104 protein-coding genes and 1 pseudogene (1 of these 105 running past the window's edge) are annotated in these 114,032 nt (G+C 57.9%); 57 read left to right on the top strand and 48 right to left on the bottom strand.

Annotation, left to right across the window (positions count from 1 at the left end):
* On the top strand, positions 1-462 hold the 3' portion of the coding sequence (locus tag ACTJK5_RS17610; RefSeq protein ID WP_113179040.1) for an ROK family protein. It extends 234 nt beyond the left edge of the window; only the last 462 of its 696 coding nucleotides appear in the window; its start codon lies beyond the left edge, outside the window; it ends in the stop codon at positions 460-462.
* An 18-nt stretch (positions 463-480) separates the two neighbouring features.
* Here the strand turns inward: ACTJK5_RS17610 and ACTJK5_RS17605 are convergent, their stop codons facing one another.
* The 8 genes from ACTJK5_RS17605 to ACTJK5_RS17570 form a co-directional block, all read right to left on the bottom strand.
* Positions 481-1,605, bottom strand: a complete 1,125-nt coding sequence (locus tag ACTJK5_RS17605) for an ABC transporter ATP-binding protein (RefSeq protein WP_113179041.1) — start codon at positions 1,603-1,605, stop codon at positions 481-483.
* Positions 1,605-3,554 carry a glycoside hydrolase family 127 protein gene (locus ACTJK5_RS17600; RefSeq protein WP_113179042.1) on the bottom strand — a complete coding sequence of 650 codons (1,950 nt, stop codon included), beginning with the start codon at positions 3,552-3,554 and terminating at the stop codon, positions 1,605-1,607. Before ACTJK5_RS17600 ends, ACTJK5_RS17605 begins: the two co-directional genes overlap by 1 nt.
* Positions 3,555-3,585: 31 nt before the next feature.
* Entirely contained in the window at positions 3,586-4,446 is an 861-nt protein-coding gene (locus ACTJK5_RS17595) for a carbohydrate ABC transporter permease (RefSeq protein ID WP_162740941.1), read from the bottom strand.
* 14 nt (positions 4,447-4,460) lie between these two features.
* Positions 4,461-5,393, bottom strand: coding sequence for a carbohydrate ABC transporter permease (locus ACTJK5_RS17590; protein ID WP_113179044.1), 933 nt, complete (start codon positions 5,391-5,393; stop codon positions 4,461-4,463).
* A gap of 65 nt (positions 5,394-5,458) precedes the next feature.
* Positions 5,459-6,709, bottom strand: coding sequence for an ABC transporter substrate-binding protein (locus tag ACTJK5_RS17585; protein WP_113179045.1), 1,251 nt, complete (start codon positions 6,707-6,709; stop codon positions 5,459-5,461).
* 45 nt (positions 6,710-6,754) lie between these two features.
* Complete coding sequence (locus ACTJK5_RS17580; RefSeq protein ID WP_111846418.1) at positions 6,755-7,834, bottom strand: LacI family DNA-binding transcriptional regulator; 1,080 nt, start codon at positions 7,832-7,834, stop codon at positions 6,755-6,757.
* A gap of 565 nt (positions 7,835-8,399) precedes the next feature.
* Positions 8,400-9,692: an L-rhamnose catabolism isomerase gene (rhaI, locus tag ACTJK5_RS17575; protein WP_113179124.1), complete on the bottom strand. Its 1,293-nt coding sequence runs from the start codon at positions 9,690-9,692 to the stop codon at positions 8,400-8,402.
* Between the two features lie 156 nt (positions 9,693-9,848).
* Positions 9,849-11,942 carry a bifunctional rhamnulose-1-phosphate aldolase/short-chain dehydrogenase gene (locus ACTJK5_RS17570; protein ID WP_313592282.1) on the bottom strand — a complete coding sequence of 698 codons (2,094 nt, stop codon included), beginning with the start codon at positions 11,940-11,942 and terminating at the stop codon, positions 9,849-9,851.
* Positions 11,943-12,141: 199 nt separating this feature from the next.
* On the opposite strand from ACTJK5_RS17570, the gene ACTJK5_RS17565 reads away from it, so the two are divergent.
* From ACTJK5_RS17565 to ACTJK5_RS17535, 7 genes are all read left to right on the top strand, one after another.
* A complete protein-coding gene (locus tag ACTJK5_RS17565; RefSeq protein ID WP_062426724.1) occupies positions 12,142-12,972 on the top strand; it encodes a DeoR/GlpR family DNA-binding transcription regulator in 831 nt (276 codons plus the stop codon).
* Between the two features lie 39 nt (positions 12,973-13,011).
* On the top strand, positions 13,012-14,022 hold the full coding sequence (gene rhaS, locus ACTJK5_RS17560) for a rhamnose ABC transporter substrate-binding protein (protein WP_062426723.1): 1,011 nt from the start codon (positions 13,012-13,014) through the stop codon (positions 14,020-14,022).
* Between the two features lie 210 nt (positions 14,023-14,232).
* Positions 14,233-15,762, top strand: a complete 1,530-nt coding sequence (locus tag ACTJK5_RS17555) for a sugar ABC transporter ATP-binding protein (RefSeq protein ID WP_062426722.1) — start codon at positions 14,233-14,235, stop codon at positions 15,760-15,762.
* A 12-nt stretch (positions 15,763-15,774) separates the two neighbouring features.
* On the top strand, positions 15,775-16,776 hold the full coding sequence (locus ACTJK5_RS17550) for an ABC transporter permease (protein WP_062426963.1): 1,002 nt from the start codon (positions 15,775-15,777) through the stop codon (positions 16,774-16,776).
* A 2-nt stretch (positions 16,777-16,778) separates the two neighbouring features.
* Positions 16,779-17,783: an ABC transporter permease gene (locus ACTJK5_RS17545; RefSeq protein WP_440612992.1), complete on the top strand. Its 1,005-nt coding sequence runs from the start codon at positions 16,779-16,781 to the stop codon at positions 17,781-17,783.
* 3 nt (positions 17,784-17,786) lie between these two features.
* Positions 17,787-18,110 (top strand): L-rhamnose mutarotase, encoded by a 324-nt coding sequence (gene rhaM, locus ACTJK5_RS17540; protein WP_062426720.1) that lies wholly within the window; start codon positions 17,787-17,789, stop codon positions 18,108-18,110.
* On the top strand, positions 18,107-19,474 hold the full coding sequence (locus ACTJK5_RS17535) for an FGGY-family carbohydrate kinase (RefSeq protein ID WP_062426719.1): 1,368 nt from the start codon (positions 18,107-18,109) through the stop codon (positions 19,472-19,474). Before rhaM ends, ACTJK5_RS17535 begins: the two co-directional genes overlap by 4 nt.
* A gap of 30 nt (positions 19,475-19,504) precedes the next feature.
* Here ACTJK5_RS17535 and ACTJK5_RS17530 read toward each other — a convergent pair whose 3' ends face one another.
* Genes ACTJK5_RS17530 through ACTJK5_RS17520 form a run of 3 tightly spaced genes read right to left on the bottom strand, consistent with a single transcriptional unit; the run spans position 19,505 to position 22,678 of the window.
* Positions 19,505-20,731: a metal-dependent hydrolase family protein gene (locus ACTJK5_RS17530; protein ID WP_062426718.1), complete on the bottom strand. Its 1,227-nt coding sequence runs from the start codon at positions 20,729-20,731 to the stop codon at positions 19,505-19,507.
* Between the two features lie 45 nt (positions 20,732-20,776).
* On the bottom strand, positions 20,777-21,253 hold the full coding sequence (locus ACTJK5_RS17525; protein ID WP_113179047.1) for a GAF domain-containing protein: 477 nt from the start codon (positions 21,251-21,253) through the stop codon (positions 20,777-20,779).
* A gap of 60 nt (positions 21,254-21,313) precedes the next feature.
* Positions 21,314-22,678: an MFS transporter gene (locus ACTJK5_RS17520; protein WP_112520389.1), complete on the bottom strand. Its 1,365-nt coding sequence runs from the start codon at positions 22,676-22,678 to the stop codon at positions 21,314-21,316.
* 99 nt (positions 22,679-22,777) lie between these two features.
* Here ACTJK5_RS17520 and ACTJK5_RS17515 point away from each other — a divergent pair, with 99 nt between their 5' ends.
* Positions 22,778-23,701, top strand: coding sequence for a MurR/RpiR family transcriptional regulator (locus ACTJK5_RS17515; protein ID WP_062597977.1), 924 nt, complete (start codon positions 22,778-22,780; stop codon positions 23,699-23,701).
* Positions 23,702-23,784: 83 nt separating this feature from the next.
* Here the strand turns inward: ACTJK5_RS17515 and ACTJK5_RS17510 are convergent, their stop codons facing one another.
* The 4 genes from ACTJK5_RS17510 to ACTJK5_RS17495 form a co-directional block, all read right to left on the bottom strand.
* The gene (locus ACTJK5_RS17510) at positions 23,785-24,273 is read right to left on the bottom strand and encodes an ureidoglycolate lyase (RefSeq protein ID WP_113179049.1); all 489 of its coding nucleotides are present in this window, start codon (positions 24,271-24,273) and stop codon (positions 23,785-23,787) included.
* Complete coding sequence (locus ACTJK5_RS17505) at positions 24,270-25,316, bottom strand: L-idonate 5-dehydrogenase (protein ID WP_113179050.1); 1,047 nt, start codon at positions 25,314-25,316, stop codon at positions 24,270-24,272. The genes ACTJK5_RS17510 and ACTJK5_RS17505 overlap by 4 nt, the downstream gene beginning before the upstream one ends.
* A gap of 135 nt (positions 25,317-25,451) precedes the next feature.
* On the bottom strand, positions 25,452-26,222 hold the full coding sequence (locus ACTJK5_RS17500) for an SDR family oxidoreductase (RefSeq protein WP_113179051.1): 771 nt from the start codon (positions 26,220-26,222) through the stop codon (positions 25,452-25,454).
* A 10-nt stretch (positions 26,223-26,232) separates the two neighbouring features.
* Positions 26,233-27,435, bottom strand: a complete 1,203-nt coding sequence (locus ACTJK5_RS17495) for a mandelate racemase/muconate lactonizing enzyme family protein (RefSeq protein WP_440612915.1) — start codon at positions 27,433-27,435, stop codon at positions 26,233-26,235.
* A gap of 167 nt (positions 27,436-27,602) precedes the next feature.
* Here ACTJK5_RS17495 and ACTJK5_RS17490 point away from each other — a divergent pair, with 167 nt between their 5' ends.
* From ACTJK5_RS17490 to ACTJK5_RS17445, 10 genes are all read left to right on the top strand, one after another.
* Positions 27,603-28,358, top strand: coding sequence for a GntR family transcriptional regulator (locus ACTJK5_RS17490; protein ID WP_113179053.1), 756 nt, complete (start codon positions 27,603-27,605; stop codon positions 28,356-28,358).
* Positions 28,359-28,497: 139 nt separating this feature from the next.
* Positions 28,498-29,715, top strand: a complete 1,218-nt coding sequence (locus tag ACTJK5_RS17485; RefSeq protein WP_113179054.1) for an ABC transporter substrate-binding protein — start codon at positions 28,498-28,500, stop codon at positions 29,713-29,715.
* Between the two features lie 65 nt (positions 29,716-29,780).
* The gene (locus ACTJK5_RS17480; protein WP_113179125.1) at positions 29,781-30,698 is read left to right on the top strand and encodes a carbohydrate ABC transporter permease; all 918 of its coding nucleotides are present in this window, start codon (positions 29,781-29,783) and stop codon (positions 30,696-30,698) included.
* Entirely contained in the window at positions 30,698-31,528 is an 831-nt protein-coding gene (locus tag ACTJK5_RS17475; protein ID WP_113179055.1) for a carbohydrate ABC transporter permease, read from the top strand. Before ACTJK5_RS17480 ends, ACTJK5_RS17475 begins: the two co-directional genes overlap by 1 nt.
* Before the next feature lie 12 nt (positions 31,529-31,540).
* The gene (locus ACTJK5_RS17470; RefSeq protein ID WP_113179056.1) at positions 31,541-32,692 is read left to right on the top strand and encodes an ABC transporter ATP-binding protein; all 1,152 of its coding nucleotides are present in this window, start codon (positions 31,541-31,543) and stop codon (positions 32,690-32,692) included.
* A gap of 64 nt (positions 32,693-32,756) precedes the next feature.
* A complete protein-coding gene (locus tag ACTJK5_RS17465) occupies positions 32,757-33,743 on the top strand; it encodes a 2-hydroxyacid dehydrogenase (RefSeq protein ID WP_440612914.1) in 987 nt (328 codons plus the stop codon).
* A gap of 67 nt (positions 33,744-33,810) precedes the next feature.
* Positions 33,811-34,614, top strand: a complete 804-nt coding sequence (locus ACTJK5_RS17460; protein ID WP_440612913.1) for a transporter substrate-binding domain-containing protein — start codon at positions 33,811-33,813, stop codon at positions 34,612-34,614.
* 179 nt (positions 34,615-34,793) lie between these two features.
* The gene (locus ACTJK5_RS17455; protein WP_113179059.1) at positions 34,794-35,498 is read left to right on the top strand and encodes an amino acid ABC transporter permease; all 705 of its coding nucleotides are present in this window, start codon (positions 34,794-34,796) and stop codon (positions 35,496-35,498) included.
* The gene (locus ACTJK5_RS17450) at positions 35,498-36,151 is read left to right on the top strand and encodes an amino acid ABC transporter permease (RefSeq protein ID WP_113179060.1); all 654 of its coding nucleotides are present in this window, start codon (positions 35,498-35,500) and stop codon (positions 36,149-36,151) included. Before ACTJK5_RS17455 ends, ACTJK5_RS17450 begins: the two co-directional genes overlap by 1 nt.
* Positions 36,132-36,863: an amino acid ABC transporter ATP-binding protein gene (locus tag ACTJK5_RS17445; RefSeq protein ID WP_113179061.1), complete on the top strand. Its 732-nt coding sequence runs from the start codon at positions 36,132-36,134 to the stop codon at positions 36,861-36,863. The genes ACTJK5_RS17450 and ACTJK5_RS17445 overlap by 20 nt, the downstream gene beginning before the upstream one ends.
* 333 nt (positions 36,864-37,196) lie before the next feature.
* Here the strand turns inward: ACTJK5_RS17445 and ACTJK5_RS17440 are convergent, their stop codons facing one another.
* The 5 genes from ACTJK5_RS17440 to ACTJK5_RS17420 all read right to left on the bottom strand — a co-directional run bounded on the left by ACTJK5_RS17440 (position 37,197) and on the right by ACTJK5_RS17420 (position 42,170).
* Positions 37,197-38,279, bottom strand: a complete 1,083-nt coding sequence (locus tag ACTJK5_RS17440; protein WP_113179062.1) for a sn-glycerol-3-phosphate ABC transporter ATP-binding protein UgpC — start codon at positions 38,277-38,279, stop codon at positions 37,197-37,199.
* Between the two features lie 12 nt (positions 38,280-38,291).
* On the bottom strand, positions 38,292-39,137 hold the full coding sequence (locus ACTJK5_RS17435) for a carbohydrate ABC transporter permease (RefSeq protein WP_113179063.1): 846 nt from the start codon (positions 39,135-39,137) through the stop codon (positions 38,292-38,294).
* A gap of 3 nt (positions 39,138-39,140) precedes the next feature.
* Complete coding sequence (locus ACTJK5_RS17430; RefSeq protein ID WP_113179126.1) at positions 39,141-40,058, bottom strand: carbohydrate ABC transporter permease; 918 nt, start codon at positions 40,056-40,058, stop codon at positions 39,141-39,143.
* Positions 40,059-40,127: 69 nt separating this feature from the next.
* Complete coding sequence (locus ACTJK5_RS17425) at positions 40,128-41,366, bottom strand: ABC transporter substrate-binding protein (RefSeq protein ID WP_440612912.1); 1,239 nt, start codon at positions 41,364-41,366, stop codon at positions 40,128-40,130.
* A 114-nt stretch (positions 41,367-41,480) separates the two neighbouring features.
* Complete coding sequence (locus ACTJK5_RS17420) at positions 41,481-42,170, bottom strand: GntR family transcriptional regulator (RefSeq protein ID WP_113179127.1); 690 nt, start codon at positions 42,168-42,170, stop codon at positions 41,481-41,483.
* Between the two features lie 71 nt (positions 42,171-42,241).
* Here ACTJK5_RS17420 and ACTJK5_RS17415 point away from each other — a divergent pair, with 71 nt between their 5' ends.
* Together ACTJK5_RS17415 and ACTJK5_RS17410 are read left to right on the top strand one after the other, a co-directional pair.
* Complete coding sequence (locus tag ACTJK5_RS17415; protein WP_113179065.1) at positions 42,242-43,393, top strand: mandelate racemase/muconate lactonizing enzyme family protein; 1,152 nt, start codon at positions 42,242-42,244, stop codon at positions 43,391-43,393.
* Between the two features lie 192 nt (positions 43,394-43,585).
* On the top strand, positions 43,586-43,780 hold the full coding sequence (locus tag ACTJK5_RS17410) for a hypothetical protein (protein WP_062597984.1): 195 nt from the start codon (positions 43,586-43,588) through the stop codon (positions 43,778-43,780).
* Between the two features lie 12 nt (positions 43,781-43,792).
* Here ACTJK5_RS17410 and ACTJK5_RS17405 read toward each other — a convergent pair whose 3' ends face one another.
* From ACTJK5_RS17405 to ACTJK5_RS17395, 3 genes are read right to left on the bottom strand one after another with little or no spacing between them, the layout of a single operon-like run.
* Positions 43,793-44,320 carry a flavin reductase family protein gene (locus ACTJK5_RS17405; RefSeq protein ID WP_112956847.1) on the bottom strand — a complete coding sequence of 176 codons (528 nt, stop codon included), beginning with the start codon at positions 44,318-44,320 and terminating at the stop codon, positions 43,793-43,795.
* Complete coding sequence (locus ACTJK5_RS17400; protein ID WP_113179066.1) at positions 44,320-45,210, bottom strand: aldo/keto reductase; 891 nt, start codon at positions 45,208-45,210, stop codon at positions 44,320-44,322. The genes ACTJK5_RS17405 and ACTJK5_RS17400 overlap by 1 nt, the downstream gene beginning before the upstream one ends.
* Entirely contained in the window at positions 45,210-46,367 is a 1,158-nt protein-coding gene (locus ACTJK5_RS17395; protein WP_113179067.1) for an LLM class flavin-dependent oxidoreductase, read from the bottom strand. The genes ACTJK5_RS17400 and ACTJK5_RS17395 overlap by 1 nt, the downstream gene beginning before the upstream one ends.
* Before the next feature lie 103 nt (positions 46,368-46,470).
* On the opposite strand from ACTJK5_RS17395, the gene ACTJK5_RS17390 reads away from it, so the two are divergent.
* The 7 genes from ACTJK5_RS17390 (at position 46,471) to ACTJK5_RS17360 (ending at position 54,151) form a co-directional block, all read left to right on the top strand.
* Positions 46,471-47,175, top strand: coding sequence for a GntR family transcriptional regulator (locus ACTJK5_RS17390; RefSeq protein ID WP_113179068.1), 705 nt, complete (start codon positions 46,471-46,473; stop codon positions 47,173-47,175).
* 186 nt (positions 47,176-47,361) lie between these two features.
* Positions 47,362-48,438 carry an ABC transporter ATP-binding protein gene (locus tag ACTJK5_RS17385; RefSeq protein ID WP_440612911.1) on the top strand — a complete coding sequence of 359 codons (1,077 nt, stop codon included), beginning with the start codon at positions 47,362-47,364 and terminating at the stop codon, positions 48,436-48,438.
* A 51-nt stretch (positions 48,439-48,489) separates the two neighbouring features.
* Entirely contained in the window at positions 48,490-49,716 is a 1,227-nt protein-coding gene (locus ACTJK5_RS17380) for an ABC transporter substrate-binding protein (protein WP_113179070.1), read from the top strand.
* A 76-nt stretch (positions 49,717-49,792) separates the two neighbouring features.
* On the top strand, positions 49,793-50,722 hold the full coding sequence (locus tag ACTJK5_RS17375; RefSeq protein ID WP_113179071.1) for a carbohydrate ABC transporter permease: 930 nt from the start codon (positions 49,793-49,795) through the stop codon (positions 50,720-50,722).
* Between the two features lie 3 nt (positions 50,723-50,725).
* Positions 50,726-51,580 (top strand): carbohydrate ABC transporter permease, encoded by an 855-nt coding sequence (locus tag ACTJK5_RS17370; RefSeq protein ID WP_113179072.1) that lies wholly within the window; start codon positions 50,726-50,728, stop codon positions 51,578-51,580.
* A gap of 80 nt (positions 51,581-51,660) precedes the next feature.
* Positions 51,661-53,652 (top strand): alpha-glucosidase, encoded by a 1,992-nt coding sequence (locus tag ACTJK5_RS17365; protein ID WP_113179073.1) that lies wholly within the window; start codon positions 51,661-51,663, stop codon positions 53,650-53,652.
* 211 nt (positions 53,653-53,863) lie between these two features.
* Entirely contained in the window at positions 53,864-54,151 is a 288-nt protein-coding gene (locus ACTJK5_RS17360) for a DUF2218 domain-containing protein (protein ID WP_062426696.1), read from the top strand.
* A 63-nt stretch (positions 54,152-54,214) separates the two neighbouring features.
* On the opposite strand, the gene ACTJK5_RS17355 is transcribed toward ACTJK5_RS17360, so the two are convergent.
* The 4 genes from ACTJK5_RS17355 to ACTJK5_RS17340 all read right to left on the bottom strand — a co-directional run bounded on the left by ACTJK5_RS17355 (position 54,215) and on the right by ACTJK5_RS17340 (position 58,917).
* Positions 54,215-55,345, bottom strand: coding sequence for an NAD(P)/FAD-dependent oxidoreductase (locus ACTJK5_RS17355; protein WP_113179128.1), 1,131 nt, complete (start codon positions 55,343-55,345; stop codon positions 54,215-54,217).
* A gap of 45 nt (positions 55,346-55,390) precedes the next feature.
* Complete coding sequence (locus tag ACTJK5_RS17350) at positions 55,391-56,398, bottom strand: Gfo/Idh/MocA family protein (RefSeq protein ID WP_113179074.1); 1,008 nt, start codon at positions 56,396-56,398, stop codon at positions 55,391-55,393.
* A 19-nt stretch (positions 56,399-56,417) separates the two neighbouring features.
* A complete protein-coding gene (locus ACTJK5_RS17345) occupies positions 56,418-57,926 on the bottom strand; it encodes an amino acid ABC transporter permease/ATP-binding protein (RefSeq protein ID WP_113179075.1) in 1,509 nt (502 codons plus the stop codon).
* Positions 57,927-58,089: 163 nt separating this feature from the next.
* The gene (locus ACTJK5_RS17340) at positions 58,090-58,917 is read right to left on the bottom strand and encodes an ABC transporter substrate-binding protein (protein ID WP_062442189.1); all 828 of its coding nucleotides are present in this window, start codon (positions 58,915-58,917) and stop codon (positions 58,090-58,092) included.
* A 229-nt stretch (positions 58,918-59,146) separates the two neighbouring features.
* Here ACTJK5_RS17340 and ACTJK5_RS17335 point away from each other — a divergent pair, with 229 nt between their 5' ends.
* Positions 59,147-60,214 (top strand): LacI family DNA-binding transcriptional regulator, encoded by a 1,068-nt coding sequence (locus ACTJK5_RS17335; RefSeq protein ID WP_111846395.1) that lies wholly within the window; start codon positions 59,147-59,149, stop codon positions 60,212-60,214.
* A 95-nt stretch (positions 60,215-60,309) separates the two neighbouring features.
* Here the strand turns inward: ACTJK5_RS17335 and ACTJK5_RS17330 are convergent, their stop codons facing one another.
* Complete coding sequence (locus tag ACTJK5_RS17330; RefSeq protein ID WP_440612910.1) at positions 60,310-62,463, bottom strand: catalase; 2,154 nt, start codon at positions 62,461-62,463, stop codon at positions 60,310-60,312.
* A 793-nt stretch (positions 62,464-63,256) separates the two neighbouring features.
* Between ACTJK5_RS17330 and ACTJK5_RS17325 the strand changes: the two genes are divergently transcribed.
* The 9 genes from ACTJK5_RS17325 (at position 63,257) to ACTJK5_RS17285 (ending at position 72,796) form a co-directional block, all read left to right on the top strand.
* Complete coding sequence (locus ACTJK5_RS17325; protein WP_113179077.1) at positions 63,257-63,703, top strand: DUF805 domain-containing protein; 447 nt, start codon at positions 63,257-63,259, stop codon at positions 63,701-63,703.
* 68 nt (positions 63,704-63,771) lie between these two features.
* Positions 63,772-64,413, top strand: coding sequence for a hypothetical protein (locus ACTJK5_RS17320; protein ID WP_440612909.1), 642 nt, complete (start codon positions 63,772-63,774; stop codon positions 64,411-64,413).
* 25 nt (positions 64,414-64,438) lie between these two features.
* Positions 64,439-65,626 (top strand): hypothetical protein, encoded by a 1,188-nt coding sequence (locus ACTJK5_RS17315; protein ID WP_440612991.1) that lies wholly within the window; start codon positions 64,439-64,441, stop codon positions 65,624-65,626.
* The gene (locus ACTJK5_RS17310; RefSeq protein ID WP_153312365.1) at positions 65,613-66,569 is read left to right on the top strand and encodes an AAA family ATPase; all 957 of its coding nucleotides are present in this window, start codon (positions 65,613-65,615) and stop codon (positions 66,567-66,569) included. The genes ACTJK5_RS17315 and ACTJK5_RS17310 overlap by 14 nt, the downstream gene beginning before the upstream one ends.
* Entirely contained in the window at positions 66,570-67,886 is a 1,317-nt protein-coding gene (locus ACTJK5_RS17305; RefSeq protein ID WP_153312364.1) for a DUF58 domain-containing protein, read from the top strand.
* A gap of 29 nt (positions 67,887-67,915) precedes the next feature.
* Entirely contained in the window at positions 67,916-68,962 is a 1,047-nt protein-coding gene (locus tag ACTJK5_RS17300) for a stage II sporulation protein M (protein WP_153312469.1), read from the top strand.
* On the top strand, positions 68,959-69,846 hold the full coding sequence (locus ACTJK5_RS17295; RefSeq protein ID WP_153312363.1) for an RDD family protein: 888 nt from the start codon (positions 68,959-68,961) through the stop codon (positions 69,844-69,846). The genes ACTJK5_RS17300 and ACTJK5_RS17295 overlap by 4 nt, the downstream gene beginning before the upstream one ends.
* A 160-nt stretch (positions 69,847-70,006) precedes the next feature.
* On the top strand, positions 70,007-71,161 hold the full coding sequence (locus ACTJK5_RS17290) for an HlyD family secretion protein (RefSeq protein ID WP_440612908.1): 1,155 nt from the start codon (positions 70,007-70,009) through the stop codon (positions 71,159-71,161).
* 27 nt (positions 71,162-71,188) lie between these two features.
* Positions 71,189-72,796: a DHA2 family efflux MFS transporter permease subunit gene (locus ACTJK5_RS17285; protein ID WP_153312362.1), complete on the top strand. Its 1,608-nt coding sequence runs from the start codon at positions 71,189-71,191 to the stop codon at positions 72,794-72,796.
* A 30-nt stretch (positions 72,797-72,826) separates the two neighbouring features.
* Here ACTJK5_RS17285 and ACTJK5_RS17280 read toward each other — a convergent pair whose 3' ends face one another.
* Positions 72,827-73,723 carry a choline sulfate utilization transcriptional regulator gene (locus ACTJK5_RS17280; protein WP_153312361.1) on the bottom strand — a complete coding sequence of 299 codons (897 nt, stop codon included), beginning with the start codon at positions 73,721-73,723 and terminating at the stop codon, positions 72,827-72,829.
* 93 nt (positions 73,724-73,816) lie between these two features.
* Between ACTJK5_RS17280 and ACTJK5_RS17275 the strand changes: the two genes are divergently transcribed.
* Both ACTJK5_RS17275 and betC read left to right on the top strand, forming a co-directional pair.
* On the top strand, positions 73,817-74,770 hold the full coding sequence (locus tag ACTJK5_RS17275) for a choline ABC transporter substrate-binding protein (RefSeq protein WP_153312360.1): 954 nt from the start codon (positions 73,817-73,819) through the stop codon (positions 74,768-74,770).
* Between the two features lie 16 nt (positions 74,771-74,786).
* Complete coding sequence (gene betC / locus ACTJK5_RS17270) at positions 74,787-76,301, top strand: choline-sulfatase (protein WP_153312359.1); 1,515 nt, start codon at positions 74,787-74,789, stop codon at positions 76,299-76,301.
* 52 nt (positions 76,302-76,353) lie between these two features.
* On the opposite strand, the gene mmsB is transcribed toward betC, so the two are convergent.
* From mmsB to ACTJK5_RS17235, 7 genes are read right to left on the bottom strand one after another with little or no spacing between them, the layout of a single operon-like run.
* Positions 76,354-77,256, bottom strand: a complete 903-nt coding sequence (gene mmsB, locus ACTJK5_RS17265) for a 3-hydroxyisobutyrate dehydrogenase (RefSeq protein WP_112956870.1) — start codon at positions 77,254-77,256, stop codon at positions 76,354-76,356.
* Between the two features lie 16 nt (positions 77,257-77,272).
* Positions 77,273-78,349 carry an enoyl-CoA hydratase/isomerase family protein gene (locus ACTJK5_RS17260; RefSeq protein WP_440612907.1) on the bottom strand — a complete coding sequence of 359 codons (1,077 nt, stop codon included), beginning with the start codon at positions 78,347-78,349 and terminating at the stop codon, positions 77,273-77,275.
* Between the two features lies 1 nt (position 78,350).
* Complete coding sequence (locus ACTJK5_RS17255) at positions 78,351-79,124, bottom strand: enoyl-CoA hydratase-related protein (protein ID WP_112956871.1); 774 nt, start codon at positions 79,122-79,124, stop codon at positions 78,351-78,353.
* A gap of 43 nt (positions 79,125-79,167) precedes the next feature.
* A complete protein-coding gene (locus ACTJK5_RS17250; RefSeq protein ID WP_440612906.1) occupies positions 79,168-80,295 on the bottom strand; it encodes an acyl-CoA dehydrogenase family protein in 1,128 nt (375 codons plus the stop codon).
* Positions 80,295-81,485, bottom strand: coding sequence for an acetyl-CoA C-acyltransferase (locus ACTJK5_RS17245; protein ID WP_440612905.1), 1,191 nt, complete (start codon positions 81,483-81,485; stop codon positions 80,295-80,297). The genes ACTJK5_RS17250 and ACTJK5_RS17245 overlap by 1 nt, the downstream gene beginning before the upstream one ends.
* Before the next feature lie 24 nt (positions 81,486-81,509).
* Complete coding sequence (locus ACTJK5_RS17240) at positions 81,510-82,277, bottom strand: SDR family NAD(P)-dependent oxidoreductase (RefSeq protein WP_153312356.1); 768 nt, start codon at positions 82,275-82,277, stop codon at positions 81,510-81,512.
* Positions 82,274-83,962 carry an acyl-CoA synthetase gene (locus ACTJK5_RS17235; protein WP_440612904.1) on the bottom strand — a complete coding sequence of 563 codons (1,689 nt, stop codon included), beginning with the start codon at positions 83,960-83,962 and terminating at the stop codon, positions 82,274-82,276. Before ACTJK5_RS17235 ends, ACTJK5_RS17240 begins: the two co-directional genes overlap by 4 nt.
* Before the next feature lie 93 nt (positions 83,963-84,055).
* Between ACTJK5_RS17235 and ACTJK5_RS17230 the strand changes: the two genes are divergently transcribed.
* Positions 84,056-85,138: an AraC family transcriptional regulator gene (locus ACTJK5_RS17230; protein ID WP_236769744.1), complete on the top strand. Its 1,083-nt coding sequence runs from the start codon at positions 84,056-84,058 to the stop codon at positions 85,136-85,138.
* Here the strand turns inward: ACTJK5_RS17230 and ACTJK5_RS17225 are convergent.
* Complete coding sequence (locus ACTJK5_RS17225) at positions 85,135-85,596, bottom strand: Lrp/AsnC family transcriptional regulator (RefSeq protein ID WP_062426673.1); 462 nt, start codon at positions 85,594-85,596, stop codon at positions 85,135-85,137. The genes ACTJK5_RS17230 and ACTJK5_RS17225 overlap by 4 nt on opposite strands.
* Before the next feature lie 128 nt (positions 85,597-85,724).
* Between ACTJK5_RS17225 and ACTJK5_RS17220 the strand changes: the two genes are divergently transcribed.
* The 4 genes from ACTJK5_RS17220 to lpdA are packed head-to-tail and all read left to right on the top strand — an operon-like array spanning position 85,725 to position 90,749.
* On the top strand, positions 85,725-87,017 hold the full coding sequence (locus ACTJK5_RS17220; protein WP_153312355.1) for a thiamine pyrophosphate-dependent dehydrogenase E1 component subunit alpha: 1,293 nt from the start codon (positions 85,725-85,727) through the stop codon (positions 87,015-87,017).
* Between the two features lies 1 nt (position 87,018).
* Positions 87,019-88,032 carry an alpha-ketoacid dehydrogenase subunit beta gene (locus ACTJK5_RS17215; protein WP_153312354.1) on the top strand — a complete coding sequence of 338 codons (1,014 nt, stop codon included), beginning with the start codon at positions 87,019-87,021 and terminating at the stop codon, positions 88,030-88,032.
* Complete coding sequence (locus tag ACTJK5_RS17210) at positions 88,033-89,337, top strand: dihydrolipoamide acetyltransferase family protein (protein ID WP_153312353.1); 1,305 nt, start codon at positions 88,033-88,035, stop codon at positions 89,335-89,337.
* The gene (lpdA, locus tag ACTJK5_RS17205; protein ID WP_153312352.1) at positions 89,334-90,749 is read left to right on the top strand and encodes a dihydrolipoyl dehydrogenase; all 1,416 of its coding nucleotides are present in this window, start codon (positions 89,334-89,336) and stop codon (positions 90,747-90,749) included. The genes ACTJK5_RS17210 and lpdA overlap by 4 nt, the downstream gene beginning before the upstream one ends.
* A gap of 73 nt (positions 90,750-90,822) precedes the next feature.
* Here the strand turns inward: lpdA and ACTJK5_RS17200 are convergent, their stop codons facing one another.
* The gene (locus ACTJK5_RS17200) at positions 90,823-91,659 is read right to left on the bottom strand and encodes an alpha/beta fold hydrolase (protein WP_194286768.1); all 837 of its coding nucleotides are present in this window, start codon (positions 91,657-91,659) and stop codon (positions 90,823-90,825) included.
* Positions 91,660-91,726: 67 nt separating this feature from the next.
* Positions 91,727-92,482, bottom strand: coding sequence for a 3-oxoacyl-ACP reductase family protein (locus ACTJK5_RS17195; RefSeq protein ID WP_153312350.1), 756 nt, complete (start codon positions 92,480-92,482; stop codon positions 91,727-91,729).
* Positions 92,483-92,600: 118 nt separating this feature from the next.
* On the opposite strand from ACTJK5_RS17195, the gene ACTJK5_RS17190 reads away from it, so the two are divergent.
* From ACTJK5_RS17190 to ACTJK5_RS17170, 5 genes are all read left to right on the top strand, one after another.
* The gene (locus tag ACTJK5_RS17190; protein WP_062442130.1) at positions 92,601-93,509 is read left to right on the top strand and encodes a LysR family transcriptional regulator; all 909 of its coding nucleotides are present in this window, start codon (positions 92,601-92,603) and stop codon (positions 93,507-93,509) included.
* 554 nt (positions 93,510-94,063) lie between these two features.
* On the top strand, positions 94,064-95,854 hold the full coding sequence (locus ACTJK5_RS17185; RefSeq protein ID WP_113267336.1) for an ABC transporter ATP-binding protein: 1,791 nt from the start codon (positions 94,064-94,066) through the stop codon (positions 95,852-95,854).
* Positions 95,855-96,202: 348 nt separating this feature from the next.
* A complete protein-coding gene (locus tag ACTJK5_RS17180; RefSeq protein ID WP_274102928.1) occupies positions 96,203-96,991 on the top strand; it encodes an alpha/beta fold hydrolase in 789 nt (262 codons plus the stop codon).
* Positions 96,991-98,208, top strand: coding sequence for a PAS domain-containing sensor histidine kinase (locus ACTJK5_RS17175; protein ID WP_440612990.1), 1,218 nt, complete (start codon positions 96,991-96,993; stop codon positions 98,206-98,208). The genes ACTJK5_RS17180 and ACTJK5_RS17175 overlap by 1 nt, the downstream gene beginning before the upstream one ends.
* Positions 98,209-98,422: 214 nt before the next feature.
* Positions 98,423-98,839 (top strand): DUF4174 domain-containing protein, encoded by a 417-nt coding sequence (locus ACTJK5_RS17170; protein WP_153312348.1) that lies wholly within the window; start codon positions 98,423-98,425, stop codon positions 98,837-98,839.
* A 329-nt stretch (positions 98,840-99,168) separates the two neighbouring features.
* Here the strand turns inward: ACTJK5_RS17170 and ACTJK5_RS17165 are convergent, their stop codons facing one another.
* Positions 99,169-99,537: a hypothetical protein gene (locus ACTJK5_RS17165; protein WP_153312347.1), complete on the bottom strand. Its 369-nt coding sequence runs from the start codon at positions 99,535-99,537 to the stop codon at positions 99,169-99,171.
* Between the two features lie 276 nt (positions 99,538-99,813).
* On the opposite strand from ACTJK5_RS17165, the gene ACTJK5_RS17160 reads away from it, so the two are divergent.
* Complete coding sequence (locus ACTJK5_RS17160) at positions 99,814-101,019, top strand: MFS transporter (RefSeq protein WP_440612903.1); 1,206 nt, start codon at positions 99,814-99,816, stop codon at positions 101,017-101,019.
* Between the two features lie 149 nt (positions 101,020-101,168).
* Here the strand turns inward: ACTJK5_RS17160 and ACTJK5_RS17155 are convergent, their stop codons facing one another.
* Positions 101,169-101,723, bottom strand: coding sequence for an NUDIX hydrolase (locus tag ACTJK5_RS17155; RefSeq protein WP_236769719.1), 555 nt, complete (start codon positions 101,721-101,723; stop codon positions 101,169-101,171).
* A gap of 155 nt (positions 101,724-101,878) precedes the next feature.
* A complete protein-coding gene (locus tag ACTJK5_RS17150) occupies positions 101,879-102,781 on the bottom strand; it encodes a LysR family transcriptional regulator (RefSeq protein WP_153312345.1) in 903 nt (300 codons plus the stop codon).
* Between the two features lie 107 nt (positions 102,782-102,888).
* Between ACTJK5_RS17150 and ACTJK5_RS17145 the strand changes: the two genes are divergently transcribed.
* The 4 genes from ACTJK5_RS17145 to ACTJK5_RS17130 all read left to right on the top strand — a co-directional run bounded on the left by ACTJK5_RS17145 (position 102,889) and on the right by ACTJK5_RS17130 (position 105,209).
* Entirely contained in the window at positions 102,889-103,611 is a 723-nt protein-coding gene (locus ACTJK5_RS17145; RefSeq protein ID WP_153312344.1) for an SDR family oxidoreductase, read from the top strand.
* A 116-nt stretch (positions 103,612-103,727) separates the two neighbouring features.
* On the top strand, positions 103,728-104,006 hold the full coding sequence (locus tag ACTJK5_RS17140; RefSeq protein ID WP_236769741.1) for an Atu4866 domain-containing protein: 279 nt from the start codon (positions 103,728-103,730) through the stop codon (positions 104,004-104,006).
* Positions 104,007-104,249: 243 nt separating this feature from the next.
* Complete coding sequence (locus ACTJK5_RS17135) at positions 104,250-104,681, top strand: DUF4112 domain-containing protein (protein WP_112956886.1); 432 nt, start codon at positions 104,250-104,252, stop codon at positions 104,679-104,681.
* 105 nt (positions 104,682-104,786) lie between these two features.
* Positions 104,787-105,209, top strand: coding sequence for a DUF1810 domain-containing protein (locus tag ACTJK5_RS17130; protein ID WP_112956887.1), 423 nt, complete (start codon positions 104,787-104,789; stop codon positions 105,207-105,209).
* A 13-nt stretch (positions 105,210-105,222) separates the two neighbouring features.
* Here the strand turns inward: ACTJK5_RS17130 and ACTJK5_RS17125 are convergent, their stop codons facing one another.
* The 4 genes from ACTJK5_RS17125 to ACTJK5_RS17110 form a co-directional block, all read right to left on the bottom strand.
* Complete coding sequence (locus ACTJK5_RS17125; RefSeq protein ID WP_112956888.1) at positions 105,223-107,172, bottom strand: ABC transporter ATP-binding protein/permease; 1,950 nt, start codon at positions 107,170-107,172, stop codon at positions 105,223-105,225.
* Between the two features lie 365 nt (positions 107,173-107,537).
* Positions 107,538-108,917, bottom strand: a complete 1,380-nt coding sequence (locus tag ACTJK5_RS17120) for an enoyl ACP reductase FabMG family protein (protein WP_112956889.1) — start codon at positions 108,915-108,917, stop codon at positions 107,538-107,540.
* Positions 108,918-109,235: 318 nt separating this feature from the next.
* On the bottom strand, positions 109,236-109,526 hold the full coding sequence (locus ACTJK5_RS17115; protein WP_153312343.1) for a hypothetical protein: 291 nt from the start codon (positions 109,524-109,526) through the stop codon (positions 109,236-109,238).
* A 262-nt stretch (positions 109,527-109,788) separates the two neighbouring features.
* Positions 109,789-110,769, bottom strand: coding sequence for a 3'-5' exonuclease (locus tag ACTJK5_RS17110; protein ID WP_113175646.1), 981 nt, complete (start codon positions 110,767-110,769; stop codon positions 109,789-109,791).
* Between the two features lie 215 nt (positions 110,770-110,984).
* Here ACTJK5_RS17110 and ACTJK5_RS17105 point away from each other — a divergent pair, with 215 nt between their 5' ends.
* Positions 110,985-111,590, top strand: coding sequence for a DnaJ domain-containing protein (locus tag ACTJK5_RS17105; RefSeq protein ID WP_112956903.1), 606 nt, complete (start codon positions 110,985-110,987; stop codon positions 111,588-111,590).
* Positions 111,591-112,440: 850 nt separating this feature from the next.
* Here ACTJK5_RS17105 and ACTJK5_RS17100 read toward each other — a convergent pair.
* Complete coding sequence (locus tag ACTJK5_RS17100) at positions 112,441-113,268, bottom strand: AraC family transcriptional regulator (protein WP_440612989.1); 828 nt, start codon at positions 113,266-113,268, stop codon at positions 112,441-112,443.
* Here ACTJK5_RS17100 and ACTJK5_RS17095 point away from each other — a divergent pair.
* A complete protein-coding gene (locus ACTJK5_RS17095) occupies positions 113,155-113,544 on the top strand; it encodes a hypothetical protein (RefSeq protein WP_440612998.1) in 390 nt (129 codons plus the stop codon). The two genes, ACTJK5_RS17100 and ACTJK5_RS17095, sit on opposite strands and share 114 nt — an antisense overlap.
* Here the strand turns inward: ACTJK5_RS17095 and ACTJK5_RS17090 are convergent.
* Positions 113,516-113,872, bottom strand: a pseudogene (locus ACTJK5_RS17090) (IS66 family transposase); the annotation flags it as partial. The gene ACTJK5_RS17095 and the pseudogene ACTJK5_RS17090 overlap by 29 nt on opposite strands.
* Between the last annotated feature and the right edge of the window lie 160 nt (positions 113,873-114,032).

Genomic DNA, 114,032 nt, shown 5'->3' with positions numbered 1-114,032 from the left:
GACCCTGCAAACCTTGGCGATGGCTGGGTTGGGTTCGACTACGAGGCAGCCTTCGGTCATCCCGTTCGCATCGTCAACGACGCCATGATGCAGGCGATCGGCTCCTATAAAGGTGGCCGCATGCTGTTTCTTGGCCTCGGCACCGGGCTTGGGGCGGCGATGATCGTGGAAAACGTCGCGCAGCCGATGGAGATCGCCCACCTACCCTATCGCAAGCGCAAGAGCTACGAGCATTACGTCAGCGAAGCCTACCGCGAGAAGAAGGGCCACAAGAAGTGGCAGAAGCGGGTCTTCGACGTGGTCGAAGCTCTGACTGACGCCCTTGAGCCGGACTATGTGGTCATCGGTGGCGGCAATGTGGAGAAACTCGATTCACTGCCGCCCAAGTGTCGTAAAGGCGACAATACCCTTGCCTTCGAAGGCGGTTTTCGCCTTTGGAGGGACAAGAAGCTCATCGCCTGACTCAACGGCGGTTTCAGATCAAATGTGGCCGCTGCTCGCGCGAATGCGAAGCCCCTCCTTATCAAAGAATCTAGCGTCATCAGAATTGAATGATACGGAGATCGTTTGACCGATATTTGCCACTGGACCGGTTCCGCCTTGGACGACAAGCGGGAGGCCAGGGCCAAGATGCCCATAGAGGTAAGTGGCGCCCCCGAGAAACTCGGTAAAGTCAACCGTCATTTCGAGCGCGGGCTCGCCATTTCGAGCAAACCATATATGTTCAGGTCGAATTCCGAGCTGCAACTCGCCTTGAGCTGGCAAGGCTTGAGGAACCGAAGTTGGCATTCGCTGCTCACCAATGACCAGCGCCCCCTCCTCGAACTTGGCACTGATGATATTCATCTTCGGGCTACCGATGAAGCCAGCAACGAAGAGATTATCCGGATCGTGATAGAGATCGAAGGGAGATCCCACCTGTTCGATACGACCAGATCTCAGGACGACGATCTTGTCCGCAAGTGTCATGGCTTCGGTCTGATCATGCGTGACGTAGATCATCGTGTTGCCGAGCTGCTCGTGGAGCTTGGCAATCTCAATGCGCATGCCGACGCGGAGCTCCGCGTCCAAGTTTGACAAGGGCTCGTCGAACAGAAAGACTTCAGGATTACGGACGATGGCGCGGCCGATAGCCACGCGCTGGCGCTGGCCACCGGATAGCTGACCCGGTCGCCGATCGAGCAGAGGCGTAAGATGCAGAACCTCAGCCGCGCCCTGAACCAATCGTTGAACTTCGTCTCTCGGGCGATGCGCCATTTTAAGGCCGAACCCCATGTTCTGCGCCACGGTCATGTGCGGATAAAGCGCATAGGACTGAAACACCATGGCGATGCCGCGGTCGGAGGGATCGGCCTCCGTCACATCCCGCCCGCCAATGAGAATCTCTCCCTGGCTGGTATCCTCGAGGCCTGCGATCAGCCGCAGAAGTGTCGACTTTCCACAACCGGATGGGCCGACAAAAACCACGAATTCGCCTGCAGCAATCTTCAGGTCGATATCATGAATGACATCCACCGCGCCGAAGCTCTTGGAGACCCCCTTCAGTTCGACCCCGCTTGTGCGGACTGAAGCCTCGGCGGCCGGTTGCGTATCGTTCACATTCATCACAAGCCCTCCTTGCGGATCCAGACCAGCATTTCGCCGGGCGCACGGTTGTCCCAAAGATGATAGGGCACTGCGCGGATATCCACCTCCTGTCGCCGCGGCGCAGCGATGGAATAAAGCTGATCGTCGCCGATACTTTCTCGAACACCGGTGGTCACCAAGGCCGGAACGCCACCAAGCTCTTCCACCGCCTCGCAGCGGAACGCGCTTTCTGGACGCAGCAACACGGAATTCAAATCGTCGCCATTGTCGACACCTTCCAGGCAGTAAACGAGTGGCCCGCGCTGGAGCGCCACCCGTCCCTGGTCGTTGCCGATCTTTGGATTGGCGTGTACTTCCTGTACCGGCATTTCCAAATCCAGTTCAACGACGTCGCCAGCCTGCCAAAGGCGATTGAGCCTTGAATAACCTTTATCCTCGGTGGTGGCGATCTCAACTTGCTGACCGTTGACACGGATCGTGGCTTTCGGCGACCAGGCAGGAATACGCAACGCCAGAGTGAACTCGACGGGCGCTTCCGGTTCTACTGTCAGCCGAATCTTGCCGTCGAGGGGGTAAATCGTTGTCTGGCGAAGCTTGATCGATTGCCCTGCCACTTTCAGATCGGCCGCGCTATCGCAGTAAAGATGGACCGCGATTTCGTTATCTGCCTCTCCGTACATGTAGGTACCAACCGACGAGACGAGCCTTGCAATGTTCGGAGGGCAGCACGGGCAACGGTGCCAGTTCCAGCGGTGGTGCTTGCCGCGGCTTTCCAACGGATTGTCATAGAAAAACTGGGTGCCGTCGAGTGACAAGCCGACCAGCGCGCCATTGTAGAGAGCCCGCTCCATGACATCGGCATAGGCGCGGTCGGGGCCAAGACCAAGCATGCGGCTTGCCCAGAAGACCAATGCGACGGCAGCACAGGTTTCAGCGTAGGCTGTCTCATTGGGTAGATCGTAGTCGAATGTCAGTCCTTCATTGTACGCCGAAGGTCCGAACCCGCCAGTAACATACATGTTCTTACGCGTGAGATGCCCCCAGATGGCCTCGAGTGCCGGTTTCAGGCTGTCGTCGCCATACTCCGTCGAAACGTCGGCCATGCCGGAATAGAGGTAGGCAGCACGAACCGCGTGGCCGACGACGTGGCGCTGGTCTCGCACCGGCTCATGACTTTGGGAGTATTCATAGGTCCCAAAATGATAATCCGAGGGGTCCTTGCCGCGCTCGCGCGCTTCGCGGTCGTAATAATGCTCTCCGCCCGGCCGTTGCCCTCGCTCGTCCACAAAGAAGCGTGCCAAATCGATATAGCGTTGCTCGCCCGTGGCACGTCCGAGCTTGATCAGTGCCAGTTCGATTTCCGGGTGACCGCAGTAACCGGACATCTGCGTTTCTCTTGGACCAAAAACCTCGGAGATATGATCGGCATAGCGGGCCATGATGTCGAGGAATCTTCGCTTACCCGTCGCGTAGTAATAGGCGACCGCCCCTTCCATCAGGTGGCCGGCATTATAGAGTTCATGGCAATCACGCAGGTTGGTCCAGCGCTTGCCCGGCTCGATACGCTGATACCACGAATTAAGATAGCCATTGCTGTCCTGCAGCCTGCCATAGGCCTCCACAATCTCATCAATGCGGGCTTCGAGTGCGGCATCTGGTTTGTACAACAGCGTATAGGCGGCAGCCTCGATACTCTTGCCGAAGTCTGAATCCCAGAACATTTGCGTGCTAACTGTGTCATTCCCCTGTTGGTACGGGATGCGCAGACCGGGATTAGGTCGGTCTGGGTCCACCTGATCCAGCATGCCCGCCTCTATGCATCGATCGAGCAATGTATGAGCCGTCTTGTCAGCAATCGTCTGGATGCGCGGGCCGAAGAACCCTCCGACGCGAACCCGGTCCACTGCCGGTGGGCGGAAGAGCGAATTGGCGGATGTATTGTCGGCGCGTGAAACTGAAGTGTTCATGTCGTTTTCCTTTGAGGAATTGGTGGAAAGCCTACTTCACCGCGCCGGCCGTCAGGCCGCGGATGTAGAAGCGCTGCAAGGTGATAAAGAGTATGAGGCAGGGGATCATCATCACGGTGACGCCGGCTTGCACGGCGCCCCAGTCCACCGATCCATAATGGCCGGAGCGGACAGCGGTGACGAGGACGGGCAGCGTGTAGCGATCCTGATCCGTCAGGAAGACGAGTGCCGCGAGAAACTCGTTCCAGGCGTTGAGGAAAGCGAAGATACCCACTGAAACGATGCCAGGCAGCACGAGTGGGCCTGAGACATAGATTAGAGACCGAAAACCCTTGATGCCATCGACCCGCGCGGCCTCCTCGATCTCCTTTGGCACTGCATCGAAGGCGTTGCGCATCATGAAGACTGAGAAAGGCAGTTGGAGCGTGACATAGATCAGAACGAGACCGCTTAGCGTGTTCTGCAAGCCGAGCTTGGCCAGTATCAGGAAGAGCGGCGTCAAAATCGACTGAAACGGCACCATGATAGTCGATAGGATCATCAGGAAGGCAAGTGACTTCAACGGAAAGCGGAACCTGGAAAAGCCGTAACCGGCAAAGACCGAAATCAAAATCGTGAGGATTGCCGTTCCCGCCGCCACGAACAGGCTGTTGCCCGCATAGTGCAGTATCCCCGAACCGAAATCTTCCAGCCTTTGATAACTGCACAAGCAAAGCCCGCTTAAGGAAAGCAAGCCGCTTCCTGCAGATGGTTGGGCGTGGAAAGACGCAATCAGAACAAGCACAATGGGCGCGAGAAAAAGCAGCGCGATCAGAATGCAGGTTACGTGAAACAGAATTTTATAGAGCTTCGTCTGGCCCGCCCTGCGCCGATAGGCGGGCTTCGTTGTCATTGCGTCCAGCACCGTCATTTCGGTTCCTCCTCACGCAAGAGCCTGAGCTGGATGGCACTCAATACGAGCAGGATGGCCAGCAGCACCATGGAGAGGGCTGCACCGTAACCGAGACGGAAAGAGACAAACGACTGGCTGAAAATCCAGTAGACGGCGGTCACCGTGCTGTTCTGTGGTCCTCCTGCCAGGATAATGTAGAACTGATCGAAAGCCAGCATCGAGCCCGAAACGCACAGGATGAGCGCCAGTGAGAAAGGCCGACGCAGGAGCGGCATGATAATGAAGCGAAACCTTTGAAAGGCATTGGCACCATCAATTCGAGCTGCTTCGATAAAATCTGTGGGAATGGCCTGCAGGCCGCTCATCAAGATGACCATGTAGAAGCCGGCCATTTTCCAAAGCACCATCGCAGTGACGGACCAGAAGGCTGGTGTGAATGTTGCAAGCAGGTTGACGCGACCTTGAGTCAATCCCAGCTCTTCGGCCAGAGGCGAAAAAAGGCCGGTATCGACATTGGAAAGCCAGCTCCATAATAGACTTGCCGAGGCAAAACCGATCACCACCGGCATGAAGAAGGCTGTGCGGTAGACGCCTGAGAAGGGCCGGTCCTTTTCTACCAGGAGCGCCAGCGATAAACCGAGAGCCAGAAGTCCGATCGTCGCAGCGATGGTGTAGCGGATGGTGAAGGCAAGCGCGTTCCAGAAGTTTCTATCGCTCCAGAGAGCCTTGTAGTTTCCAAATCCAATCCAACGCGGCAACCCCAGGAGCGGCCAGTTGTGAAGCGACATCCACGCCGTCATGCAAAGCGGCAATAGGAAGAACACCAGCACAAGTGCCAGCGCAGGCGCAACGTAAAGTAGACCCTTCCAGTCGCGGCGGCGCTTGCGCCGTGGGCGCAGATGAGCGTTCGGCACACCTCTAGCGGGCGCCGCTATTTGGTCCGACATGAATGTTTCCTCCAATGGCATCAACGAGGCGGAGGAAACCTCCGCAACTTGATCGTCCGCTGCGATTACGGGGCGGTGTCGACGATCGACTGCATGGTGCTTTGGGCCGTCTGGATGGCCGGTTCGATGGACTCCGGCGTTCCGAATAATGCCGTGTTCAACATGGTGATCCATGGCCCGTTGGCAGAGTTGAACAGATCGTTGAAGACGGTCGTGTAAGGCGTCTTGCCTTTCGCCATCGCTTCGGCGGCAATGAGGTAGCGGGAATCCAGACCCTCAAGGGCGTCCTTGGCGATGTCACTGCGGATTGGCAGCGAACCATTCCGCGCGAGAAGTTTCTGACCTTCCAGCGAATAAGAGAATTGCAGGAACGCCTTCACCGCTTCCATTTTCTTTGTGCCTTTCGAAACGACGAAATTGTCGCCTCCCGCAAAGGAAGAGGAACCGCCATCCTTACCGGGAAGCGGGGTCACGCCATATTCAAGGTCGGGACTTTGTGTCGCAAGAGCCCCGATCGCGAAGGAGCCCGAAGGCGTGATGCCAATCTTGCCCGTGGCGAAGGCGGCGAAGAAGTTCGAGCCGGTATCGGTCTGCGCACCGGCAGGGACGAGCTTGTCACGGACCATGCTCTGATAGAATGCAATAGCGTCGCGCATTTGCGGCGTATCGAGCGTGACCTGACGGCCATCTGCCGAAAAAATATCTGCGCCAGACGCCCAGATCAGAGGCGTGAAGGTGAAGATGTTGCAGCCGCCGCAGTTTCCGGAGAAGTAAAATCCTTTGATGTCGCCTCCCAGCGCATTGACCTTCTCAGCTGCGGAGCGAATTTCCGCCCATGTTTTCGGTCCCTTTTCGGGATCCAAACCCGCCTGTTTGAACAACTTCTTGTTCCAGATGAGAACGGAGCCATCAGCCGAGAACGGCAGACCATAGATATGATCCTGATAGGTTCCGACCGAGATGTGCGCCTTCGACAACGCGTTGAAATAGGGGAGCGATTTTGCGAAATCAGTGAGGTCCTCCAATTGTCCTGCCGCAGCGAAAGCCGGGGTGTAGATCAGGTCGAGGGAGAGGGCATCCGGCGCGGTGCCGCCCGCGGTCGCAACGGCGTATTTCTGGACAAGTTCGTTTACGGGAACGATCTGCAAGTCCGCGTGGTGTTCTTTCTGACTGGCGTTAAACGCATCGACGAGCTTCGGCATGAAGGTCGAGCTGTCGGAGCGGGTCCACAGCGAAAAATTCTCAGCGTTGGCTGTTGCGGGCAAGGCAAGTCCGGCAGCCACAAGACCGCTCAACCCAAATATCCAATGTCTCATGTCCATTCTCCTCCCGAAATGCGCCGATCCGGCGCTGTTGAATTCTCAATCAGAACTGCTGATAGACGCTCCGCATGACTCCCGGACCATCAGGCGGCAGGCGAGCCGACGTTGACCGGCCTCCACCGGCTTCCCGTCGATCAAATCAAGCAAAGTTATTCCTGCCTGACGGCCAAGCTCCTTGAGAGCCATATCGACCGTCGTTAGCGGAGGCCGCGTCGCTGCGGCAAAGATCTCCCAATTATCGAAGCCGACGACAGCGATGTCTTGCGGAACGCGAATGCCGGACAGGGTTAGTGCATCGATAAGACCTCGCGCGATCTGGTCATTGCCGCAGAAGACGGCATCTGGTCGATCGGCGCTCGCCATGGTTACGAAGCGCTGCCCGGCTTCATATCCGAATCTTTCGGACCATTCGCCGGACAGCGCTTCCTCGAAGCAGGGGAGCGCTGCCTCGGATAATGCTCGTTCCCAGCCTTGCTCTCTCAGGCCGACGGCACTGAAGCTCCTGGGGCCGGTGATATGTGCGATACGCCTGCGACCCAGCTCGACAAGATGAGAGACAGCTGCGTAAGCACCACCCTCATCGTCCGGAACAAAGCCGATCGCACCGTCGGGACACGCAGCGTTCACATACACAACCGGCATATGCACAGTGGGAAGATCCACTGGTAGAACTCGGTCAACGCGCTTGCCGGATACCACCAAACCATCGACACGCTTGTCTTCCATCGCTTCAATATTGGAACGAACACGTTCCGGATCGTCATCAATGGCGCAAAGGAAAACCGACACTCCGCGATCCGCCATCGCGACGGAAAGGCCTGCGGCAATCGGCAAGGTGAAGCGGCCATATGTATCGTTGGTCAGAAGGCCGAGGGTGAAAGATCGCTGCCCGACAAGCGCGCGTGCCATGGCGTTTGGACGAAATCCCATCTTTTGAGCGACGGCCTGAATGCGTTCGCGGGTTTCTCCAGACATTCGGCCGCGCTCATTCAATGCCTTGGATGCCGTAGAAATCGACACGCCAGCTGCCGCAGCAACATCCTTGATGGTGACGCGCAAAGAGGCATCCTGTCCGTCCGCCAATACGTCAGCTACTGCGCCTATTCCACTCTCGATCATCGAAGAGAACCTAATGAGAAAACGTTTTCTCAAAATAGGGAAAACGTTTTCTCTGTCAAGCGAGATTATTTATGATGCGTCATGCTTTGGCAGGCGTCAGAATAACGGTGAGGTGGGGATCTGCTTGCGCGAGCTGACGGCAATTATCGATATAGAGCCGAAATGCTGCAGAGTAAGCCACTGCGTAATGCGGCAATACCGCAACGCCGTGCGGGTTTTGCGGGCGGTGCGATGGCAGTGGCTTGTCGTCGATAAGTGGCGTCGTTGCTGTTACAAGCTCAGATAACTTGCTCGCAATCGGCGCTTCATGAAGAAGCGTATCTAGCTCCGAAGCTTAGAACCCCAGTATCGCCGACAGCACCATCTGCTTGATAAGAACGCCAGCAATGTTATTGGGATCTCCTGCGGTTATCTGCAGATCGCTCTTGCAATCTCGCTCGTAAGCGGCACGACGTGCCGCTGACACATCGGCCAGCAACCGTTGTCTAACCGGCTGAACCACGTTTTGTTCACGGGTTGTCCGGCTTGCCTTATCCGAACAAACGACACAGGTTTCTGCTGCTTCTTAGACGATCCCGCCCGAGCCGCCACGCTGTGAAGGGCGCTCACCTGCCACCTGCTTGCGATAGCCGCTGGCTCGGTAAGTTGCGATTGGATCTATTGCCGCACCAGCCTTTTTGCGGGCTTGCGCAAGAATGGCCTCGACATCCGTGCGATAGGCGCGCTTCAGCGTGTCGGACGCCATGAGTGCATCGTTTTCCTGCTGGAAATTTTCAAGCGCGGGGCGATCGACAAGCAATGCCTGTGCGTAGGCCCGGCGGATTTCGTTGGCGCTGGAGATGAGGCTTTCGATCGGGTCGGTGACGTTATGCGACTGGTCGATCATATGCGCAGGATGGAAGTGCTTCACGCCGCGGTGCTCTGCATCCACCAATTCATTGAAAACGAGGAAAAGGCGATATGGCTCGATAGCGCCGGCATCAAGATCGTCATCGCCATATTTGCTGTCGTTGAAATGAAAACCTCCGAGCTTGCCGAACTGGATCAGGCGAGCGACGATCATTTCGATATTGGTGTTGGGTGCGTGATGGCCAAGATCGACGAGGCAGAAAGCTTTCTCACCGAGCGTGCTGGCGATCAGGTAATTGGTGCCCCAGTCTTGTACGACGGTGGAGTAGAAGGCTGGCTCGTACATCTTGTGTTCGGAGAACAGCCGCCAATTATCAGGCAGTGCCTTGTAGATGTCCGCCATACCGGCGAGGTAGCGCTCGAAGCTTTTGGTGAAGTTGCTCTGTCCAGGGAAGTTGGAGCCATCGCCGATCCAGACCGTCAAGGCTTTGGAGCCGAGTGCCTTTCCGATCTCGATGCATTCGATGTTGTGCTCGACCGCCTGTTGGCGCGTTGCAGCATCCGTATGGCTCAAGGAGCCGTATTTGTAGGAGTGCTGCTGATCTGCAGCGTCCGAAAAGGTGTTGGAATTCATCGCGTCGAAGCCAAGGCCGAGCGCGTCGGCGTGTGCCTTCAGCCTTGCAGGGTCTTCCTTATCCCACGGAATATGAAGAGAAACAGTGGGCGTGGCAGCCGTCAGCTGGTTGATGACAGCGCAGTCATCCAACTTGTCGAAAATACCGCGTGGTTCGCCGAGGCCCGGAAAGCGGGCAAAGCGTGTACCGCCGGTTCCAACGCCCCAGGATGGGACGGCCACATGGAACTCGGCAACCTTGGCCGTTATCGCATCGATATCGATGTTGCGGCGTGACAGATGTTCACCAAGGGCCGCATAGTCTGCTTCATGCGCCTTCGCGCGCTTCTCGTTCTCGCGATTGACCAGATCCGCCGCAATTCTCAGTTCCGTCATGTCATCCTCCCTCTGCACCATGTCCCCTTCAAGCCGTCCTGCAGCCGTCTCATCGTGAGCGGAGGAAAGGGCTTGATCGTGGCGATCTTTCTCATTTTGCAATCACCAGCACCTAACCTGCAAACCGCCCACGGTTACTTTCGGGCGGTTTGCGCCTCAGCGTGTGAAGCTCTGGGCGTTGCCGGCGTCGACGTTGATGATATTTCCCGTCGACTTGGCAGATGCGTCTGACGCCAGGAAGAAGATTGCTTCGGCAATGTCTTCCGGAAAGACGTTCAGCTTCAGCATGGAACGCTTGCGGTAATGTTCCTCAAGATCGTCCACCTCGATCTTGGAGGATGCCGCGCGCTGTTCGCGCCACTCGCCGTTCCATATCTTGGAACCGCGCAGAACCGCATCGGGATTGACGGTGTTGACGCGAATACCTGCATCGGCACCTTCAAGGGCCAGGCAACGAGCGAGATGGATCTCAGCAGCCTTCGCAGTGCAATAGGCAGATGCGTTGGGCGAAGACGCCAGGCCATTTTTGGATGCGACGAAGACGACATTGCCGCCGAGCTTCTGACGTCGGAACAGGCGGAAGGCTTCCCGCGAAACGAGGAAATAGCCCGTTGCAAGAATGTCGATATTCTTGTTCCACATGGCAAGCGTGGTGTCTTCGACAGCTGCAGATGACGCAATGCCCGCATTGGAAACGAGGATATCGATACCGCCAAACTCCACGCTTGCCTCGGCGAACGCCCTAAGAACGGCATCTTCATGGGTGACATCGAGCTTGACAGTACGGACAGCATCCGCGCTGAACCTTTTTTCGAAGTCGCCTTTCGTGTTTTCGAGTGCGGCCTCATCGATATCGGCAAGTATGACGCAAGCGCCCTCGCTTGCCAGCCGCTCCGCTGTAGCGCGTCCAATACCTCCCGCACCACCGGTAATGAATGCAACCCTCCCGGCCAGGCTCTTGGGCTTCGGCATGCGCTGAAGCTTCGCTTCTTCCAACAGCCAATATTCGATGTCGAAGGCCTCCTGTTCCGGCAGACCTTGATACTCCGACACCGCCGATGCACCGCGCATCACATTGATGGCGTTGACGTAAAACTCACCTGCAATACGCGCGGTTGCCTTGTCCTTGGCGAAGGAGAACATGCCGACGCCGGGAATGAGGAAGATGACCGGGTTAGGATCGCGCATCTTCGGCGAATTGGCGTGCTTGCAGCTCTCGTAGTAGCGGCTGTAATCGGCGCGGTAGTCTTCAAGCGCCTGATCGAGGCCCGCAAGTAATGCGTCGACATCCGGTTTCGACGTATCCAGATCGAGGATCAGGGGGCGGATCTTGGTGCGCAGGAAGTGATCTGGGCAGGATGTGCCAAGCGCGCCGAGCGGCTTCAATTCCTTCGAGTTGACGAACTCCAACACGGCATCCTGATCGTCGAAATGACCAAGCTTGCGCTCGTCTTTCCCGATGCGTCCGCGAATTTCGGGCATCAGCCGGGCAGCGATTGCCCGGCGATCTTCCCTGGGCAGGGTATTGGCGACGGCACCACCAAAGATTGTCTTGCCTTCCGTCTTGGTAGCGAACCACTCGATCGCCTTGTTGATAATCGCAAGCGTCAGCTCGTAACAGGCCTTGGCATCGTTGTCCCAAGTGAAGAGACCATGGCTTTCCAACACAACGCCCTTGGCATCGGGGTTTGCCTTGACGAAGGCTTCGAGGTCGAGACCGAGCTGAAAGCCCGGGCGGCGCCAAGGCAGCCAGCCAATCTCACTGCCGAACACGTCTTTCGTCAGTTCCCGTGAATTCTTCGAAGCGGCAATGGCAATGATTGCGTCCGGATGCATGTGATCGACATGATCGAAGGGCACGAAACCGTGCAGTGGCGTGTCGATGGAGGCCGCGCGCGGGTTGAGATTGAATGTGCAATGGGGAAGAAAACCGACCATGCGGTCTTCGTCTTCCACACCGCGATAGATGCCCTTGAGCGCTTCAAGCTTTTCCATGTAGAGGGTCGCGAAGCCGTCAAGCTTGATCGTGCCGACATCGCCGCCAGATCCCTTGACCCACATGACGCGGACCTTGTTGCCGGTGAGCGGGTCGGTTTCCCAGACTTTGGCAGAGGTATTGCCACCACCGTAATTGGTGATCCGTTTGTCAGCGCCCAGAAGGTTGGAGCGATAGAGCAGCTTTCCCGGCTCATCCAGCGTTGCTGCATAAGCGTCGTCCCAACGATTTTCGAGAAGACGGGATTGTCCCATCGCAGTATCCTCCCACGGCAATTATTGCGAGTCCCAGGTGAACTCGCCTCCCATTGAGAGCAGATATCGCGCATCTAAAAGCACTATGTCAATCACAAACGATCATAAATTTTCATTGTGCGCCGCAACATTGATATTTTTGATCGAACTTGATTGACAACAATCGAAGTTTACGAAAGATTGCGGTCAGGAGGACCCCATGTACGAGAGCGAACGCCATCGCATCATCTTGAGCGCCATTCAGGAAAAGCCTGTGGTGACGGTGCAGGACATTGCCGAACTGACCGATGCGTCCGAGGCAACGATCAGGCGTGATATCGCATCTCTTCACGTCCAGGGGAAACTGCGCCGTGTGCGCGGCGGAGCCGAGGCGGTGCATCCGCCACAGCTTGGCAACCTGGCCGCACGTCCCTTTCGCGTCTCGGAATCGGTCAATATTGATAAGAAACGCGCAATTGCACGCAAGGCCGTCGATTTGTGCGAGGAAGGTGACGCCATCATTATCAATGGCGGTACGACCACCTTCCAGATGGTGCATTTCATGTCGGCCCGGCGTCTGCAGGTAATGACCAACTCCTTCGCCATTGCTGAGCATCTGGTGAAGCACTCGAAATGCAATGTCAGCGTACCTGGTGGCGCGATCTATCGCGACCAGAGCCTCATCCTGTCTCCTTTCGAGAATGACGCGATCCGCAATTTCTATGCGCGGCGCATCTTCATCGGAGCACAGGGGGTCGGCGCGCTTGGCATCATGGAATCCGACGCAATGGTGATCCAGAGCGAACAGAAGCTGATGCGGCAGGCAGAGGAGTTGATCGTCATGGTCGACTCCTCCAAGTTTCGCAAACGCTCCAGCCTTATCCTGACACCCCTGGATACGGTTTCGACGATCATCACCGACGAAGACATTTCAGACGAGGCCGCACGCATGGTGGAGGCCGCGGGAGTGACGCTGGTCATCGCCGGAGCGGCGGCAGCGCAGGCGGAGGACAAACCGCCTACAGAGGAGGATTCCGCTTCGGTTGCTTGAGGAGCGCCGAAGGGAAGGTTTTAACGGGAGGAAAAGGGAATGAAACTGACACGCAGAAAACTCACCCGCGCGCTTGCGCTCGGTGTAGCGCTTGGTGTTGCCGGTATCGGCAGCGTCGCCCAGGCGAAAGACATGAAAATCGCGCTTGTGGTGAAGTCGCTTGGCAATGGCTTCTTCGAGGCTGCCAATAAGGGTGCGCAGGAAGCAGCCAAGGAACTTGGCGGCGTTGAGATCATCTATACCGGCCCGACAACGACGACCGCAGAAGGCCAGATCGAGGTCATCAATTCGCTGATCGCCCAGGGCGTCGATGCGATTGCGATCTCGGCAAACGATCCGGACGCCGTGGTTCCGGCACTGAAGAAGGCCGCGCAGCGCGGCATCAAGGTTATCTCCTGGGATTCGGGTGTCGCACCGGCGGGCCGCATTCTGCAGCTCAACCCCTCCTCCAATGCGCTGATCGGCAAAATGTGCCTGCAGCTTGCCGCCGATCATCTCGAAGGCGGCAAGGGCGACTTCGCCATCCTTTCGGCCACAACCACCTCCACGAACCAGAACATCTGGATCGAGGAGATGAAGAAGCAACTGAAGGACTTCCCCGGCCTCAACCTGGTCACCACCGTCTACGGCGACGACTTGGCCGACAAGAGCTATCGTGAAGCGCAAGGTCTCCTGACCTCTCAGCCGAACGTCAAGGTTATCGTTGCCCCGACGACGGTTGGCGTCCTGGCTGCGTCTCAGGCTGTCAAGGATGCTGGCAAGATCGGTCAGGTCTATGTCACGGGCCTTGGCCTTCCGTCTGAAATGGCCGGCGCCATCAAGTCCGGTGCGACCAAGGAATTCGCCATCTGGAACCCGATCGACCTTGGCTATTCTGCGACCCAGATCGCCTACCACCTCGTCAAGGGTGATGCCGACGGCAAGCCGGGCTCCGAAATCGAAGCCGGCCGCATGGGCAAGATCAAGGTCGGCGAAAACAGCGAAGCCGCAATGGCAGATCCGTTCGTCTATGACGCGAAGAACATCGATCAGTTCTCCAAGATTTTCTGATCTTTGACTTCATCTCCCGGCGACAACAGCCGCCGGGAGATGTTTCCAACATTCCCTCAGTCGACGTCATCCTCGAGCTTGAACCAAGCATCGATCATGCTTGCCGGATGTTTCATCGGCAAATGCATCAGGATGCCGTCGAGTGAAGGCTTTCTTTCTTCTGCTCGATAAAGAGCACGCAGGTTCGTAAGAAAAATGGCGGTAGAGACAATGACCGAAACGGCGGCGCTTTACGCACGACAAGAGGACCGCTTAAACCCCGTTCTGGAAATGCGCGGCATCAGTCAGATTTTTCCAGGCGTGAAGGCACTGGATAATGTCGACATCCAGCTCTATTCCGGCCAGGTGACGGCGCTTATAGGTGAAAACGGCGCTGGCAAGTCCACGCTGGTAAAAATCCTGACGGGTATCTATCGCCCCAATGAGGGTGAAATTCTGCTCGACGGCACACCGGTTCATTTTCTAAGCGCGCAGGATGCAATCGATGCAGGCGTCACTGCCATTCATCAGGAAACCGTTCTGTTCGACGAGCTTTCGGTTGGCGAGAACATCTTTCTCGGGCATGCGCCTAAGGGTCGCTTCGGGCTGATCGATTGGACAACGATCAACGAGAAATCCCGCGCGTTGTTGGAGCGACTGGAAAGCAAGATCGACCCCACAATCCGGCTGAAGGATCTCTCCATTGCACAGCGCCATCTGGTCGCGATTGCCCGTGCACTGTCGGTCGAGGCGCGCATCGTCATCATGGACGAGCCGACGGCAGCTTTATCACGCAAGGAAATCGACGATCTTTTCCGCATCGTCGAAAACCTGAAGCGGCAGGGCAAGGCGATCCTGTTCATCAGCCATAAGTTCGACGAAGTCTATGAAATTGCCGAGAATTATGCCGTCTTCCGTGACGGCCGCATGGTCGGCGCAGGGAAACTGACTGCCGCGCCCCAGGACGAGATTGTCCGGTTGATGGTCGGCCGCGATGTAAAGGACGCCTTCCCCAAGCAGGCCGTGAACATTGGCGGCACCGTGCTCTCCGTGGAGGATTACTGCCACGAGACGGAGTTTCTCGGCATCTCCTTCGATTTGCGACAGGGCGAAATTCTTGGGCTCTATGGTCTGATCGGCGCCGGACGGTCGGAGTTTTGCCAGTCCCTCTTCGGCATGACCCGTCCCGCATCCGGAAGACTGAAGCTTGACGGCAAAGCAGTAATGATCCGCTCACCGGAAGACGCAATTCGGGCCGGTATCGCCTATGTACCGGAAGAGCGGGGCCGTCATGGTCTGGCGCTGGAAATGCCCATCTACCAGAACATGTCCCTGCCCTCTCTCTCCCACACATCGCGCAAGGGTTTCCTGAGAGCCGCAAACGAATTCGCATTGGCGCGCAAATATGCAACGCGCCTTGATCTTCGTGCGGCGGCACTTTCCGTGCCCGTTGGAACGCTGTCTGGCGGCAACCAGCAGAAGGTCGTGATCGGCAAGTGGCTGGCGACAAAGCCGCGGGTCATCATTCTGGACGAGCCGACAAAGGGTATCGATATCGGCTCGAAAGCTGCGGTCCATGGTTTCATCAGCGAACTGGCGGCGGAAGGTCTGTCCATCATCATGATTTCATCCGAACTGCCGGAAATTCTCGGCATGTCCGACCGCGCGATCGTGATGCGCGAAGGGTTGGTGGCAGGCCGGTTTGAGCGGGCGGAGTTCTCGCCGGAAAAGCTGGTGCGCGCCGCCACCGGAAATGCGTGAGAGGAAATGCGCATGAAGACACTTCTGAAGAACCGCGAATGGCTGCTGGCCGGCATCATCATTCTTCTCATCATCGGCTTCTCGTTACGCTCGCCGGGCTTTGAGCGCCCTGCCAATCTCGTCAACATCTTCAACGATACGTCGATCCTGATCATTCTGGCGCTGGGGCAGATGACGGTCATCCTCACCAAGTCGATCGATCTGTCGGTGGCAGCCAACCTCGCCTTTACCGGAATGGCCGTGGCGATGACCAATGCCGCATTTCCAGGCGTGCCACTCCCTCTCCTCGTCGCAATGGCTGTTGGAATTGGCGCACTGCTCGGTTCGATCAACGGTATTCTCGTGTGGTGGCTTGGCCTTCCTTCAATCGTGGTGACACTCGGTACACTCACCATCTATCGCGGGATGGCCTTTGTTCTGTCGGGCGGCGCATGGGTCAACGCGCACCAGATGTCGCCGACATTTCTCAACGTGCCCCGCACGTCGATCCTCGGCATGCCGGTTTTGTCCTGGGTGGCGATCCTCGTTATCGTCGCTGCATGGATCATCCTGAAGAGAACCGCCTTTGGTCGTTCGGCCTATGCTTCCGGCGGCAACCCGAGTGCTGCGATCTATGCCGGCATCGATGTCGGCCACACGCGCTTCCTCGCCTTTGTCCTCTCCGGCGCGCTTGCCGGACTTGCGAGCTATCTATGGGTGTCGCGTTACGCCGTGGCCTATGTGGATATCGCTCAAGGGTTCGAGCTGGATAGCGTCGCGGCAAATGTGATCGGCGGCATCTCGATTGCGGGAGGTATCGGGTCGGTACTCGGCGCCGTGCTCGGCGCGCTCTTCCTTGGCGTCATCAAGAACGCGCTTCCGGTGATCGGGATCTCTCCATTCGCGCAGATGGCGATCTCCGGCATCGTCATCGTATTGGCCGTCGTCTTCAATGCGCGCGCAGAAGCGCGCAAAGGGCGCATCATCCTGCGCGACAGAGCCGCCACAGAACAGAGCAAGGAGGCTGCGGCATGAGCATGGATCAATCCCAACCCCAGGCGTCACCTCGCATCATTCCGGACAAGCTCAGCACGCCTTTCCGCCGCATCATGGCAAGCTGGGAAGTGCTGCTACTTGGCGTTGCAATCCTGATCTTCATCGCCAACTCGCTGGCCTCCCCGTACTTTCTCGACGCCTGGAACCTCTCTGACGCCACCTTCAACTTCACCGAAAAGGCGATGATCGCCTTTGCCATGGCGCTTCTGATCATCGCCGGTGAAATCGACCTTTCGGTTGCAGCCATCATCGCGCTCGCCTCGACCGCCATGGGTTACGCGGTGCAGATGGGTGTGGGAACGCCTGGACTTGTGGCGATCGGTATTAGCGTCGGCCTTGCCTGTGGCGCTTTCAACGGCTTTCTCGTCGCAGGGCTGAAGCTGCCTTCCATTGTCGTCACGATCGGCACGATGAGCCTGTTTCGCGGTATTTCCTATATGGTGCTGGGCGACCAGGCCTACGGCAAATATCCAGCGGACTTCGCCTATTTCGGCCAGGGCTATGTCTTCTGGGTGATCTCCTTCGAATTCGTTCTCTTCGTGATGATGGCGATCGTCTTTGCGATACTGCTGCATGCGACGAATTTTGGACGACAGGTCTATGTCATCGGCAATAATCCATTTGCCGCCCGTTTTTCGGGCGTGCCCGTGGAGCGCGTGAAGTTCATCCTGTTCCTCCTCACGGGCCTGATGAGCGGCATCGCCGCCGTATGCCTCACCTCGCGGCTCGGCTCCACGCGCCCGTCGATTGCTCAAGGGTGGGAGCTGGAGGTCGTGACCATGGTCGTTCTCGGCGGTGTGTCGATCCTGGGCGGCTCGGGCACGATCGGCGGCGTGGTGATTGCAGCTTTCGTCATGGGGCTCGTCACTTTCGGTCTTGGTCTTCTTAACGTTCCAGGCATCGTCATGTCGATCTTTGTCGGCCTTTTGCTGATCATCACCATTGCCATTCCAATCGTCGTGCGCCGCCTGAAAGCGATGAGGTAAATCATGCCAGAGCTTGAAAAACACGCGTTCAAGATGAAGCTCTTTGCGGGCAAGCAGGCGGAGTACAAGAAGCGCCACGACGAAATCTGGCCGGAGCTCGTCGACCTGCTGCACGAGGCCGGCGTGACCGACTACTCGATCCACCTCGATCCTGAGACCAACACTCTTTTCGGTGTCCTCACGCGTACGAAAGACCACGGCATGGCGGCGCTGCCCGATCATCCCGTGATGAAGAAATGGTGGGCGCACATGGCCGATATCATGGAGAGCAACCCGGATCATTCCCCGGCCGCAACCGATCTCATCACCGTCTTTCATCTCCCATGAGCAAGCCGATCCGGACCGTTGCCGTCATCGATATCGGCAAGACACACGCCAAACTGATCGTTGTCGATGCTGAGAGCGGCAAGGAATTGGCGTCACGCAAGATTGCCAACAGGGTCGTAGGCGACCCACCCTATCCGCATTATGATACGGATGCGCTGTGGTGCTTCATTCAGGAAGGGCTTGCGGAACTCAACAATGTGCCGGGCTATCAGGCAATCTCGATCACCACACATGGCGCAAGTGCAGCGCTCCTGAATACGGCGGGCGAGTTGGCGATGCCCGTTCTCGATTACGAGTTCACATTCCCGGATCAGATCATCGACGCCTACGAGGCAATCCGCCCGGAGTTTGCAAAGACTTTTTCGCCACGCCTGACGGGTGGACTTAATCTCGGTGCGCAACTCCATTATCAGCGTGCGTGCTTTCCCGAGGCGTTCGCCTCCGTCTCGACCATCCTGACCTACCCGCAATATTGGGCGCATCGCTTAACCGGTATCGCTGCGAATGAGGCCACCTCTCTCGGCTGCCACACGGATCTGTGGCGCCCCTTTGAAGGCGACTATTCAAGCCTCGTCGCGCGTCTCGGTATTGCCGATCTCATGGCGCCCATCCGCTCTGCCTTCGACGTTCTGGGACAAACGACGCCGACTATCACTCGCCAACTCCGCCTCGCTGCACCCGTTCCTGTCTACTGCGGAATCCATGATTCCAATGCGTCATTGCTCCCGCACCTCGTCGGCTTTGGCCTTCCTTGCACGGTCGTATCGACCGGCACGTGGGTCGTGTGCTTTGCCGCAGGCGGACAGGCAGACGATCTTGATGAGAACCGCGACACCTTGGTCAATGTCGATGCATTCGGCAAACCCGTGCCTTCCGCCCGTTACATGGGCGGCCGCGAGTGGGAGATCATTACCAAGGGTCTGGAGCAGGTTGCACCGGACGCGGAATGGATCGCGGTAGAAGATGTCATAGCCAAAGGCCAGATGCTGCTGCCAAGCGTCGTCAGCGGCACCGGCCCGTTTCCCGGCGCCACGGGCGGCTGGCGCAACGAGCCGCAAACGGATGAAGGCCGGCGGGCGGCTGCCAGCCTCTACCAGGCCTTGATGACCATGACCTGCCTTGACCTGATCGGATCACGCGGGCCAATCGTGGTGGAAGGCCCCTTTGCCGCAAATAGAGTCTTCCGGGCAGCGCTCTCCACCCTGTCCGGCCGAGACGTGTATGCCTCCGCCTCCCATACAGGCACATCGCTTGGCGCAAGCTTTCTCACCGGCACGAAATCGAATGTTCCTGTCGAGCTGGTGACCGAGAAGATTACGCACCTGAACACGTACGCCAAAAGGTGGCGGGAAACGGCGGAGTGAAACCCGACACACCCCGCCCCTCTTATGGCTTCAGCTCTGCTTGACGAATTCACCGCCCTTAATGATGTACGGCATGTGTTTGCCCTGCCCCGTCAAGACCGACAGATCCTCGAGAGGATTGCCATCCACGACGATCAGATCGGCATAAGCGCCTGGGGCCACGGTTCCCAGTTTGCCTTCAAAGCCAAATGCCTTGGCCGCATCCAGCGTTGCGGAACGGATCACGTCTGCGGCTGGTAGATGCTGCCCGCGAAGAACAAATTCCTCCGACTGGTGCTCATGCATCTCCCCCAGCAAATCCGTACCATAAACCATGGTTACGCCCGCCTTGTGGAGCACTTTCAGCGCCTCGAAACCGGCGCTGCGCACATCCTCGATCTTGGCGACAGAGACCGGCGGCAGGCCGAGCGAAGCGCCGTCCTTGGCCAGGCGGTCATAAACGATGTTGGTCGGCACGACGAAGGCACCGCGTTCCTTGGCAAGCTGCGCGGTTTCCGGCGTGATCAGGTTGCCATGCTCGATCGACTTGACGCCGCACTCGATCGCGCGGCGGATGGCGGCATCTGTGTAAAGATGCGCGGCCACATAGGTCTGCGCATTTTCCGCCTCTTCGACGGCTGCGAGCACCTCTTCTTTTGAAAAGCCGAGGTTGGCGATCGGATCGGTCGGCGACGATACGCCACCATTGGCCATGAGCTTGATGAACTGCGCGCCGCCCTTGACCTCCTCACGACATGCCTGGCGAACGGCGTCGACGCCATCACAAATTCGACCGAGCGCACCCAGTTGATCGGGATAATGCTCGACGGAACGGCGGTTGAACCGGCCGCGATAGTCGGTATGGCCCCCGGTTTGCGACAGCGCCTTGCCACAGATGATCAGCCGCGGGCCGATAATCGTCCCCTCCTGAAGCGCTTCGACCAGACCGTGATCGGCACCGCCAAGGTCACGGACCGTGGTGAAGCCGCGCATCAGCATTGCCTTCATGATGTTGGCTGAGCGGAGCGCCACAAGAGAGTTGGGCAGATCGGCATTCGCCCCCAGATCGAGCTTGGTGGCGATGACATGCACATGCCCATCAATAAGTCCTGGCATCAGGATCTTGCCATCCAGATCAACCACCCGGTCGGCAGTCTCCGAGATCGACTTGCCCACGTCAACGATCAGATCGTCACGGATGAGCACATCCGTTGGAGCGGTCGGTTCGCCCTGCGATCCATCAACGATGCGGGCGTTTTTGAGAAGAATTGAACTCATGGCATTCACTTTCAGTCGATGTTTTTTAAAGGCGTACGCCAAGATTCAACTTTGTTTGGCGGCAAGCAGGAAGTAAGGCACCAACCACGGTGCCAAAGCCTCGGCGCGGCCGAGATGGCGTTCGTCATAAACACCGGCGCGATGGGTGAGATTGATCGTTCCGATGCAGGCCCCGTCGAAGACGACGGGCACATTGATCTGCGTGCCGCCACCAAGACTTGCGATGAGCTCATGATCGAAGAAGGCCCATTTGATGCCGTCCATATCCTTGGCGAGAAAGCTTTTATGTTGACCAATGACATGGCGGCCCCAGGGCGTGTCGGTCATAGGCTTGCGGCCGGACACCGGATAATGCTCGGGGTCTGAGGAGTAGATGCGAACGACCTCACCCCCATCGACCGCCAACAGGGTAAACAGGACGTGCCCGATTTCGCGCTGAAACAGCTCATCGAGAGCCTGGAAGAAGGGGGCCGGCTGATCGGGCTGCTTCATGGCTTCGTAAAGGCTGATCTCATTGTGCATGTGTCGATCCTTTTTGCTGATGAGGGAGCAGCAGTTGCCGCTCCCTGATGGGCCTGGATGTCAGCGCGCGGCAAACTCTTCCGCCTCGATCTCCTCGAGCGACCGGTTCTTTGTCGGAATGCCGAGGAAGAGAACGGACGTAGCGCCGATGAACAGGATGACGGTCGTCATGCCGAAGACACCAGCGAAACCGCCGATCGGATAGACAGCACCCACGAGGATCGGTGCGGCAATCCCGCCGATGCGGCCAATTGCCGAGGCCGTACCGACGCCGGTCGCACGAATGCGTGTCGGAAACACCTCCGGCGTATAGGCGTATTCTCCGGCTGCAACGCCATTGATGAAGAAGGAGAGCGTCATGGCAAGCGCGATAACCTGCGTGTCACCGGTAGCGAAAGCAAGCGAGAGAGCCGAAACAGCTGCGAGCGCCATATAGAGCACGATGGTATAGGGACGGCCAATCTTCTCGCAGAACCAGGCGGCTGTGAAGTAACCCGGAATTTGCGCCGCATAGATCAGGATCGAGAAAGAGAAGCTTTTCGTCATGGTCATGCCACGCTCGACGAGCAGGCTCGGGATCCATGTCATGAAGGCGTAAATACTGAAGGTCACCGACACCCAGAGGAGCCAGGTCATGATGGTGATGCGCAGGAAGCGCGGCGACAGCAGTGTTTTAAAATTTGCCATCAGCGAGGTATTCGGCGTTGCAGAGACCTGCGCTGTCGGTTCCGGCGCAGGCAGAACGACGCCGCGGGCCTCGTATTGCTTTTCTATGCCGGTGACGATGTCATTTGCTTCCTGATGGCGACCCTGGCTCTCCAGCCAGCGCGGCGATTCCGTCAAGCCACGGCGCCACCACAAAACCACCACGACCGGCATGGCGGTGACGATCAACGCATAACGCCATCCGTCGTCGGAGGCAGGCACAAGCAGATATCCGAGAACCGCGGAGATGACGAAGCCGAAGGAGAAGAAGGCTGCGAGCGAGGCCGTGAAGCGGCCACGATACTTCGCGCCGACAAATTCCGAAAGGAACGGCGCGATGATCGCTGCTTCGGCCCCCATGCCGATACCACCGACGACACGCAGCGCGAAGAACTGGTGCCAATCATTGACGGCAGCGCCACCGAGACTTGCCAGGCAGAAGAGCACAAGTGCCCAGAGCATGACGTTCTTGCGGCCATAACGGTCGCCGATCGCTCCGGCAATAAGCGCGCCGATGAGGAAGCCGACATAGGTACTGCTGGCGAGATAGCCGACCTGAAGGCTTGTCAGTTGCCACTGCGCCCGAAGCGCGGGAAGCAGAAAAGCGATGATGCCCGCGTCCCAGGCCTCGAACATGTAGCCCAGCCCGCCCATCATCAGCAGCTTGTATTGAAAGCGCCCGACGGGCAGCCTCTCCAGTCTTGCAGCAGTATTATACATTCGCAGTCCCCATCATTATAGTGTGTCACCTCCGCCGCTTTGCGGACGGTGTGCGCGTCGTTTCGTCGCGCAACATTTTTTGCACAGGAAGATTTGTGAATGCAATATGCAAAAAACGCTGCAGGTGATTTTGCGGGCACGCTAGAAGACTGGCTGCGTCATCTTGATGAGAAATTTTCTCTGACGCCAGCCGCACATGAAGTCGTGCAAGCCGTCATCAACGATCCACGGCACGCCTCTTTTGCATCCGCCGCCGAACTCGCGCAAAAGGCCGATGTCAACGTCGCGACGATCACCAGAACCGCGCAAAGCCTTGGTTTTTCAGGATGGCCTGAGCTGCGGCAGGAAATTCGTACACGCTTCATGAGCAAGCTTTCGGCACCTGAGGTCAGCGTCGTCCATCAGCAGGAGACCGGCAACGAGCGGCCGTTCGACGCGGCCATGAATCGGCAGATGGAGCAACTGACGGCTCTGCGCCGGCGTACCGACCGCAACTCCGTCAAGGAGATTGCAAAACTTATTGCAGGGGCAAAACGCCGAATCGTTCTTGGATCGGGCAGTTTCGCTTCGATTGCCAACATCCTCGCACACCACGCCACGCTCTGCGGCTATCGCATGGAGCTTGCAACCGACGGGGTGATGATCGCCAATGCTTTGGGCGATGTGAAGGAAAACGATGTCGTCATAATCTTTACCTTCTGGCGCCTCTATAATTCTGCGATCAGGGCTGCCGCTCAGGCCAAGGCCAAGGGCGCAACCACCTGCGTGATCACCGACGCAGCCGTGGATGCACTGGCAAAAAATGCCGATTATCTGCTGCTGGCACCGGCAGAGAGCACGTCTTTCTACGCAACCGTCGTTCCAGGCATCGGGCTTGCGGAGGCCATCTCTGCAGAATTGGGCGCGCTCAACCCGGAGATGAGCGCGCGTTCCATCGCCGATTTCGAGGAGCAATGGCAACACCAGGATCTGCTCTTCACCAAAACAGCGCCCATGGCTGGAAAGCCTTTTGATCAGCTTTGAGATCAATCCGATCCAGGACGTGCGGGCAATTTGCTTTTTCGACACCCCTTCATACGGTGAAGCATCGCACCGGAAGGGCTCGGTTACCGGGCAGCCGCATTGACGTCCAGAGTGATGGCTTCTGGCAGATCATGCAGGACCGTGTCTCCACCAACGCCCGTGTGGCACATCGTCATCGCAAAGGACGCAGGCACCTTCAAAGGGGTGAGTTTGTGATGCAAAACGTTTCGCCTGTAGGTGACGATCTGGTGCGGCGCTGAAATGAAGGCCTGCAAGGTCGAGACATCCGGTCGACCGTCCGCGCCAGGCTTGCAAACAACGATGAGGGACGCCGCCTGATCCAAAGCGAGAAATGTCTGAGAGGAATACGGGTGCGTTTCAAGCTGACGGATCGTCAGCTCTGGTGCGATCGTCTCCACGGTAACGATTTGCAAGACCGGCAATTTCGCTTCGCTCGTCGCATCGAACGTGCCAGTCGCAAAGGCTGAGCCTTTCAGCGAGGATATGTCGAAAACGTTGCCGAAGAATTCGAAACTCTCTGCTGTCAGCGGCGTCGCAACAATAGGCTTCATGTGTCTGCTCCTCGAAAGACGAGTTGAACCTTCATGCTCTGCGAGCGATCGCTAGCGCGCTCGAACGCATCCCGCGCCTGTTCAAACGGGAAGCTGCTGCTGATGAGAGATTTGACGTCGATCAGGCCCCGTCCCATCATATCCACCGCGAGCTGAAATTCTTCGTGGAAGCGGAACGTGCCTCTAAGCTGCAGTTCCTTGGCAACGATTGTGTTGACCGGAAGCGTCATCTCGCCGCCGAGGCCAAGCTGTACGATGACGCCGCCGGGACGCAGCACATCCAGAGACGAGACGAGCGCCGATTGATTTCCGGACGCTTCAAACAGCACATCAAATGTACCCTTTTCGATACGGTAAGGCTCGAGTGCCGCCGGACTGCTCGAAACGTTGATCGCTTCGTCAGCACCAAGGCGCCTTGCCAGGTCGAGAGGCGCATCGACGACATCGGTAATGACGATGCGCGCTGCGCCCGATCGTCTCGCCACCAGCACGCTCAGCATGCCGATCGGTCCAGCCCCGGTGATGAGGACCTGCTTGCCGAGCAATGATCCGGCCTGCCGCGCCGCGTGAAGGCATACCGCCAGAGGCTCGGCCATGGCCGCCTCTGCCATCGACAACGCGTCGTCTATCGGTACAAGTTGTGACGCGTGAACCGTGACGCTTTCGCGAAACCCTCCTTGCACATGCGGCATGCGCATGGCGCTTCCCATGAAGCGCATGTCAAGGCACTGGTTCTGCATCCCCTCGGCACAATAGCGGCAATGGCCACAGGGTCGACTGGGATTGACCGCAACGCGCATGCCCGGCACGAGATGGGATACATCCCCGCCGACCTGTTGCACGACACCGGAAAATTCGTGGCCAAGCGCCATGGGCTCACGCACGCGGACCGCGCCGAAACCGCCATGATGATAGTAATGCAGATCCGACCCGCAAATTCCACCGACAGCGACTCGGACGAGAACCTCATCTTCACCGAGGAGCGGCACGCCAACATCTTCAACGCGCAAATCTTTCGGTGCGTGGATTACGACTCCTCGCATGGTCTTCTCCTCCCTTGAATACCCGTGCTGCTCCAGCATCGCCCCCCCGGAAATCGGACTCCATTTCGGAAAAGACGACGCGTAGATTTAAAGAGATAAAGCGTCCTTGGCGCATCCAAAGGGACGCACCGCGCTCTAAAGAACGGCCAACATTCCGCCGTCGACATAAATGATCTGGCCATTGACGTAATCGGAGGCCGATGAAGACAGGAAGACTGCCGTGCCGATCAGCTCCTCCGGCTTGCCCCAGCGCTTCGATGGCGTGCGACCCTTCACCCAGGCGTCGAATTCGGGATTATCGATCAGCGCCTGATTCATGTCGGTCAGCATGTAGCCGGGACCGATGGCATTGGCCTGAATGCCATGCTGCGCCCATTCCGCTGCCATAGCCCGCGTCAGCATCTTGATGCCACCCTTGGCCACTGTGTAGGGCGCAACAGTCGCGCGTGCGAGTTCGCTGGTCAGCGAGCCGATATTGACGATCTTGCCGTAACCGCGGGGGATCATCCGCTTTGCCGCTTCCCGCCCGATGACGAAGGCGCTTGTGAGGTTGGTATCGATGACCCTCTGCCAGTCCACTGTTTCAAGCTCGACCATAGGCTTGCGATATTGGATACCTGCATTGTTGACGAGAATGTCCACGGCAATTCCTGCCGCGTCGAACCCGTCAAACGCCGCCTTCACCTCATCCTCAGCCGTCACGTTGAAGGCCGCCGCCTCCGCCTCGTGCCCCGCCTTGCGAAATTCGGCCACCGCTTCCGTCACGCGGGACGGGTCAGTGCCGTTAATGAGAACACGGGCACCCGCCACGGCAAGGCCTTCCGCCATGGCCCGGCCGAGCCCGCGTGAAGAGCCTGTTACCAGTGCTGTGCGACCCTTAAGATCAAAAATGGAATGGCTGCTCATCGTTTCCTCCTCAAAGCGTGCTGCGGCGAACCGTCAGGTCCGAACGTTCGAAAACCTGCGGCAACAATTCAGTGCCGAGGCCTGGTCCTTCCATTGGCAAGACAAATCCGTTCTCGATGACAGGAACATGGGTGACAAGCTCTTTATACCAGCCCGTATAGAAAGCCCGGACCGATTCCTGGATCATCGTGTTGGTCTGCGAGAAGGATGAATGAACGGCAGCGGCATAGGCGACCGGACCCGTGCAGTCATGGGGTGCGTAGGGCCGGTGGTATGTATCGGCAAGGGAAGCGATCTTTCGGCCCTCCGTCAGGCCACCAGTCCAGACGAGATCGGTCATGACGATGCCGATGGCGCCGGACTCCAGCATGTCCTTGTAAGGGAAGCGTGAACCCAGCGTTTCGGAGGCGCAAATCGGTACGCTCGTTGACGCTGCAAGCTCTGAAAGAGCCGATACCGAGTTCATTCGAATTGGGTCTTCGTACCAGGTCGGGTCGAATGCTTCCAGTTCACGGGCAATCCTCTTGATGGTGGGCAAGTTCCACAGACTATGAAACTCCACCATGATCCGCATCTTATCACCGACCCGGGCGCGGATCTGCTCAAACGGCTTGATGGCCGCTCGAAGCTGGTCCGCTGTGATGTAACGGCCATCATTCTCAATGGCGGCAGGGTCAAACGGCCATATCTTCATGGCGGAAATACCCTGCTCCAGAAGGTTCTCCGCGAGCGCTCCCGCATCGGTCATGAAGCCCTTGAGGTCTTCATACGGCCCCTCTGAATTGTCGCGGAAATTCCAGGTATCGACCGGCTTGATCTTGTTCGAGCGGACATAACCGTAACCCGCACAGGTGTTGTAGATCGGGATTCGATCATGGCAGAGACCACCTAGCATCTGATGCACCGGTTGGTCGCACACCTTCCCGAATATATCCCACAAAGCAAGATCGATCGCGGACGCCGCACGGTATTCAGCGCCAGTGGACGCCTGCGCCATCGGCAGGTTCACGAGCTCGCGCGCATGTGCCTCGATTCTCAGGGGATCGCGACCGAGCAGGCGTCCTGCAAGCACATCATGGATGTGGGCCTCGACCGAGCCCGCACCATAAAAGGTTTCCCCAAGTCCGATAATTCCCGCATCGGTATGGACGCGAACCCACAGCACGTTTGCGAACTCTTCGGTTCGCAACGTCTCGATAGACGTAATTTTCATTCGTTCCTCCCGTGCCGCGCCGCTGCGCGCCCGATCTCATTCCGACAAGAAGGCGAGCCTCCCAGCCAGCCTCTGAATGGACAATAATATCGCTTGTGAAATTTCACAACATGTTTTATACGACTGATACGCTGACTTTCATGACCGCGACGGGGAGGAGACCGGAGATGGCACGCAAGCAGACCAAACCCGCGCTCGTGACCGAGGGCGCTAAGCCGAAGCGGGCAAACAGAGTCAATTTCTTCGACCTTGCCTATGAGCGCATCGAGGAACTCCTGATCAATTGCGAGCTGAAGCCCGGCAGGCAGTTGACCTTGCAGGAGCTCCAGGATGCCACTGGCCTTGGTCGCACGCCTGTCCACAATGCCGTTAGCCGCCTTGCAGCGGACACCCTTTTGATCGTCCTTCCACGTCACGGATTAAGAGTAGCGCCAATCGATCTCGCACGAGAGCGTCTTCTGCTGCAGTTGCGCAGAGACATGGAACGTTTCGTGGTAAGACTGGCAATCGAGCGCGCAAGCCTGTCTCATCGCAATCAGATGCTACACATAGAACGTGCCTTGCGCGAACGTCGCGACGAGATCACGCTCGGTGAATTCAACGTGCTGGATCGTCGTATCGACCAGATCTTACTGGCCGCAGCAGACGAACCCTTTCTCGAACACACATTGCGGCCCCTGCACACAATCTACCGCCGCATCGGTTTCATTCATCATACGATCACCCATGGGCAAGCCGATCTGTCGACGACGATCGACTGCCATTTGTCCGTGCTGAATGCGGTGGCGAACCGGCATCTGGATACAGCTCTTTCTGCCACTGATGCCCTGATCGGCTTTGTCGATTCCATGTTCGTTGAGATGGAAGCCGGCATCGATCCGAGGCTGCTTGATTGTAGCATTGAGCCGATTTTCAAGATTTGAGTGAGATCTGAAGGAGCGAGTGCGGGGCCGATACCGGTCAGAGGACAGCATAACTTTACCCAGTCCATTGAAATTTCACAAAATGTTATTGCGAATGCGGTGCTGGGAGGTACCGCAGATCACTCAGGGAGGAACACGAATGAAAAGAGCAGCAAAGGCACTTCTCGCGGCAAGTATGATGGCAGTCATCGCCCCATGGGCGGCACCGGCATTCGCGAAGGATAAGATCACCTTCGCCGCCGCCGTCTTTGCCGAAGCAGGACGTGGCGACCGCGTGAAGGCGTGGATACAGTCCTTCAACGCAAGTCAGGATCAGGTCGAAGTCGAACCCATTGCGATCCCCTTCTCCAGCCTCGCCAACACTGTCTTCACCCAGATGGGCGGAGGAGGCGGCCCGGACCTCATTCGCTTCGATCAGACGGATTTTTTCGCGGCCATCCCGTCGGGGCGACTAATGCCGCTCAACGATATGATCGACGACAAGGCCTATGATTTTCTTGGTCCGGATCGCTTCATGAAGGTCAAGGACGTTCGTTACGGTCTGTTGTTCGATACGACAGGCTACGCACTGCTCTACAACAAGGACATCCTCCCCGAACCGCCGAAGGATTTCGACAGCTTCCTGGCGGCAGCCAAGGAGAAAACCAAAGACGGGACTTTCGGCTACGCCTATCGCGCAACGATGGCGGAGCGTGCGGGTTTTTGGCAGGACCTCTGCAATTATGTCTTTGGCTTCGGCGGACGCTGGAGCGACAAGGACGGGAAACTGACGCTCAACAGTCCCGACGTCATCAAGGGCGTCACCGCTTACAAGCAGGTTTATGACGCAGGCGTTACCCCGAAGGGCGCCGATGCCGCCACCTATCGTCGCATGTTCTGGGAAGGCAAGATTGCCATGAACATCGACAATGGCGGCGTAGCGGCCATCTTCCATCAAAATGCGCCGCAACTGCCCTTTGCAGCCGCTCCTTCGCCCTTTCCGGACAAAGCACAGGGCCTCATCATGACGGCACTCGTCGTCAATGCCAATACGAAGCACAAGGATGCGGCCGGCACTTTCATCAAGTGGGCATACGCGCCGGAGAACCAGAAGAGCCTTCAGGCCGCGATGGGAACCGGCGTCGGCACCAAGCTTGCCATGTCTGCTGAAGAGCAAGCCAAACAACCGTGGCTGAAGGTCTATGAGGAGCAGATGCAAAATGCTCTTCCGCAACTCGTCATGGGTCACGAGGGAAAGACGCCGGAAATCCAGCAAATCGTGCTTGAACAGGTTTTGAAGGTCCTTCTTGAAAACGCGGACCCGAAAGAAGCGATGGATCGTGCCCAGTTGCTGGTCGAGCGGCGTGTACTGCGGTGACGTGACATGCGGAGGCTTCCCATCAAGCCTCCGCAAACCCACTCGTTTCCTGATCGAGGTCAATGATGAAACGCGCCCAAATCGTTCGAGCAAGGCTCGACGGCCATCCGTGGACGCCCTATCTCTTTGCCGCACCCGTCGGCATCTATCTGCTGCTTTTCCAGTTCTATCCGCTGGTTCAGCAGTTCTATATGAGCTTCACCGCAACCGACCTTTTGACACCGGGCGTCAATCCGTTTGTGGGTTTTGACAACTATAGGTTCCTGATCGAGGACGGTGAACTCTGGAAAGTCCTGTCGGTGACGGCGATCTATACCGTGGCCTGCGTCGTCTTCGCCATCGGCGTCGGACTGGGGTCAGCCCTTCTTCTCGATTCGCCTTTCTTTGGTCGCGGTATTGCGCGCGCGCTGATAACAATTCCCTGGGCAGCGCCGTCGGTTGCCGTAGCCCTCGTCTTCACCTGGATATTCAATTCGCAATACGGCATTTTCAACCGCGTGCTGACGGGCCTCGGTCTGCCCTTCGGCGGCGAAAACTGGTTGGATGATCCAAAGCTCGCGCTCCCCGCGATCCTGCTGACGACAATTTGGCAGATATTTCCGTTCTCTTCGGTTGTCATTCTCGCTGCGTTGCAGGGTGTCCCCCAGGAACTTAAGGAAGCTGCGGTCATCGACGGGGCAGATCGCCTGAACATTTTCAAGACGGCAACCTGGCCAACCATCCAGCCGACTGTGCTGATGCTGACGCTTTTCGTTACCATCTGGTCCTTGCGCCGTTTCGACTTGATCTGGCTGATGACCCAGGGCGGCCCAATCGGCGCGACCAATACGCTCGTCATAGAATTGTATCGGCAGGGCTTCGTCTATCGCGATCTCGGAGCGGCAGCGTCCATCGGCATGATCGGTCTTTCCATCGCCCTGCTCGTGACGGTCATCTATTTCAAGGTCACGCAGATGACCGAACAGGCACAGGGAAAACGCTGATGACGACGCTACGAAACGGTCAGCACCTGCGTATCCTCTCAGTTCTGTTCATGCTGGGTTTCGCGGCCTTTCCGATCTACTGGATGTTCGTCACCTCTACGACGCCCTCGTCGGAGCTGTTCGCATCCTCCTCTCGCCTGCTACCCGACTGGTCGCAACTCGGCACCTATGTCGATGTCTTCAATACGATCCCCGTCGCCACCTGGCTGAAGAATAGCTTTCTTGTTGCAGCAGGCACCACGGTCCTCAGCATTTTGCTCGCCGTCTTGCCGGCCTATGCCTTGTCACGCTTCCGCTTTGCGGGTTTGGCGCTGCTTGGCTTTGCCTTGTTTGCCACACAGATGCTGCCGGAAGCCATGCTGGTCGTGCCACTCTATTCGATCTTTGGAGACCTCGGCATGTTGAACTCGATCACGGGGCTGATCCTTGCCAACACAGCCTTCGTCGTGCCCGTCATCACCTGGATCATCAAGGGCGCGATCGATGGCATTCCCCTCGAGATTGAAGAAGCGGCACGCGTTGATGGATGTTCCAGACTGGATATCGTGCTGGGCATCGTCATCCCACTGATTGCCCCGACCCTTGCTGCCGCTGCCGTGATCTCCTTTTTCCACGGCTGGAACGAGTACGTTTTTGCCCAGACTCTCGTCAGCAGCGAGGCCCTGCGCACAGCATCGGTCGGTCTTGCAAGTTTCGTCGGTGAACTCTCCACACCCATTCACTCGGTCATGGCAGTTGGCGTCATCTACACCCTGCCAGCCATCGTCTTTTACCTCTTCGCCCAACGCTATGTGGTCTCGGGAATGACCGCTGGTAGCGTCAAAGGCTGATGGGAGCACGTCATGTCTGCTATTGAACTCAACAATATTTCGAAAAAATTCGGTGCGAAGGAAGTCATTCGCGACATTAACGTCTCCATCGATGAAGGGGATTTCCTCGTTCTGCTGGGACCATCCGGCTGCGGCAAGTCGACATTGCTGCGAATGCTGGCTGGACTGGAGAGCATCTCGGGAGGTGAGATTGTCATTGGCGGCAAGAGGGTCGACCAGTTGCCGCCGGGAGACAGGGATATCGCCTTCGTCTTCCAGTCCTATGCGCTTTACCCGCATCTTTCCGTTCGCCGAAACATGTCGTTTCCCCTGCTGATGCAGGAGTTTCGTCTTTGGCATCACCTGCCCGTCATCGGCGGAATGGCGAAACGCCGGATCGAAAACTCTCCTCGCGTCGTCGAAAAGGTGACGAAGATATCCAAGATTCTTGGACTGACGGAGATGCTGGATCGCTTTCCGCGTACGCTCTCGGGCGGGCAGCGCCAGCGCGTTGCACTTGGGCGCGCCATGGTACGCGAGCCTGAAGTGTTCTTGATGGACGAACCTTTGTCCAACCTCGATGCCAAATTGCGGACATCCATGCGTTCGGAGATCTCACGGCTTCACAAGGAGATCGGCGGAACCTTCGTTTACGTGACGCATGATCAGGTTGAAGCAATGACCATGGGCACGAAAATCGCCCTGATGCGGGACGGCGTCATCCAGCAATTCGGTACTGCCCGGGAAATATACACCGATCCAGCCAACACTTACGTCGCGCGTTTCATTGGCACACCGCCCATGAACCTGATCGTCACCAACAGACGAGGCAACGAACTGACCGTTGGTTCGACCATTCTGCCTATCGCGCCGCCTGCAATACAGACCGCATCCGATGTCCTGCTGGGCGTCAGACCCAACGCCGTTACAGTGTCGAGCGCACCTGTCGAGGGCGCCCTGAGTGGCGACGTGGTTATGGTCGAGCACGTTGGCGCGGACTCCATCATAGCCGTTCGTCTGAAGGATGGTCGTACCGCTCATGACGAGGATGGCGACCTTGATGCGGTGATGGTGACCGTTCCAGGTTACTGCGATCTTTCGATCGGGCAGCCGGTATGGGCAACCATCGACCTCGGTCAGGCGATATTTTTTGCAGCAAAGACAGGGGAGCGCATTCGCACATAAGCCAATGCGGTTTGTCGGCGTTGCCGGTTTTTGAATTGAAGACATAAGTGTGGGAGGAGCAGATATGTCGCCACGGATCGTTTTTCACGGTGAGAACGCCGCGTGTTTCAGCAATGATTTTGAAAAGCTGGTGCAGGATGGAGCAGAGATTGTGATCCTGCCGGATGTCCTCACGAGCGAGACCGAAAAGGAAACCTATCGCCAAGCCGACATGATTGTCGGCGTGAAATACGATGCCTCTTTACCGAAACCGGAGCGATTGAGCCTGTTTCATGTTCCAGGCGCAGGGTATGACGCGGTCAATCTCGATCTGATGCCGAAGGGAGCCGTTGTCTGCAACTGCTTCGGCCACGACCCCGCCATCGCCGAATATATCTTCAGTGCCATCCTCAATCGTCACGTACCTTTGCTTGATGCGGACGAGAAATTGCGTCGCGGTGAATGGGCATATTGGTCCGGCTCCAGCGACCGCCTACACGGCGAGATATGCGGTAAAACGATCGGCCTGCTTGGCTTCGGCCATATTGGCAAAGCTGTTGCCAAGCGCGCCAAAGCCTTCGAAATGCAGGTCAGCGTTGCCAATCGCAGTCCCGTGGATGTGTCGGATCTGGTGGATCAGTCATTCACGCTGGACCAGTTGGACAATTTTTGGGGGACCGCGGATTTCATCGTCGTCTCGGTCCCGTTGATCGACGCCACACGCGGTATCGTTGGTGCGAGTGCTTTCGCCGCCATGAAGTCCGATGCCGTCATCATCAATGTCGGGCGCGGTCCGACCGTCGATGAACAGGCGCTTTACGATGCGTTGAAGACCCACAAGATCGGCGGCGCCGTCATCGACACCTGGTATGCCTACCCGACGTCTGACCAGCGGACGAAACAGCCTTCAGCGCTTCCCTTTCACGAACTCGATAATGTGGTCATGACGCCGCACATGTCGGGCTGGACTAACGGCACGATCAAACGCCGTCAACATACTATTGCAGAAAACGTCAATCGCCGGCTGCAAGACCGCGACTGCGTCAACATCGTAAAGGAGGCCGCCCGCTAAGGGCAAGGACGTCCGGTCGTCGAAATACGCCCGGGAATGACAGCTCAATCAAACAAGGGAGAGAGTGATGAGCTTCTTGAAATCTTTTAAAATTGCGGCGGCTGTGATTGCCGTTTGCGCCGGAATGTTCACGAGCTTTTCAGCGAGCGCGCAAAGCGTCGATGAGATCGTCAAGCGCGGCTCGGTGAAGATTGGTGTTCTCGTCGGCGCACCACCCTTCGGCTCGGTGGACGCCCAAGGCAATCCCATCGGATATGACGCCGATGTCGCAACGCTCGTGGGCAAATATCTCGGTGTCTCGGTCACCATGGTTCAGCTCACTCCTCCTGCCCGTATTCCCGCGCTGGAGTCCGGCAAGGTGGATTTTCTGATCGCGACCTTGGCCCCCACGCCTGAACGCGCGAAAGCCGTGATGTTCACCATTCCCTACAGTGCCTTCCAGGTTGGCATTTACTCCAACAAAGATACCAAGATCGAAAAGTGGGACGATCTCAAGGGCATGACGGTCGGCGTAAACCGAGGCTCGAGCGTCGAACGGGAGTTCGTCAATCGCGAGAAAGAGCTTGGCCTGACCATCCTCCGCTTCGATGACGACGCGACGACCATGCAGGCGCTGTTCTCCGGACAGGTTCAGGCAATCGCCGGGCCGGACGCACAGGCCAATGCCGCCATCCGCGCACGTGGCGATACCACAACGGAAGCGAAGTTCTTTTTCGGCATGCAGCCAAACTCCATGACCGTTCGCAAAGATGCCTATGACCTGCATCAGTGGCTCAACAACACCATCTACTACATCAAGCAGAATGGTGAACTGGATGCCATTGCCCGCAAGTGGGTCGGCACTCCTCTGCCAACGCTTCCGACGTTCTAAGCAGCTTCCGGCAACCGTTTGAAGCGGCGACGCGTCCGGATATGCCAGATGGCAAGAGTGGAGTGCAGCGAGGTGAAGCGCCATTTCACCTTAAACGCTCCCATCCGGATCGGAAAATCCCCGGCGCGCCTCATTGAAGGGTGCGCGCCGGCAAAGGATGCTCGGGAGGACATCATCTCATGAATTTTACACTTCACTTCGAATCGGTCTTTGCCGAATCCGATCTCATCCTGCGCGGTATCGTCTTGACGATCGGCCTGTCGGCAACGGCAATCGTTCTCGGCACTTTGGTGGCAGTCATCCTCGTAGGACTTCGAACGCTCGGCAACGGACCAGTCCGCTTCGGCGTCGATTCCTATGTCGAACTGTTGCGCAACACGCCCTTCCTCGTTCAGCTGTTCATGATCTTCTTCGGCCTGCCGCTGATCGGCTTTCGCATGTCCGGCACCCAGGCAGCGCTTTTTGCCATGACGCTCAACCTCTCCGCCTATGCGACCGAGATTATCCGCGCCGGTGTGGATTCGATCCACCGCTCGCAGGTGGAGGCTGGAATGTCGCTGGCTCTCAGCCGCATCCAGGTTTTCCGCTACGTGATGCTGAAGCCAGCCTTTGCCAAGATCTGGCCCGCCTTGTCGAGCCAGTTTGTCCTGATGCTGCTGGCCTCCAGCATATGCTCCTTCATCTCGGTGCCGGAACTCTCAGGCGCTGCCTCGATCATTGAACAACGCACCTTCCGCAGCTTCGAAACCTATATCGTGGTCACGATCATCTATCTCGTCCTTGCACTGACGCTGAAACTTATTCTGGCGTGGCTCGGCCAATGGCTGTTTCGCCGCCGGGTGAAAGTCACCCCGCCAGTGACCGTCAAGGAGGGGATCGCCTGATGTCGACATTTGGTTGGCCCGAATTTCTGTTTCTTCTGCGTGCTGCTGGCTGGACGGTGCTTCTGACAGGCATCGCCTTTGCAATCGGGTCTCTTGCAGGTGGTGTCTTCGCCATCATGCGATTGGCGCAAAATTGGGTGCTTCGGAGCATCGCTGCGGGTTACATTACCGTCATCCAGTCCATTCCGGTATTGATGATCCTGTTCATGTCCTATTATGGACTGACCCTTTTCGGCTTTGAACTTCCACCGCTGCTTGCAGCTTCCCTGTCTTTGTCGATCTACGTTTCGGCCTATCTCGCGGAAATCTGGCGCGGCTCCATCCAGGCCGTCCCCCAGCAGCAGTGGGAGGCTTCAGCATCTCTGGCGCTGACGCGTTTCCAGCAGTACCGCTACATCATCCTTCCACAAGCACTGCGCATCTCGCTGCCGCCAACGGTCGGCTTTCTCGTCCAACTCGTTAAAAATACGTCCATCGTTTCCGTCGTCGGCTTCGTGGAGCTTTCTCGTGCTGGACAGCTCGTCAACAACGCGACGTTCAGACCGTTTCAGGTCTTCCTCGTGGTTGCCATCCTCTATTTCGCGATCTGCTTCCCGCTGTCGCGTCTCAGCCGCTATCTTGAAAGGGTCCTTCATGTCGGTCGTAGCAATTGATCAGGTTCACAAGCGATATGGTGCGCTCGAGGTATTGAAGGGCGTTTCACTTACCGTCGACGCCGGACAGGTTGTCGCCGTCATCGGCCGGAGTGGCTCTGGCAAAAGCACCATGCTTCGCTGCATCAATGGGCTTGAACAGTTTCAAGCAGGCAGCATCACAGTCGCTGGCCACAAAGTCGAACAGGATCAGGCAAAGCTCAGAGAGCTTCGCAAAGATGTCGGCATCGTCTTCCAGAGCTACAATCTCTTCCCTCACCTAACGGTCGGTCAGAACATCACGCTCTCACCCAGGATCACGCAGGGCGTCGGACATGAGGAAGCGGAAACGCTGGCTCGAAAGGTGCTTGCCCAGGTCGGACTTTCCGAGAAATTCGATGCCTATCCCGACATGCTGTCTGGCGGGCAGCAGCAACGCGTGGCGATTGCAAGATCTCTGGCGATGCGGCCAAAGGTTATGCTCTTCGATGAGGTGACGTCGGCTCTCGATCCGGAACTGACCGGTGAAGTTTTGCTCGTGATGGAGCAACTCGCGAAAGAAGGAATGACAATGCTGCTTGTGACACACGAAATGAACTTCGCACGCAGTGTGGCAGATGTGACCGTGTTCATGCACCAAGGCAAGATTTGGGAGATGGGACCGTCCAAGGAATTGTTCGAGCAACCGAAGACGCCCGAATTGCAGGCCTTCGTCTCAGGCGGGGTAAAATAAACCACGCTTCATGCGCTCTATCAGATCACTTGGAGCTCAAACAGACAAAAGGGGGCCATTTCGAAGTCCCCTTCTGCCGGTCCGCTTATTACTTCTATCCGCCCCAACGCATCGTCAGCCAGCCCTGGCAATTACACTCGACCGGCAACCCGTATGTTGGTCCGAGACGGCTATGTGCATTTTCTTGATCCTGCCTCATGCAGAACCTCAGCACGACCGGCGTGACCGACATTGCGCGGAGTAGCGGCGTCAATTCCAGCCAGTATTTCTCCAATGCCTTCAACAAGCGCTTCTGTTATTCAAAAAGCCGATGGAGGCCGCTGTAGAAGGACATCATCGCCAATCCAGTCTCAGCTGTGTCTGCGGATCGAAGAGATTGAGACTCGCGACATCGACAGCAAAGCGGATGCCGCCTCCTCGCTTCCCTGAAAAGCGGGGCTCTACACGCGCAACGACCGTCTGATCACCAATCAGTGCGGTCAGCATCGTATCCGGTCCTGTCGGTTCCACCACATCGATCCTTCCGGAAAATGGTGCCACCTCATCGCCGCGCGCAATCTTGAACTCTTCGGGTCGCACACCGAGAATGACGTCTTTCTCAGACCAATTGCTATCGGTGGGACCCAAATCAAGCGCAACGCCTTGTGCCTCGAACAGCCAGCCTGAGCCGTGTTTTACCAAGCGACCATTGATGAAGTTCATGGCTGGCGAGCCAATGAACCCAGCAACGAACATATTGGCAGGGCGCTCATAGATCGTCCGCGGATCTGCCAGTTGCTGGATATGTCCACCTTTCATGACCGCCACTTTTGTCGCGAGCGTCATGGCTTCGATCTGGTCGTGGGTCACGTAGACGATGCTCGTTCCCAATCGCTCATGAAGCCGTTTGATTTCGGTCCTCATCTCGACCCTAAGCTTCGCGTCGAGGTTGGAGAGCGGCTCGTCGAACAGGAACAAATCCGGATCGCGGACGATGGCGCGGCCCATTGCTACACGTTGGCGCTGGCCGCCTGAGAGATTGGCGGGCTTGCGGTCTAGGAGGTGGCTGACCTGCAGCATCTCTGCCGCACGTGTCACCGCTTCACGTCGCTGATCTGCCGGTGTTCCGCGCATCTCCAGACCAAAGCCGATATTCCGCTCCACCGACATGGTGGGATAGAGCGCATAGGACTGAAAGACCATAGCGATGTTACGGTCCTTGGGCGGCAGGTCGGAGACCGATTGCCCGCCTATGGCGATGTCACCGCTGGAGGTTTCGTCAAGTCCGGCAATGATGTTGAGCAAGGTGGATTTGCCGCAGCCGGACGGGCCAAGAAGCACCAGAAATCCACCATCCTCCAGCTCGATATCTATGCCATGCAGAACTTCGAGTGCACCGTAGGATTTGCGGACGTTGTTGAGGGAAAGTGTTGCCATGAAACTGTTCCTTTAGCCCTTGATGGCCCCGGCCGTCAGGCCTTGAACCATTGCGCGCTGAACGATTGCAAAGAGGAGCATGACGGGAAGAATGCTGAGAATGCCGCCCGCGGCCAGAACGCCCCAGGGCAATTGGAATTCCCCAACCATCAATTGAAGGCCGACAGGCCAGGTTCGAGACCCCTGCCCCGTGGTCAGCATCAACGCGAAGATGAATTCATTCCACGCGGCGATGGCGATGAAGACCGAACTTGCGACAAGGCCGTTTCGCGCCAGCGGCAGAACGATGCGGACCATGGCGCCAAGACGGGTCGAACCATCGATACGTGCTGCGCTTTCAAGCTCCTTGGGCGCGGCATCGAAGAAGCCTTTCAGCATCCAGACAAACAGCGGCAGCAGGAAGCTCGTATAGGCCAGCGCCAGGCCAAACCTGCTATCGACCAACCCCACCGTCCTCATCATGACGTAAAGCGGAATGATCATCATCACTGCGGGAAACATGCGGACCAGCAGATATCCCAGCATAATGTTGTTGCGCCCGCGGAAGGTGATGCGCGCGAAGGCATAGGCCGCGAGCGTTCCCGCCACCACACAGATCGCGACCGTAATGGTGGTGACGATCAAGCTGTTGGTAATCAGCACTGGAAAATTCGACTGGGTCCAGATCGCCACGTAGTTTTCGAATGTGACGTGCCGGGGAATATACTGCATCTCAGAGGTGACGATATCGGCCTCCGGCTTCAAAGACGTCAGGAACATCCAGACCATCGGCCCAAGGCAAAACCCTGCCAGGGTAAACAGAACGACATAGGTCAGAATGTCGCCCGCCACGCGCCGTTGGCGTTTGCTTTTAAACATCGTTCATTCCCTCGTGATGCGCGCCAAGCGGATGTAAATCGTTGCAAAGACCATGAGGATGAAGAACATCACCACGGACAGAGCACCCGCATAGCCAAAATTGAAGTCGCGATACGCTGTCTGGAAAGCGTAGAGCGAAAGGACTTGCGTGGAATTGCCAGGCCCTCCGCCGGTCAGAACCAGCAGAAGATCAGGCGAGTTCACAAGGCTGATGACACGCAGGATCACGGCAGCTGTGATGACCGTCTTCAACATCGGCACAGTGATCAATCTGAACTTGGTAAAAGCGCCTGCGCCGTCCACCGCGGCTGCCTTGTACAAGTCTTCCGGAATACCTTTAAGGCCGGCGAGAAAGAGAAGCGCGAAGAACGGGAAACCGTGCCAGGCCTCGACGAGGATCGTTGCGGCCAATGCGGTATTCGGATCTGCAAACCACGCCTTATAGGTGCTCAAAATACCGAGCCGGACCAGAATATCGTTGATGACGCCAAGACGGGGGTCGAGAAGCAGCGCCCACATATGTCCGGCAACAACATTGGGAAGAAAATAGGGGAGAAGAATGAGGATGCCGAAAATCTTCGTTCCCGGCAGGTTGCGGTTCAACGCGAGGGCTGCAACGAAGCCCAGAGCCATTTCGATCGTCACCGCTGCGACCACCCAGATCGCCGTATTCTTCAGCGAAATCCAGAAAACGCGGTCCGACATCATCGCAGCATAGTGCTTCATCCCCACCCAGCCGTTAAGGCCTGGTCGTGTCAGACGCATCTCGCGCACACTGATGAAGAAGCCATAAATCGTGGGATAGGCGACGACGAGAAAGAGTAACAGAAGGCTCGGCAGCAGAAGAAGATAAACCCAGTATCGCGTCTCAGAGATTTCTCCGAGGTCGCTGAGAAATGGGCGTCTGGAATGTGAGGTCATGAACATGCGGCTTGGACGCCGTCCCTGCTTGGCGCGCGGTACGCTTGGACGTACCGCGCCTAAAGGCGATTAGCGAAGGGCGGTCTCAAGACCTTCTATCATGCGATCGACAGCCTGATCTGGCTGCAGTTGCCCCGTCAGAACCGCCTGGAAGGTGGGATTGACGACGTTCTCAGACCATCCCGCAGCACCCACGAAACCGTTCGGCAGACGGCCGAAATCAAGCGTCTGTGTTGCCGCGCCATAGATCGGATTTCCTGTTATTCGCTCATCCTTCAGCGCGGCTGTGGATGCGGGAAAATAGCCGGTGGCTTCAAGAAGGGCGATTGCCGCGTCGGTCTGACCCCAGAAACTGATCCACTTCCACGCGGCCTCGATATTGTCTTCCTTGAAGATGCCGTTGCCCGCATAGGCTACGCGCGCAATGTGCGCCTTCGGCCCCGCTGGCATGGGCGCCGTACTGAACTGAACGCCGGGCTTGAGGGCGGTCGAAATCTCGATCAGCGAGCCCGTATGATGCCAGATCATCGCCGTCTGACCGGTTCTAAAACCTTCCATGATCTGGCGGTAGCTATCGTTCGGCGCACTTGGCGGCGCGACTTTTTCCTTACGGAACAGATCGGCATAGAAGGTTATTGCCTCCACGGCAGCCGGCTTGTCAATGGCCGCCTGACCGTCCTTGACGATCGGCGAACCGAAGGCCTCCATCACGTCGATGACGTATTTGAAGGCACCCGCACCACCGCGCATACCGAATGCATAGCGGTTCTTGGAAGGGTCCGTCAGCTTGCGGCTAACCGTCAGGAATTCCTCGAAGGTCTTCGGAGGACCGGCAATGCCCGCCTCCTCGAAATAGTCCTTGCGGTAATACATCCAGTCAACAAATGCGTAGGCCGGAACCGCGTAAATCGCGCCATCATGCGACATGCCCGCCCAGCGGTTGTCCGGGAGATTGGCTTTACCATCCCACGTATTGACGCGATCGGAAATATCGACGAGGGCGTCCATCGCCGTCAAGTCGGCAATACGTTCGGCGATCACCATGCCGGTGTCCGGTCGGCCGCCGGCAACAACGGCCGAAGACACTTTCGCCATGTATTCGGAATTGGGGATGTTCTCCTGCGTGACCGACACATCCGGATGTGCTGCTGCAAAGAGTTGAATGATTTTAGCCAGCCCTGCCATCTCCGACTGACTGGCAAAATGATGCCAGTAGCTGATGGACGTAGCGGCGTTGGCGTTACGCAGGCCTGCGGCCAGGGCCAGCGCCGCGCCCGCGGCCAAGAATTCGCGTTTGCTAAGTTGCATGAAGACCTCCCAAAAGATCAGACTCCCTTTCTGATCTATCAGTCGAACCTAGCACCCTTCTTTGAGGTAAGCAACACGGGACAGTCCCCACCGCCCTTATTTCGCGATGGCAAATCAGACCAAGCCGAGGTTACGCTGCATGGCTGCCTGAAAGTGGGCATAAAGAGCTTTCTCCGCAGCGTCGGGATTTCTCGTGCCGCAAGCCTCGAGAATATCGAGATGCTCCTTGAGCGTTCGGGTCATGATGGGTGGCGTGACCTTTCGCTCCAGACGCAGCAATCTGAGATAATTGTGCATGCGTCTATACGCACTCTCGATCAACGGATTGCGCAACGCCTGGATGATCTGCCCATGCAATTCCATTTCCAGAGCATCCATCTCCTGTATCTGCTCCGGCCCTATCCCGTCGCGCTCGACACGGCGCAAGAGCCTGGAATGCCGGACTTCCAGCGCATTTGTGACATTTTCATCCCCCTCCTCGGCAAAGACCCGCACGGCGGCGCGCTCTACGATCGATCGGAATTGATAGGTGGATCGCGTCAATTCAAGTCCAGGCCGGATGAACTGGATGCCGGAGCGGGGATGGATTGTCAGAATGCCTTCCGTCTCCAGCACCCGCAGCGCGTCACGCAGCGGGGCGACCGGCACATCCACGATCGCACATAGTTCATTTTGCGAAATGAACGCTCCCACCGGCACCCTTCTTTCGAACAGGCTTTCGAGGATACGCTCATAAGCGACATCGCTCAGGCGCGGAGCACCCGACGTCGCTACATTCGAACTCGCACTTCTTCGCTCCGGCATGTTTTTCATGATGACAAAATTTTTCCTTCTGATAGATCAGTGGATCTCATTAAACGATCAAAGAGCGCATCATGTCTATTTCTCAATTCCGTATAACGCGATTTCAGTTTGCCCGCGACAGAGTAATTGGCGATAGTCAGGTTCGCATCGACGATACCAATGTCGCTGCCCTGGAACTGGTCTCCGAAAGCGGTGAGATCGGACTGGGGTTCATTCAGTCGTTGTTTTATCCCCTGCCCGATCAGGCAGAGATTGAGACGGTTTTCGAAACCGAAGTTTGGCCGACGATTAAGGGACAAAAGGCCATAGGTCTCGTGCATCGCGTCAATAGACCTCGTGGCGGAAATCAGCGCGCCTTTTCCTTACCATTCCACGAGGCGTTGCAGGTTGCTCTTTGGGACCTTGCAGCAAAAGAAGCGGGCCTACCGCTTCACCAGCTTCTTGGAAGCAGACGAGACCGCGTTCGCGCCTATGCAAGCGGACTTGATTTTCACCTCAGCGACGAAGCCTTCCGCGCTCTATTCTCCTATGCGGCCAGCATTGGATACACAGCCTTCAAGATCAAGGTCGGCCACCCGGACTTTCAGCGGGACTTGAGACGACTGGAGCTTTTGCGGGAATCGGTGCCGGCCGGGTCGCTGGTCATGATCGATCCCAACGAAGCCTGGAATTCAAAAGAGGCGCTGGTCAAATTGACAGCCATTCGAGATGCGGGCCACGATCTTCTTTGGGTCGAAGACCCGATTTTGCGTCATGACTTTGAGGGGCTGCGGACGTTACGCCACGCCGTCAACTGGACTCAAATCAACAGCGGCGAGTATCTCGACATGCCGGGAAAGCGCATCCTTCTGGAGAACCACGGTACCGACCTTCTGAATGTTCATGGCCAGGTCACGGATGTCATGCGTATCGGCTGGCTCGCTGCCGAAATGGGCGTCCCCGTCAGCCTCGGCAACACGTTCCTGGAAGTCGGCATTCATATGGCGGCAGCTCTGCCTGAAGTGGAATGGCTGGAATACTCCTTCCAGAACTACGACCATCTGGTGGAAACGCCGATCGAAATTCGCGATGGCTATGCTTACGCACCCAATCGCCCCGGCCACGGCCTCGTTCTCTCGGAAGACGCGCGGCGGGAATGGGCAAGGCCCGTGCGCCTACCAACGTCAAAGCTCGGACCTGCGCCGAAAAACGACCGTCTTCCCATTCCTCAAGACCTTTTCTAGGCCACGAATAGGCAAGGTGAGTGGCGTCGCAAGCGTCGCTTACCATCCGACAAGCGTATGGTTTCATGCACCAGTTGGTGCATCGACAACAAAGAGGGGTGCGCCTCAGAGATCTTCGATTTGTCGGTCCATCTTGTAATCCAGACCGAGCCATTGGTAGTATATTTATGAATACGGTGCGAGGGAAACGGCATGTATCGTGATTTGGAAGGCTACTATCGACAGCAACCCGAACCGCCTCCACGGAAACCGGAGTATCGGCAGCTTTCCGAGCGCGAGCAGAAAGTTCTGATTTGGGTGCTGATCTTCAACGCCGTGTTGGCGCTCGTCGCGCCGATCGGTGGCGCGACGGTGATCTCGGCGGTTTTGGCGCTGTTTCAGGGCTGAGTGCTGACAGCGTCACGCGTTAACGGTGAAGCGTCCGAAGGCGCCGCGGGCGAAGCACAATGGGTCGCCTTCCCGGTGGGCGGCACGAAGGACGCGACCGATGATGATGGAGTGGTCGCCCGCATCGTGAACTGACGCCTGGGCGCATTCGAAGCGGCTCAACGTCCCCGGAATGATCGGCACGCCTTCTGAATTTCGCTCCCAGTCCAACTCTTCAAAGCCGCGGCCGCCGCGCGTAAAGCGCGAGCAAAGAGCGTCCTGTTCGGCGTCCAAAACATGAATGGCGAAATTTGTCGCGCCGATGAAGAAGTCGTGGCGGGTTGAGGTCTTAGCTGGAGACCAGAGCACCAGCGGCGGGTCGAGCGACACGGACGAGAAGCTGTTGACCGTCATGCCAAGCGGCCCGTTGGCCGTATCGGCCGTCACCACCGTCACACCCGTTGGAAAGTTTCCAAGCGCATTGCGGAAGCTTCGCGCGGTCGTCGCGTCTGGAACAAAGAGATGCTCGGTCTGCGTGTTCACACTGCTCATCGATGTCATCAGGGCACCTCACGACCATTTGCCAGCGTATAGAGTTCGAACCATGTCTGGCGGTCCATTTCGACCTTTTCGGCATCCGAAATGGAAGCGATACGGGCCAGATTGTTGGTTCCCATCACCGGCAGGATCTTCGCCGGATGGGCCAGCAGCCAAGCCACAGCAACGGCGGCCGCATCGACATTATTCTCCTTGGCGATGCGCTCTAGCGCGTCGGACAATGGACCATCTTTGCCCATCAGCGACCCGCCACCAAGGGGCGACCAGGCCATTACCGGCAGCGCGCGCTCCTGGAGATAGGCAAGATCGCCGTTGGTGAAAGCCGACGTTTCAGCAAGGCTGATCTCGATCTGATTGGTGACCAGCTCTTCCGTCATGTTGGATTGCAGCAGCGAAAAATCCCAAGGCCGGAAATTCGATACGCCGACACTCCTGACCTTGCCGGAGGCTACCAGCGCATCCAGCGTCTCACCGGTCTCCTCCGGATCCATCATCGGGTCCGGACGGTGGATCAGGAGCAGATCGATACGATCTGTATTCATGTCGCGCAGCGAGGCTTCGACGGACGCGTTGATGTGCTTCGCACCTGTGTCGTAATGCTTGACGCGGGCAGCGGAATGGCGGCCGGCGGGAGCAACGATGCCGCATTTCGTGACGATTTCGATTCTGTCGCGCAGCGATGGCGTCTCTCTAAGCCCATTGCCCAGAATGGCTTCCGCTGTATAGCCGCCATAAATATCGGCCTGATCCATGGTGGTGATGCCCTGTTCCAGGCAGGCCTCGATCTTCGCCTGCACATGGCGCGGTGAGGTGTCGGTGTCATCGCCGATCCGCCACATGCCGTAAACGATGCGGCTGAAGGAAAGCCCGGATGTGATATCGATGCGTTGCATTAGTGGCGCTCTCCATTGCCAAGAGGTGTTGCAGGGGTTTGTGCCGGAACGCGTCCACGTACATGCGGCAACGAGCAGGTCTTCATTTGCGGCAGAACCTTACGGCCAAAATGCTCGGCCTCGTCAAGATGCGGATAACCGGAGAAGATGAAGGCGCGGATGCCCATCTTCTGATATTCCTCAAGCTTCGTCAGGACCTGATCGGTGGAACCGACAAGTGCCGCACCACATCCCGAACGGGCGCGCCCGACACCGGTCCAGAGATTGGGCTCGGTGTAGCCGAATTGGTCAGCCTGTTCGCGAGCCTTTGCCTGATGGGCGACGCCAAGCGAGATGCTGTCATGCGCGCGGGCACGGATCTGACGGCCATATTCGTCATCGAGCTTCGAGACGAGATGTTCGGCGTATTCATGCGCTTCGGCTTCCGTGTCGCGAACGATCATATGTACGCGCAGACCGTAATCCAGCGTGCGGCCATGGGCTTCGGCACGTGCATGCACGGCGCGCATGCGCTCGGCCAGTTGTTCCTTCACCTCAGGCCACATCAGGTAAACGTCGCATTGGGCACCGCAGAGTTCCAACGCATCCGGCGAATAGCCGCCGAAATAGAGCAGCGGTCCGCCATTCTGCTGATAGGGACGCGCCGGTTCGGTGGTGACGTTCTTGAACTGATAGATTTCGCCATCATGATTGATTTCATCACGCGTCCAGGCCTGACGCAGGATTTCCACCACCTCGTGGCTGCGCTTGTAACGATAGGCACTGTCGGCGACCTCACCCGGAAAGTCGGAGCTGATGACGTTCAACGTCAAACGACCTTTCAGCATGTGATCGAGCGTCGCGACAGTGCGCGCCAGCATGATGGGCTGCATCTCACCACAACGGATTGCAGCAAGGAAGTTGATATCCTCAGTGATCGGCGCACATCCGGCAACGAAGCTCAGCGTATCCTGGCCGACCTGATAGGAGGATGGGCAAAGGATGTTGCGAAACTTCAGCTCTTCAGCTTTCTTGACGATGGAGGAGCAATGATCCCAGCTAGAGCGCAGGCGACCGTCTGGCACGCCAAGAAACTCGTAATCATCGGAGCAGAGCGCCGAAAACCAGGACACCTCGGCAGCGTCGAGGTCAGCTGAGGTTACGGGCACAACGGTCATAAAAATCCTCCCAAAACGTCCAATGTCTATTTGAATATCATCGGCCTTGATGTAAATCAATGATGTATCAATTTTTTATGCCGCGGGAGGAAAGGCGTTGAAAATGAAGAGCTCAAAGGGAAGTCTGCCCGTGTATCTCCAGATCGCCGAGACATTGGTGCGTGATATTGCAGCGGGCCGTTTGATCGATGGCGAGAAACTTCCGCCGGAAAGAGACATGGCAAAAGAGCTGGGGATTGCCGTCGGCACATTGCGCAAAACGCTGGCCGAACTGGAGAGCCGTGGCCTGCTGGAGCGCATTCAAGGCTCAGGCAATTACATCCGCGCAATCAACGATCCGCAGAGCGTCTACGCCCTGTTCCGGTTGGAGTTGATCGAAGGCGGTGGCCTGCCAACAGCCGAGATTCTAAGCGTCAGCCTTGAGACGAAAGATCCAAGCCTCCCTTCCTTCGGCAGGTCATTGCAGGGGCATCGCATTCGCCGCCTGCGAAAGATTGGAGGCAAGGTTGCCGCCATCGAGGAGATTTGGCTCGACGGTTCCTATGTCGATTCGATCGTGCCAGAAGATCTGTCCGAATCTCTCTATCTCTATTACCGCACGAGACTGAACCTCTGGATCGCCAAGGCGGAGGACTATATCGATCTTGGTCACGTCCCTGATTGGTCGCCTGCCACCTTCCGCCCTGCAAGCGGCGATCTGCTGCCGCATGTCCTGCGCATCAGTCACTCGCACGATGGAGAAAAGGCCGAGGTGTCTCACACATGGTATGACCATACCGTTGCCCGCTATGTCAGCAGATTGCGGTGAGAGCTCCGGTAAAGACCGATATGCCTATGCCGCAGCAGCGTTGCGAAAATTATCTCGCAAAATCAACAAAAACTAGAACGAAACACCCGCACTGGAATAAAATTGATACACTATTGATTTCTTTTTTTTCGCAGTTATGATTTTTGTCAAGGAACTCGTCGGCAATGACGAGCTTGGGAGGAATGAATGGCTTCGGTAAGCCTGCGCAAACTGGAAAAGAGCTATGGCTCGCTCCGCATCGTCAAGGGCATCGATCTGGAGATTGCCGATGGCGAGTTCGTGGTCTTCGTGGGTCCATCCGGTTGCGGCAAGTCCACGACGCTTCGTATGGTGGCCGGGCTCGAGAGCATCAGCGGCGGTGAAATCCGTATTGGCAATACGGTTGTGAACAATCTGCCGCCGCGCGGACGCGACATCGCCATGGTCTTTCAGGACTATGCGCTTTACCCGCATAAGACCGTGCGCGAGAATATGGGCTTCAGCCTGAAGGTGCGAGGCGTCGCCTTGGACGACGCCAATAAGCGCATCAATGAAGTTGCGGAAATGCTTGGCATCGCTCATCTGCTCGACCGGCGCCCCGGCCAGCTTTCCGGCGGCCAGCGCCAGCGCGTGGCCATGGGCCGGGCGATCGTCCGCCGGCCGCAGGTCTTCCTTTTCGATGAGCCTCTATCGAACCTCGATGCCAAACTGCGCGGTCAGGTTCGCACCGAGATCAAGCGTCTGCATCAGCAGATCGGCACGACGATCATCTACGTCACCCACGACCAGGTGGAGGCGATGACCCTCGCCGACCGGATCGTCATTCTGAAGGGTGGGGAGATCGAGCAGGTCGGCACGCCGGATGAGGTTTACAACAAGCCGCAGAGCGCCTTCGTCGGCGGGTTCGTCGGCTCGCCGGCGATGAATTTTGCCCGCGCCCGCATGTCGGGAGGCAAGGTTCTCTTCGGCAATGGCGACAGCCTCTTCAGCAATGGACTTAATCTCGGCAAGGCAGGTGCGCTGGATGGGCAGGAGATACTGGTCGGTATCCGTCCAGAGCACTTTGGCGGCGTCGTCGATGATGCTGCCGTGATGTCGGCGGAAGTCCAGGTGGTAGAACCGCTGGGTTCTGACACGCTCGTCCACTTCAAGATCGGCGACGATATGCTGACGGCGCGCATGGCGCCCGACGCACGACCCACAGTGGGCGAGACGATCCGCATCGGCGTCGATCCATCGCGAATTCATCTGTTCGATGCACAAAGCGAGCGGGTCATCAATTAAAAGCAGGACGATAAAAAGGTCCGCGCAGTCAAGGTTCAACGGGAGGATGGAATGACAATCAAGATTATAACGGGTGCACTGCTGGCGCTCGGCCTGACGACATCTCTGGCATCTGCCGCAGATCTCAAGGTCTATATTTCAAGCCAGCATCAACCGCAGGTCTGGCGCCAGGTGCTCGACAAATTCGAGGCGGCCAACCCGGGCACGAAGGTCGCGATCGAAACAGGCGGCAACACGTCGGAAGCCCAGGCGCAGTATCTCAACACCATCATGTCAGCCAAGGACCCGTCGCTAGACGTGCTGATCCTCGACGTCATCCGCCCGGCGCAATTCGCTGCCGCAGGCTGGACTGTGCCGTTCGAGGGCAAGGACATGTCGGCCTATCTGCCTGCCTATGCGGAGGCCAATACCGTGAATGGAAAGGTCGTCGCGTTGCCTGCCTTCGCTGACTCCATGTTCCTCTATTATCGCAAGGACCTGCTGGACAAATACGGCATCGCCCCGCCAAAGACATGGGATGAACTGACGGCTGCGGTCAAGAAGATCGCTGAAGGCGAAAAGAACCCGGACCTCCAGGGCCTCTCCTTCCAGGGTAAGGCGATCGAGGGTGCTGTCTGCACCTTCCTCCTGCCCTATTGGAGCCAGGGCAAGAACCTTGTGGAGAACGGCAAGCTGACCTTCGACAAGACGGCAGCGGTCAATTCGCTCAAGCTCTGGAAGAGCTTCGTCGATCAGGGTGTAGCGAAGAAGAATATCGCCGAAGTCGCGACGGATGATACGCGCAAGGAATTCCAGGCCGGCAACGTCGTCTTCGCCGTCAACTGGTCCTATGCCTGGGCACAGTCTCAGGGCAAGGATTCTGCCGTGGTGGGCAAGGTCGGTGTTGCTCGCCTTCCAGCGGTTACCGGTGGCGAACAGGCCACCTGCCTTGGCGGCTGGGAATGGGGCGTTTCAGCCTATTCCAACCACAAGGATGAGGCGCAAAAGCTGGTTGAATACCTGTCAAGCCAGGACACCTCCACCTTCATGGCGGTCAATGGGTCGCTGCTGCCGACATACCCTGCTGCCTATAAGGACGAAGCCGTGCTGAAGGCGGCGCCCTGGTTTGCTGATGCGCTGCAGGTGGTCGAGACCGCCAAGCCTCGCCCGGTCACCCCGCGCTACAACGAGGTGAGCGAAGTCATTCGTACGACTGTCAATGCCGTCCTTGCTGGCGTTACCACGCCTGAAGATGGCGCTGCGCAAATCGAAGCGCGCCTGAAGCGTATCATCCGCTAAGGTTTTGGGGAGTGTCGCGCAGTTGCCAGCACTCCCTTAAACATCAATTCACATTCGTTTGGGAGATGCGACGGTGATGACCTCGTCTCTGCACGTCACGCATGGTGCGGAAAAACCCGCTCCTCGCTGGACGAACTGGCTCGATCTTGGCGATCGCGCGCTTGCCGTCCTCTTGCTAGCGCCTGCAGGCATCCTGCTTGCGCTCATCATCGTCTATCCGGTGCTGAAACTCGGCTACACGAGTTTGTTCAGCCTTTCCCTGACGTCCGGCCTGCCGGCTGAGTTTGTCGGCCTCGATAACTATCGTCTAATGCTCGAAGATCCGGTCTTCTGGGAAACGACCTGGAACACGGTGCTGATCACCCTGATCACCGTTCCAGGTGCGCTGCTGATGGGCCTCGCACTGGCGCTGCTTGCCAACCTTCCCTTCCGCACGCAATGGCCTGTTCGCCTTTCGCTTCTCATCCCTTGGGCGCTGCCACTTTCCTTCGCAGGTCTCATCTTCGCGTGGTTCTTCCATTCCGAGTATGGTGTCGTCAATGATGTGCTCAACCGCCTTGGTTTCGAAGGGATTATCTGGTTCAACTCGCCCAACTGGGCGTTCGCGGCCATTTGTCTTACGATTATCTGGAAGACCTCTTCCTTCATGGCGCTGATCATTCTAGCTGGGCTCCAGACAATACCGCGCTCGCTGTATGAGGCAGCCGACGTGGACGGTGCAGGCAGACTTCGTCAGTTCTTTGAAATTACCCTGCCCCTCTTGAAGCCAGCCATCGTCGTTGCGTTGATCTTCAGAACCATCACGGCTCTCCAGACCTTCGACATTCCATACATGATGACAGGCGGCGGCCCAGGCACGTCGACGGCAACGCTAGCCATGTATATCCACCAGAACACGGTGTCGTTCCTCGATCTCGGTTATGGATCGGCATTGGCTGTCGTGATGTTTGCACTTTCCATGGTGGTGACCGTCATCTATCTGCGCGCCATCAGGACGAAGGACTGAGCCATGAGCACTGTAAAATCTCCCGGTCTTTCCTCCTTGCTCGCGGGCCGGCCGCTTCGGCTGTTCGCTGCGGCCGCACTTCTCATCAATGGCATGTTCCCGGCGCTTTGGATTCTCTTCACCTCACTGAAGAACGAAGCAGAACTGACGGCCAAGCCGATCACATGGTTGCCGCACGCGCCAACACTTGCAAACTATATGCAGGCATTCTCCGACCAGCCATTGCACATCTTCCTCTTTAACAGCTTCATGGTGGCGCTGCTCTCCACCTGCCTAACGCTCTTCATCTCGGTGCTGGCGGCCTACGCGCTTGCGCGGCTAAACCTGCGTTATCGCGGCCTGATCCTCTCTGCCATCATTGCTGTCTCCACCTTTCCGCTGGTGACGCTCTTGGTGCCGCTCTTTGAAATCATGCGCACGCTAAATCTGTTGAACACCTGGATTGCGCTTGTTCTTCCCTACACCGTATTGTCGCTACCCGTCTGCACCCTGATGCTGGTCTCTTTCTTCGAGGGTATCCCGCGTGACCTCGAAAACGCAGCGATGATCGATGGCTGCACCCGTATCGGCGCACTGTTTAAGATTGTCGTTCCGCTGTGCGCGCCGGGGGTTTTCACCGCAGGCATTCTCGCCTTCGTCAATGCGTGGGACGAGTTCCTGTTGGCGCTGTCCTTCAACTCGAATCCGTCGCTTCGCACGCTGCCGGTGGGTATCCAGCTCTATCAAGGCGAGTTTGCCTTCCCGTGGCCGGTTATTTCCGCAGCGCTCGTCGTCGGTATCGTTCCCGTTGCGATCCTCATCGTGATTTTCCAGGAACGCGTCGTCTCCGGCCTGACCGCAGGCGGTATCAAGGGCTAGTTGCCGCAATGTCATCCGAGAGAGCGCACGAAGGCGCTCGCTCAAGCGCCCCTAGCGCTCCATCATCGAGAGAGTTTGCCATGCATTTCCAAAAGACAGCCAACGGCTTCGAACTGGCCATAAACGGAACCGCCGTTCTGCACCATTCGGCCGATGCTCCATGCTTCTTTGTCGGCAAGGGCGAAGAGCGTATGGATATGTATCGCGGCAATTTCGATATCGAAGATTACGTGGTGGAGCGCGTCGCACTGACTCACGCAGAATTGGAAGGCGACCGCATCACGCTGTCCACTGCGAAAGGCCAGCCGCCGAGGCTTCGCTTAAGCGTCGTAGACAACAGCGTCGAGATCGAGGCACTCGACCCTTCCATCAACCGCTTCTGGCTGCGAGTCGTCGCCGAAAAGGACGAATGCGTCTGGGGTGGCGGCGAGCAGATGTCATACTTCAATATGCGTGGCCGCAAGTTCCCGCTCTGGACATCGGAACCGGGCGTCGGTCGCGACAAGACCACTGAGCTGACGTTCAAGGCAGACATCACCAGCAAGGCGGGCGGAGACTACTATCACACCAACTACCCGCAGCCGACTTACGTCTCATCGCGTCGCTACGCGCTGCATGTGGAAACGACCGCCTATTCCGTCTTTGACTTTCGCCGTGACGGCTTCCACGAGATCGAGGCCTGGGCCGTACCGGAACGCCTAGAGTTTTTCGCAGCAGACAGCTTCAAAGCACTGGTTGGAGAGCTTTCGCTACGCTTTGGCCGCCAGCCCGAACTGCCGGAATGGGTCTATAACGGCGCGATCATCGGTCTTAAGGACGGCGAGCAGTCTTTTGCGCGGCTTGAGAAAATCCGCGCGGCGGGTGTGAAAGTCTCCGGGCTGTGGTGCGAAGACTGGGTTGGCCTGCGCCACACCTCGTTCGGCGCGCGGCTTTTTTGGGACTGGAAAGCCAACGAGGAACGCTATCCGGCGTTCCGCCAGAAGATCGACGCGCTTGCCGATAACGACATCCGTTTCCTCGGCTATGTGAACCCCTATCTTTGCGCCGATGGCTCCTTCTTCCCGGAGGCCGAGGCGAAGGGTTACTTTGCCAAGAACGACGACGGTGAAACGGCGCTGGTCGATTTCGGCGAGTTCGACTGCGGCGTGGTGGATTTTACCAACCCGGAAGCGATGGACTGGTTTGCCGAAACCATCATTGGCCAGAACATGCTCGATTACGGCCTCTCCGGCTGGATGGCGGATTTCGGCGAGTACCTTCCGATCGACATTCACCTCTCCAACGGAGTAGATGCCAAGCTGATGCACAATGCCTGGCCGACCATCTGGGCCGAGGTGAACGCGAAGGCAGTCGCAAGTCGTGGCAAGACCGGCGAGGCCCTGTTTTTTATGCGCGCGGGGTTCACCGGGGTCCAGGCGCACTGCCCCTTGCTGTGGGGCGGAGACCAGTCGGTGGATTTCACAAGGCATGACGGCCTTGTCACGGTCATCTCCGGCGCGCTGTCCTCAGGCCTGCTGGGCAACGCCTACCACCACTCCGATATCGGCGGCTACACAAGCCTATTTGGCAATGTCCGCACAGCAGAACTCCTGATGCGCTGGACCGAAATGGCCGCCTTCACCCCGGTCATGCGCACCCACGAGGGCAACCGCCCGCGCGACAATCTACAGATCGACCAGGACGAGACCGTACTCGCACACTTTGCCCGGATGACGGCGATCTATGTTCACCTGGCGCCCTACCTGAAGTCTCTCTCCAGGCAAGCAGCCGAAACCGGGCTGCCCGTGCAACGTCCGCTTTTCCTGCATCACGAGGACGACCGCAGAACATATGACATTCAGGACGCCTATCTCTACGGCGAAGACCTTCTGGTCGCACCGGTCTGGCAAGCGGAGCAGAACGAGCGAACCGTCTACCTGCCGGGGGACGCCGAGTGGGTGCACGTCTGGACCGGCTCGGCGCATGATGGCGGTCAGGAAGTCACGGTCGGCGCCCCAATCGGGAAACCGCCGGTATTCTATCGCAAGAACTCAAAGAATGCCGAGCTCTTGGCCGATATTCAAGGAATCTGACAGAGGGAGGTCGAGACTTCGTGAGGTCTGCTCACAGACTCGCTGAGTAGGCCTCGTTGCGCTCCATCGCACACGGCTATCATCCCGCAGGCGTATCCGCCTTGAGCATGGATAATGACTTGACTATTATACTCATCTTTGAGATTTCGAAGGTGCGTTCGTTATTGCTTTTGGCACAGAATGGCGTGACGCTCTTAAGGAGTATGCATTCATGTCTAGCAGTCGAGTCGAAGTCACCACCCAGCACGCGAGCCGCTATCTGCAGCAATTGTCGAAGCACTGGGCACACAAATTTGAGACCGAGTTCACGCCGGTTTCATCGAAGATCGCTCTGCCGCTCGGTGACGCGCGCCTCAGTGCAAACGATACCCAGTTGGTCATCGAGGTCGCTGCGCACAAAAGCGAAGACCTGACGGTTCTCCAGGATGTCGTCCAGCGTCATATCGAGCGTTTCGCATTCAAGGAAACGCTCGCGTTTGATTGGCGACCGCTCGCCTGACCTCATCTGCTTCAGCCTGCCAAACTATGGCAGGCTGATTATCTCAACAGCGCCAATCCATGCTCAGACGGGCTTAAAGCGCCCGGGCCGGAAGGTCGCCAGCATTGGATGTTCGGCGCCGCTCGCGACCTCATAGGCCAGCAACTCGCCGACGATGAGACCGAGGGTCGCGCCGCTGTGGCTGAAGGCGACATAGTACCCAGGTATGTCTTTCAACGCCCCGATCACCGGCTCGCCATCGCCCGGGATCGGCTTCCCGCCGACACCGACGGAGGCAACCTCGAGTTGGGGGTTACCCTCCATCACTTTGGCAGCTTCGGCCAGCAACTCGGCAATCACACTCTCTTGGATCTGGTAGCTACCGTCTGCGCTAACGCTTACACCCTCGTCGGCCGCCCAGTCTGCATCGAGCGAGAATGTGCCGCCAGGCGCTGGACGAACAGCAACACGCGGTGTGTTCAGCACGACACGCAAAGGATGAGCCACGGGCTTGGTCTGAACGAGAAGGGCGATGGGTGTGTCGTCGCCGATGGTCTGGCCGTTCTCAGCAGCCATTTTCGGCACCGCCGGACCAGTCGCGAGAACAACGGCGTCCGCGCGGTGTAGATCGCCCTCGGCGGTTTGCGCCCCGATTGCGCGCCCACCTTCGATCACCACCTTGGCAGCACCTTGATCCGTGACGACAACGCCGCCGAGTTCGGAAAACTCCTTCAGCAGCAAACCGATCAGCGTCGGCAGGTCGACCCAACCTTCGCCGGGATTGAAGATCGCGCCTTGCGGCGTAATGCCACTGGTGTCGAGACCGGGCACAACGCGGGAGACTTCCTGCGCCGAAAGCCGCTGTGCGTCATAACCAATTGAAACCTCGTGGCGATAGGCGGCGTCGATTTCGTTTCGCTCGTCATCGGCATCCCAGGTCAGTCCACCGTCAAAGCGCAGCCAGTCTGCGTCCGGGTTCTTCGCGGCGAGCGTGCGATAGCGATCGATGCCCGCCACGCGCAACCGGTGATACGGCTCGGAGCGCATGCGCGCCGAATTCAGCCAGGAGAGCGAGCGGCCAGAGGCGCCGTTGGCAGGTGGGCCGTCATTGAGGATCGTCACATTGACGCCACGGCGCGCCAGTTGGACAGCTGTGGAAACGCCAAAGATACCGGCGCCGATGATGACGGCTGTCGAGATGATATTGTCAGTCATGGGATAGGCTTTCATTCGATTGTGATGATGGGTGGAAGAACCGCCTCACGCGTCTTCCCAACGACCGCTGGTCGCGGATCGGAAGAGCGCATCGATCGCCTTCATGTTTGCGATCGCGTCGTCGAGTCCCGTCTCGAGTGGCGTCCCGGAGAGCACCGCTTCGGCAAAGGCATCGACCTGTTCGCGGTACTGATCGACAGGCTCAATCACGATCTCCTGGCGACCGCCGCCTGCGAGGTCCCGCCCGTCGTCGAAGATCAGCATGGTTTGTTGATCGGCCGGTGCATTGAAGGGGATGGGGATTTCCAGGCGACCGCGCGTTCCAAGGACCGTCACCTTCTGCGTGAGAGACAATTGCGTGGAGCAAGTGAAGGCAAGCTGCCTTCCTTCCGGAAATGCCAGTAATCCGCTGGTCAACCGATCCGTGCCGAAAACGGGATCGTTCTCCATCAGCGCAACGGCCCGTAGCGGCTCGGCGTCAAACAGGAAGCGCGCCGTGTTGATGGCGTAACAACCGACGTCGAACAGGCCGCCGCCGCCAATATCGGCTTGGTTGCGGACATTTTTCGGGTCGTCGAGATAATAGGCAAAGATCGTCTGGATGGCTCTGACATCGCCAAGGCGTCCTTCCGCAACCATCGCCCTCGCCTTCTTCCATTGGGGATGGTGACGAACCATGAAGGCTTCTGCGACCGGCAGGTCGGCGGCCTTTTGCGCCTCCGCCAGTTCGCTCGCCTGCGCAGCATTGAGCGCGATCGGCTTCTCGCACAGAACCGGCTTTCCATGCTCCAACGCCTTGATGGTCATGGGAACGTGGAGATGATTGGGCAAAGGGTTGTAGATGGCGTCAATGTCCGGATCGGACAGCAGATCCTCATAGCTGCCATAGGATTTTTCGATGCCGAAGCGCGTCGCCATTGCGCTTGCCTTTTCGGCATCTCGCGAGGCAATGGCTGCAACGCGCCCTAAACGGCTGGACTGGATGGCGGGAATAACGGCCTTGGCAGCGATCCCTGCACAGCCCAGCACGCCCCATTTGAGTGTTCGTGTCATCTCTATTGTCTCCTGTTGATCAGAGCACTTCCGCCAGGAAGCGCTGAAGGCGCGGGCTCTGCGGGTTGTCGAATATTGCCTCCGGCGTACCGGCCTCTACCACACGTCCCTCATCCATGAAGACAACCTGATCAGCGACACGGCGGGCAAACCCCATCTCATGCGTCACGACGACCATGGTCATGCCACGCGTGCCGAGATCTGCCATGAGATTGAGCACGCCCTTGACCAGTTCCGGATCAAGCGCACTCGTCACCTCATCAAAAAGGATGACTTCAGGCTCCATGGCCAGCGCACGAGCAATGGCGACGCGCTGCTGCTGCCCACCGGACAGACCGCCCGGGCGGTGATGCTGGCGGCTTGCAAGGCCGACCTCGGCGAGCTTCGCCTTGGCGATACGCTCGGCCTCGGCTGCGGGCAGACCCTTGATCTTCGTCAGCGACAACATGACGTTTTCCAGCGCCGTGTGATCGGGAAAAAGATTGAAGTGCTGGAAGACCATGCCGACCCGACGTCGCAGCCTCTCCGGCTTCATGCCCAGAATGCTTTCTCCGTCGAGGAGAATATCGCCGCTCTTCGGCTCGACGAGCCGGTTGATCCCGCGCAACAGGGTGGACTTCCCTGAGCCAGAGGGACCGATGATGCAAGTGACGCTGCCCGGCTTTACCGAAAGATCGACGCCCTTCAGCACATCGAGATCGCCATACGCCATCCCAAGATTGCGCACATCAAGGCCACCGCCCTTGAAGACGGTGCCGCTGGCGCGGGACGCACCATCGAGCTCACTCACTTCCTCGAGGCCACTGGTGATGGTCGAAGGGCGCTGCTTGCCAAGCCGCAGCCGATTATCGATCATATTGACGACGTGGGTAAGGGGTACGGTTACGATCAGGTAGAACACACCGGCCAGCAGCAGGGGGGAAAGATTGCCAGTCACCACCGCCTGGTCCTGTCCGACGCGAAAAATCTCGCGCTCGGAGGCCAGGAGGCCAAGAAAGTAGACGAGGCTCGAATCCTTGACGTTGCCGATGAACTGATTGACGAGTGCCGGCAGCACACGGCGAACACCCTGCGGCACGACGATAATGCGCATGCCCTGGCCATAGCTCATCGACAGGGCGCGGCATGCTTCCATCTGGCCGCGATCGACGCTCTGAATACCGGAGCGGAAAATCTCGCCGATATAGGCGCCGGCGATCAGGCTGAGCGCCAGGATACCGAGCGGATAAGGGGATGGGCCGAAAAGTTCGCGGCCGATGCGGGCAAAGCCCTGCCCGATCAACAGGATGGTAACGATTGCCGGAAGGCCACGAAAGATGTCGGTGTAGAGCCGGGCGGGAATGCGCAGCCAAGGCGAGCGGGAAATGCCCATGATGGCAAGCACCATGCCAATGACCACCCCAAGCACCGTCGAGGTCGCAGCAAGGATCAGCGTATTTTTCAAACCAACCGTGATCATGGTTGGCAGCACTTCGGCCATGGCGTTCCAGTCAAGGAAGCTGCGGCGCAGGTTTTCAAGCCAATTCATCAGAAATCCCTAGAGCATGTCGCCCAAAAGTGGCCACCGGTTTTGCGGTAACGACATGCGACAGAAGAAGGACCTAAAGCGGAAGGAGCGAATTCAAATGATCGCCACACACTTTAGAAAGAAAGGCCGGTTCGACCGGTAAAGGCCGAACCGGAAGGTGGCATTACTGCTTGGGAAGATATGTCGCAGGCATGGGCGTACCTGGGAACCACTTTTCGTGGAGCTTCTTCCAGGTTCCGTCCTGCATCGCCTCTTTCAGCGCCTTGTTGATCGCCTCGCGCAGGGCGTCGTTACCCTTGCGGATGACGAAGCCGGCAGGCGCATCGAAGCTTGGAATGTTGACGGCGATCTTCAGTGCCGGATAGCGGGTGGAATAATCCTTTGCCGCCTCGAAATCGAGGAAATGGGCATCGACCGTGCCGTTATTCAGGGCCGAAACGGCGGAGTTGTTGTCCGGGAATTTCACGAGATCGGTGCCGGCGAAGTTCTTCTCGGCATAGATTTCCTGAAGCGTGCCCTGGACGACGCCGAGGCGCTTGCCCTTGAGACCCGCAGCATCCTTGATATCCTCGGAGGTGAGGACGCTGAGGAAGCCGGCAAGATAACCGTCAGAGAAATCAACGGTCTCCTTGCGCTTGGCGGTTGTACCGATCGCGGCTGCAGCGACGTCGAAGCGGCCGTTCGCCACTGACGGCATCAATGCCGAGAATTCCTGACCCGTGAAGATCACCTGGTCCTTTTTGAAGCCCATGCGCTCGGCAATATTGAGAAACAGTTCGATGTCGAAACCAGTGAAATTGCCGTCTGCCGTGGTGAAAGCGTAGGGCTTGGCGTCGCCCATGGTCCCGACGCTGATGGTATTCTGGTCGATAAGGCCTAGCGGATTATCGGCAAGCGCTGGTGTTGCGGCGGCGATCAAACCGAAGGTCAGCGCGACAGCCGCGGCACGCATCTTGGTCAGTGGAGATGTAAAAGCTTCAGTCAGTCGCATTGGCGTCGTGTCCTCTGGAGTTGTTGTTTGCGATGTCGTCAAGGCGCACGGGTCCCATCCGGAAGACGGCGCGAAGCCACCAATCCCGGCCCATGCAGTTTCGCATGCTGAAAGTCTTTTTATTGGATTGATACCGGTCTCATTTGAAAAGAGACCGGTCTCTTTCATATTTAGCAATTGTTAGCTTCGCATTTGCCAGTCGTCAAGTTCTCTTGTAAGGCTGTCATTTATGGACAAAAGCCCGCCAAAGAACTCTTCCGTCACCGTGGCCGACGTCGCGCGCAAAGCCGGCGTCTCGAAGGCAACGGCCGCGCGTGTTCTGGGCGGATACGGAACCGTTAGTGACCGCGTGCGTGAGGTCGTCACGGCGGCAGCCCGCGCCCTTGGTTATCGAACGAACGAGCTTGCCCGCAGCATGACCACCGGCCGCTCGGGTTCGATCGGTGTCGTGGTCGGCGATATCGAAAACCCGTTTTTCAGCCTTGCCGTTCGCGGTATCACCGACGTTGCACGACAGGCTGGCTTTACGGTCATTCTCAGCAATTCCGGTGAGGACATCGACGCGGAGAAGGCAGCCATTCGCACTTTGCTCTCCAAGCGGGTGGATGGTCTCATAGTTTCGCCAGCCAAGGATGATGACGTCGAGCATCTGCAGGAGGCTGTGCGTTCGGGGTTGCCGCTCGTACTGCTTGACCGTGGCAGCGATACTCTTGCTGTTGACACCGTGATTGCCGACGACCGGCATGCTGCAGAGAGCATTACGCGACAACTGGTTTCACTCGGCCACCGCCGCATTGCCTATGTCACCGCCTGCGACACACCGGACCATACCTTCCGCACGCTTCAGGATATCAGCACCGCTTCCGTGCGGCGGCGCATAGAAGGGTACCTCCGTGTCTGCGAAGAGGCCGGCCTGAGCGATATGGTGAAATGGGTGCGCGTCGGTGCCGTGACACCCGACCAGACCCGGCGGATCGTCACCGACATGCTTCAATCGCCGCAACGCCCAACGGCCATTATTGCCTCGGACAGTATGATCGCGCTCGAAGCGTTCAAAGTCCACCGCCAGTTGGGTCTTACAATCCCGGACGACGTGTCGCTTGTGTCCTTCCACGATGCGGACTGGACATCGGTGACGTCGCCTCCCGTCACGGTAGTGCGCCAGCCTGTCTACGATCTCGGCGCGACAGCGGCCGAACTTCTCGTCAAGCGCTTGAATGGGGCAACGGAAACCGCGCGTAAGGTTGTCCTGAAAACTGAGATCGTTGAACGCGCCTCTGTGCGAGCGGCGCTTTAAGTTTTTCGTCTATTGGACGACTTGCCCGAAAGGTAAAAGAGCGAAAAAGCGTTAGAGGGGTGGCGTAAAGCAACGCCACCCCTCTTATGCATTTATCAGGGAAGATCGCGCACCAGCGGTTCACGATCCCAGTGGCGCTTGGCGCCGACCTTCAGAAAATCCTCGACTGGGACGACACCTTCACCCATTTCGACATTTGCTTTGTCGAGCAGTGCCTTGGTGGCAGGACAGTAGCCGATCGTCTTGCAGTGAGCATAGGCATCCATGAACCACTGGATTGCCGCAGCCTCTTTCGTCAGCTTCTGCGCAGCCTCCGGAGCGAGGATGGAAACGATCGCGTCGAACAGGAAGGAAGGCGATCCTGCAAGCTGACCGTCTGCGGCCATCGTACCACCATCGAGTTTGACGCCGCCAACTTTCCTTGCAACAACAAAGGGTGTTCCACCTTGCTGCTTGATGTCGTTCAGGAGTTTGTCGACCGCGCTCTTGTTGGAGCCATCATCGATCAGCACGCCAATCTTTCGCCCTTCCAGGGTCTCCAGAGCGTTCTTCTGGATCGACAAGGCGTCTGAGACCGGCATGTCGATCGGCTCTTTTTTCGGCGAGGACTTTGCGGGAAGATCGATGCCCAGACCATCCGCGACCCGGCGCGCCAAGTCTTCCTCGATGTTACGCAGGTTCGACACGACGTTTTGCCGGACATGCGCGAGTTGCACTTTCGAGAGTTCGAACACGATCGCAGAGACGATGTGCGTTCTCTCGCTCTCCGTCTGCGACCGGAAGAACATGCGAGCCTGGCTGTAGTGATCGGCAAAAAGTTCGTCACGCTGGCGAAGCTTCTGGGCCGGATTGTTTCGCTCGTCATTGGTCTCGAATGTCGAGAAGCCGGTTGCGACAGACGCGCGTGGTCCGCTGTCTTCGCCTGCCTGGTTCAGGCTATTCGGCTCGTAGTTGGCCCTGCCCTTGGGAACCAGCGTCTGCATCATGCCGTCGCGCTGGAAGTTATGGAAAGGGCACTTCGGCGCGTTGACAGGAATTTGATGGAAGTTCGTCGTGCCGAGCCGGGACTTCTGGGTGTCGAGATAGGAGAACAGTCGGCCCTGAAGCAGCGGATCGTTGCTGAAGTCGATACCCGGAATGATATTGCTTGGCAGAAACGCGACCTGTTCGGTCTCGGCAAAGAAGTTGTCGACGTTTCTGTTGAGCGTCATCCGACCGATGATCTCGACAGGAATGTCCTCTTCCGGAATAAGTTTGGTGGCGTCCAGCACGTCATAGGGCTGCTTCCGAGCCCATTCTTCATCAAACACCTGGATCCCAAGATCCCACGAAGGGAAGTCGCCCTGGTCGATGGATTCGAAAAGATCGCGGCGTTGGAAATCCGGGTCGGCACCGGCAATCTTTACGGCTTCGTCCCAAGTGGTGGATGCCAGACCAAGATTGGGCTTCCAGTGGAACTTGACGAACTTGCTCTCGCCTTCAGCGTTCACCAGACGGAAGGTGTGAACGCCGAAGCCTTCAATATGGCGGAACGATCTGGGGATGGTGCGATCCGACATTGCCCACATGATCATGTGCATCGATTCCGGCATCAGGCTGACGAAATCCCAAAATGTGTCATGAGCCGAAGCCGCTTGGGGGTAACCCCGGTCCGCTTCCATTTTGACACTGTGGATAAGATCCGGAAACTTGATGGCGTCCTGGATAAAGAAGACCGGGATGTTGTTGCCCACCAGATCCCAATTGCCGCTTTCGGTGTAGAGCTTCACCGCGAAGCCTCTGACATCACGTGGCGTGTCTACAGAGCCGGCACCACCGGCGACCGTCGAAAAACGCACGAAAACAGGACAGTTCTTCCCTTCCTCCTGGAAGATGGACGCCTTGGTCAGGTGTGGTATGGCCTTGGTGCATTCGAACACGCCATGCGCGCCCGACCCTCTGGCATGCACGATCCGCTCAGGGATCCGCTCGTGGTCGAAATGAAAGATCTTTTCGCGAAGGACAAAATCCTCCAGCAGGGTGGGACCTCGACTCCCCGCCTTGAGGCTATTCTGATTGTCCGAAATACGGTGGCCGAAATTGTCGGTCAGATAGGCTGCGCCTTCCCCACCATCCGCACCAATCGTCTGCTGCAGTTCGTCGCCTTTGCCACGCTGCTCTTCAAAGCTTGCCTGGCCGGAGCCGGGCGCGAGCTCGTGAAGAGAATTGTCAGTGCTCGGCGAATGGTTCCCTTGCTTACGCTCGGTCATAGCCAAATCCTTTGTGGTTTGATGAATGGAAGAACTGCACGCATGCGCGCTGCAGAGGCGTTGGCGAAGCCAAGCTCAAAGCTACAATGGACCCAGCGAAAGTCGGTTCCACCTCATCAACCATGATATTCGCTATCAGGCGCTTTCGTACCCTTTCGAACCAATGGAAGGTCGCGGCAGGGCGTGCAGACGTTACGATGAATGAAGGCTCAGCGAACCATGCAACTTCCCCTCAAACCCTGGAGAAGCAAATACAAATGATGTAAAAAAATTGGCGCATAGAACTACATGCAAACAATTCAATTCCTTGATGTCGGTCTTTATTGATATCAACCCGAAATTGATAATCTTAGATGATTTTATTCTTGGGAGATGACCGCTATTGCGCAAAAACCTCTAAATATTACACTTGTATTCTGCGCAGCTAATCCTGTGTTTTCGTTGGAAAATAAATCATCTTCCTGTTGAAGTATCACGATTTTGCACTAATGATTGAAGACACGCCGGGCAGGCAAACCATCTGGCAATAAACCGTAATGCGGAATGATCGAAGTGTCTTCAATACAATCTGAGCGTGTTTTGACGTGCAGCCCTCTAAGATCGGAGCAGAGGTCGGTTTCGTTGGTCACGGGGTTTGAAGGAGTAGATCAAGCTTGCGGCTTACATTTGCTCTGCGGCACTCGATGACGACAAGCGCAAACTGAGTTAGAGACTTCGGCATGGTACAGAAGCGTCGAAAATTGAACTCTTGAAAGATCGCAGATAATCAGCATGGGGCAGAACGGGGTGTAAAATGGGTTTTAAAGAAGCGGTTCGGACGGTTCTCAAGGAGAAATATGCGACCTTCTCTGGCAGATCCAGCCGATCTGAATTTTGGTGGTTTCAGGTTTTCATATACTTGGTATCATTCGGCTGGTCGTTTGTTGTTGGATTTTTCTCCGTAGGTCGCGAGCCCGGACAAGATCTCCCACCATGGGTAATCGTTACAGGGATCGTTTCGACGTTAATAACTCTCGGAATGTTTCTACCGACGATATCTGTGGCCGTTCGCCGCTTCCATGACCGCAACATTTCCGGTTGGTGGTTTCTCGGCCTTTCTGTTGTGACCTTCGTGCCTATTGTTGGCTTACTAGCGCCTATTGCAATGCTCGTGATCTTTATCCTTCCCGGAACAAAAGGTCCCAACAAGTTTGGCCTAGACCCTCTGAGCCCGCAGTCATCCGCAGAGGTGTTTGCCTGAAACGCCAGTTGAAGCCATTGTTGTGGCTGGCTGTCTTATGGTCGGTTGCGACCGCTCCGGTGGGAGCGGTGGCTCAAGAGCCGTTGGGGAGCGCCGAAAATTACAAGGCACAGTGCCTACAAAATGGAGTGCGCTGTACGCTGACCTATCCCGAGGGGCCGACCCAGGCAAAGCCGGAGGCCCCTAGGCCTTCCGAGGTGCCACCGGCGGTGTCGAGCCCGCCTGCCCTCGGCGGCTTTCTGGGTGTGCTTATCGTCCTCATCGTCCTCGTTGCCATTATCGTCCTGTGGATGTTTTTCGGCAGCGGCGGTGTCTTGTTGTCGCGCGCACCGATGACGACGCAGCCGAACCGAAGCGAGAAACCGGAAAACTGGCAAAGCACCTCACGTGACGCCAACGAAAAGCCGCGCGATTTCCTGGCACACATCGCCGCAATGACGGATCGAAGGGAAGCGCTTGTGCAATTGCTGAGGCAATGCCTGCTTCAATCGGCCAAACGGACGGGAACGCATGTCTTACGTTCGGATACCGAACGAACGGTGTTTGTTAGACTGCCCAAGAAGATGGAGCATCGGGATGAGTTGCGACGTCTGCTTTTACAGACTGAACTTGCCCATTATGGTGGGAAGGTCCCTGCGGAAAGCGATTTTTCGGAACTGTTGCAGGTAGCACAGCCTCTGCTTTTCAGTGGAGATTCGGCTCGTGTATAGGTCCCGCTTGATCCTCCTTTTGGTCGTGCTGTTCAGCGCACTGACGCATGCCGGCGCAGGATTGGCTCAGGAGAACGCAGATTTTGATCGCTCCCCCACCGGCTATAGGGGACTGGAAGTCTGGCTGCAGTCCTCGGGTATCCAGGTTGCGCGCACTGACCCGTCGACCAACTCGCCAGTCTCGCGCGCCTCGCTCCGCATCGTGCCGCTGCCTTGGTCTAGAGCCGGTCGAATAATAGGCGATGGCGACAGAAGTACGCATTCAGCGGTCTTCGGCGACAAACCGAGCATCACCCCAACCCTGATCGTATTACCAAAATGGCGAGCCGATCGTCTTGAGCAGGGCGTTGCGCGTGAAGACGCTCTGATACCGTCATCCGACATCGACGAAGCCCTCGCCCGGATCGGTATCCCCAATCTTCACATCAAAAGGACGGGACCGCGTTTCAGGCAGGCGCAACAATCCATTCTAAGACACCGTGTCGAGACGATTAGGATCTATCAAGCGCAGGTCTTTTCCCGCGACCAAACCCCTTCGAACTGCGAGGAAATGGCTGGGCTTCAAGCGGGCCCGCTGCTGCTAAAATGTACTTTCGACTTTGAGTTCTATGTTCTTTCTGATCCCGATCTCCTCAATAATCATGGGCTGGCGCTCGGCGAAAATGCCGATTTTGCCATCTCCATGATCGACGAGTTGCGCGGCCTTTTCGGCAGGCGCCCCGTCTATCTTGCGACAGCTGACGCGGTTGCGTCCAGCGCCGCTGATCCCGATCGTTTTCTTGCACTTCACTTATGGTTCATCTGGGGTGCCATCTTCCTCGTGGCTGCTGTCTGTTTCTGGCGCGGCGCGGTCCGCTTCGGCAAACCGTTGACGAACGAGGCGACATCCGATCTGTCAAAAGCTGCGGCCACAGAAGCGACCGCGCGGCTTTTGCGCCTGTCCGGCAATGACGGAAGCATGACCGCGCAATTTGTTCACAACCTGCTAGCCGACAAAGCCGGGCTCTTGTTTGGACCCCATGCAGCCAACGATGCCGGTATCGAACGAATGTTTCGCCATCTTGCCTTGCGCGACCGTTCCAGTGCCGAGGCTTTAGAAGCGATATCGAAAGAGCTTATGAACCGCGGCAAATCCATGACCCAGCCCGATCTGCATCGGCATCTTGAAACATTTAAAAAACGACTAGGGAGCATCAAGCTTGAATCTAGATGAGTTTCGCAATCTGGTTGTCGCGATACGCGGCGAGATCGCCAAGACCGTGCAGGGGCAGGACGCCCTCATCGATATGATCCTGATCTCGATCTTTGCGCGCGGACATTGCCTTCTCGAAGGACCACCCGGCACCGCCAAGACCTTGCTCGCGCGTTCGGTCTCGGCCGTCATGGACCTGCAGTACCGGCGCATTCAATTCACGCCGGACCTGATGCCGAGCGATGTTCTGGGCGTGAACCTCTTCAACTTCCAGACCAGTCAGTTCCATCTGACCAAAGGCCCGGTCTTCACCAACATCCTGCTTGCCGATGAAATCAACCGAGCGCCTCCAAAGACCCAATCCGCCCTTTTGCAGGCCATGAATGAGCGCATGGTGACGATCGACGGCACCGATTACCCACTCGGCCTGGACTTCTTCGTGCTCGCCACGCAGAACCCCATCGAGCAGCATGGCACCTACCCCCTGCCGGAAGCGCAGCTCGATCGCTTCCTCTTCAAACTCGTCATCGATTTTCCCAATCGCGAGACAGAAATCGCCATCCTGAAACGCCATGCGGGTCAACCGATCCAGACGAAACTGAACGAAGTGGGCATTCGGCCGCTCGTCACCAGCTCCATTCTTGCCGAGGGTCGGGCGCTGATCGACAGCATTCATCTCGATGACAGCATCCTCACCTATATCGTCGATCTCGTCCGGGCGACGCGCTCCGATCCGGAGATCCTTCAAGGCGCCTCCACACGCGCAGCCGACGCGCTATCGGCAGCGGTGCGCGTGCGGGCAGCTTTCGGGGGACGTCAATACGGCCTACCGGACGACGTTCAGGCACTGATAGTGCCAGCCTTGCGCCATCGCATCATCCTCTCTCCCGCAGCGGAAATCGATGGCCGGACGACCGAAGACGTGCTTCGCACCATCCTGAACGGTATGGATGCACCGCGATAAATGCGCCCCTCTTCTTCCCTCATTGCTCTCGTTCTGATCATGACCGCGCTGACGGTGCTGACGGCCGTGTGGTGGCCCGGCGTCGATATCGCGATCATGGGTCTTTGGGGCATCGTGGGAATAGCGGTCTTGCTCGATATTGCGCTCTCGGTCTGGTCGAAGCGGATCGAGATCGCCTTTGATCTGCCGAGCCGAGGTTTCGTCGGCCACAATGTGCAATTGTCGGTAGAGCTTTCGCCGCATCGCGGCGCCTTGCCCTTAAAGATGGAAGCCCGGCTTGATCTCGAGCCCGAGCTTGTGGCCCAGGACGTCACCACTTTCGATCACGAAGCCAACCGAAAAGCGACAACCACGTCGTCAATGGATATCCGCCTGACGCGCCGCGGGGTGTTCAAGGTCGAGACGATCTGGCTGAAATGGACTTCACGGCTAAAGCTGCTTGAAGTCGTTGTTCGCGCACCCATCGCCCGCAAGATCACCGTCGCGCCCGACATTTCGCCCGTGCTGTCCGGAGCGATCAACACACAGATCCTGCCGCTTGAGGCTGGCAGCAAAGACATGCGGCTAAGTGGACAGGGATCTGAGTTTCACCAGCTGCGCGAATTTGCGGTGGGCATGGACACGCGCAGCATCGATTGGAAGCGCTCCGCGCGCATGCGCAGCCTTGTCGTGCGGGATCTGACGGCCGAGCGCAATCAGCAAATCATTCTATGCGTCGATTCCGGGCGCCTGATGGCCGAAAAAATTGCCGGTATCGCAAAGCTCGACCGCGCCATCAATGCCGCACTGGCAACGTGTTGGGCAGCCGGACAGGCGGGTGATCTGGTCGGCTTCTACAATTTCGACAGCCGGCCCCGCCTGTTCCTACCCGCCACGCCTGGGCGTGCCGCTTTCACCAGGGTGCAATCAGCCTGTGCGACATCGCGCTACGAGGCGCATGAAACCAACCACACGCTCGGCCTTACCTATCTCGCCGGTCAATTGAAGCGGCGCTCGCTCATCGTCATCTTTTCCGACTTCGTGGACAGTACGACGGCCGAACTGATGGTAGAAACGATCCGCACCTTGGCGAAGCAGCATTTCATCGTCTACATCGCGCTGAGTGACTCCAGTATCAAGACGCTGATCGAACCCGACATCCTGACGCTGGACAGTGTCGCACGATCGGTTGCCGCCCGCCAGATTTCGCAGGAGCGACGAACCGTCCTGGAAACGCTTTCCCGTCTCGGCGTGATGTGCCTCGACAGCACGCCTGAAGCGCTCACATCCGATCTGATTGGCCGCTACATCGAAATCAAATCTCGCGAGATGCTATGACCGGGCCAAATGTCGACCTTAATGTAGCAATGCCGAGCGCGCCGACGCAGACACCGGCACCGTTGGACATGCTGCGCTCCGCCCGGTTTCGAGCCGAGCGGGAGGCACAATGGCGGGTGCTCGACCAACTTGTGACCAGGGTCGAAAAGCGCGGCGTGGCGACACTCAACTATGATGAGGTGCGCTCGCTCACCTCCGGCTACAGGCAGGCTATGAATTCGCTCAGCGTCGCGCGCGACATATCGCTGGACAAGGCGCTGATATCCTATCTCGAGAGCCTGTGCGCCCGAGCCTATCTCGTGGTCTATGCACCGCAGGAAAGCGTGAGTGGCCTGGTAAGCCGGCTGTTGATCCGTGGTATCCCGCAGGCCGTACGACGGTCCTACCTCCCCTTGTTCATCGGCTTTTTCGCAATGATCCTCGGGGCCGCAGTTGGGTACAAACTCTATCTCGACGATCACAGCTGGTTTTATGCGCTTGTGCCGGCCGATCTGGCGGGTGATCGCACGCCCTCCGCCTCGGCAGACCTGCTTCGATCGACGATCTATGGAAATGAGGGTCACGCCACTGACGAGTTGGCGGCCTTTATGGCTTACCTTTTTTCCCACAACACGACGATTGCCGTTTTGATTTTCACCCTTGGCATCTTCGCCGCCATTCCAAGCTTCGCACTGACCTTTTACAATGGCATGATACTGGGCGTATTTTTCGCCATGTTCTCCCAACACGGGCTGGGCTACGACGTGTTCGCCTGGCTTTCCATCCACGGCGTCACGGAACTTGCGGCAATTGCGATTGCTTGCGCGGGTGGCGCACGTCTCGGGCTCGCCGTCCTCCTGCCCGGCGCGTTGCGCCGCAGGGAGGCCTTGCGGCAACAGGCCTACGATGCCGTCAAGCTCGCCTTCCTTGCGGCCATCATGCTGATTGCTGCCGCTTTTCTGGAGGGTTTCTTGCGTCAGACCATTCAAGACCCATTGTGGCGGATCGCGATCGGGTGGGGTGTGGGGGCTCTGTGGGTGGCCTGGCTGACCTTGTCGGGCCGCGACAGGACGCCATCGAAAGAGACCGAGCGATGAGCCTGATCTTTCGCGACGGTAAGCGCGTAGAAGAACTGATGCCGCCGGAAGGCGTTGCGCTCCACCTTGACATCGCGTCTGTCGCATCGCGGCTCGGCGCGCAGTTCATCGACTTCGTGATGACCTTCGTCATCGCGCTTGGCTGCATCATTGTGCTTTCGCTGAGTGGCGCATTGGAGGAGAGCGCCAGAGCAACCGCGATTACGCTTTTGGGATTCCTGTTGCGGACGCCCTATTACATTTTGTCAGAACTGATCTGGAATGGTCGCACGCTGGGAAAACGGATCGCCGGCATCCGCGTCGTGAATGTCGAAGGCCGCCGCCTGACGCCGCATCAGATTGCCACACGAAATCTCATGAAGGAGGTGGAGATATTCACGCCTTTAGGCCTGATATTTTCAGAATCACCGGTCTGGCTGACATGGACAACCCTCTTCTGGCTCGTCATCGTGGTGGCCGTCACTTTATCCAGCAATCGGCGGCAACGGCTCGGCGATCTCATGGCTGGGACCCTCGTCATTGAAAATCCCCGCTCAGTCCTCCTGCCCGATCTTGCAGCCGCCACATCCACCATCAAGGCGACCCAGGCGGGGTTCGAGTTCAGACCGGAACAGCTGGATATTTACGGAAGCTATGAGTTGCAGACCCTGGAAGGCCTGCTCAGAGATCCAAACACGCGTCTTCGCGACAAGCAGGCCATTGAGATCGCCCAAGCGATCATCAAAAAGATCGGTTACCCCGAAGCTGTGACGCCAGGCAAGGAACTGGAGTTTTTAAATGCCTTCTACATCGCGCAGCGCGAGCATCTTGAAACGTTGCGGCTCTTCGGCAAACGCCGCGAGAACAAGTTTCACAACGCCGGCAAGGACACCACCAGCCCGTGAGATCTCAGTGCGTCTCTGACCACGCAACCGTAATCTGAGAGGACGTCGCGTCAAAAAAACGAGGCACTCTCAGGATTCTTTTGCGGTGCAACTTTGCCCGGAACTTTTAAGTTCGTCTTGCGTTGAGGTCGAATATTCAGCTTATTTTTAGAGGCATATCGTGGTTCAAGCTCAGCGCGCCGTTTCCGAGAACGAAGCGAAGCAAAACGGCGATCCGCAGGATCGCGAGCTTCAGACAAAAATCGACGGTCAACAACCAAAGCAGGAAGACAAGAAGCCATCGGTGATACGCCGACATCCCTACTGGGCGACGCTCATCATTGTTGGTCTGATTGGGCTCGGGATCGCTACCTACTTCGTCTGGCTCGTCTATTTCTATCCTTATGAGACGACGGATGACGCCTTTGTCGATGCGCGCAGTTTCGCGCTCGCGACGAAGGTCTCCGGTTATCTTGAAGATGTCGCCGTTACTGACAACGCCCACGTCGCGGCTGGCGCCGTAATCGCCAAAATAACTCCGCGCGATTATCAGATCGCCGTGGATCAGGCCGAGGCCCAGGTGGAAGCGGCCAAGGCATCGATTATCAATGCGACGGCACAGATCGATGTCGCGTCGGCTGCGATCGATGAAGCAAAGGCGCGCGAGGCCTCATCGGGCGCCGCTCTGCAGTTTGCGAAAGACGAAGCCAACCGACAGCGCCAATTGCAGCAGGGCGGCGCCGGCAGCCTGCAGACATCCCAGCAGGCAGAATCAAACCTGCGCCAGGCTCAGGCGGCATATGCGGAAGCCCAGGCTAACATCAGTTCGGCAATGAAGAACAAGGTAGCCGCAGAAGCACAGCGCACCAGCGCCGAGGCGAGCCTGAGGCAGGCAGAGGCCCAGAAGGAAAGCGCCGACCAGAACCTCGACTACACGACGCTAACCGCTGCGCAGCCTGGTCGCGTGGTAAAGATCAGTGGTGCGAAAGGACAATTCGTCCAGGCGGGCCAGGCCATCGCCATGTTCGTGCCGGACGAGATTTGGGTCACGGCCAATTTTAAGGAAACACAACTGGCCGATATGCGCCCCGGCCAGCCGGTGGAACTCACGATCGACGCCTATCCGGATCACCTTCTGCACGGCAAGGTCGACTCCGTGCAGCCGGGTTCAGGCACCGCCTTCTCGCTGCTCCCGGCAGAGAACGCCACTGGCAACTATGTGAAGGTCACCCAGCGCGTGCCGGTGAAGATCACGGTTGATAATTGGCCGAAGGATGTCTCCATCGGTCCGGGCATGTCAGTCGAACCCACCGTGACCGTTCGCCCCAGAGGCTAATCCAGACATCAGGATCGAGGACCGGATATGGCAACCGCGACAGCGACAGGCGGAACCGGCTCAATGGCGAGTGGCCGCAGCACCAATCCGTGGTTGGTGGCGGTCGTCGTGGCGCTCGCCGTGTTTATGGAGGTGCTCGACACCACCATCGCCAACGTCGCTCTGCGCTATATTTCCGGCGGATTGGCTGTAAGTTCCGACGAGGCGTCCTGGGTGGTGACCACCTATCTCGTCTCCAACGCCATAGCGCTAATCGCTTCGAGCTTCATTGCCCAGCGTTATGGCCGCAAGCGATTTTACCTCGTTTGCCTTGCCATGTTCACGGTTGCCTCCGTCATGTGCGGGCTGGCATGGGATCTGCCATCGCTTCTCGTTTTTCGCATGATCCAGGGCTTTGCCGGCGGCGGCATGGTGCCAGTTTCGCAATCGATCCTCACCGACGCTTTTCCTCCGGCAAAACGCGGCCAGGCTTTTGCGATTTTCGGCATCGCCGTGGTGGTCGCACCCGTCGTCGGACCCACACTTGGCGGCTGGCTTTCCGACAATCTCTCCTGGCATTGGTGTTTCCTGATCAACGGCCCCGTCGGCATTTTTGCCTTCCTGCTCGTCTATTTCCTGGTCAACGATTCCGAAGACCAGAAGAAAAAGCGCGAAGAGATGCGCCAACGCGGCATTCGGTTCGATATTATCGGTTTCGTGCTGGTCGCGACGTTCCTCGGATCGCTGGAACTCATGCTCGATCGCGGCCAGATCGAGGATTGGTTCGACTCGACCTTTATCATCGTCACAGCGGTCATCTGCTTTGCCGCACTGGCGGCCTCAATTCCCTGGCTGCTGACGGCGAAGAACCCGGTGCTCGACGTGCGACTGATTGCAACGCGACAGTTCGGCTCGTGCATGATCGTGATGCTGGCAATCGGCGCCATCCTCATCGCCACCACCCAGTTCGTGCCGCAGGTGCTGCAGGAAAATTATGGCTATACCGCCACATGGGCGGGCCTGGCGCTATCCCCAGGCGGTCTGGTGACCATGTTCATGATGTTCATGGCAGGCCAGTTGACCTCTCGTATCCAGCCCAAATATCTGATCGCCGTTGGCGCAACGATGGTTGCACTGTCCATGTACGACCTGACGCGCCTCAGCCCCGATGCGGATTTCACCTTCTTCGTATGGTCGCGGTGCATTCTCGGTCTCGGCCTGCCGCTTATCTTTATCCCGATAACCGCCGCCTCATACGACGGTCTGCGACCGGACCAGACTGACCAGGCGTCCGCCCTGATCAACGCAGCCCGCAACACCGGCGGCTCGATCGGCGTCTCCATCGCCTCCAACGTACTGGCTCACCGAGAGCAGTGGCACCAGAGCAGATTGGTCGAACACGTCAATCCCGCGGATCCGGCCTATCATCAAACCATTCAGAACCTGCAGGGCTTCTTCGCGGAGCGTGGCTCCTCTGTGGTGGACGCACAAAACCAGGCCATGGCGCTCATCGGCCAGCAGGTCGGCGCTCAGGCGAGCTACCTTGCCTATATCGACGTGTTTTTTGTCCTGGCGGTGATTTCCATACTCGCGGTGCCGCTGGCATTGATCCTGCGCAACGTCGATACGAAGGCTGGCGGTGGCGGAATGCATTGAGCGTCTCTGCTACAAGCTTCGTCAAAGATTTTAGTGCCGCTCGCCAATAAGCCACTCTGTCAGCTTACCCACCGCCACGTCTTTGCTCTTGGGTCGCATCAACCAGTAGCCGCGGTTCGGTGCGTCGAGGCTCGGACCCGCAGTTACCAGCACACCTGCCTCTAGCAGAGGATCGATCAATCCCGCCCAGCCGAGCGCGAAACCCTGTTCGCAGATGCTTGCCTGCACGACCATCGCGTAGTTGTTGAAGCTGATGTCGCCGCCGCAGTGTTCGGGTGTTCGGTCCACGCCGAGTTGAGTGAGGTAGTCGGCCCAGTCGTACCAGTGCGTCTGAGAATTGTTTTCGAGATGAATGAGCTTACGTCTGGAGAACTCTGCGATGCTCGCAGGTGCGGATCTATCCGCCAGCATAGCGGGCGAGCACACCGGAGTTACCTTCTCAGAAAGCAGCAGGACTGCTCCCTCGCCTGCATCCTGCTTTACCCCGAAGATGATCATCACGTCGCTGTCATGCTTACCTTGCCCCAGCGGATCCTGTGTCGCGACGATCTGGATATTGATATCAGGATTGAGGACACGAAAGCCGTGCATGCGCGGGATCAACCACAGTGACGAAAACGCATAGTCCGTATGCAGGCGGATCGTCTGACGCTCGTCCGTTTTACGCAGTTGGCCCGCCACAAGATCGATAGCGTCGACACTGCGCGATGCGACCTCGAAGAGCCGCTGCCCTTCTGCGGTGAGTTCTATCCCACGATGTTTGCGGCGGATCAGGGCAACACCAAGTTCATCCTCGAGCCTGCGGATCTGGTAGCTGACAGCTGGCTGGGTCAGCTTGAGCGATGCAGCCGCTGCCGTCAGGCTGCCACGACGAGCCACCTCGGTGAAAATGCGCATCCAGCCAAGATCGAGCGGTCGCTCTGACATTAAAATTCCTTATGCCAACTATCGAAAAATACCTGCTTTACAGGCAAAAACAATGCTGCGTTCAATAAACGAAACTAATAAAGGGGAACCACAATGAAAATCGATTATCGCCTGCATCGCATAGCCGCTGGTCTGTTTTTATCGGTGGCAGCCTTCTCAACTCCACTTCAAGCGGCCGATGATGCGGCCTGCAAGACGGTCCGCCTCAGCGATCCGGGTTGGACCGATATCACCGCGACGAATGGTGTCGCGTCCGTTTTGCTCGACGCGCTTGGCTATGAGGCGGACGTGAAAACCCTGTCGGTTCCGATCGGCTATCAGGCAATGAAAAACGGCGAGATCGACGTCTTCCTTGGCAACTGGATGCCAGCGCAGAAATCCTTCGTCGACGACCTGAAAGCCGCCAAGGCAGCCGAGGTGATGACGAAAAATCTTGAAGGCGCCAAGTTCACGCTGGCGGTGCCAGCCTATATGGCGGAGAAAGGCGTGAAGGATTTCGCCGATCTCTCCAAGCATGCGGACGAGTTCGAAAGCAAGATCTACGGCATCGAGCCGGGCGCGCCTGCGAACCAGAACATTCAGAAAATCATCGATGCCAACGACTTCGGCCTCAAAGGCTGGCAATTGGTGGAATCCGGCGAGCAGGCCATGCTGGCGCAGGTGGAGCGGGCAGGTCGCGACAAGAAGGCGGTGGTCTTCCTCGCCTGGGCTCCGCATCCGATGAACAAGAAGATCGACATCACCTATCTTTCCGGCGGCGACGCCTATTTCGGTCCCAATTTCGGCGGCGCGGAAGTCTACACGCTGGCGCGCACCGGCTGGCCTCAGCAGTGCCCGAACGCGGCGAAGCTGTTCAAAAACCTGACGTTCAACATCGACATGGAAAACAGCCTGATGGGCTCGATTCTGGGTGGCGAGGACTCCAAAGCGGCGGCCACGGCTTGGCTGAAGGCAAACCCGAAATCAATTGACGGCTGGCTGCAAGGGGTGACGACATTGGGCGGCAAACCGGGTGATGCCGCCGTCAAGGCAAAGCTTGGGCTCTGAAGCCGGAAATTTCGACATGGCCCGTCCCAATATCCTGATCCTGATGGCCGACCAGTTCAACGGGACGTTTTTCCCCGACGGACCTGCGGATTTCCTGCACGCGCCCCATCTCAAAGCATTGGCAGAGCGGTCCGTCCGCTTTGCCAATACCTACACGGCAAGCCCGCTTTGCGCGCCGGCCCGTGCCTCCTTCATGTCCGGTCAATTGCCCACTCGAACAAGGGTTTATGACAACGCGGCCGAATTCGCATCCGACATACCGACCTATGCCCATCATCTGCGGGCGGCAGGCTATTACACGGGCCTTTCAGGAAAAATGCACTTCGTCGGGCCCGACCAACTGCACGGCTTTGAGGAACGCCTGACGACGGATATCTATCCGGCGGATTTCGGCTGGACGCCTGATTACACCAAGCCCGGCGAACGTATCGACTGGTGGTATCACAATCTCGGTTCCGTCACCGGCGCGGGTGTTGCCGAGATCACCAATCAGATGGAGTATGACGACGAGGTTGCCTATAACGCCATGCGCAAACTCTATGATCTGTCGCGCCGCCTCGATGAACGGCCATGGTGCCTGACGGTCAGCTTCACCCATCCGCACGATCCTTACGTGGCCCGAAGGAAGTTTTGGGACCTCTACGAGGAGTGCCCGGCACTCGATCCGCGGTCGGAAGCGATCGCCTTTGAGGATCAGGACTCGCATTCGAAACGCCTGTTGGAAGCGTGCAATCACAAGGCGTTCGACATTACACCGGAGCAAATCAGGCGCGCACGACGCGGCTACTTCGCCAACATCTCCTACATCGACGAGAAGATCGGCGAGATCCTGCAAGTCCTGAAAGCCACCCGGATGGAGGAGGACACCATCATCCTGTTTTTGTCCGACCATGGCGATATGCTCGGCGAACGCGGGCTGTGGTTCAAGATGTGCTTCTTCGAAGGCTCCGCGCGCGTGCCGTTGATGATCGCGGCGCCCGGTTGGATGCCTGCAAGGATCGACGCACCTGTCTCGACCCTCGATGTGACACCGACGCTGTGCGGATTGGCCGGGCTCGACATCACTTCGTTGAAGCGCTGGACGGATGGTGAGGACTTGGCATCCCTGGCCGCAGGGGGTGGCACACGTGGCCCCGTGCCGATGGAATATGCGGCCGAAGGCTCGATTACACCGCTCGTCGCTCTTCGTGACGGGCGCTACAAGCTTTCGGTCTGCGACGCTGATCCACCACTGCTTTACGATCTGGAGACAGACCCCGAGGAACGTACCAATCTTGCCGGCGATCCGGCCTTTCGCGACGTGCTTTCGGCGCTATCAGCAGAGATCGACCGACGCTGGAAACTGCCCGTCTTCGACGAGGCAGTCCGCGAAAGCCAGGCAAGGCGCTGGGTGGTCTACAAGGCGCTGCGCAACGGCGCCTATTATCCTTGGGACTACCAGCCTTTGCAAAAAGCGTCGGAGCGATACATGCGCAATCACATGGACCTCAACGTGCTTGAGGAAAACCAGCGCTATCCACGCGGAGAGTAAGAAAACGCCCAGCCGTCAATCTTACCCAGAGGAGCCGGCAGGCTTGCTGCCATCAGCCGGTCTTCCCATCATCGGCTGACCTGGCGGCCCTTAGAAGCGCAATAATCGCCGAGAAATCCTGGTGGGCATGGCCTGATGCAACGAAAGCCTCATAGAGTTTTAGGGCATGCGCACCCAGCGGAGTCATCGCCATGGAGTCCGTTGCGGCCTGGTTTGCCAGGCGCAGGTCCTTGAGCATCAACGCGCTCGCAAATCCGGGGGCATAATCACGGTTCGCCGGCGAGGTCGGAACGGGACCGGGCACCGGGCAGTAGGTGTTGACCGACCAGCATTGACCGGATGAGGTGGATATCACATCAAAGAGTGCCTGATGTTCCAGACCGAGTTTCTCTCCAAGCACGAAGGCTTCAGCCGCGCCAATCATCGAAATGCCAAGCAGCATATTGTTGCAGAGCTTCGCCGCCTGACCCGCACCTGCAGCGCCACAAGGGATGATGCGTCCAGCCATCGGTTCCAGAACTGGACGCGCAGCCTCGATTGCAGCAGCGTCTCCACCCAGCATGAAGCTTAGCGTTCCGGCTTCGGCACCGCCCGTTCCACCAGAAACCGGCGCGTCGATCGTCAGGCATTCCGGCAGCAATCCATGCGCGGCCCGAGCACCTTCCACATCGATCGTCGAACTGTCGATCACGAGCGTTCCGGGTGAGAGAATGCCGACAAGCTGCCTCCAGACATCCAGCACCAGTTCGCCATTCGGAAGCATGGTGATGACGGCATCCGCGCCGCCGACCGCCCCACCGATGGTTTCAACCACTCGGACGCCTCGCTCCGTTGCGTTTTTGCGCGCAGCCTCAGCGACATCGAAGCCGGTAACGGTGTAACCCGCCTTGACCAGATTACCGGCCATCGGCGCACCCATGTTGCCGAGACCGATAAAGGCGATCGACTGGACCATATCTATTCTCCTTGCCTCAAAGATCGTCCGCAGTTGCTGTCGAAAACAGCGAAGGGAGTGGCTTGATGGCGGAAACGAGCCCCTCTTGATCGACCTCTCCCAGTTGTGCGGGAGACCAGATGGGATTGCGATCCTTGTCGATGACGGCCGCTCGCACGCCCTCATAGAAATCATGGCCATTGAGGATCAATGCGTCGGTAGCGTATTCCCGATCAAAGCAGGTTTCCAGTGAAGCTGAGCTCTGCGCTGCACGCAGCAAATGCAAGGTCAAGACCAGGCTTGTAGGGGATTTCGCCTTGAGCAGTGCCAGGGTGCTTTTCGCGAAGTCTGACCCGTTCGCCTGCAGTGCGGCAAAAATTTCCTCCATGTCGCCTGAAGCGAACACGCTGTCGATCAGAACAGCATTATCTTTCAGCATCGAAACACCGCGGTCGACAGCATGCGCCTTGATCGCGCTTTCCACCGTCTGTCCCGATGCGATATCAGCCAAAAGAGCCGGGAGGGCTTCGGACGGGACCATGGCGTCGGCAAGACCGGCAGCAATCGTATCTGCAGCGCCGATCGTCGCGCCGGTAAGACCGATCCAGAAGCCGAAGTGTTGCGGCGCGCGCGACAGTGCCCAGGTGCCGCCGACATCGGGGAAATAGCCGATACCGGTTTCCGGCATCGCAAACCGCGTTTTCTCCGTGACGATGCGATGGCTGCCATGAACCGACAAGCCAACGCCACCGCCCATGCAGATGCCGTCCATAACGGCCAGCCAGGGCTTGCGCAGGTGGCTGATCCGGGCGTTCAGGCGATACTCCTCAGCCCAGAACGCGAGAGCCTCTTGCGGTGCGGTTCGACCCACTTGCCAAATCATCTTGATGTCGCCGCCCGCGCACAGGGCCCGTCCCTCCCCGGTCAGGGCGATCGCGCGAACCGCGGGATTGCTCTCCAGTGCGTCGATGCCGTCTGAGATCTTACGGACCATATCGAGGTTGAGGCTGTTGAGCGCTTCCGGTCGGTTGAGATGGATGCGCCCCAACGCGCCTTCCAGACTGACGACAACCGTCTCATCGGATGTGATGCCCGTTGGGGTCATTCCGGACATGCTATTGCTCCCTTTGAAAATTGGCTTTGCGCTTCTCGACGAATGCGGCCATGCCTTCGCGCTGATCAGGCGTACCGAACAGGCGATGAAACATGGCGCGCTCGTAAAGAATGCCCTCATGCAGCGATAGCTCTTCGGCCTTCATCACGGTCTCTCTTGCAAGACGCACCGCAGAACGCGAATAGTCCGCTATCTGTGCCGCAGCCGCCATGGCAGTCGGCACCACATCGGCGTCGGGGACGACGCGCGCAATGAGACCAGCACGCAGGGCCTCGTTCGCACCCATCATGCGTCCGGTCAAATGCAGATCCATCGACAACGCCCGTCCGATCTGCTTCGTCATGCGCTGTGTTCCACCCATGCCTGCAATGACGCCGAGCTTGATTTCGGGTTGGCCGAACTTCGCGCTTTCGCCCGCGATGGCAAAATCGCACATCATCATCAACTCACATCCGCCACCCAACGCATAACCGTTTACCGCGGCAATCTTCGGCAACCGACTACCCGTGAAGCGATCCCAGATCGCAAAGAAATCCTCCTCGATCATCTGCTGTGCGCTCTTGTCAGCCATTTCGGCGATGTCTGCCCCAGCCGCGAACGCTTTGTCCGAGCCGGTGACGACCAGCGCCCCGATGTCCTTGTTGCATTCGAGTTCTTCAACTGCGCAAACCATGTCGCGTGCAAGCTGCGAATTCAACGCATTGAGCTGCGCCGGACGATTGAGCCTGATCAGGGCAACACGGCCCTCCCGGCTGATCTCGATACATTCTGACATAGCGCTCTCCCTGTTCATGCAGGCGTACCGATCTCAGAGGCTCTTAGAGCTGTCTTGCGATGACCAGCCGCTGCACCTCGCTGGTGCCTTCGTAAATCTGGCAAATACGCACATCTCGGTAAATCCTCTCGACAGGATAGTCTGCAAGATAGCCGTAACCGCCATGCACTTGGATTGCGGCGGAACAGACTTTCTCTGCCATTTCCGACGCAAACAATTTGGCCATGGAGGCTTCCGTCAGGCATGGCCGTCCGGCGTCCCGCAGGCTGGCCGCGTGCAGCACGAGCTGGCGCGCCGCCTCGATCTGCGTTGCCATGTCCGCCAGGCTGAAGCCCACAGCCTGATGCTCGATGATTGGTTTGCCAAAACTCTGGCGCTCCTTGGCATAGGCCGTCGCCGCTTCAAACGCCGCACGCGCCATGCCGACCGCCTGCGCCGCAATCCCAATGCGCCCACCCTCAAGATTGGCGAGCGCAATCCGATAGCCATCGCCCTCGCCACCCAAACGGTTTTCGACCGGGACACGCATTCCATCGAATGCCAGCGCACAGGTATCGGAACCATGGAGGCCCATCTTGTGCTCGACGGAAACGACATTGTAGCCCGGTGTGTCGGTCGGCACGATGAAGGCAGATATGCCCTTCTTGCCGGCCTCCGGATCGGTGACCGCGAACACGATGATGACGTTGCCGTTTTTGCCGGAAGTGATGAATTGTTTCGAACCGTCGATAACGTAATGATCGCCATCAAGCCGCGCGCGGCTGCGCAATGCGGATGCATCTGATCCGGCATGCGCCTCCGTCAGGGCGAAGCCGCCGATCCACTCGCCGGATGCCATTTTCCGAAGAAAGCGAGACTTCTGCTCCTCCGTGCCAAAACGTAAGATCGGCACGCAGCCGACGGAGGAATGAACAGACAGGATCGTCGAGCATGCTCCATCTGCCGCGGCAATTTCTTCCAATGCCAGCGCATAGGCGACCGTTCCGGCTTGCGAGCCGCCATAATCTTCCGTCACGAGCATGCCGAGAAATCCAAGTTCTCCCATCTCCGTCAACTCTTGGCGGGGAAAGGCATGATCGCGATCCCGTGCGGCAGCGCCAGGGGCCAGTCGATTGACGGCAAACTCGCGTGCCGTCTCGCGGATCTGTTCCTGTACGTCGTCGAGCAACATCAGCTCATCCTCTCGATTGCGATGGCGGTGGCCTCCCCTCCGCCAATGCAGACGGATGCCATGCCGCGATCGAGCCGCTTATCCTCCAGTGCTGCAAGCAGTGTAACGATAACCCGCGCACCAGAGGCGCCGATGGGATGGCCGAGCGCGCAGGCGCCACCGTTGATGTTGACCTTATCGTGAGGCAGATCGAGGTCGCGCATGGCGGCCATGGCCACCACTGCGAATGCCTCGTTGATCTCGAACAGATCGACACCGGACAACGCCCAGCCAGTCCGCTCGGAGAGCCGACGCAGCGCGCCGATGGGAGCGGTTGCAAAGAGCGAAGGCTCGTTGGCGTAGCTGGCGTGACCGACAATGCGCGCCCTTGGCGCCAGACCACGCCGCTCGGCTTCAGATGCTCGCATCAGGACGAGCGCTGCTGCGCCATCCGAAATGGACGAGGCATTGGCGGCGGTGACGGTACCGCCTTCCCGAAATGCTGGGCGAAGCTTCGGTATCTTCTCCGGCTGCGCCTTTCCCGGCTGCTCATCGATCGAAACGCGTGTCTCAGTCTTTCCCGCCGAAACCAGCACCGGCGCAATCTCCGACACGAAACGGCCTTCGGTCGTTGCCCGCCTGGCGCGCTCCAACGACGCCAGTGCGTAGGCGTCCTGGGCGTCGCGCGTAAACTGGTAGGCCTCGGCACAATCCTCCGCGAACGTGCCCATCAGGCGACCTTTCTCATAGGCATCCTCCAAGCCGTCGAGAAACATGTGGTCGAGAACCTGTCCATGTCCCATGCGATGACCAGTGCGCGCCTTCGGCAAGAGATAAGGTGCATTCGACATGCTCTCCATGCCGCCGGCAACGACGACATCCGAAGAGCCCGCGTGAACGAGATCATGGGCCAGCATCACGGCCTTCATGCCGGACCCGCACATCTTGTTCAGGGTCGTAGCGCCAGCTGAAAGAGGCAGACCGGCGGCAATCGCCGCTTGCCGCGCAGGCGCCTGACCCTGCCCTGCGGAGAGCACGCAGCCCATGAGAATTTCCTGGACAGCATCCTTTGCCAATCCGGCGCGCGAAAGCGACGCTTCGATGGCGGTTGCGCCGAGTGTCGCGGCAGGAACGCCAGCAAAATCCCCCTGGAAACCACCCATGGGTGTTCTGGCGGAGCCGACGATCACAATTGGGTCATGTTCAGTCATCTGTGTTCTCCTGATGATTTTGCGTCACCGCGGCGGCATTCTCAGCGCGCCATCGAGACGGATGACTTCCCCGTTCAGCATCGGGTTTTCAACAATGTGGCGCACTAGTGCCGCATATTCCGAAGGTCGCCCAAGCCGTGGCGGAAAGGGAACGGAAGCGCCGAGAGCATCCTGAACGTCTTGCGGCATGCCAGCCATCATCGGCGTCTCGAATATCCCAGGTGCAATGGCCATGACCCTGATTGCATGACGAGCCAGTTCTCGAGCTGCAGGCAATGTCAGCGCTGCCACGCCGCCCTTGGACGCCGCGTATCCCGCCTGCCCGATCTGCCCCTCGAAGGCCGCAACCGAGGCTGTGTTGACGATGACGCCACGCTCACCGGTTTGACCGGGCTGTTGCTTGGCCATGGCATCGGCTGCAAGCCGCAGCATGTTGAACGTACCGACAAGGTTGATCGTGACCGTTCTGGCAAAGCTCTCCAGGCTGTGTGGCCCTTCGCGACCGATGATCTTCTCACCGGGCGCAACGCCCGCGCAATTGACGAGAACATCGATGTGGCCGAACGCGTCGATAGCCGTGCTGACTGCCCTCTCACCCTCCTGGGGGTTAGCCACGTCGGTGAGAACGAAACGGGTGACATCACCCAACTGAGCCGCCAGCGCTTCCCCGCGGTCGGCGTTAACATCCAGCAGTACCGCGCGCGCGCCTGCCTCTACCGCCATTGCAGCGACGGCAGCGCCGAGCCCGGAGCCAGCCCCGCTGATCAGGAAAACGCTGTTTTCAAGCTTCATGCCGAATGATCCTGCTTTTGATGTGCATTGATTTTTTCGATCTCCGCCCTGCGGAGCAAGAACCGCTGGATCTTGCCGCTTGGCGTCTTGGGCAGTTCAGAGACGAAATCCACCTGGCGCGGATAAGCGTGGGCAGACAATCGCCTCTTGACGTACTGCGCCAGTTCCTCGGCAAGCTCGGGCGTCGCCTCTACATTTTTGCCGAGCACGACGAACGCTTTGACGATTTCCGTCCGCTCTGGATCGGGCACCCCAATCACCGCTGCCTCGACCACGGCACTATGCTCGATCAAGGCGCTTTCGACATCGAAAGGCCCGATGCGGTACCCGGACGAGGTTATCAGATCGTCTTCACGGCCGATGAAGCTGATGGAGCCGTCGGCTTCCGCTTCCACCGTATCGCCTGTTCGATAGAAGCCACCGGAGATAGCCGGTGTGTCCTGTTGGAAATAACCCTTGAACCACATCAACGGAGAATTGGCGATGTCCACCGCAAGCACGCCCGGTTGATTGGGACCGAGTTCACGACCCTCATCGTCGAGCACGGCAACGCGATAGCCCGGCATGGCGAAACCCGCTGAACCGGGGCGTACGCCATGGTCCAGCCCGTGGTGATTGTTGACCACCATTCCCGTCTCGGTCTGCCCGTAATGATCGTAAATGGGTGCCGCCAAGTGTGTCTCAAACCAGCGGATGATCTCCGGGTTCAAGGGTTCGCCAGCGCTGCTGACCACGCGCAACTGCCCTCTCGCAACCGTTGCGGCTTCCTCGCCCGCCGCGATGAGGAGACGGAAGGCGGTTGGCGATCCCGCGAGGCTTGTCACTCCGAGCCGGTTGATGATGCTGTAGGTGCTCTCTGCGGTAAAACCGCCCTCGTACAATATCGTCGCGCACCCCAACATCAACGGCCCGGCAACGGCATAATACATGCCGTAGGCCCAGCCTGGATCGGCGATATTCCAGAAGACATCGTCCTCGCGCAGATCGATGGCGTAGCGCATATAGGCGGAGAAGGAGGCAAGGGCGCGCATCGAAACAGGAACGCCCTTGGGAAGCCCCGTCGTGCCGGACGTCGACATCATCATGAAAAGATCGTCGCCACGTCCGATCACAGGATCGAAAGTGGAACTGCAGGCTGCCAGCGCACCCCGAAAATCAATCGTGCCGTCTATACTCGGCTCCTCTTTATCCCGCACGATTGCGAGAAGAGGATGGTTCGTTATCTCGGAAAACTTCGAAGCGTTGGCCGGATTGGTCACCACCAGCCGGGCATTGCTCATCTTCAAACGGTGTTCGATCGCCTTCGGTCCGAAGGCCGTAAAGAGCGGCTGGTAGACGGCACCCATACGCCATGCGCCAAGGATAACCACGATCAAGTCGACGGTGCGCGGCAGCATGCCGGCGAGCACATCTCCTTTTCTCAGCCCTTGGGAAACGAAGAAATTCGCTGCGCGCGCCGACATATCGCGCAATTGCTCGAAAGTATATTCGCTGACCACACCCTTGGTCGAGACGCAGCGAAGCGCGATCCTGTCGCTGCCAACATGCCTGTCACAGCACTCCACGCAGGCGTTGATGGCAGTCTCGATATCCCCGGCTAATCGCCCGGTGGCCTCGCTTAGCTGAAACTCCGATGTCTCGGCAGCATAGCTGCGCTTCGTCTTATCGCCATGTGACTGCAGCACGGCATCCTCCTCCTTTATCGACCCGCCGCATGAAGCGTCTCCTCCGGGTAAAGGAAAAATCTAGCAAATCGAGACTTGCAAACAATGGCAGTCATGAACATCATGAATGATCGAAAATACAATGGTGGCATGTCAATGCTTGAGCGCCGCATGATCTCGTCAGGCTTCGTCGAAGATGCCCTCGACTGCTTGCGGCAGCGAAACATCGACCCCTCCCCCGCCCTGGCGCGGGCTAATATCTCACTCGACCACGCCGGCGATGTGTCGAATGAGCAATATGGCACGCTGTGGCTGGAGGTCGCGGCTCTGTGTCAGGACGAGTTTTTCGGCCTGGGCGCTCGGCCCATGCGGCCTGGCAGCTTCAAGCTCCTATGTCATGCTGTTTTGCATGCGGGGACGCTGGAGCATGCTCTCAAGCGCGCGCTGATGTTTCTCAACATCGTGCTTGATCACCCGACCGGTGAACTTAGCTACCAGGATGGGCAAGCGGAAATCGTTGTTGTGAGCGCTGATGCACCACGTCCGGCATTCGCCTATCGAACCTACTGGCTTATCCTGCTCGGTGTTTTGTGCTGGCTGATCGGGCGACGGATCCCGCTACGGCGTGTGGATTTCGCCTGCGCTGCCCCAGTGAACCGTCGTGACTATCTCCAGTTCTTCGGCGCGCCGGTGCATTTTGACACGTCGGTGACACGGCTCGTCTTCAATGCAAGCTACCTTGCGCTGCCGACGATCCGGGATGAAAAGTCGCTGAGGAGCTTCTTGCGCGGGGCGCCTGCCAATATCCTGCTGCGATATCGTCACGATCAGGGTCTGGCCACGAGATTGCGGACACGCTTTGAAATGTCGAGTACCGAGGACTGGCCCGACTTCGATACCTTCGCTCACGAGATGAAGCTGTCACCCGTAACTTTGCGACGAAGGCTGAAAAGCGAGGGGCAAAGCTTCCTCGCCATTCGTGACGATATTCGTTACAAGCGTGCGCGCGATCTGATGGGTCTTCAGACCTTGAGTGTGGCTGAGACTGCAGCTCGGCTGGGCTATGCAGAACCGAGCGCCTTCCACCGCGCCTTTATAAAGTGGTCCGGGATGACGCCCGCTGCTTTTCGAAAATCTGCATTGGAAGGCGCCAACGACGAGGTCAGCCAAGACGGGCGCACGACAGTCGATGACTAGATGGGAAGGACGTCTTCGTTCTTCACCACCTCGATGATCACAGAACTCTGCATCTCCCTGACACCGGGCAGACTGACGAGCTTGCTCTGCATCAAATGCTGATAATGCTCGATGTCGCGCACCACCACCCGCAGCAGAAAGTCGAAGTCTCCCAAGACAAGGAGCGCGATTTGAATCTCCGGGATGGCGCGCACTGCCCGCTTGAACGCCTCCAGCGCTTGCGGTTCATGCGCCTGTAGTTTGATCCTTACGATCACGAGCGTATCGAAGCCCAGACTTTTAGGATCGAGGATCGTCCTCTTACCCTTGATGACGCCGGCCTCTTCCAGCGCCGCAATCCGCCTTGAGCACGGAGACTGGGAAAGGCCCGCGCGTTCGGCGACTTCCGTGACCGTGAGATTGCCGTCCACCTGGATCGCCCGCAGGATTCTCAAATCTGTTTCATCGATTTTTGGCATGAAAAATCCTCAAAAACCAAAACACTTAGCTAATTCAGCCAATAGTGAAACCGAAGCGCAGCCAGAAAGCAAACGCCATCTCATGAATCCCCGTTAGGCTTGAACAATGGCTTAGGGAGGAAACGGCCATGCCTGACATCTCGACGACAACTGACGGCGAACATCCCGCTGTGCCTGCTCAGGACACAGCCAGGCGCAGCCGGCTTCAGTTCCCGCATCCACCTGCACGACCAGACCAGCCTGCGGATTTTTCGGCGATCGTCGTTCCGCCGGCGGGCATCTTGCCGGTGCCGCCGCTCGACATCGATGCCAAGGGGTGTCGCGACCTAGCTGTCGGCATGATCCGTATCCTTGACGAGAACCACACGCCTGTTGGCCCATGGGCCGACTATCTTGGCGAGGTTTCTGCCGACAGGCTGCGGCAGGGTTTGCGCGACATGCTCAAGATGCGCGCAATCGACAAGCGGATGCTCAACGCGCAACGACAGGGTAAGACGTCATTCTATGTGCAATGCACTGGCGAGGAAGCTATCGGATGCTGCTTCCAGCGAGCGCTTTCCCAAGGCGACATGAATTTTCCGACCTATCGCCAGCAGACGCTTCTTGTCGCGGCGGAGTACCCGCTGGAGCAACTGATGGGCCAGCTTTATTCCAATCCCCTGGATCCGCTGAAAGGTCGGCAATTGCCGGTCATGCACTCGGCCAAGGATTATGGCTTCTTCTCGATCTCAGGCAATCTTGGCACGCAATATGTTCAAGCCGTCGGTTGGGCTATGGCCGCAGCGCTGACCGGAACGGGCAAGATCGCCGCGGCGTGGATTGGCGATGGCGCTACCGCTTCCAACGACTTTCACAGCGCGCTGCTCACGGCCTCTGTCTATCTACCGCCCGTCGTCCTCAATGTCGTCAATAACCAATGGGCAATCTCCACCTTCACCGGCGTGGCTGCCGGCAAAAGCGAGACATATGCCGCCCGCGCACTGGGTTACGGCATTCCAGCACTTCGCGTCGATGGCAACGATTACCTGGCGGTGATGGCGGTCTCGCGTTGGGCAATCGAACGAGCGCGCCAGGGACATGGACCGGTCCTCATCGAGTGGTTCACCTACCGCGTGGGGGCCCATTCGACTTCCGATGATCCGAGCGCCTACCGCCCCCGCGACGAGGCGCGCGCCTGGCCTCTCGGAGACCCCGTCGACCGCCTGAAGACGTATCTGATATCGCGCGGCGACTGGTCGGAGGAGCGTCATGTGCAGGCGGAAGCCGAAATCCTGGATGAGGTGATTGCCGTCCAAAAGGCTGTCGAGGCGCACGGCACATTCGTCGATCCGCAGCCAATTTCCCCGTCCGAGATTTTCCTGAACGTCTACGCGGACATGCCGGAGCACCTGCGACGACAGCGCCAAGAAATGGGGTACTGACATGGCCCGCATGACGATGATCGAGGCGCTGAGGAGCGCCATGGATGTGAAATTGGCCGACGATCCCTCCGTCATCCTGTTCGGCGAGGATGTCGGCTATTTCGGTGGCGTGTTTCGCTGCACCTCCGGGCTTCAGGCTCGTTACGGCGAAGAGCGCGTGTTCGATACGCCGATCAACGAAAGTGCCATTGTCGGTCTTGCGGTGGGCATGGCGGCACAGGGAATTCGCCCCTGCGTCGAAATCCAGTTCGCCGACTACATGTATCCGGCCTACGACCAGATCACGCAGGAGGCCGCACGCCTGAGACACCGCTCAAACGGGCAATTCACCTGTCCGCTCGTGGTGCGGATGCCGACAGGCGGCGGTATTTTCGGTGGCCAGACTCATAGCCAAAGTCCGGAAGCCCTGTTCACCCACGTGGCAGGACTCAAAGTCGTCATCCCCTCAAATCCCTACGACGCCAAGGGCCTTTTGATCGCAGCCATCGAAGACCCGGATCCGGTGATTTTCCTGGAACCGAAGCGCATTTATAACGGCCCCTTTTCCGGTGATCCGCATGCCAAGTCGATATCTTGGGCGGCGCATCCGGCGGGCGAAGTGCCGGAAGATCACTACAGCGTTCCCCTCGGCAAGGCCGCTATTTGCAGGCACGGTTCGGATGTCACCGTGCTGGCCTATGGAACCATGGTCCATGTGGCGCAAGCCACCGTCGATCAGACCGGCATCGATGCGGAAATCATCGACCTGCGCACGCTTCTGCCACTCGATCTCGCCACCGTGCGTGCATCCGTCGAAAAGACCGGCCGCTGCGTCGTCATCCACGAAGCGACCCGGACCAGCGGCTTTGGCGCAGAACTGATCGCCGAAGTTCAGGAGGCCTGCTTCTGGCACCTGCGCGCGCCTGTGCTGCGCGTCGCCGGCTGGGATGCACCTTATCCGCATGCGCTGGAATGGGATTATTTTCCCGGTCCTGAGCGGATCGCGCGCGCGTTGAAACAGGTCATGGAGGCATAGATGACGATCAGCAGCATCAAGGTGCCGGATGTTGGCGAGGGCGTCGCGGAAGTCGAAATCGTCGTTTGGCACGTCAAGCCAGGCGACCTCGTCCGTGAGGACGATCTCCTCGCCGACGTGATGACGGACAAGGCAACGGTGGAAATTCCCAGCCTCTTTGCCGGAACGGTTGTCGATCTCGGCGGAGCAGTTGGCGAAACCTTGGCAGTGGGCGGCGTTCTTTGCCGGATAGAACACGCGGGCACGGGTGTTGAGCCCGAAGTCAGGAACGCCGCACATGCCGGAGAGAGCGTCGAAACCGCCTCGGAGCCGAGCCGCGTAGAGCCCAAGCAGGAACCCACGCCGGACATCTTAAAGCCCGCGAAAGCCGAACCGCCTACCGCCCAAAAAACTTCGGCCGCAATGCCAAGCGCCCCACGCCCGGAAGGCGACGCCCCACTCGCCTCGCCCGCGGTGCGCGATCGAGCCCGCCGCGCCGGCATCGATCTGCGGACAGTGCCGGGCAGCGGCCCTGCGGGCCGGATCACGGATGCCGACCTCGATGCCGTCTTTGCCGCACGCTCAACGCCGCCATCCTCTGCTTCCACGCGGCAGCGGAAGGAGGGCACGGAGCGCATTCCCGTGATCGGTCTTCGGCGCAAGATCGCCGACCGCATGGCTTTGGCCAATGCCCGCATTCCCCATATTACCGTGATCGAAGAGGTTGATGTCAGTGCGCTGGAGGATCTGCGCGCAACGATGAACGATGAGCGGGGCGAGCGACCGAAGCTGACCCTGCTTCCCTTCCTGGCCGCGGCGTTGAAGCGCGCCTTCATCGATCACCCGGAGATGAATGCGCATTTTCTCGACGATGAAGGCATCATCGAACGACACAACGCCATTCACCTCGGCATTGCGACGATGACGCCGAACGGGCTTGTCGTGCCGGTGCTGCGCAACGCAGAAACATATGGCCTTTTCGGCGCAGCAGGTGAAATCGCCCGACTGGCAGACGCTGCGCGCCAGGGAAAGGCGACGCGCGAGGAGCTGTCCGGCTCCACCTTCACGATCACCTCTCTGGGGCCGCTCGGCGCCCTCGCCACGACGCCGATCATCAACCATCCCGAAGTGGCAATCCTCGGGGTCAACAGAATGGCGGTCAGGCCGATGTGGGACGGCACGCAATTCGTGCCTCGGCGGATGATGAACATTTCGGCAAGCTTCGACCACCGGGTCATCGATGGCTGGAATGCCGCAACTTTCATCCAGCGGCTTCGTGCCTTGCTGCAGACGCCGGCGCTGATCTTCATGGAGGATGAGGCATGACAGCGAGAGCCTGCAAGGTGCTCATCATTGGCGGCGGGCCCGGCGGCTATGTTGCAGCCATCCGCGCCGGTCAACTGGGTCTCGATACGGTTCTCGTCGAGGAAGGTGCGGTTGGCGGTACATGCCTGAATGTCGGGTGCGTTCCCTCCAAGGCACTCATCCACACCGCTGAGGTGTTTTCCGACGCATGCGCGCTGGCAGTCGACAACCCGTTCGGTATCACTTCCGCCGCGCCTCAGATAGATCTCGCCCGCGCGGTCGCGTGGAAGGACGGGATCGTTTCGCGCCTCACGGGCGGCGTTGCGACACTCCTGCGCAAGGCGAGGGTCAATGTCTTGCAGGGACGCGCCCAGATCATGGACGGCAAGACCGTCGAGGTGACGGCAACGGACGGCACGGTCGAAACGCTCCGCTGCGAAAACCTCGTGATCGCTACAGGCGCGCGCGCCCAGACCATACCCACTCTGCCCTTCGGCGGCGACATCCTGTCCTCGACCGAGGTGCTGGCGCTCGAAACGGTACCGAAGCGCCTTTGCGTGGTGGGTGGCGGCTATATCGGGCTGGAAATCGGCACTGCCATGGCGAAGCTTGGCGCGCAGGTGACGATTGTCGAGGCGGCCCCGCAACTTCTGCCGCTTTATGACGGCGATCTCATCAAGCCTGTCGCCAGGCGGCTGGCTGCGCTCAATGTCCAAGTTCTCACCGAGGCACGCGCACAAAACTACGCCGACGGGCAGCTTGAAGTGATGATGGGAGAGACGCGCGAGCTCATTGCTGCAGACAAGGTTCTCGTCACGGTCGGTCGCGTACCGAACATCGACGGCTTCGGGCTGGAATCGCTCGGGCTCGACCGCAACGGACGATATCTCGCGATCGACGGACACTGCCGCACCTCGATGCGCGGCGTTTATGCGGTTGGCGATGTCACTGGCGAACCGATGCTCGCACATCGAGCGATGGCGCAGGGAGATCTTGTGGCGCGCGTCATTGCAGGAGAACCGGTCGTCTGGGACAAGCGTGCCATGCCGGCTGTTTGCTTTACCGATCCGGAGATCGTCGTCGTCGGTCAGTTGCCCACGCAGGCAGGCAATGCAGGTGTCGCAGTCTTTCCCTTCGCGGGCAATGGCCGCGCAATGACGCGGGACCGGGATGATGGCTTCGTCCGCATCGTTTTCACCCGGGAAAGCGGAGTGGTTCTGGGGATTCAGGCAGTTGGGGCTGGCGTCTCGGAAATGGCCGGACAGTTTGCGTTGGCGCTCGAAATGGGCGCGACACTCACCGATATTGCCGCGACCATCCAGGCCCATCCGACCCAGTCGGAAGCGGTACAGGAGGCGGCGCTGAAGGGGTTGGGCATGGCGCTGCACATCTCAGAGAGTAGTGGCCCAAGCATTGTGGGACAATCGGTGTGAGATGGTTTCCTATCCCGCACCTGATGTCGGCGAAGCTGAGAGCCCGCTCTCGATCGTCTAACAGGCGATGCGCCTATTGCTCCGCAAGAAAGCCGGCTAGAACCTCGTTGAACCGTGCCGGTGCCTCGATGAAGGAAAAATGGGCTCCCCCGTCCGTTTCTTCGAAGATCACAAGTCGAGACCCTTTGATCTGCGCGTGAATCCATTCCTGCGAGTGGGGATTGACGTGGCTGACGCGCCCGCCAATCACCAGCGTCGGCCGGTCGATGCGAGCGAAAATGTCGCTCCAGTCGATCGAACAATGGTCGACGAAAAGATCTGCGATATGAACGGCGTTGACGCGAAGGTTCTCCCGCAGCAGCCAGGCCTTCAGATCCTCCGGGATGCCCTTGGTGATCATGCCGTCCAGGAAGGCGCCGCGCGCCGCGGCACCTTCAGCACCCTTGATCTGCTCTGCGATGGCGACCATCGTGGCTGCGTCGAATAGGGCGCCGGCATTCAAGATATCCTCCTCGCTCATGCCGGCCTGCCGCATAACCGTTGCTGGCTCGTCAATGAGGATCAGCTTGTCGATGAAGGACGTACCGAAGATATCGATCATCGCCCAGAGGACAGAGGCACCCATCGACCAGCCAAGCATCGTGGCGTTTTCGATCTTCTCGTGTTTCATCAGTTCCATGATATCCGCTGCGAAGCGGAAGATACGAAAGCCGCGTGCGGCATCCGGCGACCTCCCATGGCCACGAAAATCCACCGCGACCACGCGGTGTGTTGCCGAGAAGTGCTCGATCTGGTGCCGAAACATGGCGGCCGATTGCGACCAGCCCGGCAGCAAGACAAGCGCTGGCCCTTGACCCACATCCGTATAGGCCAGGACGGCGCCGTCGCTTGTCGTGAAATTCTTCTGCATGTCTGCTCCTCCCCCTGTTGTTCTTCTTGGCCGGCCTCCCCGACCCGCCTGTTGGTGATCCACTTTTTCAATAGCGCATGAAGCCCCCATCCACATTCAATGTGACGCCGGTAATGAAGCTCGCATCATCCGAGGCCAAGAAGCCAACCGCTCCCGCAATGTCGTGTGGCTCGCCAGGTCTTCCGACGGGTATCGTCGAGATGATCTGCTCTCTCTGCGCATCGGTCAGCGTCGAGGTTAGCGCAGTATCGGTGAGACCGGGACAGATGGTGTTGCAGGTCACGCCGGAGCGGCCGGCCTCCCGGGCGATCCCCTTGCTGAAGGCGATGACACCTCCCTTTGCCGCGGCATAGCAGCTATTGCCGAACATGCCGCCGCCCCGTTGGCCAGCGATGGACGCAATGTTGATGATGCGGCCCCAACCGGATGCGGTCATGTACGGTAAAAAAGCCTTCGTCAGCAAAAAGACCGCCGTGAGATCGATGGTCATTAGCCGCTGGAATTCCTCAAGCTCTACGGTCGCGACCGGACCCGTCGACACGACGCCGGCATTGTTCACCAGAATGTCGATGCGTGCGTGCTCATGCCTCACTTCTTCGGCCAAGCGTAGGACATCGCTTGGCTGACCGAGATCGACCGCAGCGAAGCTCGACGAACCGCCATTTTCGATAATGCGTGCGACACCATGCTCACCGGCGGCAAGGTCGATGTCCGAAATGATGACATGGGCACCCTGCCCCGCAAGCCTCTCAGCAATGGCAAAGCCTATGCCCCGTGCAGCACCGGTTATCAGTGCCACCCGTCCATTCAGTTCTCGTTGCATGCTTCCTCCGGCAGCGATACCATCGCCAGGCCCCAGTCTCCTCGAGACAATGATTAGGATTGAGACGAACGGCGGGCAAACGACTTCTGGTTTCTCGGCCGTTAAGCGGAGCTTCACAATGACACGTCTCAGCGTTCCCTTGAGCGCCCTCGAAATTTTCGCTGAGGCGGGCCAGACATGCTCGTTCAGAGTTGCCGCTGAACATCTCGCCCTGTCGACAAGCGCGGTCAGCCAAGCGGTTCGAAAACTTGAAGAGCGCCTGGCTTGTCCACTGTTTCGGCGCGTCGGAAACGGGCTGCAACTGACTGTGGAAGGCGAAAACCTGCTGAAGCATGTGGTGAAGGGTTTCGATGAAATGCGTCTTGGATTGCAGTCACTTACCGACGCGCGGGATATGCCCATTTCGATCTCTAGCCCGCCGGGACTGGCAAGCCAACTTCTCCCTGTCGTCGTACAATCGCTTCTGGCCGAGAAAATCCGCGACATCAGGATCGTGGCGGACGAGGCACCGGACTTCAAACGTTACCGAGATTTCGACGTCGCCATCCTCTATGGAGAGCCAGCATCTAAAATCCACGATCTGGAGTCATTAGGGCCGGATGTCTTCACCCCTGTTTGCGCTCCAAGCCTCAAGGCACGCCTGCAAAGCGCCAGCGATCTGGCCGACTGCGCATTGATCGTCAACGAGACAAACGCTGTCACATGGAACGACTGGCTTGAACTCAATGGCATCGCGGCGGCCAAGGTGAACTGGCTGAGATTCAACCGCGCCTCTCAGATTATACCGGCGGCCCTCTCCGGCTTCGGCATCGCACTGGAGTCGCTCCGCGTCCTCGCGCCGCAGTTGGAAACCGGTGAACTCGTCCGCTGCGATCTGCCCGGCACAAGGGCCATCGCGCGCGACCTGACATTCCTGCATGTCACCAAGCGGCAGGATCGGGTCGATCGGGTCCAGAAGGTGGCGGACCTTATCCGTGCCGAATGCATGACGAACAATGATGGCTCGCGACGTGCCTTTTCGGGGTAAGCGGTGGAGCCTCGAAAGACAAAGCGATCCGATCGTGGGAGTGGGTTGACCACTCGCAAGCGTGTGGCAAATCCTGACATCGTCTTCATCACACCCAACGTTACCTCAGCGTGACCGGCAAAACGCCTAGAGAGAAAAATGTAAAGAACCGTCATACTGGTTGCGGGCGTCGCACATGGCGATCGAAGCGCACCATAATCATCGACTAAGTCTGCTGTTTGCAGCTATCGATTGTGTCCTCTGAGCATCATCATCCGCAAACTGTCACGAGGGCGGTTGGCAGCGGAAGATTTCTCCGCTACAAAATCGACACCGCTGCAGATCGAAAAAGGGAGGCGTTGCATGACATATACATCCATCGAAACCTTCCCGTGCGGAATGATCCGACGTTAGGTCATTTCAATTCGCGGCCCGCTTAAGGGTACGCGGCAGGCGGCTTCAACAAGCCCTTTACAACGCCACCGATCTGCCGGGACTATGTCGTGTCGTGTTCCGGCTTCATCTTTCAACTTTCTTTCATGGAGCCGGCTTCATCTGATGGCCGGACTGTTTCAATGGCTCGCAAGAAGCTCGACTTCCGCGCCGATGCGTATCGCAACGTGCTCGGCTTTGTATTTCGTCAATGGACGCACCGTCCTGCCCTGGTCGGGGGCATCATTGTCCTGGTTGTTGCCAGCACACTGGCAGAGGTTCTCGTCCCGGTATTCTCCGGCCGGATCGTCGATGCCATCGCCGGTGGCAATGCGGCGAACGGCGCTCTTCGCGCCTTCGTCATCGTCACTGCTCTCGGTCTGACCAGCGTCGTGCTGCGCTGGTTCATCTATAATGGCATCATCCGGCTGACGCTGCGCATTATGGTCGATGTGGCCAATAGCGGCTTTCACAGGGTGCAGCGCTTTTCCACCGACTGGCATGCCAATAGCTTCGCCGGCTCGACGGTGCGCAAGATCACGCGTGGCATGTGGGCGCTCGATTCACTGAACGATGTATTGCTCATCGCACTGCTTCCATCGATCGTCATGCTTATTGGCGCCAGCATCGTGCTTGGCAGCTACTGGCCCGTCATGGGGCTGATTGTGGCAGCAGGGTCGGTGATCTATATCGGCGTGACAGTCGTACTTTCAATGGGCTACGTGTCGCCTGCCGCCAAGCTCGCCAATGCCTGGGATACCAAGCTCGGTGGGGCGCTTGCCGATGCCATCAGTTGCAACTCCGTGGTCAAAGCCTTCGGTGCGGAAGATCGCGAGGAAACGCGGCTGAGCCATGTTCTGGCCAAATGGGACAGTCGCACCCGGCGCACATGGCGCCGCGGCACCGTCAACGGCACCATCCAGGGATTTATGATGGTTTCGATGCAGGCGGGCATCCTCGGCACCGGCCTCATCATGTGGCAGCGCGGGCTGGCGTCAGCGGGCGACATCACCTTCGTGCTGGCAATGTTCTTCGTCCTGCAGGGATACCTGCGTTCGGTTGGACAGGACATCCGCAACCTGCAGCGTGCGGTCAACGATATGGAAGAACTGGTCTTGCTCGACAAGACACCGCTCGGCATAGAGGACAGGCCCGGCGCAAAGCCAATCGCGATCGGCAATGGCGAGATTATCTTCGACCGCGTTACCTTCCAATATGGCGCCCACCCCACCCCGCTCTACGACAGGTTTTCCGTCACGATCAAACCTGGCGAACGGGTTGGCCTGGTCGGTCACTCCGGCTCCGGCAAAACGACCTTCGTCAAGCTCATCCAGCGGCTCTACGACGTCAACTCCGGCGCCATTCGGATCGACGGGCAGAATATCGCAGAGGTGACGCAGGCGAGCCTGCGCGGCCAGATCGCCATTGTCCAGCAAGAGCCGATCCTCTTCCACCGGACGCTGGCTGAAAACATCGCCTATGGCAGACCGAACGCATCGCGACGCGAGATCGTCAACGCGGCAAAACAGGCAAGCGCGCATGATTTCATCATCAGCCTGCCCAAGGGCTACGAGACGATGGTGGGCGAGCGCGGTGTCAAGCTGTCAGGTGGGGAACGTCAGCGGGTCGCCATCGCTCGCGCCTTCCTGGCCGATGCACCCGTGTTGATCCTGGACGAGGCAACCTCGAGCCTCGACAGCGAGAGCGAAATGCAGATCCAGCAGGCGATGGAGCGCCTGATGGAGGGCCGCACAACGCTCGTCATCGCCCACCGCCTGTCCACTGTCCGCGCCCTCGACCGTCTTCTCGTGTTCGACAAGGGCAAGATCGTCGAGGAAGGCGACCATACGTCGCTCGTCCGCCTGAAGAACGGCATCTACCGCCGCCTTTTCGAGCGCCAAGCGCTGGAACTCACAAAGGGACTGGCGATGTAACGGAGGTGCGTGGTCAGTTCTAAAAAGCCTGCTCGGTGTGGGCTCTTTTCACAGGCCACAGCTTGTTGAGATCATGCACGAAAGGACCCGGAGCCGCCTCCGCAAATGCGGCTCTGGTCTTTTGCCCGAGTGCGACTGCTTCAAAAGAAGCACAAGCTTTCAATCGTGAAGTTACTGCTGAAGGGGTGAAGACGCTGGGCGCTATACTTGGGATCGCGCGGGACACTCTGGAATGACCATTGTCAAGAATTTAAGCGACAAGCTTCTTCCCGCGTCGTATGGTGCTTCGCACCCAACGGATCGTCGCCATTTTGCAGACTGATCGCGGTCAGCAGTCGAGGTTTCCGTGTGTCAGCTATTTTAAAGAACAACGTAAAGCAGTCGGGCAACGGACGGCGGCCAATGATATTTGCTCATGGCTATGGATGCGACCAGCAGATGTGGCGACTGGTCGCGCCGGCTTTCGAGGACCGTTTCAATGTCGTCACGTTCGACCATGTCGGCGCAGGAGGCTCCGATCTATCGTCCTATGATCGCCAGAGATACTCAAGCATTGACGCTTACGCCGACGACATTGTCGATATCGGTCGCGAACTCGACTTCAACGATGCCATCATCGTCGGTCACTCCGTGAGCGCGATGATTGGAGCACTGGCCTCCATCAAAGCACCGGAGATGTTCTCCAGCGTCGTGATGGTCGGCCCCTCGCCGCGCTATATCAACGACGGATCCTATATCGGCGGTTTTGAACAAGAAGACATCGACGAACTGCTTGCATCGCTTGCTGAAAATCATATTGCCTGGTCCAATGCGATGGCGCCCACAATCATGGGCAATAGCGACCGTCCAGAGCTTGCCAGCGAACTTGCCGACAGCTTCTGTCGGATGGACCCTGAGATTGCCCGAACCTTCGCCCGGGTAACGTTTACCTCCGACAACAGGGCGGATTTGCCCAAGGTGACGGCGCAGGTGCTTGTCTTACAGTGCCGTGACGATATCATCGCCTCAGAGAATGTGGGGCGCTACGTCGCGGACGCAATCCCGCATGCGCAGTTCGTTATGCTTGATGCCACGGGGCACTGCCCGAACCTCAGCGCGCCGCAGGCCGTTATATCCGCCATAAAGGGTTTTGTGTAATCGACGCGTCGCTACCCCCTGCCCCTGCCTTGGATTATCCCGACGATCTGTTCGAAAGAGCGCCGTGCGGCTATGTCGTGCTGAACTCCCAAGGCATGATGGCGAGGGTCAACCAGACGCTCGCGGAGTGGATCGGCCAGGAAAAAGAAGAGCTGCTGGGCAAACGGATGACGGTCTTGCTGACTGTGGCGGGCAACGTCTTCTACGAGACGAATTTCGAGCCGACCCTGCGCTTGCAGGGATTTTGTGAAGAGATCGCCTTCGATCTCAAGACGAAGAGTGGCAAGCGGCTCCCCGTGACGGTGAGTGCAAGGGGCAGGCTTGGCGGCGACGAGACAGGTGTGACGCTCGTCACGGTCTTTCGCTCCGTCAAGCGGCGTCAGCTCGAACGAGACCTTTTGCAAGCCAGGCAGGCTGCTGAAAACGCAAAGGAAGCGTTGGCGAACACCAATGCGTCGCTGCGCACCAACATCCGCCGGGCGGTTGGCAAGAAACGTGAAGCGCAACGCGTGCTTCTTGCTGAGCAAGAGACGGGCGAACTGCGCGAGCAATTCGTTGCCGTCCTCGGCCACGATCTTCGCAACCCACTTGCTTCCATCTCAGCTGCCGGACGTGTTCTGGCCCCGGAAGTTACCAGCGAACGCGGCAAGCGCGTTCTTCAACTGATGGCCGGCAGCGTGTCGCGCATGTCGGGACTGATCGACAACGTGCTGGATTTTGCCCGTGGCCGGCTGGGCGGCGGTATCCATCTGATGAGAGATCCAACGTCTCCCATCGCTCCGGTAATCGAACAGGTGATTGAAGAACTGCGCAGCGGTGCTCCCGGTCGCGACATTCTTTCGACCTTGCTGATACCGCACCCGGTCAATGCCGATCATGCCCGGCTTGGCCAACTCGTGTCAAACCTCCTGGGCAACGCCATCAGCCATGGTGATGCCAAACACCCGATCTTCATCGATGCGAGACTTGCGGACGACGGAACCTTCACTTTGTCTGTGACGAACAAAGGGAAAGAGATTTCGCCAGACAGGATGGAGCGATTGTTCGAGCCCTTCGTTCGTGGAGACACGCGAAATGACAAGGGATTGGGACTGGGATTACACATCGCATCGCAGATCGCCAAGGCCCATGGTGGCACACTCTCGGCGACATCCCAGAATGGTGAGACGCGCTTCACCTTTATCATGCCGCCTTCCTCTTCCGAAGACGACGGTTGATCGGGCTTTCCTTCGGGCATTGATTTAGAACAGCCTCTCGCTCAAGGCTGATGAACACTTACGCCCATCCCATGCTTCCATCGACACCACGGCTCGTGCTGACATCTCTGTCTCGGCTTACCGCGATCGATGTCGCCTGAGCCATCGCGACGTCTGGTGTGTTGAACTATCCGGCACCGGCCACGTTTACGAACGCAACAATGGAGAGCTTGCAATGACAAGATTGCTCGTCGCCCTGATCTTCGTTCTCGTATCATCGCAGGGATTTGCCATGAACAGCCTATCCGACCTGACCTGGAAGAAGCGCGTCATCATCGTGTTCGCAGATGCTGGCGACCAGCGACTGGAACGGCAGGTGAAAATCCTCACCGATCGACGCCCTGAGCTTGAGGAGCGAGACCTTGTCGTGATCAGCGTCACCAATGACGAGGCGTCCACCGCTTTTGGAAACGTGGCAAAGCCTGATGCGGCAGCATTGCGAGATGAGGCCGACGTCAAGAAAGGCAGCTTTCAGGTCATCTTGGTTGGAAAAGACGGGGGCATCAAGTTGCGGAGCGACACCGTCGTTCCCGACGTGGAGCTCTTCGACGTCATAGACCGAATGCCGATGCGGCAGGCGGAACGTGGCTGACCGCAGGCAACGCTCTCCTGAAAGCTCCTACAACACGAGACGCATCCCTCGTACTCTGCCGTTCAACGACGAATCTGGCATGAGGTCCAGCTGAACCCTGCAACATCGACCCGAAAACCGGACGCGATTTTCGGAAAGCATGACGCGTCGATTCAAAAGGTAACGCGTCCTTTGTGCGTCCAATAGGACGCACTGCGCTTTGGCGTGATTTACAACTCGGCAGCGCGCCGCCACGACGACGACCGCGACCACTCACCTTAGCAGGAAGTCCGCAAAAAGGGGAGCGCTGGCATCGTCCGCGCTCCCCTCTTATCTCGGGCAATCAGACGTTAGTTGGCCGGGCAATTCGTGTTGCCGCTCATCGAACCCTGGCTGCTGGTGGTGCCGGCCGGGCAGTTGGTGTTGTTGGTGTCACCGTTCGGCGTCTGGGAATTGGCGCCGCTCGTGTTACCTGAACCGGGTGTCGTCGTGCCGGGCGCTGTGGTGGTGCCAGAACCGGACGCACCAGAGCCCGAGCCACCGCCTGACGTACCGCCAGTCCCGGCACCGGTACCGGTACCTGTACCCGTCCCAGTGCCGCCCGAACTGGAGCCGGCGCCCGAGCCTCCGCTGCCACCAGATCCGCTACCAGCACCCTGCGCAATCGCCAAAGATGCAAAACTCAAAGCGAAGACCGCTCCCATAAGAATCTTTTTCATCTGCTTTCCTCCAAGCATTATTGTTGCTGCCCCGGTCCAACAACACGGCGGTAAGCGTGTTCCCAAATATATCTTTTGCATGGGAAGGAACAAAACCCCCGCGCCTGGACCCGGCGACCTCGATCGGAAAATGATATCGACGCTCCGGCGGATGGACTGGGAGGCCATCAAATCAATTGGCTTGTTATCGCTGGCGGAATGTCCATAAGCTTGGAAACACCCTTCCCACCGTGCATTTCGTTGATTGGCAAGTGCGCGGTCTTAGAGAATGATCCCGTGCTCCACTCCTTGCGCCACATCCGCGCCCATCCGCAATTGCTGCTTCTGACCTTGATGATTTTCCTTCAAGGCTCCGCCTATGGCTCAACACTGCCCTATCTTTCGATTACAGCAATTCAAGAACTAGGGATGAGCGACCAAGCCTACTCGGTTCTGGTCTTCGTAACATCGTTATGTGCGGTAACGATCAGCGTTTCGCTGGGAATTCTCTCCGACCTGATGGGTGACCGGAGGACAATCATCATGGTGATGGCGGTGATGGGTGCCATCGGTTACGGGGCGATTTTTCTTTTCCCGTCGATCCCAATATTCATTGCGGCAACCGCAATCATTATCCCGTTTTTCCAGTCGGTGAGTTCGCTCATTTTTGTGAGTGTTCGCGCCGAAACGGCCGGGCTTCCAAGCCGGGACAGCGCCGCGATCAACGCCACCGTCCGGGCTTTCGTATCCGCCGCCTGGGTGGTGATGCCGGCAGCCGTGGGGTTTGCGTTTGCCAGTTCCGCAAGCATGATGGGCGCCTGGGGCGTGGCAGCGCTTTGTGCCCTTCTCATATCGTTCTCGTCCGCATTTCTGCCCGCAAGACCCGCGCCTGATCGGATTGCTGGAACATCGCGCGCAGGGTTCTTCTCTGCGCTCAGCGAGCTTGCCACGCCGTTGATGCTGGCGCGCGCAGTTTCCATGGCACTGCTGACCGGAACAATCAGGCTTGCCAGCACAGTCTGGCCGCTGATCCTCATCTCCGACCTTGGCGGCAAGACCGGGGATGTCGGTATCGTCGCCGGGCTGATCGCCTTATTTGAGATACCCTTCATGCTCATCTGGGCCAGTCTGCTGAAGCGATTGAACATCCTCGTCATTCTGGCGATAGGCGGCCTGCTCTATGCCGCGTTCATGGCCACGCTGACTTTGGCGACCTCTCCCTGGCAACTCTATGCCCTGACCATTCCGGCAGCGGCCGGCGCCGCTGCCCTGCTCTCCATGCCGCTCACCTATTTTCAGGATCTCTTTCCGGGAAGACCAGGCCTCGGCACCTCCTTCAACCCCATCAATTCCTTCCTCGGAAACGGTTTGACGGCGATCGTCTTCGGTACAGGAGCGCATCTTTTCGGTTACTCCGGCACGGCATGGCTCGGTGTCGCCATGGCCCTTGCCGGCATCTTCGGCCTTGTGATCCTCGAGAAACGACGACCGACTGTCGCTTGATTTGCAAGCGAGGGTCATTTTGAAAACGCTATCGGCTGTAGGAAGGATACTTGCCGGCGAAGGATGCTCGTCCGATGAGCAGACTCGCTGGATGAGGCCGGGATGGCTACGATCGCTTTTGAGTGTCAGCAAGCGCATTTCTGGCGCCTCTAACCGATCAATCCCCGCAGCTTCGCAATCGATAAGGCGGCGACCGTTCCGGCATCCCGCAATTCCCCAGAAAGGACCATCGCTTCGACCTGATCGACGGAGAATGATCCGACAATCAAATCCTGCTCCTCAGTCGAGAGCTGGGACGGTCCTTGCGACAAGCCGGTGGCGAAGAAAATTCGATACGATTGGTTCGTCGTGCCGTAGAGGGGAAAGAGTTGTCCTATTTGTTCGACGTGATCTGCAGTCAACCCTGTCTCCTCAACAAGTTCACCGCGGGCAAGCTCTTCTGGATGAGCATCAAGAACGTCTTCCCAGGATCCCTGCGGAAATTCCCATTGTCGCTGACCGACGGGATACCGATACTGCTGAACGAGATAGAGACGTTCTCCGTCGAAAGGGATGATGACCGCAAAGTCGGGCTTGTCAACGAAACCATAGATTCCGACACTACCATCCCGTCGGCGGATCTTATCTTCCTTCACCTTCATCCAGCGGTTCTCATAAACCACCTTGGATGCGATCGTCTCGATATCCGGCTTCGTGTTGCTCATTGCTTCCCCCTATCCGACGAGATTTCAGGTTCCACAGCCAATCTCTTTTGCCCAGTGCGAAACGCTAAGCTGCTGTCGCGGCGGTGCCGGCGTCCATCCCCAAGGACGATGCGCAATCGAAACATTTCGACCCTCAGCCGATACCGATAGCAGCCTCATAGGGCTTGTTTCCGATAATCTTGCAGGTGGTCAACCAGTGCTCGGAGCTTCGGCGCCATATTGCGGCGGCTCGGATAGTAGAGATAAAAACCGGGAAAGTGCGGACAGAATTCTTCCAGCACCGGCACGAGTTCACCACGCGCGATCGCCGGTTTGAAGCTCTCTTCCATTCCAAAGCTGATCCCTGCTCCTGCAACGGCCAGCCTGATCATCAGTCCCATGTCGGTCGTCGTGACAGTGTCGGCCACAGTCACGGTAAACTCCCGGCCATTCTCCGCAAACTCCCATCGGTACGGCGCGACATGTGCCGATATCTGCCAGCCGATGCAGCGGCGGCTTGCAAGCTCGCTTGGATGCGAAGGTATCCCGTGCTTTTTGAGATATGCTGGCGAGGCGACGGCAATTTGGCGCTGCTCAGCCGACACCGGCACAGCGATCATGTCCTGAGCGATCACTTCCCCCAATCGTACGCCGGCATCGTATCCATGCGCGACGATATCGAACTCATCGTCCGTGACGGTCACATGAAGTTTCACATCAGGATTGGCGTCCAAAAAGGACGCGAGCATGGGACCGGAAAGAAAGCTCTCGGCAATCGATGATACGGCAAGCGTCAATCGCCCTTGTGGATGCCCGGTAAGATTGGCGGCTGCCTCCCACGCAGCTTGCATCTCGATCAGTGCTGGCTGTGCCTCGGAATAGAGCCGCGCGCCGGCTTCGGTTAAGGCAACGCTGCGTGTCGTGCGGCTGACCAGAGCGATACCAAGCGCCTCTTCAAGCTTGCGAATGGTCTGGCTCACTGCCGAACGCGTTACGCCCAAACGATCTGCTGCGGCTCTGAAGCTCCTCTCCTGTGCGACAACGGCAAAGACAGCGAGTGCATTAAAGTCGGATTGCATTGGTTAGCTCCGCTTACCTTTAAGGACAGATTTATCCAGCTTATCACGACAATATCCCGTGCGTATCTTTGATGCATCGACAAAAGCGAAAGCAACAGGAGAAAGTCATGGAAAAAGTTGTTCTCATCACCGGCGCCTCAAGCGGAATCGGAGTCGGCATCGCTCGCGAATTGGCAGCGGCCGGTAATAGTGTGATGCTCGGGGCAAGGCGCACAGATCGCCTCGAAGCTGTCGCGGACGAACTTCGTTCGGCAGACGGAAAGGTCAAGACCTGCCAACTCGACGTTACGAACCTTGGAAGTGTCGCTGCCTTCGTTGAGAAAGCTCAAAGGGAATTCGGCCGCGTCGATGTGATCGTCAACAATGCCGGCGTGATGCCCCTGTCACCCATGGCATCGCTCAAGATCGACGAATGGGAGCAGATGATCGACGTCAACATCAAGGGCGTGCTCTACGGCATCGCTGCGGTGCTTCCGCACATGAACGAGCGAGGCTCTGGCCACATCATCAATATCGCGTCGATCGGTGCCCTTCAGGTCGTGCCAACAGCGGCGGTTTACTGTGCAACCAAATACGCTGTGCGTGCGATCTCTGATGGCCTTCGCCAGGAGAACGACAAGCTTCGTGTGACCTGCATCCACCCAGGTGTCGTAGAAAGCGATCTTGCGAGCACCATCACAGATCCGGTCGCGGCAGAAGCCATGGCGACTTACCGCGCCATCGCGCTCAAGCCCGACGCCATCGGTCGCGCCGTTCGTTTCGCCATCGAACAACCGGACGATGTGGACGTCAACGAGATCGTCGTTCGCCCCGTACGCACGACAATCTGATGACGACGTCCCACATTCCGCGCAAGCGCCATCAGGAGCGTATCCTGATGGCTCTCTTTCTCATCACCATCCAACCCTCGCCGATCCCAGCGGCAGAACATCAGAAGGCAGAAGCAATGCGACAATCCGAGATTGGCCAGAACCGGCAACAAGACCATCCTTATGTTGGCATGTGGGTCACCGCTGACGGCGCAATCCGTCACGAACTTCTGCCCAACGGTCGCTACGACGAGGCACGGGGCAACCGCCAAAGCGCTTATCAGGGTCGATATGAAGTCAAAGGCGATCATATCGACTATTGGGACGATACTGGGTTCACAGCCGACGGCACCTTTGTCGACAGGGACACGCTTCATCACGGGGGCATGATCCTGTACCGCCGGATCTCGGAATAAATCGATGAGCGGACAATCAGGCCACCATTGCCGCCTGAAGCTATTGCCTTAGGCGGCTGTGGCTAGGGGTTCATGCGTGCTCTCGCCTGCTGAACGGGAGGTGACACGTGACCAACGTCGACCCGAACGACATCGCTAATGATGCCCTCGAGCGCTTGGACAGGTGCGGGGGTACCCCGACTTGAAATCCAGAACCACTTCCCCATTTCTCTCTTGCCGGGTTTACCGGTTTTGGAGGTTACTATGGCAGCACGAGCTTGGAATGCAGGTGGTTTTGGTGCGAATGCTTCAAGCGCTACGCCTGACTTCGAACAGCGTATGCAGAAGATCCGCAGGCTATCGGGCATATCACGCCTGATGGATACGGCAGTCGGCATCCCTGGCACGCGCCTCCGCTTCGGTGCCGACTCCGTGCTTGGCCTCGTTCCGGTCCTTGGCGACGGGGCCGGCGCTCTTGTTGGACTCTATATCGTCAATGAAGCGCGCCGCATGGGCCTTCCGAGGGAAAAACTCGCAAAGATGATTGGCAATGTGGCGATGGATTCCGTCGTCGGCAGCGTGCCGCTATTCGGCGATCTTTTTGATGTTTACTTCAAATCGCATCGCCGCAACGTGCAGATCGTCATCGATCATTTCGGTGTGGAGCCAGAAGAATTGCGGCGCAAGCGTAAATGAGGAGATGAGGATGCGGTGTACCGCTTCGCGACACATTTCGTTAGGCGGACGCCGCAGTTTGCAAAGGTCAATCGGCAAAACCTCGCCACACTGGAAAGCTGAACAATGTCCTTCGATCTTGATCGCTTTGTAAAGGCGCAGCAAAATACGTATGACAGGGCACTGAGCGAACTGATCGCCGGCAGGAAGCAGTCCCATTGGATGTGGTTTATCTTCCCGCAGATCCAAGGCCTTGGCCGTTCTGACACCGCGCGTTTTTACGCAATTTCAGGCCGTCCGGAAGCAGAGGCATATTTGGCACATCCCGTTCTCGGACCGCGCCTCAAAGAGTGCACCCAGGCTATGCTCGACCACCCGACCTCGACCGCCCATGACATTCTCGGATCTCCGGATGATCTTAAATTTCGGTCCAGCATGACCCTGTTTGCCGCAGTCGCCGATCAGAGCGCGTTGTTTCAAACTGCTCTTCGGCAATTTTACAACGGCGCGCACGATCGCGAGACGCTATCGTTGATATCCGGCTCGTAACAATAAGCGATGATCACTTCCGCTTCACTATTCGCCGAAGCACAGAGCCTCTCCTCGATTTACGCGGGATAAGCTCAATGTCGCTAACCAGCTTTGCGCCACCTTCCCGGCGCTCCAATGTAATCTTGCGGCTGTGAAATGCCTCCAGCTCGACACGATGCGCCACGCTGATGATGGTGGCGTCGGGTAGCTCATCGATGACTGTCTGCATCATCTTATCCTGGCTTTTTTCGTCGAGCGCCGCGGTCGCCTCATCCATGACGATGATGTCGGGAGCGTTAAGCAGCAGGCGTGCAAAGGTGAGCCGTTGTTTTTCACCGCCTGACAATGTCTGGTCCCAGGGCGCCTCGTCTTCGATCTTGTCCTTGAGTTGACCGAGACCGACCTTGTCGAGAGCAGCGCCGATCTCTTCCGCCGACCAGCTTTCAGCCGGTTGAGGATAGGACACTGCGCGGCGAAGCGTGCCGGCTGGAATGTAGGGACGCTGCGGCAGCATGAACAACTGGCTGTCTGCGCGGAAATTCACACTGCCTCCGCCCCAGGGCCAGAGCCCGGAAATGGCACGAATCAGCGTGCTTTTGCCCGATCCGGATTCTCCCGATACCAGCACTCTCTCGCCAGCGCCGATTTCGACGTCCGTCTCTTTCACGACGGCTGTTCCATCACCGAGAGATACGGACACATCCTTGAGGCTCAACATCGTCTCGCCTTCGGTCTCGCCCCGAATGATACGTCCGAACGTCTCGCTCCTTTCGGCGCGCTCAAGGCCATCGAGAGACATCATCAGGGAGGCGACGCGCCGCGCGCAGGCGTTCCAGTCGGCCAGCCGCGGATAGTTGTCGACCAGCCAGCCAAAGGCGGACTGAACGATGGTGAAAGCAGATGCCGCCTGCATGACTTGGCCAAGCGACATGCTGCCGTCGAGAAACTTCGGTGCACAGAGAAGAAGCGGCACGACGGGTGCAATCAGCACCGAGCCATTGGAAACGACGGTGGTGCGCATATATTGTTGCGCCATAAGCCGCCATTGCCGCCGGACATTGCCGAACCTTTTATCGAGATCGCTACGCTCCTCCTCTTCCCCGCCAAGCAAAGCGATGCTCTCGCCATTTTCCCTGACGCGCGTCAGCGTGTAGCGATACTCCGCTTCCACCTGGTTTTTGACTTCGGAGACCTTCACGAAGTTTCGCGCAATGAACGCGATGGACGTTGAGGTGACTGCCGCGTAAATGATGGCCGCGATCACGAGGAAGCCGGGAATGGTGACCCAGGTGCCGCCAATCGACAGTGTCAGCGCTCCACCAATGGTCCACAGAACAACGATGAAGGTGGAAGCGGATACGAAGGCCGCGATGACGCCGGAGACGAAATCGACCGGCGCTTCAGTGGCAATGCGCATATCCTCCGAGAGCCTCGCTTCCGGGTTCTTGTGGTCGCCATCGATCAGGTTCAGCTGGTAGTAGCGGCCATTAGCAATCCATCTGCCCACCATTATCTTGGTCAACCAGGAGCGCCAGCGCCGCTGAATGCGCATTCGTACATAGACCTGCGAGGTGACAATGAAGACGCTTCCGAGAACCAGAAACGGAAATACCGACGCGAGGGAATAGACAGTCGCTGCATCTCGTTTTTCGATCGCGTCGAAAATCCCGCGGTTCCAGACGTTGACCCCATATTGTATGGCGACATTGATACCGATCATCGCCAGCAGGCCAATCGTGAACGGCCATGCCAGCTTGTCGCCCCGGCGGCTCCAAAAGCCGCGCGCGCTGATCCAGAAGCGTTTCAGAAGATACTTTCGCCGCGCTTCCTCAGCCTCTTCCGGTGTCAAGCCCGCAGCAGGTTCCACCTCTTCCGGGGGAAGTTCTTCAACATCATCCTGAACATCTGGAGAGGATTTGGCTTCGGAGGCAGTTTCGTCGGCGCCAGCCACCGGTTTCGGTTCTACGTCATTGTTTTTCATGGGCGCTGAACGGCCAGTGATCGGAAAGGTTTCACGACTTAGTGAAGGGGCGCGAAAATAAACTCAAGGATAGTTGCAGTGACCGAAGGAGAAGGAGGTCGCGGAAGTACTAGAAAGTGCGCATCAGCGTCAGCGCGTCTCCGAGAACCCGGAGAATTCATCTTGTGCACAGCCGCAAGTGTCAACATTCCAAGCTGTCACACTCAGATAGTCTTTTCAGCGCTTGACGCATCGAGCCAAGGCCGTGATGAACTTTTCAGGAAAGAACCAGAACGGCGTTCTCTCCAAAATCAAAGCGAATACCGGCTGGCGGGTTCAAAGCTCGACGGACGGAAGCAGACCCTTCCCAAGCGCAAACCTGGGCCTCAGGCCACCTCAAGATGGGAGGCATCCGATCCCCCAACCGTGAACGGCTCAAACGAGGCAGGACGCGCATGCGAAGCGTTAAGCCGACGAGCGACGATGTCATGGTTGAGCCACAGCACCGGACCGGACGGTTCAGACGCCTCGCCGAAAATCAACTGACCGGTTGATTTCACGACAAGAGCGCTCAGGAGGTCGCTCATCATCACCTTGCTATCACGATGCATCCGGGTGATCTCATTGGAGGTGCCGATGGTCAAATCCGCCTGTGCCTGGCTGTTTGGCATGGGCCACGCTGAGAAGTCGTAGAAGGGACGCATGACTTCGCTTTCCTGCATCGCGTGGATCTTCTGGAAAACATCGTCCATCGTCAGGCCGTCATCCAGAAGCTGCTCGCAAGCCCGCCACTGTTCATCAGCCCACGTCCCGCCATTCTCTTTCTTCAAAGCCAGCAGCAGTGGTATCAGTGGAAGCTCAATGCCGGTGAACACATCAGACGAATTGGTCCGGATTTCGGGGCAGTTATAGACGGTCGCTTTTATTCCCGCCGCCCAGGCTTCCTGCGCAATGCCTTCCAGCCGCATTTTCGCATAACCCTGAGTGTAGTTGGTGTAGGTCTGCCAACGGTAGCTGCCGTCGATCAGAACCGCCGATCCGTGATAACCATAGGCCGTATATCGGACCTGGCCGCCCGAGGCTTCCACCCGCTCACGGATCGCCGCACTGAAATCGATGAGATGGCGGAACGTGTTTGCGGAAACCTCATCGAAATTCTGCAGAATGAGTTTCCCCAGGTCACTTTCGATCAGCCTCTGCGATGACATGTGGCGGGACCCGGTCCCCTTGTAGATGCGATTGGCGACAACGAGGAACACCTTCGCCTTCGGAATGCCGCCCGCCATCGTGTGGGCGAAGAACACGTTGCGACCTTCGGCGATCATTCCGTCGAGAACGGACATGACCTGTGAAAGCGCCTCGGTAAAGCGCGCCGTGGCAATATCGCGGCACTGCGCGATATAGTCCCAATCGAGCTTATCGTGCTCCCAGCTCTCAAGCGTCATATCAGCGAGGAGATCGGTCGGGGTCGGCCCGCCAGCGGGAGCATCCAGATCGAAGCCTGCCATCAGAGGGATGTTGATGATCCTACCGCCCAACTGGGCCTCCGCCGCAGACAGTTCCTCCGCGTTCAGGGGCCGCAATGCGTTGTTCTCGTCACGCCGCCCGACCGTGATCCCGACAATCTCCATGCCCGCCCGCTTGGCTTCGTCAAGCAGGCCAGTCGCATAGCCGCGACCGAACAGTTCGCCAAAAAGGACAAAAACATCGCCTCGACGGAAGGTCGTGTTCTCGGAAAGACGATTGAGTGCGACCGGATTTTTCATGCTGTCAGCTCTTTACTTCGCGAATCGTCGAGCGATGGCCCATACGAACTTTCACAAACACATGCCCGCGATGGCACAAAATGAAAACTCATTTTCCGTGACCGTTCATTTCAAAACGTGAACTCGATCTCGTCGCAGCATGCCAGATGATGGCGGGGTGCATTGCGTCGGATCAGTGTTGGCTAACCCGTAGCCGTCGAAGTCACTGTATTGCTTGCAAAAGCGTCTGCTCGAACGGCACCGTTCGGAATGAAGGATCCCCTCTTCGTCCGGATGCGCTGAGCTCTGTACCTGTCAACGAGTGTGCCGCAATAAAACTCAGTGATCGCGCGGATATACATATTGTGGCGACGCAGGCATCGTTTTGGCTCTCGCCAACGTGTGGCGAGCAATGTCTTCTTGACGCAGGACATGACGAATTTCGCCAAGTATCTCGGCCCGACGCACGGCTTTGTCTGCAAGCCGGAGGGAGATTTCTTCTTCTGTCGCGTTCGCACCAACGTCGCTCGTGGTTTCATTTTCAACGATATCGCGAAGAATGTTCATCAGTACGAGGTTCTTCTCGTGCATCTGCATCACCATTTTCGTCATTTCTAAACGCTGAGACATGGTAGTCATTCCTGCTCAAAATTGCCTTCTGGCTGCTAACTGAACAAAGGCAGAAATGGTCGCACGCTGTATTTGATATTCGCCGTTTCGGTCAGCTTCGCGCAAGCCTCGAACTGGCACGTATCAGACTAAACAGGCCAAACGCGGGATCGGCATCGAGGCGGTGAACGATTTGACGGCAATCGGAGGCTAGGCGCAAAGGCCGTGAGGCCAATGTTCTAGAAGAGATGCCTCGCGCTCTGAGTGCAGCGACAGAGGTGCGCTACGCCCGGAACCGATCGAAGGCGGTGAGACGTCGGATCGGGGGATCGACGTCAGGATATCTGTATATTTCCGCCCTTAGGTAGTGAAGCTCGTCATTGAGACCGTCTTCACCGACCTCGATCCACCAGCATTTCGGGCGACCGTCACTTCCGTCGGACCAGCGATAGCCTCGCCCCTTCAGGTGATCCTTCATGTCAAAGGGGCTGTTCTCGGCAAAAATCCTGACCCGTGACCGCTGGCTCGCCTCATAAAGTTCGGCAAAAGCAATAGAAGCCGATCCGTCCCCCTCTCGGGCCAGGACCTCCAAGAGTGCAAAGCAATCATCGACCGCACGATGTCCTTCATGAAAATATCCAGCCTGTCCAAGCAGATATCCAAGCTTCGTGCCTTCATATCCCCGCGACGACCAATCGATCTCAGAGTGAGAGCAAGCCCATGCCTTGCCGGAGAAAATCCCCGAAAACACCTCACAGAAAGGCCGATCGAAGCCAGCATTATGGGCAATCAGCAAGTCGGCAGGCTCGATCAGCGCCTCAAGTGCCGTCATATCGATCGCCTGCCCGGTCACCATATCGTCTGTGATCCCCGTGAGCTTGGTAATCTCAGCCGGAATGGGGTCGCTTGGCTCTCGCAGTCCGCCATAAACGCCAGTCACGTCGCCAATCTGACCCGCGGCATTGAAGGTGAAGGCGACCGCCCCAATCTCGATGATCTCATGCTTTCGAGCATCAAGGCCTGTGGTCTCCGTATCAAGGATGACGCCGCGAAGTGGGTATCCAGGCCGAGGAACGGCTGTGATTGCGCGGGGCACCAGTTTCGTGAGGATGCGATATCGCCCAGTCTCGAACAGAGAACGGACCATCTCCTCTTCCGTCAGGGATGGGGCTTGCCGATCAGATTTGCCGGATTTCGACGATCGATGCGACGCTACCTTGGCGCGCGAATCCCGATCCGGAAACATGTCAAACTGTTCTGTCATCCCTGCAGTCAAACCCCGATGCGATTTTCGTTCTTCAGAACATAGCGACACCCGCAGATCAACCTCGTTGGCAAGACGACCCGCTTGTTTTGCTGAGGTGCGACTTGCAGACGCCGGGGTCCGGTCACAAGCATGCTTTCACGACGAGCGAAGAAGTGAGATTGCAAAAGACTTCCGGAGTTGCCCAAAGGGCCTGCCGCGTCCATATAGTCTCAATGACGCATGATTCGAAAATATTTGTAGGCCTTCGGTCCACTCGCAAACGCTCGCCAGCGGCAAGCGAGCCCAAGGGACCAAAGTGCCAGTGGGATGGGTGTGAAAAGATTGGAACGCACCGCGCCCCGGTTGGCCCAGGTGCTGAAGGTCTATACCTGCTCTTCTGCCTTGAGCATGTGGCTGCCTACAATAAGGGATACAGTTTCACCGCCGCACCATCCAGTGCCGACGTCGCCCGCTATCAAAAGGAAGCGACGATGGGCGCACGGCCGACTTTGGGAAAGCGCGTGAACGAGCCAACCGAAGCTCCGCTACCATCGTCTATTCGTTCAGGCTCGGCTAAAACGCTCAATGCTCGCAAAGGCGTGAGACAAGGGCAAACGACGACCGGTGGCCAACAAAGAAAGCTCAAGACGCTCGAAGCCAAGGCTTTCGACACTCTGGGCCTCAGTCACCAAGCAACATCGGAAGAGATCAAGAGCCGCTACAAGGAAAGGCTCAAAATGCACCACCCCGACGCCAATCAAGGAGATCGCAATTCTGAGGATGCGCTTCGAGCCTCGATTGAAGCATACAGAATCCTTAAACTGAACGGCTTTTGCTGAGCCTATTTAAAGAGAGGCTCGCAGTGGCTCTCTTGAAAGAATGAGGACCAGCGGCCCACCTGCGTGCTGTGTTAGTGAAATTAGTCTCTCAGCTGATATTTAAGCGGCTTGCGGCGACTGACCCGTTGCGAGCGTTATCTCTGCGGGGAAGGGCAACATTGCTACTTTCAAGGCCTCGACGAACGCGATCGATGTGATGCTTTAGCAGTTCTGGGCGACGAGAACGACCTTACAGCGCGCATTGTGGCTGGCGCGACGATCCTCGCACAACCGTAAAAAACTTCTCGGGTGGAGGATTTTCAAGCAGCTTGGCTACGGGGTGCCTGATCTTACTCAGACCTGCAAGCACCGCGCTGGAAAGGAGCTAGGTGTACTTTGGCTGAGCCCGCCCAAAATCTTGCTCCCCCGAGGCGATCGCGAACGGCAGAGCAATCTCAGCAATGCCGACGCCATGCCGCTCGTGTGAGTCTGTCGACATCATCAACTATTGCGTGTCGCGATCTTTTAGATTCGCTCACCACGCTTTAGCTCATTGTTTAATCGCATGTCATTATCGCAAAACTTCTGAACGCTTTCGTGCGACAGGCTTTAACCCGGCAAGCAGCTTCGACCGCGTTTCAGCACGGGATCCCGAGCATATCTGGCAGGTGATCGGTGTCCAATCTTGCCCTTTTGTTTCACCCGCCAGTCCGTCTCTTGAAAGGTAACATCCGGTTGAGATCGCTACGGTTTCGCCTGGTGGAATGCCCAAGTTGAGCGAACGCGCTGTTTAGCCGGATCGGGAGGTTCAGGTTGAAAGCTGCTTGTCCGCCGCCTTGGACGGAACCGGACAAGCCACTACAGAGGTTCGCTATTTCAGCGGCAGGAAGAGTTCTGTCACTGCCGCATGTTCAGGCTCTTCGGGAAAGAAGGTAAGGCGCTGGCAATAAAGCGGGAAATCCCTCGCTTCCTCGCCACTGGCCGGTAGCCAATCGCGATAGAGGTAAAGCGCGGCAGGCTCCAGATCATCCGTATTGCCGACGACCCTCAGCACGGCGCAACGGCCGCCAGGAATCATACCCGCCTCAACACGCTCTCCATTCGTCTTGATCGGTCGATCAGTGCTGACACAAAGATCCAACCGATACTCGTCCGGAGACGTTACCCGCAGATCGGAATGGAAGATGTTGAAAGTCGAGCTGGTCTTCGGATTGAGGCCCGCAGCTTTACGCCATGCGATGAAGCGTTTGATCGTATCGCCGCTCCTTGCGGGATCACCTTCGTGTTTCATGATCGCGACAGGGGTCGGTGACACCTCGCGGATTTCGATGTCATCTGCTGTAAATGTCTTATGCATAAGCTTACTCCTTGCTTGGTTGAGAGGCCCGAGGGCGGCAAGCCACGGTTCCCAATCGGGAGATTTCCTGAACTGCGAAGGCGACTGGCTGAACCTTTGCCGAAACGCGCGGGCAAAGGCATCAGGAGCGTCGTAGCCGGCATCCATCGCTATCTCCGTCACACTGTCTACGTCCCTGTAGGCCAGCCTGTATGATGCCCGCTTCATGCGGACGAGTTGGATATAGCGATGCACAGACAGCCCGAAGGCCGCTGCGAACTGCCGATGGAAATGGAACTTGGAGAATGCGGCCACGCGGCTCAACTCGTCCAGATCCAGATTGCGGGCGAGATGCTGATCAATGTGATCCAGGACCCGTTGCATCCGGGCATGGTAGTTTCGAAGCGTCGTCGTCATTATCTTGTCCTTGCCGTGGCAGAACCAAATAGCCCCGCACAAGCGCTGTACGCTCGACCGATCTTGCGGATTATCAGACTTGGCTGTTCAGCAATAGCGTCGACCTATGAGGCAGCCATCCGGCAGGGATGCTGGTATCTACGTTGGAGCGCAGATTACGCCATCTGGACGTTCAACGTCTTCAGCATCCGGTTCACGGCAGCAATTGCTCCAGCCCGCTGATCAGCATGTCGGCATTTTTGGCGATGACGTCGGCAAGCCAAGCCTTCGGATCGATGTCATTGGGCTTGGGGTCATGATCAGTGTCGCCAAGAAAGTCGCTCGGTCAGCACCACGATGCCCCCGGGCCAAGCAGCCATGACGTCCTGCCGAGCGAAAAGCCTCTGAGCGCTCCTTCGGCGGCTTATTCGTGAGACAAGTCCGGCCATCGTCGAGATAGAGACGTGAAGCCGTTCCAGCGCTTGAGCATAATCTTCGCCTCGGCGACGGGAGAATTGCGCGACAGCTTTGCCCGCTCGGTGTGGAGCCACTTACGCAGGTCTTCGACGAGTTAGAACCATTTCACGGCGCGCAAGGCCTATAGCGAACTGGATGCACCATAAACGACAAAACCCCGCGGCATTGATCCACGGGGTTTTGCTGATCGTCGTATGTTTGGTTGCGGGGGCAGGATTTGAACCTGCGGCCTTCAGGTTATGAGCCTGACGAGC

This window comes from Agrobacterium sp. 22094 (genome assembly GCF_052046015.1).
In the GTDB taxonomy this organism is placed as follows: domain Bacteria; phylum Pseudomonadota; class Alphaproteobacteria; order Rhizobiales; family Rhizobiaceae; genus Agrobacterium; species Agrobacterium cavarae.
Note: the sequence above shows the minus strand (reverse complement) of the source record. Positions and strands in the feature narration are given on the sequence as shown.

What these genes read in the sequence shown, in the direction of transcription:
- ACTJK5_RS17380 (WP_113179070.1), top strand. Translation starts at nt 48,490, where the DNA reads ATGACAATCAAGATTATAACGGGTGCACTGCTGGCGCTCGGCCTGACG.
- ACTJK5_RS17365 (WP_113179073.1), top strand. Translation starts at nt 51,661, where the DNA reads ATGCATTTCCAAAAGACAGCCAACGGCTTCGAACTGGCCATAAACGGA.
- ACTJK5_RS17530 (WP_062426718.1), bottom strand. Translation starts at nt 20,731, where the DNA reads ATGAGTTCAATTCTTCTCAAAAACGCCCGCATCGTTGATGGATCGCAG.
- ACTJK5_RS17130 (WP_112956887.1), top strand. Translation starts at nt 104,787, where the DNA reads ATGTCCTTCGATCTTGATCGCTTTGTAAAGGCGCAGCAAAATACGTAT.
- ACTJK5_RS17400 (WP_113179066.1), bottom strand. Translation starts at nt 45,210, where the DNA reads ATGCAACGCATCGATATCACATCCGGGCTTTCCTTCAGCCGCATCGTT.
- ACTJK5_RS17485 (WP_113179054.1), top strand. Translation starts at nt 28,498, where the DNA reads ATGAAAAGAGCAGCAAAGGCACTTCTCGCGGCAAGTATGATGGCAGTC.
- ACTJK5_RS17325 (WP_113179077.1), top strand. Translation starts at nt 63,257, where the DNA reads ATGGGTTTTAAAGAAGCGGTTCGGACGGTTCTCAAGGAGAAATATGCG.
- ACTJK5_RS17390 (WP_113179068.1), top strand. Translation starts at nt 46,471, where the DNA reads ATGAAGAGCTCAAAGGGAAGTCTGCCCGTGTATCTCCAGATCGCCGAG.
- ACTJK5_RS17305 (WP_153312364.1), top strand. Translation starts at nt 66,570, where the DNA reads ATGCGCCCCTCTTCTTCCCTCATTGCTCTCGTTCTGATCATGACCGCG.
- mmsB (WP_112956870.1), bottom strand. Translation starts at nt 77,256, where the DNA reads ATGGTCCAGTCGATCGCCTTTATCGGTCTCGGCAACATGGGTGCGCCG.
- ACTJK5_RS17170 (WP_153312348.1), top strand. Translation starts at nt 98,423, where the DNA reads ATGACAAGATTGCTCGTCGCCCTGATCTTCGTTCTCGTATCATCGCAG.
- ACTJK5_RS17345 (WP_113179075.1), bottom strand. Translation starts at nt 57,926, where the DNA reads ATGAATTGGCTTGAAAACCTGCGCCGCAGCTTCCTTGACTGGAACGCC.
- ACTJK5_RS17470 (WP_113179056.1), top strand. Translation starts at nt 31,541, where the DNA reads ATGTCTGCTATTGAACTCAACAATATTTCGAAAAAATTCGGTGCGAAG.
- betC (WP_153312359.1), top strand. Translation starts at nt 74,787, where the DNA reads ATGGCCCGTCCCAATATCCTGATCCTGATGGCCGACCAGTTCAACGGG.
- ACTJK5_RS17360 (WP_062426696.1), top strand. Translation starts at nt 53,864, where the DNA reads ATGTCTAGCAGTCGAGTCGAAGTCACCACCCAGCACGCGAGCCGCTAT.
- ACTJK5_RS17255 (WP_112956871.1), bottom strand. Translation starts at nt 79,124, where the DNA reads ATGTCAGAATGTATCGAGATCAGCCGGGAGGGCCGTGTTGCCCTGATC.
- ACTJK5_RS17600 (WP_113179042.1), bottom strand. Translation starts at nt 3,554, where the DNA reads ATGAACACTTCAGTTTCACGCGCCGACAATACATCCGCCAATTCGCTC.
- ACTJK5_RS17150 (WP_153312345.1), bottom strand. Translation starts at nt 102,781, where the DNA reads ATGCAATCCGACTTTAATGCACTCGCTGTCTTTGCCGTTGTCGCACAG.
- ACTJK5_RS17135 (WP_112956886.1), top strand. Translation starts at nt 104,250, where the DNA reads ATGGCAGCACGAGCTTGGAATGCAGGTGGTTTTGGTGCGAATGCTTCA.
- ACTJK5_RS17545 (WP_440612992.1), top strand. Translation starts at nt 16,779, where the DNA reads ATGGATCAATCCCAACCCCAGGCGTCACCTCGCATCATTCCGGACAAG.
- ACTJK5_RS17385 (WP_440612911.1), top strand. Translation starts at nt 47,362, where the DNA reads ATGGCTTCGGTAAGCCTGCGCAAACTGGAAAAGAGCTATGGCTCGCTC.
- ACTJK5_RS17595 (WP_162740941.1), bottom strand. Translation starts at nt 4,446, where the DNA reads ATGACAACGAAGCCCGCCTATCGGCGCAGGGCGGGCCAGACGAAGCTC.
- ACTJK5_RS17120 (WP_112956889.1), bottom strand. Translation starts at nt 108,917, where the DNA reads ATGAAAAATCCGGTCGCACTCAATCGTCTTTCCGAGAACACGACCTTC.
- ACTJK5_RS17515 (WP_062597977.1), top strand. Translation starts at nt 22,778, where the DNA reads ATGCAATATGCAAAAAACGCTGCAGGTGATTTTGCGGGCACGCTAGAA.
- ACTJK5_RS17260 (WP_440612907.1), bottom strand. Translation starts at nt 78,349, where the DNA reads ATGTCCGGAATGACCCCAACGGGCATCACATCCGATGAGACGGTTGTC.
- ACTJK5_RS17230 (WP_236769744.1), top strand. Translation starts at nt 84,056, where the DNA reads ATGAACATCATGAATGATCGAAAATACAATGGTGGCATGTCAATGCTT.
- ACTJK5_RS17190 (WP_062442130.1), top strand. Translation starts at nt 92,601, where the DNA reads ATGACACGTCTCAGCGTTCCCTTGAGCGCCCTCGAAATTTTCGCTGAG.
- ACTJK5_RS17430 (WP_113179126.1), bottom strand. Translation starts at nt 40,058, where the DNA reads ATGACCTCACATTCCAGACGCCCATTTCTCAGCGACCTCGGAGAAATC.
- ACTJK5_RS17355 (WP_113179128.1), bottom strand. Translation starts at nt 55,345, where the DNA reads ATGACTGACAATATCATCTCGACAGCCGTCATCATCGGCGCCGGTATC.
- ACTJK5_RS17215 (WP_153312354.1), top strand. Translation starts at nt 87,019, where the DNA reads ATGGCCCGCATGACGATGATCGAGGCGCTGAGGAGCGCCATGGATGTG.
- ACTJK5_RS17375 (WP_113179071.1), top strand. Translation starts at nt 49,793, where the DNA reads ATGACCTCGTCTCTGCACGTCACGCATGGTGCGGAAAAACCCGCTCCT.
- ACTJK5_RS17125 (WP_112956888.1), bottom strand. Translation starts at nt 107,172, where the DNA reads ATGAAAAACAATGACGTAGAACCGAAACCGGTGGCTGGCGCCGACGAA.
- ACTJK5_RS17570 (WP_313592282.1), bottom strand. Translation starts at nt 11,942, where the DNA reads ATGGGACAATCCCGTCTTCTCGAAAATCGTTGGGACGACGCTTATGCA.
- ACTJK5_RS17225 (WP_062426673.1), bottom strand. Translation starts at nt 85,596, where the DNA reads ATGCCAAAAATCGATGAAACAGATTTGAGAATCCTGCGGGCGATCCAG.
- ACTJK5_RS17275 (WP_153312360.1), top strand. Translation starts at nt 73,817, where the DNA reads ATGAAAATCGATTATCGCCTGCATCGCATAGCCGCTGGTCTGTTTTTA.
- ACTJK5_RS17420 (WP_113179127.1), bottom strand. Translation starts at nt 42,170, where the DNA reads ATGCCGGAGCGAAGAAGTGCGAGTTCGAATGTAGCGACGTCGGGTGCT.
- rhaM (WP_062426720.1), top strand. Translation starts at nt 17,787, where the DNA reads ATGCCAGAGCTTGAAAAACACGCGTTCAAGATGAAGCTCTTTGCGGGC.
- ACTJK5_RS17475 (WP_113179055.1), top strand. Translation starts at nt 30,698, where the DNA reads ATGACGACGCTACGAAACGGTCAGCACCTGCGTATCCTCTCAGTTCTG.
- ACTJK5_RS17140 (WP_236769741.1), top strand. Translation starts at nt 103,728, where the DNA reads ATGCGACAATCCGAGATTGGCCAGAACCGGCAACAAGACCATCCTTAT.
- ACTJK5_RS17520 (WP_112520389.1), bottom strand. Translation starts at nt 22,678, where the DNA reads ATGTATAATACTGCTGCAAGACTGGAGAGGCTGCCCGTCGGGCGCTTT.
- ACTJK5_RS17250 (WP_440612906.1), bottom strand. Translation starts at nt 80,295, where the DNA reads ATGTTGCTCGACGACGTACAGGAACAGATCCGCGAGACGGCACGCGAG.
- ACTJK5_RS17535 (WP_062426719.1), top strand. Translation starts at nt 18,107, where the DNA reads ATGAGCAAGCCGATCCGGACCGTTGCCGTCATCGATATCGGCAAGACA.
- ACTJK5_RS17585 (WP_113179045.1), bottom strand. Translation starts at nt 6,709, where the DNA reads ATGAGACATTGGATATTTGGGTTGAGCGGTCTTGTGGCTGCCGGACTT.
- ACTJK5_RS17370 (WP_113179072.1), top strand. Translation starts at nt 50,726, where the DNA reads ATGAGCACTGTAAAATCTCCCGGTCTTTCCTCCTTGCTCGCGGGCCGG.
- ACTJK5_RS17115 (WP_153312343.1), bottom strand. Translation starts at nt 109,526, where the DNA reads ATGTCTCAGCGTTTAGAAATGACGAAAATGGTGATGCAGATGCACGAG.
- ACTJK5_RS17240 (WP_153312356.1), bottom strand. Translation starts at nt 82,277, where the DNA reads ATGAAGCTTGAAAACAGCGTTTTCCTGATCAGCGGGGCTGGCTCCGGG.
- ACTJK5_RS17440 (WP_113179062.1), bottom strand. Translation starts at nt 38,279, where the DNA reads ATGGCAACACTTTCCCTCAACAACGTCCGCAAATCCTACGGTGCACTC.
- ACTJK5_RS17505 (WP_113179050.1), bottom strand. Translation starts at nt 25,316, where the DNA reads ATGCGAGGAGTCGTAATCCACGCACCGAAAGATTTGCGCGTTGAAGAT.
- ACTJK5_RS17165 (WP_153312347.1), bottom strand. Translation starts at nt 99,537, where the DNA reads ATGAAAAAGATTCTTATGGGAGCGGTCTTCGCTTTGAGTTTTGCATCT.
- ACTJK5_RS17350 (WP_113179074.1), bottom strand. Translation starts at nt 56,398, where the DNA reads ATGACACGAACACTCAAATGGGGCGTGCTGGGCTGTGCAGGGATCGCT.
- ACTJK5_RS17210 (WP_153312353.1), top strand. Translation starts at nt 88,033, where the DNA reads ATGACGATCAGCAGCATCAAGGTGCCGGATGTTGGCGAGGGCGTCGCG.
- ACTJK5_RS17185 (WP_113267336.1), top strand. Translation starts at nt 94,064, where the DNA reads ATGGCTCGCAAGAAGCTCGACTTCCGCGCCGATGCGTATCGCAACGTG.
- ACTJK5_RS17465 (WP_440612914.1), top strand. Translation starts at nt 32,757, where the DNA reads ATGTCGCCACGGATCGTTTTTCACGGTGAGAACGCCGCGTGTTTCAGC.
- ACTJK5_RS17525 (WP_113179047.1), bottom strand. Translation starts at nt 21,253, where the DNA reads ATGCACAATGAGATCAGCCTTTACGAAGCCATGAAGCAGCCCGATCAG.
- ACTJK5_RS17220 (WP_153312355.1), top strand. Translation starts at nt 85,725, where the DNA reads ATGCCTGACATCTCGACGACAACTGACGGCGAACATCCCGCTGTGCCT.
- lpdA (WP_153312352.1), top strand. Translation starts at nt 89,334, where the DNA reads ATGACAGCGAGAGCCTGCAAGGTGCTCATCATTGGCGGCGGGCCCGGC.
- ACTJK5_RS17285 (WP_153312362.1), top strand. Translation starts at nt 71,189, where the DNA reads ATGGCAACCGCGACAGCGACAGGCGGAACCGGCTCAATGGCGAGTGGC.
- ACTJK5_RS17495 (WP_440612915.1), bottom strand. Translation starts at nt 27,435, where the DNA reads ATGAAAATTACGTCTATCGAGACGTTGCGAACCGAAGAGTTCGCAAAC.
- ACTJK5_RS17395 (WP_113179067.1), bottom strand. Translation starts at nt 46,367, where the DNA reads ATGACCGTTGTGCCCGTAACCTCAGCTGACCTCGACGCTGCCGAGGTG.
- ACTJK5_RS17480 (WP_113179125.1), top strand. Translation starts at nt 29,781, where the DNA reads ATGAAACGCGCCCAAATCGTTCGAGCAAGGCTCGACGGCCATCCGTGG.
- ACTJK5_RS17155 (WP_236769719.1), bottom strand. Translation starts at nt 101,723, where the DNA reads ATGAGCAACACGAAGCCGGATATCGAGACGATCGCATCCAAGGTGGTT.
- ACTJK5_RS17510 (WP_113179049.1), bottom strand. Translation starts at nt 24,273, where the DNA reads ATGAAGCCTATTGTTGCGACGCCGCTGACAGCAGAGAGTTTCGAATTC.
- ACTJK5_RS17410 (WP_062597984.1), top strand. Translation starts at nt 43,586, where the DNA reads ATGTATCGTGATTTGGAAGGCTACTATCGACAGCAACCCGAACCGCCT.
- ACTJK5_RS17095 (WP_440612998.1), top strand. Translation starts at nt 113,155, where the DNA reads ATGCACAGACAGCCCGAAGGCCGCTGCGAACTGCCGATGGAAATGGAA.
- ACTJK5_RS17425 (WP_440612912.1), bottom strand. Translation starts at nt 41,366, where the DNA reads ATGCAACTTAGCAAACGCGAATTCTTGGCCGCGGGCGCGGCGCTGGCC.
- ACTJK5_RS17105 (WP_112956903.1), top strand. Translation starts at nt 110,985, where the DNA reads ATGACGCATGATTCGAAAATATTTGTAGGCCTTCGGTCCACTCGCAAA.
- ACTJK5_RS17445 (WP_113179061.1), top strand. Translation starts at nt 36,132, where the DNA reads ATGTCGGTCGTAGCAATTGATCAGGTTCACAAGCGATATGGTGCGCTC.
- ACTJK5_RS17245 (WP_440612905.1), bottom strand. Translation starts at nt 81,485, where the DNA reads ATGACTGAACATGACCCAATTGTGATCGTCGGCTCCGCCAGAACACCC.
- ACTJK5_RS17450 (WP_113179060.1), top strand. Translation starts at nt 35,498, where the DNA reads ATGTCGACATTTGGTTGGCCCGAATTTCTGTTTCTTCTGCGTGCTGCT.
- ACTJK5_RS17295 (WP_153312363.1), top strand. Translation starts at nt 68,959, where the DNA reads ATGAGCCTGATCTTTCGCGACGGTAAGCGCGTAGAAGAACTGATGCCG.
- ACTJK5_RS17300 (WP_153312469.1), top strand. Translation starts at nt 67,916, where the DNA reads ATGCCGAGCGCGCCGACGCAGACACCGGCACCGTTGGACATGCTGCGC.
- ACTJK5_RS17455 (WP_113179059.1), top strand. Translation starts at nt 34,794, where the DNA reads ATGAATTTTACACTTCACTTCGAATCGGTCTTTGCCGAATCCGATCTC.
- ACTJK5_RS17110 (WP_113175646.1), bottom strand. Translation starts at nt 110,769, where the DNA reads ATGACAGAACAGTTTGACATGTTTCCGGATCGGGATTCGCGCGCCAAG.
- ACTJK5_RS17550 (WP_062426963.1), top strand. Translation starts at nt 15,775, where the DNA reads ATGAAGACACTTCTGAAGAACCGCGAATGGCTGCTGGCCGGCATCATC.
- ACTJK5_RS17195 (WP_153312350.1), bottom strand. Translation starts at nt 92,482, where the DNA reads ATGCAACGAGAACTGAATGGACGGGTGGCACTGATAACCGGTGCTGCA.
- ACTJK5_RS17500 (WP_113179051.1), bottom strand. Translation starts at nt 26,222, where the DNA reads ATGAGCAGCCATTCCATTTTTGATCTTAAGGGTCGCACAGCACTGGTA.
- ACTJK5_RS17405 (WP_112956847.1), bottom strand. Translation starts at nt 44,320, where the DNA reads ATGACATCGATGAGCAGTGTGAACACGCAGACCGAGCATCTCTTTGTT.
- ACTJK5_RS17565 (WP_062426724.1), top strand. Translation starts at nt 12,142, where the DNA reads ATGTACGAGAGCGAACGCCATCGCATCATCTTGAGCGCCATTCAGGAA.
- ACTJK5_RS17145 (WP_153312344.1), top strand. Translation starts at nt 102,889, where the DNA reads ATGGAAAAAGTTGTTCTCATCACCGGCGCCTCAAGCGGAATCGGAGTC.
- ACTJK5_RS17490 (WP_113179053.1), top strand. Translation starts at nt 27,603, where the DNA reads ATGGCACGCAAGCAGACCAAACCCGCGCTCGTGACCGAGGGCGCTAAG.
- ACTJK5_RS17580 (WP_111846418.1), bottom strand. Translation starts at nt 7,834, where the DNA reads ATGATCGAGAGTGGAATAGGCGCAGTAGCTGACGTATTGGCGGACGGA.
- ACTJK5_RS17330 (WP_440612910.1), bottom strand. Translation starts at nt 62,463, where the DNA reads ATGACCGAGCGTAAGCAAGGGAACCATTCGCCGAGCACTGACAATTCT.
- rhaS (WP_062426723.1), top strand. Translation starts at nt 13,012, where the DNA reads ATGAAACTGACACGCAGAAAACTCACCCGCGCGCTTGCGCTCGGTGTA.
- ACTJK5_RS17460 (WP_440612913.1), top strand. Translation starts at nt 33,811, where the DNA reads ATGAGCTTCTTGAAATCTTTTAAAATTGCGGCGGCTGTGATTGCCGTT.
- ACTJK5_RS17590 (WP_113179044.1), bottom strand. Translation starts at nt 5,393, where the DNA reads ATGTCGGACCAAATAGCGGCGCCCGCTAGAGGTGTGCCGAACGCTCAT.
- ACTJK5_RS17280 (WP_153312361.1), bottom strand. Translation starts at nt 73,723, where the DNA reads ATGTCAGAGCGACCGCTCGATCTTGGCTGGATGCGCATTTTCACCGAG.
- ACTJK5_RS17340 (WP_062442189.1), bottom strand. Translation starts at nt 58,917, where the DNA reads ATGCGACTGACTGAAGCTTTTACATCTCCACTGACCAAGATGCGTGCC.
- ACTJK5_RS17415 (WP_113179065.1), top strand. Translation starts at nt 42,242, where the DNA reads ATGTCTATTTCTCAATTCCGTATAACGCGATTTCAGTTTGCCCGCGAC.
- ACTJK5_RS17200 (WP_194286768.1), bottom strand. Translation starts at nt 91,659, where the DNA reads ATGCAGAAGAATTTCACGACAAGCGACGGCGCCGTCCTGGCCTATACG.
- ACTJK5_RS17605 (WP_113179041.1), bottom strand. Translation starts at nt 1,605, where the DNA reads ATGAATGTGAACGATACGCAACCGGCCGCCGAGGCTTCAGTCCGCACA.
- ACTJK5_RS17555 (WP_062426722.1), top strand. Translation starts at nt 14,233, where the DNA reads ATGACCGAAACGGCGGCGCTTTACGCACGACAAGAGGACCGCTTAAAC.
- ACTJK5_RS17335 (WP_111846395.1), top strand. Translation starts at nt 59,147, where the DNA reads ATGGACAAAAGCCCGCCAAAGAACTCTTCCGTCACCGTGGCCGACGTC.
- rhaI (WP_113179124.1), bottom strand. Translation starts at nt 9,692, where the DNA reads ATGACGGAACTGAGAATTGCGGCGGATCTGGTCAATCGCGAGAACGAG.
- ACTJK5_RS17435 (WP_113179063.1), bottom strand. Translation starts at nt 39,137, where the DNA reads ATGTTTAAAAGCAAACGCCAACGGCGCGTGGCGGGCGACATTCTGACC.